The organism is Flavobacterium gyeonganense, from assembly GCF_029625295.1.
Taxonomy (GTDB): Bacteria; Bacteroidota; Bacteroidia; order Flavobacteriales; family Flavobacteriaceae; genus Flavobacterium; species Flavobacterium gyeonganense.
Genome location: NZ_CP121112.1, coordinates 4844398 through 4959740, shown reverse-complemented (window position 1 = coordinate 4959740; position 115343 = coordinate 4844398). Strand labels below are relative to the sequence as shown.

The following is a 115343-nucleotide window of genomic DNA, read 5'->3' as shown; positions in this document are numbered from 1 at the left end:
TTGTCGGTAATACCAACTAATTTCTCAGCAATTCGAAGTGCCATTTCTTCTCCTTCTATAGCGCAGGGTCCTGCTAATAAAAAGAAATTGCCACTGTCAGTATGCTTAATTTGTGGAATATGCTGTAAATTCATATCTGTGATTTTTTGACAGTGCAAATGTAGTCAGGATTTGCTATTTACAGATGAAGATTTGTGATTATTTTAAGAAACAGCGTTAACTTTTAGAAAAAATGTATTTATGCCAAATACTGTTGTTTCTTTATTGACAGAAACTAAAAAAGCCTCTTAAAAATTAAAAGGCTTTGAATAAAAATATTTTTAACGATGACCATGTGCATGTGATTTAGCACTTTTGTCTCCGGATATTTTTTTTGCCTGACCAGGAGGCATTTTTTTTGATTTGTGGTGTGAATGAGAATGTGAGTGGTTGTGTACCGTACATCCTAACATACTTACAATTACAAACAATATTACCATAATTATCACGGCAACTTTAGTGTAGTTGGAATTTTTCATGAGATTATTTTAAATTTGGAAGTACAAATATAATAGTTCGTGTGCTATTTATTTTAGCCCTTAATTTGTTTAAAATCATTATAAACTAAAAGCCCCAGAGTTTATCTTCGGGGCTTTTAGTTTTATTTTTAACAATTACTCTTCTTTCATAGTATGATAGACGTTCATTACGTCATCATCTTCTTCTATTTTTTCAATCAGTTTTTCAACGTCGGCTATTTGAGCTTCTGTTAATTCTTTTGTGATTTGAGGAATACGTTCAAAACCAGATGATAAGATTTCCAGTCCTCTGTTTTCTAATTCTTTTTGTAAAGCTCCAAAACTTCCAAAAGGAGCATAAATTAAGATTCCGTCTTCATCCTCAAAAACTTCTTCGGCACCAAAATCAATTAGTTCTAATTCTAATTCTTCGGCATCAAGACCATTATTGGCAATTCTGAAATTACAAGTGTGGTCAAACATAAACTCAACAGAACCCTGAGTACCCATAGTACCGTTACATTTATTGAAATAACTGCGGATATTGGCTACTGTTCTGTTGTTGTTATCAGAAGCTGTCTCAATCAAAATGGCAATTCCGTGAGGGGCATATCCTTCGAATAAAATTTCTTTATAGTTGGCAGTATCTTTATTACTTGCATTTTTTATAGCACGCTCCACATTATCTTTAGGCATGTTGGCTGCTTTTGCATTTTGTATAACAGCTCTTAATCTAGAATTGGCGTCTGGGTTTGGTCCGCCTTCTTTAACAGCCATAACGATATCTTTACCAATTCTGGTAAATGTTTTGGCCATTGCTGACCAACGTTTCATTTTTCTTCCTTTTCTAAATTCGAACGCTCTTCCCATTTCTAATTTTTAGTTTTGTGATGCAAAAATACGGTTATTCCTTATTTTTCCAAAATCAAATTATATTCTTTTTAAAATTATGCTTTTAGTTTAAAAAATAAAAAAAGTTTGAAATTTAGATAATCTGAAAATTATTTTGAAGTATTAAATTCATTGATAATATTTACGGCTTCATTCAGGTAAGGATTGGTTTTCAGATTGTCAATTTTATACTGATTTATTGTTTTTTCAGCGGGGTATACACCAAGTAAGAATTGATTTATAGTTGAATTATATATATCTAACGGATTATTTGTATCACTAAATGCATTAATTTCCTTCCATATTTTTTCTCTGATAGTTTTCTGCTCAAAGATTGAATTCATTGTCATTGGTACTTCCGTTTTTGGAGCATTTATTATTTCGTCAATTTTTGAATTGATTTCCCTGATTTGTTTAAAATAGGAATTTTCAGCTAATCTTGCCGAACTGTTTTTGGCAATTTTATCAATTAGATTTCTTTTTACATAAGGTTTGTATTTTAATGAAAGGTCGATGCTGTCATTTAAGATAGCAGTTGGGAAACTACTTTCTTTTTGAAAGATGTTTTCATAGAATTCAGGAAGAATAACATCTGGTTTAACACCTGTATTTTGATGGGTTTTACCGGTTATTCTGTAAAATTTATTAATACTTATTTTTAGAAAATCGGTAGTTGTATTTTCATCAAGAGGAACTATTGTCTGCATGGTAGCTTTTCCTAACGTGCTACTGCCTAATAACAAAGCACGGTTATAGTCTTGTAAATTTGAAGCAAAAAATTCACTTGCAGAAGCTGTATTGCTGTTTATTAAAATTACGATTGGTCCTTTGTAGATCAAACCTCTGTACGGGTCGTTTATTACAGTTCTATTTTGCTTATTATCTATAACAACAGAAAGAGGTCCGTAATCAATAAACATACCGGACAGCCTTATAGCTTCTTCCATAGAACCACCACCGTTATTAATCAGATCAATTACAAGACCTTTTATGTTATCTCTCTCAAGTTTGATGACTTCCCTGGCTACATCATCAGCGCAGCCTTTACGGTTATTTTGATCCAGATCAGCATAGAAGCTGGGAATCTTAATATATCCAATTTTGCTTTCTTTACCAATAATGAAACTATAAACAGAATTTTCTTCATCTTTCATTATTTGCTTTTCGATATAAACCTCAAAATTTTTACCAGAATTTCGTTTTAAAGTAAGCGTAATCTTTTTATTAGACTCAGATAATATCATACTTGAAACAGATTCTAATGATGCACATGAAACTTCTAAGGTTTCTTTTTGATTTGAAATTGAAACTATCTGGTCTCCTTTTTTAATCTGTCCCGTTTGAAATGCAGGACCATTTGGATCTAATTCATCAATAATGATTTCATTTTTCTCATTTAATTTTAAACTTACTCCTAATGAAAAATGTTCTTTCGATAAAGATGCTACAAAACTTGATTTAGAATCATCGCTAAAGTAGGCTGTATGCGGATCAAAGTAGGTACAAAAAAAGTTATAAAGGTTTTCCTGTTGTGTGTCTTTTCGTTCTAAAAGTGTATTTATCCTGCAGATTTCGTTTGATAAAATAGTAGTTCTCGATTGTAATTCAATTGACTTGAAATTTAATTTTAAAGAATCAAGATTGTCGCTTTTTTCAGCAATATCATCCAGGATTTGGTAACGGATTTTTTTTAGCCACACTTTCTCCAAATCTTCTTTTTTAAGATAAAATTTGAAGGCTTTTTTGTAAAACCGGATAGTGTCCTTTTTATTGTAATCAATTGTTCCGGTTTGAATTTTCTCTAAAATAGCTTTATTGCGCAGAAGTCCATTTCTGTATTTGTTCGTAATATCAGACAAAAAACTACAATCTCCTTTTACTATCAAATCATCTATATTCAGTCGATATTGTTTAGACATTTCATCATATTCTGATTTGAAAAAAACATTTCGGGAAGGATCCAGCTCATCCATTAAATTATCAAAAACATAAATTGATAAATTATCATCCAATGGTTTTGGTCTAATGTGTTCGTTTTGAATTAGATGATTTATTTTGGTAAGTATTTCACATGTCTTGTCACTATTTTGAGAAAATAGAATGTTTGTAATAAGTAGAAATACCGATATTATTTTTTTCATATTTTGAAGAATTCCAGAATTAAATTTACGTTTAATTTTTTATTAATTGTTATATTTTTCCGGAATATTCTTATATCAAAATAGTGGTTCAATAAAAAATGCATCACAATTAAGCAATGCATTTTTTGAATATTTATCTAAAATTTTATTTTTTATAAAAGGGTAATTTTACCACTTTAGCCGGAACATCATTTTTTCTGATTCTGATAAAAATATCGGTAGCGACTGCGCTGTTTGCAACTGTAACATAGCCCAGACCAATCCCTTTGCCCATAGAAGGCGACATGGTTCCGGAAGTCACAATTCCGATAACATTTCCGTCAGCGTCTACAATTTCATAATCGTGTCTTGGCACTGCACGCTCCTGCATTTCAAAAGCAACCAATTTTCTAGTAACACCTGTTTCTTTTTGCTTTTTCAAGCTTTCAGAATTAGTAAAATCTTTAGTAAATTTCGTGATCCATCCTAAACCAGCTTCCAGCGGAGAAGTAGTATCATTAATATCATTTCCGTACAAACAGAATCCCATTTCAAGACGTAAAGTATCACGTGCAGCAAGACCAATCGGCTTAATTCCGAAAGATGCCCCGGCTTCAAAAACTTTGTTCCAGATTTGTTCTACTTCACTGTTTTTGCAGTAAATTTCAAATCCGCCAGAACCAGTATATCCTGTAGCAGAAATGATTACATGTTCGATTCCTGCAAAATCGCCTATTTCAAAATGGTAATATGTTATTGCAGACAAATCAACAGAAGTTAAAGACTGCATTGCTTCAACTGCTTTTGGACCCTGAATGGCTAATAATGAATAATCGTCTGAAAGATTTCTCATTTCAACTCCTAAATCATTGTGAGACGAAATCCAGTTCCAGTCTTTTTCAATATTCGAAGCATTTACTACTAACAAATATTGTTCTTCCTTCATTTTATACACAATCAAATCATCTACGATCCCGCCTTCATTGTTTGGAAGACAAGAATATTGGGCTCTACCAATTGTCAGAGTTGATGCATCATTTGAAGTCACTTTCTGAATCAAAGCTAAAGCATTAGGTCCTGTCAACAAAAATTCCCCCATATGCGAAACGTCAAAAACACCCACACTGTTACGAACTGTTTCGTGTTCAGCATTTACACCTTCGTAAGTAATTGGCATATTATAACCTGCAAATGGAAGCATTTTTGCTCCTAAACCTTCATGTATGTGCGTAAGCGCAGTATTTTTCATTGTATTGTTGTATAAAATTGTTTTGCAAATCTATTCAAAAAATATCGAATATAAATGGCTTAAATTGTAAATTTCGCAATGATTTGGAGCTCTTTCCTGTTATTCGCTATATCTTTTTATTTTTAAAGGAAAAATAAAAAGGATGTCGCTGCTACCAGGGCTAGTAGTCGTTGCAAAGAATAATTTATGATTTTGATTTTTTGATGTAACTTTAGAATATAAAAGCACCGCGATGAAGTTGACGTATTTAATTACAAAAGAAGAAATCATAAAATTTTACAAAGCTGCAAATCCATTGACACACAAAGGACTTCAGGGACATGCGGTAATAATTGCTGGAAGTTATGGCAAAGTAGGAGCCGCTGTCCTGGCTTCAAAATCCTGTATCAAATCGGGTTGTGGTCTTGTAACGACTTTTGCTCCAAAATGCGGTTATCAGATTCTTCAGATTTCAATTCCTGAGGTCATGGTTGTCACTGACGAAAATACAAACTTTATAACCCATATTCAGCTTCCGTTGATTCCACAAGCAATTGGCATAGGTCCGGGAATAGGGAAGGAGTTAGGAACACAAAAAGCTCTATTTGAATTTTTAAGAACGAATAAAACTTCTTTAGTACTGGATGCAGACGCTTTAAATATTCTTTCAGAAAATCAGTCATGGCTCGAATTAATCCCTGAAAATACAATTTTGACTCCACATCCAAAAGAACTCGAACGTTTAATTGGCAAATGGGATTCTGAATCTGAGAAGTTTCAGAAAGCAATCGCTTTTTCAGAACATCATAAAGTAATTATTGTAATGAAAGGAGCCCCAACTTACATTATCAATAAGACAAAAGTTTACCAAAACACAACCGGAAACGCAGCGTTGGCAACTGCCGGAAGCGGTGATGTACTTACAGGAATCATTACCAGTTTACTTGCACAGGATTATGTACCTGTCCAGGCAGCACAATTAGCAGTGTTTATTCACGGATTATCAGCTGATATTGCTTTACCAGAAACCGGTTATCAGTCTTTTATAGCATCTGATATCATTAAAAACCTTGGAAAAGCATTTTTGAGCCTTGAAAATTAATTTCCTTTGCTCATTTGAGGTATTTTTCTAATACTTCTTTTAGGGTTTGTGCAATAAAAAATAGAAATTCTTCAGAATCATTATTTTCGTTCAATCTGGAATAGTTTTTTTTATTTTCTTCATCTCCCTTTATGTTCAAAATTGGATATCCCTTTTGTAATAAAACTAAATTCATGATTAGTCTGGAAATTTTTCCGTTTCCTTCGTCAAAAGGATCAATTTTTAAAAGGCGGAAATGCATTTCTCCGGCTAAAACAATAGGATGCAATTTGTTTTTATTGACTTCGAACCAAGTGAAATATTCTTCTATTTCTTTGGAAATCAAAAAAGTTTTAGACTCTTTCTCACTTGTTCTGGTTTTTTTATAATTGCCACTTTCAGAATGTATTCCTCTTTGGATTAAATTGTGAATTGATAAAAGATTACGTTCAGTAAAAGAATTGTTTTTTTCTAAATCTTTTATAAAACGGATAGCTTCCTGATGATTTACGGCTTCCAGGTGTTCCTTCATACTTTTACCCGAAATAGTCACCCCTTCGTTAATCACCATTTCTGTTTCTTTAAGAGTCATGGTATTCCCATCTATTCGATTACTTTCAAAAGTATATTCTAATTCGGATTTTTGCGAAATTTCATTAAAATTGTTTTGGGCAGAAGAATCCAATTTTGTTTTTAGAAGTTCAATTTCCTGTAGCATTTTTCCTAAAGTAACTGATACTTTTATTTTTGATACAGATTTTTGATATTTAAGCTCTTGTTCGGTTGCAGCAAGCGCTTTTAAAGCAAATTCTTCATCTCCAATTTCGTATAAAATTTTTTCTTTTAACCATGCAATCATCAAAGTTTCATGATCAATTTCTAAAAGTGTGGCTAATTTTGTAATCTGGTCTTTTGTTGGTTTTCGCAGGCCGCTTTCAAATTTACTGATTAAAGCCTGATCAATGCTTAATATTTGTGCTACTTCACGGGTTTTTAGTCCCTTTTTTTCACGAGCATTTTTAAGAAGTGATTTCATTTTAAAAGAGGTTTGTCTTGACGTAATTTGTCATTAGATTTAAAATAAAAAAAGCAATACATTAATATTGCTTTTTAAAATATCTTGTTTTAAGAAAAACCACAATTCCTACAAAGGATATTAATTAAACGCTTTTTTTATACGATCTAAGTCACGTTTTGTATCCTGTTCTTTTAGGGATTCACGTTTGTCGTAATTTTTCTTTCCTTTACAAAGTCCGATTTGAAGTTTTGCAAGTCCTTTTTCATTCGTGAACAGTTTAAGAGGAACAATAGTTAATCCTTTTGCCTGAACACTTTTCTGAAGGTTTTTTAATTCTTTCCGATTTAGAAGCAATTTTCTTTCGCTTCTTGATTTATGATTAAACTGATTTCCAAATGAATATTCTTCGATGTATGTATTAATAGCGAAAAGCTCATTATTACTAAATTCACAGAAGCTTTCGGTAATATTAGCCTTCCCTAATCGGATTGATTTAATTTCAGTTCCTGCCAAAACAATTCCGGCAGTATAGGTATCGATTATTTCATAATCAAACCTGGCTCTTTTATTAAGTATATTGACTGATTTTAACATGATGCAAAAATAAGTAAAATTGTAAACTTTGACGTGCTTAAATATAATTAAAGTTTTTTTTAATCTATGATTTTAATCATTCCCGTCGCAAAAGGTTCCCCATAAGTTTGTCATGTAATTAATAAACATAATAACATGAAAAAAATTGTAACATTAGTGAGCATAATTTTAATTGGTTTAACCGTTAAAGCTCAGGAGGGCAGTCAGGGATTAAAAGGAACATGGTTTGCAACTTCACAATTTGGCTATCAGCAGACCAAAATGGCTGATGAAAAAAACACAAGTTTATCTGTATTGCCAATTGTTGGGACATTTGTATCTCCATCTGTGGCTGTGGGAGCAGGAGTTGGATACATCAATATTAAATCCGAATCAGACGCAGGTACAGCTGCAAAAACTGATCTTATTGTTGTTCAGCCTTTGGTAAGAAAATATTGGAATGTAGCCGGTTCACTGTATTTCTTCGGACAAGCTGCTTTGCCGGTAATTACGGGAAAAGAAAAGGAAAGCGATTTAAAAGTAAATCAGTTTGGGTTATCTGTATCAGGAGGCTTTGATTATTTTATAACTAAAAACTTCTCAGTTGAATTTTCTTATGACTTAGCCAATTTTACAACTACAACTCTTGAGCCTAAAAATGGAGAGAAAACTACAGTTACTAATTTTGGACTAGCGCACGTTGCAAATGTTGATCCGTTTTACAACACGGCTTTGGCAGGAAGTAATCCAAACCTCACATCACCGCTTTCTTTTGGATTTAAGTTCTTATTCTAAAATTTAATGAATTGTTTTGGGTCAATTCGTTAATTTTGCACAAAAGACCGTACTTTTTAAGCACAGTCTTTTGTTATTCATTTAAAAATATAAACATGCAAAGTAAATCTAAAGATCCGCTTCACGGAATAACGCTTCAAAAAATTCTTGAAACCCTTATAGGTTATTATGGTTTTGATACTTTAGGAGAGTTAATTCCGATCAAATGTTTTACTGAAAATCCTAGTATAAAATCTAGTCTTAAATTTTTAAGAAAAACAGATTGGGCCAGAAAAAAAGTGGAAAATCTGTATATTAAATCAATTTCTAAGTTTCCTGAAAATTAATTTAGTTTGTAAGAAATCATAATGCCACCTCCATAAGGCAGCCATTCGCCACTTTTATTCCAGTTTTTTACATTTTCGTAACTTCCTGGTGTACCATCATTATAATGGCCTTTGTAAAATCCCTGATGCCAGCCTCCTCTTACAAAAAGATCTAATAAAAATTTTTCATTAAGTTTTTTGTTATACCCAATTGTTGCACCTATTCTATATCCCATTCCTTTTTCATAATGGTTCGGGAAATCCTTCCAGTAATCCCATTTCTGGATTTCATATGTATCAAAACCTATATGGCCCCCCGTATAAAAGCCATTGTATTTTTCTTTAAAATTATATCGTATTTCAGGAGTATAAGTAATAAATTTCATTGGTTTTTTTCCATCAAATGATTCCCAAAAGGAAGCCATAACATCCAAACTAAAAGTCGTTTTTTTGCCAATACTTGTTTCTAATCCCAGATTGGGAACAAGAACTAAAGCGGAAAAAGTATTGAATTTTATATAAGTTTGACCTTTTACACTTATTGAAAGTATAAAAAGAATTATGAGTATTTTTTTCATGTTTTAAGTTTAAATAAAACAAGAAAAAATTTCATGTTTTATTTGCAAATATAGTGGAATAAAAACAGTAGCTTATAAAACTTTATTTTAAAAAAAAATCAGCTGATTAATAACGAATAAATGACTTTGTCCAAAAACTTTCCATCATAAAATTCAGCTTCTTTTAAATGTGCTTCTTTTACAAAATTGCATTTTTGTAAAACTTTTTCAGAGGCAAAATTTTCAGGATCAATCACAGCTTCAATGGAGTGAAGTTTTAAGTCATCAAAGCCATAAGAAATTAATCGTTTTACTGCCTCAGTAATAATTCCTTTTCCATGAAACTCAGGAAGTAACATATAGCCAATTTCTGCACGATAATTTTCAGGCTGCAATCTGTAGAATCCTATAATACCTAAAATTTCAGGGTTGCCTTTTAATGTAATTCCCCAATTGATTCCTTCATTTTTTACGATTTTTTCTTCAATCATTCCAATATGTTCAAGAGCATCTTCTGTAGTTTTAACTAAAGGTCTTGGAATATATTTCATTGTTTCCGGATTTGATCGCAATTCAAAAACTTCATTTACATCATCATCTGTAATTCGTCTTAAAATAAAATGCTCAGTTTCTATAACCGGAAAAGGGGTGAAGTTAAAATTTAGCATAAAAAAATGATATAATGTTTTAATTCAGAATTATAACCCATTTAATTCTGGATTATTTTTTTTGTAAAAAGTAATTTGTATGAACACAGATAATAAGATAGTTAGGATTGCACCAATAAAATTCAGCCATAAATAACCTAATTTTTCCTGCCCACTTGGGTAAATATAAATCATAAAATAATAAATGATAAAAATGGTCAGCTGGCTAATAATTGCACTGTAGAACATTGGTTTTGCCTGAACACGTCTCAGATAAAAACCAACTAGAAAAATACCTAAAACAGTTCCGTAAAAAATTGATCCAATAATATTTACCAACTGAATTAAATTTTCAAACAATGTTCCTACACACGCAAAAAGTATCGCAACGACTCCCCAGAAAAGTGTGAAGAATTTAGTAGCATTGAGATAATGCTTTTCAGACTTCTCTTCTTTCAGGTTTCGTTTATAGATATCAATTGCAGTTGTTGATGCTAAGGCATTTAATCCGGAAGCGGTTGATGACATAGCTGCTGACATGATGACTGCCAGTAATAATCCTATGAGTCCTTTTGGTAAATAATGCAAAATGAAATGGAAAAACACATAATCTTTATCATTGGTTTCACTATTGCTGTCGGCTTTAGAAATGATTTCTTTCGCACGGTCACGCAAATCTTTTTCTTTGTTGGATAATGTAACTAATTCTTTTCGAAGAATTGGATTGTCATAATCCTGATTCAACTGTTCGATATACAAAAGATTGATTACTTTTTTATCTTCAGAAAGTTTGTTTAACTTAACTTCCAAAGCATGATATTCCTCTTTAAAAGCAGATTTTTCAATAATAATTTTATTATTTGGATTAAAATTCAAAGGAACAGGATTGAATTGAAAAAACACAAAAACCATAACCCCTGTAAGCAATATAAAAAACTGCATTGGAACTTTTAATAGTCCGTTCATAATTAATCCCATCTGGCTTTCCTTGACAGATTTTCCCGATAGATAACGGCCTACTTGCGACTGGTCTGTTCCAAAGTAGGCAAGCATAAGGAAAAAACCACCTGTGATTCCGCTCCAGAAAGTATATCTTTCTTCGGGATCAAAAGAAAAATCCACAATATTCATCTTGTCATTGGCACCGGCTATATGCATGGCACTTGAAAAAGTCATATCCTGTGGCAAATAATGCAGAATCAGAAAGAATGTGATAAACATCCCGGAAATAATCACGAACATTTGCTGTTTCTGAGTTACATTTACTGCTTTTGTCCCTCCGGAGAATGTATAGAATATAACAAGAACACCAATAAAGATGTTCATCAAAGTTAAATTCCAGCCTAAGAGAGTCGATAATATAATTGCTGGAGCATAAATAGTCAAACCAGTTCCTAATCCTCTTTGCACCAGAAATAAAATGGCTGCCAGCGAACGTGTTTTTACATCAAATCGCTTTTCCAGAAATTCATAAGCTGTAAATACTTTGTTTTTATGATATAAAGGAATGAAGGTCAGACAAATGACAATCATGGCAATTGGCAGTCCAAAATAAAACTGCACAAAACCCATTCCGTCATGATAGGCCTGCCCTGGTGTAGATAAAAAAGTAATCGCACTTGCCTGTGTTGCCATTACAGAAAGTCCAACGGTATACCAGGGAGTTTCATTATTGCCTAAAATAAAGTCTTCAACATTTTTGCTTCCCTTGGTTTTCCATGATCCGTATACTACAATAAATAAAAGGGTAACAATAAGTACAATCCAGTCAAATAGCTGCATAAGTTATGAGTATAATTGCATGATTAAGAAAAAAATAATAATGTAAACGGCATTTGCTACTAATACATAAGTGTAACTTTTTTTCCATCTTTTTTCTTTTTTCGCTTCCATTTTAATTAGTTTTTTAATTCCTGCTTTGGAGCTTCTATAGGCTGTTTTAGCGAAATAATATTCGAAAGTAACCGGTAAGCACCGGAAACACCTTCTGGTAGTTCTCTAAAAAAGCTCAGGCCAGTGTAAATATAATAGCCTTTTCCATATGGGGCCACTAACAAAGCTCCTTTTTTGTCTGATTCGCCTTTGTCATGGGATGAAATAATCGGAGTAAAAGCATCATCAAATTGATTAGGGTAATATAATCCCTGTTCCTGTGTCCATCCTTCAAAATCTTTTGTTGATATTTTGTTTGGCGTGTTTAAGACAGGATGATCCGGAGCAAGAAAAGTAACTTTTGCATTTTCCTCAGTCACACGGTCATTAGAAAGTTTAAGCGGGTAAGGTGCAATTTTATCCGTAACTAACTTGCCATTTGTATTGTATTGTACAATCATCGTTTTGCCACTTTTAACGAAATCAAAAAGGATTGGCTGTTTGTTTGCCAAAGCGTTTACGGTATTGTAAGCACGTATTCCTGTAATAATCACATTAAAAGATTCCAATCTCTGAGGTGTAATTTCTTCTGGTTTTAAAATAGTTACTTTATAACCCATCTGAGTCAGGCTTTCTGGAACTTCATCACCTGCGCCCATAATATAACCAATTGCATCATTCGTGGTTTTTAAATCAATTCGAATACATTTTGATTCGGCTGATTTTAAAACCAATTGCTTTGTGATATGAGTGAAATCAAGAATAGTCTGGTCTTTGTCAAATTTTTTGTTTTCCATCATAACTACGCTCTTTGCAACAGCTTCTTCAGGGTTGGAGGGAGGGATAACTTCAAAATAAAACGTTTGTTCCATTCCTTTTTTCTCCAGTGTAAACGGAATTTTGGTAGGAGTAACCACCCAGCTTTTAGGAAGTTGTAGTTGCAAATCTCCCTTAATTCCATCTTTTCCCGCACGGACTTTTACGGGAATCATTTTGCTTTTTGTGTCTTTAAAAATTAAGACTTTTTCCAGAATCGAAGTCGTAACTTCCGGAACAATATCCAGAAAATTATACATTTCTCCTTTTACGCCGTCATTATATTTATAGACAACAGTTCGTTCAAACGGAATATCAACACCGTTAATTCTTATATTAAAAAGCACTTTTACATCTCTTATGATGTCCGGAGTTCCGATGATTTCCTGATTCGATACAGTGTACATCCCAACACTTGCTTTTTCTTTCAGCCAGTAAGGCTGTGTATATTCGATAGTTTCAGGAAGCTTAATTTCAAGTTTGAATCGCTGGTCATTATTGTTTTTTAAGAAAAGCTTATATTTAACAGTTGTTTTATTGTCCGGCAACGAAGTTAAGCCTGTCAATTGCATTTCTACTGAAGATCTGTTGATAGCTTCAATGTTTAGTTTTACACTACTTCCCGGTGTGGCTTCCTGCTCATCAGCAACTGCTTCCAGATATAATCCGGCACTCAATGCGATAATGTTTTTTATTGCATCTGATTTTAAATCTTTCCAATGGGTATCTTCCAGTTCCTGAATCATCGAATATGCCTTTATCAAATCAGGAATACTTGCAGACGGATTGCTGAAATTATAATTTTTAATTATCTGCGAAATTAAGTCACCAATAGGTTTACCATTTTTTACACGGTTCCATGATGTATCAATTCCGTCAAATAAATCATTGAGGTTTTTGGCTTTTTCGCCTTTTATAAGTTCCAGATATTCAGTTTCTTCACCTCTTGCTCCGGTACTTCCAAATCCCTGCGACTGATGACGGCTGCGGCTTAAAGCAGCAATTTCCTGATTCGATTTGCCAATTCCGGCATAATAAACGCCTGTTTGCAAAGAAGTATATTTCGATTTATCAGCTGCATCAAATTTTTCCTGACTTCCAAAAAACCACCAGGATGGATTAAAAAATAAGCGTTTAACCTGCCAGGTGTCCACATATTTTAATTGTTCAGGATATTTTTTGGCATCGTTTGTCAAATTAAAACTCTCCACACTCAGCATTGCAGACGAGGTGTGATGGCCATGCGTCGTTCCGGGTGAGCGGTGATCAAAACGATTGATAATCACGTCCGGCTGAAATTTTCGGATTGTCCAGACTACATCGGCAAGGACTTTATCCTTATCCCAGATTTTTAAAGTTTCATCAGGGTTTTTTGAAAACCCAAAATCATTTGCACGCGAAAAAAACTGTTCCCCACCGTCTATTTTTCGGGCTTCAATCAGTTCCTGGGTTCTGATCACGCCTAATAATTCACGCAGCTGCGGACCAATTAAATTCTGGCCTCCATCGCCACGAGTCAGTGATAAATAACCCGTTCTCGCATTGACTTCATTTGATAAATATGAAATAAGCCGTGTGTTTTCGTCATCCGGATGCGCTGCAATGTATAAAACAGAGCCCAGAAAGTTTAATTTTTGAATTTGATTATAAATTTCGACAGCATTAGGTTTTTGAGGCTGCTGGGCAAAAGAAATTTGAATACTGATAAAAAAAAGTAAAAATAACTGTGTTTTTCGCATAGCGTGATTCATATTTTTGAAAGAGTCCCAAAAATAGTAATTAAATCTTTGAACCCTAATTAAATGAAATGTTAATATTGCATTTATTTGTGATTTGAAGTTTGTGCCAGGGCTAGAACAGTAGTTTTTAATATTAGAATTAGAAACTTTATATGACTTAACTTTTTGTAAGAAAAAATAAATATATTTGACACATATAAGAAACAGACTTTAGTATATGAATTTAAAAATCAGGTAGATAAAATAATCTTTTTTTCATATAAACAATTCATCGTTAAGGCTATCTACAACATCTAATTACTGATAAAATGAAAAAAATAAGACTTTATGCAGCCCTAATCAATACAATATTAATTACGTCGATTTGTATTGCTCAAAATAGTTTTAAAACCATCCAAAAAGACTTTTATAAATTATCAGGAACTTGGGAAGGCTCTTTGACATATCTTGACTATTCTTCAGGGAAACCTTATACTATGCCAGCAAACATAGAAATTAAAAGAATTGGCAAGTCTGAAAAATTTGTTTTCTCAAACATTTACCCAAATGAAACAAGTGCAAATTCAATTGATACAATATCTATATCACCGGACGGAAAATATATTGAGAAGGAATTAGTTAAATCAAAACGTAAACTGCCGGATGGTAATATTGAGATTATTACTGAAAATTTTGGAAATGATGGGAATGATAATAAACCTGCAACAATTAGACACACCTATACTTTGGGGCCAACAATTTACAAAAATAGAAAAGATGTACAATTTGCTGGTGAAACAGAATGGATAAACAGACATGAATACTCCTATAAAAAGAAATCGAGTAACTAATATCTGTTTTTAGCATATGACGGCTGAAGCGTTTCTATCAAACAATTAGCAAGTTTCAGTAATCGGAATTCTATTAAAATTTTGCTAAAAACTGCCATATCGCCAATCCGCGTAATATAAACGAAGATCCATATTTATGGAATGAAACGTTTCTACATTCTATTGCCATATAACTCAAATCAAGTCCAAAGTTGGCGATATCAATTTTTGGATTTCTGGAGACATAACAAGCTTATTTTTATTACAATTACAAACAATTGCCTAATTTCATCTTTCTATACATAATTAGTTAAAAATGTTATAATTAATGTCTTGCATTATTCTCAACAAAAAAACTAAAAACTATATTTTTATTAGAGAAAAAACATAAAATATTTCGCAAGCAATCTGTAAGCTGCGTTCCTGATATTTAAAGTCCTGCAAATGAGTGTTATCAAAAGCTTTTGGATCTTCATACGTAACCGCAATCCGTTTTTCAGCTCCTGCGATAAACGGACAGCCTTCGTCAGCCTGTGAGCAGGTCATAATGGCTGCATAACTACTTTCAGGATTAAATTCATCATCATACTTTTTTGAAAAACAGATATTTGGGGCATGGTTTTTAGCAAATTTAATGGCATGAACCGGATTGTTTCCTTCGGATAGTTTTTGAACTTTAAATCCGGTATTCGCTAAAGTTTGTGCAACTTTGGGGAACATCGCCGTAGCTTCTGTTCCTCCTGAATAGCAATATACATTTTTTACACCATAATAATGTGAAGCAGTTTGCGCCCATATCTGCGATAAATGACTTCTTCTGGAATTGTGGGTGCAAATGAAATTCAACCGGATATCTTCCTTATGGTCAATTTTCGATTGAATGAAATCAATAAGAGGATGTAAAATGTCTTTGCGTTCAGTAGTAATTTCTTCAAAATTAAATCCTGATACAACTTTTTCTATAGCAGTGAATAATGTTTCTTTATTTGACATATTAATTTAACGGAATAATTAGCAGCATCCTCCGCCTGGAGTACATGAATTAGCATTATTAGCGGTAAGCTGTATAAGGTTTGTTTTTTGTTTTTCGGCAGGAATTCCACATTGATCCTGTGCCAGACAAGCCGTTTTCTTATTGAGAAGTTGGAAATCCTTGCCATTGAAACCTAAATCATATTTTCCAATTGTAGTAGTGTCCTGATATTCGACTTCAATTTCAAAATCTTCAATTCCTAAAACTTTTTCAGAAAGTTTGATAATATGAATCAGTTTTTGTGGTTTTAAGCGATGTTCAAAATCGTTGGCATTCCAAAGCTGAAAGTTTACTACAGTTTCTTTACGTACAGTTCCTCCACAATCAATGAAATTTTTAGTTATTAAGCCTACTTCTGTAACATGAAAATGCTCCGGCACAAAGTTTCCGTCCGGTAATTGAAAGTTTACTGTTTCTACAGTGTTCAGTAGTGTTTTAATTTCTGATAGTTTCATAATATAAATATTAATTATTTATTGCAATATTACGATATTGTTAAATAAAAATGTTTAACAACATTTTTGATCAGTGAGTGTGAGAATGATTTTAGAAAAATAATCTTTTATGATAGTTAATGTCTTTTCATCAATACAATAACAAATAGCATTCCCTTCGATATTTCCTTTAATAATTCCAGCATTTTTTAATTCTTTCAAATGTTGAGAAACAGTAGGTTGTGCAAGTGGAAGCTCGTTGACAATATCTCCGCAAATACAGGTGTCAACTTTCAGCAGATATTCAATAATAGCAATTCGGGCAGGATGCCCCAACGCTTTTGCAATCATAGCAATCTGATTTTGTTTATCGGTAAAATGATCTGTTTTACTAGCTCCCATTTTTTTATTTTTATATTGCAATATTACGATAAATATTGTCTAAAAAAACTAATGGTGATATTTTTTATAATTAAAGAGATAGATTAATCAAATTCCATTTTTAAGATGTAGAAAATAATAACAAATATCCTTCAAAATACATTCTTCACATTTAGGTTTTGGCCTGCAGGTTTCCCTTCCGTGAAATGAGATTGCCATACCAATTTCTGACCAGATTTTTTTGGGTAAAACTTCCATCAGTTGTTTCTCGACCTTATTACCATCCTTGCTTTCTTTTACAATACCAAGTCTTGGAGCAACACGAATCACATGTAAATCGGTAATAATACCTTCTGGTGGGTGACCGGTTTCCCTTAAAATCACATTGGCAGATTTTCTTCCCAAACCTTTCAATGCTGTTAATCCATTTAGGGTAAGTGGAATATCTTTATCATTTTGAATCGTTTTGGCGATTTCAAGAAGCCAGTTGGTTTTGGTAGCGTGATTCCGAACTTTACTTACATAGGGCATAAAAGTTTCCGAATCTGCTTTTGAAAGACTTTTTAGGGTTGGAAACTCAGCAAAAAGGGCAGGAGCGATGTTGTTGATATTCGCATCAGAATCTTGTGCCGACAGTACAACCATCACCAGTAACTGATATGTGTTTTCATAGTCCAAAGGATGTTTTTTTCCTTTATATTTTTTTAAAATAGGTTTTAAATCCTGTTCCCAGTTTCTCGTTTCTCCAAATAAATCCATGACAGTTTTAGTTAATTGTGAATTCAATAATTTTTTTAATTACGTCATGATTTCCCAATATCTTTCGGTGACCAAGGCCTTCTGTCAAAAATAAACTCCCCTTTTGAAGGTTTTCATGAATATGAATTCCTGCTTTTACAGGAACTTCCGGATCATTTTTATCATGAATCACCAAAATAGGAATTGCTATTTTTTTAGCAGCCTGATACGCTGAGAAGTCATCCATTTTTACCTGATATTTATTTTCAAAATAATCACGCAGGCGATTACTAATTTCGGGTTTTAATCTCAATTTCGAAACAAATTCATCTAAAATATCCTGTACAATATCGCCACTGCCAATAATAACAGCCTTTTTTACATTCAAGCCGTTTTTAATGGCATTCAAAACAGACATGCCGCCTAATGAATGACCTATTGCAATTTCAAATGGCCCGTATTGTTTTTCTATTTCTAAAATCGATGTTATAAATTCAGACATTATAGTTGTGCTGCCTTTCGATTTTCCGTGAGCCGGAGCGTCAAAACTTACAATTGAATACCCGTGTTCTAAAAGTGAATCTGCAATTTTGAATAATTGTGTTCCGCGTCCTGACCAGCCATGAACAAGCAATGCTTTCTTTTTGCTTTTACCATATTCATAAACCCTAATGTTTTTATCAATTGCCGGAATATGAATTGTATTCTGGATGCTTTCAGAATCCATTTTTAATTCTCTTTTCGGAATTTTATGTTTTACAGGTGTTGTAAAAAGTTTTGCTGCATAAGCAGTTACGAGTTTTTGGGAAACAATGGCACATAATTTCGCAGAAATAATAATAAACAAGGGGATTTTTAAGGATTTTACAGGATTTGGTGTTTTTTTTGGCATAATGATAATTTTTATTTTGGAGCTAAATTCTACTAAGTTTTTTCCTAAATTTAAAAAACATAAAATTACAGAATAATAGCAATTTACGTATTAATTTGATTTAGTACCAATTTTATAAAACAGCCGTCTTAATGAAAATATTTCATCTTAGTGCAGAATGTTACCCAATGGCCAAAGTTGGCGGATTAGCCGATGTTGTCGGGGCATTGCCGAAGTATCAGCAAAATGCCGGGCATCAGGTAAGAGTAGTGGTTCCTGCATATGATACAAAGTTTAAACATGAAAATGATTTTGAAACCGTACATTCAGACAATGTTGTTTTAGGTAATTTTATATTTACTTATAATGTTCTAAAGGAAACAACTAATAAACTTGGGTATGAATTATATCTGATTGAAATTAAGGAGTTATTTGACCGTCCGAATGTTTATGGATATGAAGATGATATCGAACGTTTTTTATCTTTTCAGATTGCCACTTTAGACTGGATTTTGGCTAAGAATGTAATTCCCGACGTGATCAACTGTCACGATCATCATACAGGTTTAATTCCGTTTATGCTTCAATTTAGTTATAAATATGAAGCTGTAAGCAAGATCAGAACCGTTATCACCATTCATAACGGGTTGTATCAGGGATGGTTTGGTCATGATAAAATGCATTATATCCCAGAGTTTGATGTACGTCATGCAGGTTTTCTGGAATGGGATAATTCCTTAAATTCACTGGCTGTAGCGGTTAAATGTGCTGATGCGGTGACGACAGTTTCTCCGAGTTATCTGGATGAAATTAATGTTTCGGCAAACGGACTGGAATCGTTATTCAATCAAATGCGAAGCAAATCAAAAGGAATTTTAAACGGAATAGATATTGAAGTTTGGAATCCTTTCACAGATAAAATGCTGGAATCCCATTATTCAATTGATAATTTTGAATTTGGAAAACAAAAAAATAAGGAAAGGCTATGTGAAAGATTCGAATTAGATTCATCAAAACCTTTGTTTAGTTTTATTGGAAGATTATTCGATGAAAAGGGCGGCGATCTTTTGCCTCAGGCTTCCGCAATCGCGCTGTCTGAAAATTTTGAAAATATCAATATCCTGATTTTGGGATCAGGAAATCCTGATATTGAAACACAATTATTGCAGTTGCAAAACGATTATAAAGGGAATTACAATGTTTTCATTGGATATAATGAAGAACTGGCCCATTTAATTTATGCAGGTTCTGATTTTATATTAATGCCTTCAAGGGTAGAACCCTGCGGATTAAACCAAATGTATGCACTGCGTTACGGAACAGTTCCAATTGTAAGAAGAACAGGAGGTTTGAGGGATACGGTAATTGATTTTGGCGATGATGGAAACGGAATCTGCCACAATCAGGCGTCGGTTGAGGATGTCTGTTATTCAATTAATCGCGCTGTAAATTTGTATGATGATAAAACTGGGTTTAATAAAATAATAAAGAAAGGAATGGCTACTGATCATTCCTGGGAAAGAGTTTGCCAAGAATACATCGAAACATATAACCAAATAATTCAGAAAAATGAAAGTTAACAAAAAAGGAGTAGTTGCAATTATTTTAGGGGGTGGTCAGGGATCGCGTTTGTATCCGTTAACAGAAACGAGGTCTAAACCTGCCGTTCCTATTGGTGGCAAATACAGATTAGTTGATATTCCTATTTCCAACTGTATCAATTCAGATATTTTTAAAATATTTGTATTGACGCAGTTTAACTCGGCTTCTTTGAATGCTCATATTAAAAACACTTTTAATTTCAGTATTTTTAGTGAATCTTTTGTAGATATTTTGGCTGCTGAACAAACCCCTGATAATCCAACCTGGTTTCAGGGTACTGCTGATGCTGTTCGTCAGTGTATGTCACATTTCGTAAAACATGATTTTGAATATGCTCTGATTTTATCTGGTGATCAGTTATATCAGATGGATTTCAACGAGATGCTGGATGCCCATATCGCATCTGGCGCTCCTATTTCTATCGCTACTTTACCGGTTAATGCAAAAGACGCACCGGATTTTGGAATTCTTAAAGCAAATAATGAAAGTTGTATTGAAGCTTTTATCGAAAAACCACACGCTTCACTTTTGCCGGAATGGGAATCTGAAGTGAGCGAGCAAATGCAGGAAAAAGGTAAAAAGTATCTGGCTTCTATGGGAATATATATTTTTAACCGTCAGTTACTGGAGGAATTGATGGCGGATCCGGATACCAAGGATTTTGGAAAAGAAATCATTCCGCAGGCAGTAGGCAAGCATAAGATACTTAGCTATCAATATGAAGGCTATTGGACAGATATAGGAAACATTGATTCTTTTTTCGAAGCAAATATTGGTCTTACAGACGATATTCCTGAATTTAACCTGTTTGACAACTACAGTAAAATTTTTACACGTCCGAGATTACTTCCTCCTTCAAAATACAGAAACTCGAATATAAATCAGTCTTTAATTTCTGAAGGGTGCATTATCAATGCAAACGAAATATCAAAATCTGTAATTGGAATTCGTTCCAGAATTGGAGACGGAACAGTAATCCAGCATTCGTATGTTATGGGTAACGATTTTTATCAGGATATTGATGAGATGAATCAGGATTCCCTGAACAATACAATCCAAATCGGCATAGGAGAGAACTGTTTTATTAAAAATGCTTTAGTTGATAAAAATGTACGTATTGGTAACAATGTCCACATCAACGGAGGTACTCATCTGGAAAATTTTACAAATGAATTGTACACTATAAAGGACGGGATTGTTGTGATTAAAAAAGGAGCTATTCTTCCGGATAATTTCAGGATAGATTAATGTTTAGTACTTAGTACTTAGTGATTAGTGATTAGTAAAGAGTATGCTTTATAATAATCACAAAAGACTAAGAACTAATTATTAAAACTAAAAAACAACTAATTGCTAAGTACTAGTCACTAATTACTAATTAAAATATGTCCAACGTTATTACGCATTCTCTATTTACTGATTTTGATATCGATTTGTTCAAAGCGGGAAAACACTTTAAGTTATATGAAAAACTGGGTGCACACTTAATTGAAATCGATGGGATAAAAGGCGTATATTTTGCTGTCTGGGCGCCAACAGCTCAATCCGTTTCAGTTGTCGGGGATTTTAACTACTGGACTCAGGGGCAACATATGCTGCAGGTGCGTTGGGATTCATCAGGTATTTGGGAAGGCTTTATTCCAAATTTAGATAAAGGGACACTTTATAAATATAAAATTCAATCTAATATTAACGGAATTGTAACCGAAAAAGCAGATCCTTTTTCATTATACTGTGAAAAACCACCCCATACCGCTTCTGTAGTGTGGGATTTAGATTATAATTGGAAAGACGAAAGTTGGATGAAGTCGCGTGAAGAACACAATGCATTGGATAAACCATATTCTGTTTATGAAGTGCATTTAGGCTCCTGGAAACGTGGTAATGACAATAAGTTCTTAACCTATCTGGAACTGGCGGATGATTTGGTCGCTTATGTTAAAGAAACAGGTTTTACACACGTAGAATTTATGCCGGTTATGGAGTATCCTTATGATCCTTCATGGGGTTATCAGCTGGTTGGATATTTTGCTCCAACTTCCCGTTTTGGCAAGCCTCAGGATTTTATGGTTTTGGTTGATAAACTACATGAGGCGGGTATTGGAGTGATTCTCGACTGGGTTCCGTCACATTTCCCTGATGATGCACATGGTTTAGGTTTTTTTGACGGCTCGTATTTATACGAACATCCGGATCGAAGAAAGGGGTATCATCCCGACTGGAAGAGCCTTGTTTTTAATTACGGGCGTAATGAAGTCAGGGCTTTTCTGATCAGTAATGCTGTTTTTTGGCTTCAAAAATATCATGTTGATGGTTTGCGTGTTGATGCTGTAGCTTCAATGCTTTATTTGGATTATTCAAGAAACGACGGTGAATGGGAGCCTAATATTTATGGAGGAAATGAAAATTTAGAAACCATTAGTTTTCTGAAGGAATTTAATGAAGTGATTTACGCTAATTTTGAGGGGGTCCAAACGATTGCAGAAGAAAGTACTTCTTTTCCAATGGTTTCCAGACCTACATTTACGGGAGGTTTAGGCTTTGGAATGAAATGGATGATGGGCTGGATGCATGATACTTTAAAATATTTTCAAAAAGAAACGGTTTACAGGAAATACCATCAAAATGATTTGACTTTTTCGATGACCTATGCTTTTACCGAAAATTTCATGCTGCCTTTTTCACATGACGAAGTGGTTTATGGAAAGCAATCTATTCTATATAAAATGCCGGGTGACGAATGGCAGAAATTTGCCAATTTAAGACTGCTCTACGGCTATATGTTTACGCATCCCGGAACCAAATTGTTGTTTATGGGATCTGAATTTGGACAGACTGCCGAATGGAATTTTGAAAACAGTCTGGACTGGCATTTATTGCAATACGACTATCATTCAGGAATAAAAAAAATCATTACCGATTTGAATCAATTGTATAAATCACAGCCTGCTTTATATGAAAAACAATTTAACGGGGAAGGTTTTGAATGGATCAACTATTCAGATCATCAAAATGCTGTTATATCGTATATCCGAAAAGGAAATAATCCTCAGGAAAATTTGATTATTGTTTGTAATCTTACTCAGGTTGTTCGTGAGAATTATAGAATTGGAATTCCTCAGAAAGGAAAATTAAAAGAAATATTCAACACTGATTCTCCTGTTTATAGCGGAAGTGGAGTAAGTAATCCCGGAACTTTGGAAATAGAATCTTATCCTTACGATGGAAGAGATTTTTCAGTGGAATTAACTTTGCCTCCTCTAAGTGTTACGGTTTATTCTTTTGTATAAAAAGTATAGCTGTCAGCGTGCTGTGATTTTTTTATTTTTAAGGTTCTAAATTACTGAATTGATGTTTTTTTAATATCTAAATTATCACTCAGTCAGAAAAAACGTTTTCGTTAATAAACCTTTTATTCATAGGGTATTACTAAGTTTTTTTGTAAGTTTGAAACTAAAGGCAGCAGCATTAAATTTAATCCATTACTCATATGATTACAAATACCGCACTAGAATACAAGGGTAATTTATTTCCATCAAAAGTAGTTTCGTATGAACATGAAGGCGATTCCATTTCTTTTAATACAGACAATAACGTAATTTTAAAAGTAACCATTCTCAGGGATAGTTTAATTCGTTTTCGTTTTACTACAAAAGGCTATTTCAGTAATGATTTTTCGTATGCTATTGATAAAAGTCAGCTGCATGGTTATAATTTTTTGAATGTTTCCGAAGAAGAAAATCATTTTGAAATCAGGACCAGCAAAGTAAAATGCAAAATTAAAAAGGCAGATCTTCGCTTGTCAATTTATGATTTAAATGACTTTTTAATTCTCGAAGACGAACTTGGTTTTCATTGGGAAGAAAGCTACGAATATGGCGGAAATATTGTAAAAATGAGTAAATCATCAAAAGATGGCGAATGTTTTTACGGTCTTGGCGATAAAGCCACTCAAATGAATTTAAAAGGCAAAAGAGTAGAAAATTTTGCTACCGACCAATACGCATATCATAAAGATCAGGAGCCTTTGTATAAGGTAGTTCCTTTTTATATTGGCTTACATAATAAACAATCTTACGGTATTTTCTTTGACAATACATTCCGTACTTTTTTTGACTTTTGTCAGGAAAGAAGAAATGTAACCAGTTTCTGGAGTGAAGGTGGCGAAATGAATTATTATTTCATTTACGGACCTCAAATGCAGGATGTAGTTACGACTTACACCGATTTAACCGGTAAGCCGGAATTGCCGCCGCTTTGGGTTTTAGGATACCACCAGTGTAAATGGAGTTATTATCCGGAGAGTAAAGTAAAAGAAATCACTTCAAAATTCAGGGAACTTAAAATCCCTTGTGATGCCATATACCTGGACATCGATTATATGGATGGTTTTCGATGTTTTACATGGAATAAGGATTATTTCCCCGATCCAAAGAAAATGGTTGCTGAATTAGCTGAAGATGGTTTTAAAACAATAGTAATCATTGACCCGGGAATTAAAATTGATAAAAATTACTGGGTTTATCAGGAAGGTCTTGAAAAAGATTATTTCTGTAAAAGGGCAGACGGACCTTATATGAAAGGAAAAGTATGGCCAGGTGAATGTAATTTTCCGGATTATACCAATCCTGTAGTAAGGGAATGGTGGGCAGGATTATTTAAGGAATTGATTTCAGACATTGGGGTAAAAGGAGTGTGGAATGATATGAACGAACCTGCTGTTATGGAGGTTCCGAATAAAACTTTCCCAATGGATGTACGCCACGTTTATGATGGTAATCCTTGCAGTCACAGAAAAGCACATAATATTTACGGTACTCAAATGGCGAGAGCTACTTATCATGGTGTAAAACGATTTGTGTATCCAAAGCGTCCTTTTGTAATTACCAGATCAGCTTATTCGGGTGCTCAGCGTTACACGTCTTCATGGACTGGTGATAACGTAGCAACCTGGGAACATTTATGGATTGCTAACATTCAGGTACAGCGTATGAGTATTTCCGGAATGGGTTTTACAGGTTCTGATATTGGAGGATTTGCAGAACAGCCAACAGGCGAATTATATGCGCGTTGGATTCAGTTAGGCGTTTTTCACCCTTTTTGTAGAACACATTCTTCAGGAGATCACGGAAATCAGGAACCTTGGGCTTTTGATGAAGAAGTAGTTAATATTACCCGAAAATTTGTTAGTCTTCGTTATCAATTATTACCATACTTATATACCATGTTCTGGCAGTATATCGAAGAAGGGATTCCTATGTTGAAACCTTTGGTATATTATGATCAGGATGATACTCAGACACATTATCGCAATGATGAATTTATCTTCGGAAATCACATATTAGTTTGCCCAATTCTGGAGCCTAATGCTGTAGGAAGACGTATGTATATTCCAAGAGGGGAGTGGTACAATTATTGGACAAATGAATTTGCAACAGGAGGACGAGAAGTATGGGTTGATTCTAAATTTGATGAAATTCCGGTTTTCGTAAAAGCAGGATCAATTATTCCTAAATATCCTGTACAGCAATATGTTGGAGAGTTAGAATTTGATGAATTAGTTCTTGATTATTATTTCAAAATCGGAAAAGAAAAATCAGAAGTTTATGAAGATGCCCAAGATGGGTATGATTACAAAAAAGGCCGCTTTAGCTTTTTATCTTTTAGAAGTGTCGGAAAAGAAAAAGAAGTAATTATTCAGTTATATAAAGAAGGAAAATATGAAACGCCATATACTAAATACAAAATCAATTTTATAGGACTGCCTTTTAAAGTAACCGAAATTGAAATAGACAATGAAAAAATTGAATTTAACGCAACTGATTTTGAAGCGAACCATTTCTTAATCGTTGAAAAAGAATTTAATGAGCTTCATCTTATTGGCGAGTAATTCTGTTCCGGATAATATAAAATCAAAAAAGCGAAACCTCTAATTAAGTTTCGCTTTTTTGATTTCAGTCAGATCCCCATCATTTTTTTGATTTTAATCTGCTTAATGTTTCCTGTGATATATTCAAATAAGAAGCTACCACTTTATTAGGAAGTCTTTTCACAATGATCGGTTTTTCTTTTAACAGATTTTCATATCGGGTTTGTGCATCCATGGTGATGAATGACATTAGGCTATTCGTATTGGTAACGTATGCAAATTCTAAATAATTCCGATAGAATTTTTCCCAAACAGGATATTTTTCTAAAAGGCTGAAAAAATCACTCTGGTCAATGTAAAGCAAATGTGAATCTTCGAGAGCCTGAACATATTCTAAAGATGCTTCTTTAGTAATAAAAGATACTAATGCCGAAGCAAAATGATTTTCAAAAGCAAGAAAACGTGTAGATTCCTGTCCTTCTTCATTTATGAAAAAAATGCGGATACAACCTTTTTTTACAAAATAAAGCTGTTTACCAAATTCACCATGACTTACCACAAGTTCATTTTTCTTAACAAAAATTGTCCTGAAGAAAGGCAATATAGCATTTAAATCTTGATCTGAAATGCTAATTTTATCCCTGATAAACTGAGTAAGCTGTTCCATACTTATTTTTCATAAATTAAAGAATAATTCCTTGTCGATTTTTTAAAGCCGGATAGATTGTGTTTTATCTTTAGAAGTTGCTTTTTCTGCCAGTTTTCTTGCTCTTGGAATAATCAGAAATGCAGACAGATAAGCAACAGGAAGCATCACGCTCCATGCTTTTAAAAATTTAAAAAACCAATCTTCCCCAAAGCCATAATTACGAATCAATCCCACAAAGGCCATTATTAATGTCATTGGTAAAACTACAAATAATGTATTGATGTACTTGAAATGTTTTTTATTCATCTTTATTGTTTTTATGTTCATTGCAAAGATGAAATTTGTGAATAACCGAAAAATTGATGTAAGTCAAAAAAATATACTAATGGAGAATTTTTAATATTTATATAAGACTGTAAAAAAATAATCTTTTTTCAGATCATCAGAAACTAAAAAAAGATTATTTATGAGACGCAGAAGTTGCTATAAAGCATTCTTTTTTTTGGAGTGACATTGAGTCAGGAAGCCTTTAAAAGTAGTAAAATAACCATTTGATAAAGTAGTTGAGCCGTCTTCATTTTTCGAATTCAGATCCGCATCATAATATTTGGAGAAGGCAAATTTGCTTTTGCTTAGATTTTATAAAAAAAATCAAACTTTAATTATCCAAATTATTAATAGAAAAATCCATTGTAGAAATAAAATTGCTAAAATACCTTTTCTGCTAGGTTCGGTAGTATTATGTAATGCATTTATAGTTTTTGTTTTTATAATATCTTTCAATTCAATTTTATCCTGACTTAAATCGACATCGTCCAACTTTATTTTTTTAATCCAAATAACAATACTTTTTTCAACCATTTATTATCGGTTTCTGACTTTACCTGATTTAAAAGTTTAATTTTGGCTAATCCTAAATCGGCTCCTTTTTTTAAACCATCAGGCTGATTTTCTTTGAATTTTGTTAAGACTTTATCTAATAATGGAGTAATTGTGCTCTCTGACTTATCTTTTATCAAACGATGCACAACTTTACTTATAATATATTTGTTTCCAAGTATTATATATAAAAAAGGTGCTAAAAAAATTAGCACAAGTAAGGTTGTTCCAACTGGTTTACTGGTAAAAAACACTAATAGTATTAGTGCTCCAGAATTGGTATGTGCTGCATGACCAACATTTGCTGATAATAAAAAACAGCCTATTGTACAGCAAATTAAAGTATTAACAAATCCTAATAAATTAATTTTTATAAAACTGAAAATGGCTATAGATGATATTTTTGCAAAGTATTTTACTTGTTCTTTCATGAATTTTATATTGTTTTTTTTCTTGGTATTGTATTAAAATCCTACTTAAAGAAGTTAAATTAATATTTATAGTATTCCTGTCCTTTATCATGGACAATACGGATGTATTCTATTTCGCCTTCGGTCTGGCGGTACATGATGTTATAAAAATCTGCTTTTGATCGTTCTTCGTCATTATCGAAACCATTAAAAGTCGTAAAATAACCATTGGATAACGTAGTGAGAGAACCATCTTCATTTTTCGAATTCATATCAGCATCATAATATTTAATGACTGGTAAATCTGCCGTTTCTCTTTTTTTATTAATGTCTGATACTTTCATCCCTGCTTTTACTTCTGCGCCTTCAATATTTAGAGATTTTGAGTAAATTTTAAAGGGATAAATGAATTTTTTTGGTGCTTTATGCCCATTTTTTTCTTCATTTAGCATATCCATATAAAATTCCGGATCCGTCTTTTCTGGGAACCATCCATCTTTATGATTTCTTTCCTTTAAAAATTTCACAGACATTCTACCTTTCGCTTGTTCAAGCTTTCCCATTTGTCCTAAAGGACTGTCAAGGTTCATAAAGAAGATATGGAGTTCATCAATACTATTATCTTTATCGGATTCGGAAACATAAATTCCTAAATCGTCCCAAATGTATACGCTTGTTTGATATACTCTACTATATTTACCAAAAACATTTACCCATTCCGAAACAGGTTTCCCAAAAGGCAGTTCCTGGCTTTTATAAGTAATACTATGTTCACTAATATAAATATCATTTTCTGGCATGAGTTCTTTTTTTGAGGTTTGGCATTGCATGAGCATACTGCTCAATATTAAAATTACTAATTGTTTCATTTAAAATAATTTAAAATTTCTTGCACTTTTTTATTACTTATGGCTCTTTGAGTAACCTGTTCGGCATGATCATATACAGTAGCGCTCTGAATTCTCTTAATAGTCTCAATATCGATATTTTTTACCCAACTATTCACCGTTTCATTAGCCCAATCCGTAATTTGATACACAGGATGTAAGGTGTATTTGTTTATTACATATTTGGCAAGTTCTTCCCCAGTTGGGTCAGTACCTGTTTTCCAAATCTCCAAAATTCTTGTGGCTACATCTCTTACCGCTATTTTGGCGAGCTCAGACGCCAAAGGATTAAGGGGATGATTAAGTGCGTCTTTGGCTACTTGGGTATGGGTTGGGTCAGTTCCGTAATTTTTATTACTATTTTCTGTTTGCTCTACCTTTATATCATCATCTGCAGAACCTAAAAGTAAATTGTATGCTATATTATTAAACGTCGCTAACGAATCTCCCATGTAACTTAACCCTCTGTCTATTGTTCTGCCTAACCAGCCGGTATATTCCACTGCTGCAGATTTGGCATCAATAAGTCTTAAATAATTTTTATACATGTTAAGTATATCTGATGTCTTCATTCCTTTATAAGTCGGGTTTTGTTCCAGACCATCAGACTGTTGTCCGGTAGACAAATCTTCTAAAGTGGTGAGTATAAAAGCATCCTGAAAAGTTCTGTCGCCAGGTTTTCTTTGTTCATAATCCTGTATTCCAACAGGAAACATTTTATCTCCTGCTTTAGGCAATACACTTGCCATAGTATCGTCAAGCAAAAATTTACCCGTTATTAGAGGTATTGTACTATAATCTGTACCTTGTTTGCCTTCTACCCAAGGATATACTAACAACAATTCTTTTCCTAAAGCACTATTTTTATTTTTATCTAGCAAAAAACTCCCTGCTTTTATTAACGATAATTCTACAAAATTAGTGTGCGAAAAAAAATCTTCGAGTACATGAAAAGCTGCCCCTAAATGCCTAAAACCATCTTTGTTCCTGCCATATTGAACTGCCATTTTTAGCTGTTGAAACATATAAGTATCAGATGTAGGTCTTTGAGGATCTGATTCTCCTTTTGTAGCTATATAGTTTTTAACATTAAGTTCGTTTACCAATAGCGCTTTGGGAGTTTCTCCTGCATAAAGTTTCTTTGTGGTAAAACTTCCTTTTGCATATTCATATTGAAAAGAAATACTAAGACTACTAAAATCTTCTAACCCTTTCGGGTTGTCGATGTGTTCTTCAGGACGGTATATCCCCAAAATATCTTTGGTAAGACTTCCGTAGTTTTTTCTAAAAGTCTTAACATGATCCTGATAATTATGAGTGAATTTATTTGAACCGAAAACAAATTCTTTAGCAGCTAATATCTCTAAAAGCTTTACCAGACCATCATGAGATAGTTTATAAGGATTCATTTTCAGCAAACTGTTTAGATGTTTGATTCCGCTCTGTTTAATTTTGTCTATATCTGCTTTTTCTAGTCTGATAGTACTTTCTAATATAATCTGGGAATAATCACGAAGCCAGTTTCCATAGTAGATTTGTTTTACTTCTAATTCAGTTAGTTTTCTATATCTAACCATTTCTTCTAAAGCCTCTCTTTCAATACCTCCGTGCATACCAGCCTCAAAACCGGCACCAAAACCCTCTTCATCTTCGTTTGGGTTGGCATCATATTGTTTTTCTTCGTTTACATATTCTTTTAATTGCGTATGTAATTCAGAGAAATCTATGATAAAATCCCCTGCAAAATTAGGAGTTTGTGCTTTTGCAAAACAAAGCTGCGTTTCTTTAAAAATATCAAAACTAAACAAGGCATACGCAAATTTAGCTCCTTCGTCTATATAATCGGTATCTTTAATCCCGTTAGTTGCAAGTTCTGTTCTTAATAGGTTATCAATATGATGTCCATACTCTTCTACCAAAGCCACCATTAATTCTGCTCTTGTATCATTATCTTTTACTGCCATGTCAATAAAATGCTCCCATACCAATATCTTTTTTTTATAATTACTATAATTGGCTTTTCTTCCTTTATGAGGAATTTTTGTTACTATAATTTCCGGAGCTTTAATAGAACCGTCACTAAGTCCTCTGTATAATTTACTTAATGCACTTGCTTCAATTTCTTCTCCAAAAATTCCAATCATAAAAAACATAAAAGGCAGTTCGTCTAATTGCCTTGCTAAAGCAGATAACTGTTCGTGTCCATATTCGCTCTCAAGTTTGTATTCGCTTTCAACTACTTTAATAGGGGGAGGAATATATTTTTCAGGTTCTCCATAAACAGTTTCAGGAGCTGAGATTTCTATTTTTTTTCCGGAAATAATTTTAATTCCGCTCTTGGCATGTATGGTGTTATTACCACCTGTTATTTCGGTAATATTCCCTTTTACGTATCTGGTTCTTGACATACTCTTTATTGCGGGATTATTGTATTGGTTAGAAAATCTATAACTTTAAATTGATCATCATTAAAAAATGTCTTGTTGGCCAGATACTGAATATCTTCTTTAGGCAAAAGTATTATGGTTTTACCATCTTGTAGGCGAATCTCTTCCCGATAAGAATTTAATTCAAAAGATTTACCATTAATTCTTATTTGTCTGAAGGTATTTGACATAGAGTTGCCAAAAGGATCCTTATAAGTTACATTATTGTCCTTTATAATATAGACTGCATTATTTTTAAGATTGCAAAACATATATGGTTTATCTTCTATCTCCATTATTGTTATTCCGTGAATTGCTTTCATAGTACTTCAATTAATTCTGATTGGTATTTTCAGTACTATTTTTCTCAATTCCTTTTTCCGAATGTATTTTATATTTTTCTGTGCTATGAGAAGCAATTTCACCTTCACTTACAGTTTTTCGTTCTTTTTTAGTTTCCGAATGTAAGTCCCCTTCGATAAATTCAGAATGACTTCCAATAACATTTAGTAGACTATCTCCTCCCACTGTAGTCGTATGTAACATTCCTACAGAAGTAAACTTATCAGTTCCTGCACTTTCTGTAATACTCATTCCTGCTGTGGAAGTAATATTTTCAGAGGCATTCATAATAATATTAGTAGCATTCATCGTTATCACTTTTGGCGCAGTGATATTAATATTTCCGCCAATAGTATCAAACTGAATTTCATTACCAATTTTATCTGTGATAATGATACTTTCATCTTCAGTAAATTTTAGAATATGTCCACTTCTGGTATGAATTGCCTTCACATTATTCTGACCGTCTGCATAACCACTGGTTTCACTTCCATTATATTGTGTTCCTAAAACATACGGATTCTGCGCATTGCTTCCTTCAAAGCCTACCAAAACTTCTTCACCAATTTCCGGAATAAAATAAAATCCTTTTCCTGAACCAGAATGTGGCTGAATCATTCGAATCCATTCACTTGAATTGTTTCCACCTGCCCAGTTGAACTGTACTTTTACACGTCCCAATCCTTCAGGATCATTGTTGTCTTTTACTTTCGCTGGCTGTGTTTCTGCTTTGGCAAATACATTTACATCTGTATAATGAGGTGCGGCAACATCTGCCGGAATGGCCTTGAAACTACAGGAATAGTTTCCGTGGACCTGAGAAATGTGTGTTACTTCTGTCACAATGAGTTCATGCTCTACAGTCTGGTTTATGATGCTGAAAACCTGTCCAAGTCCTAACGGAAAATAAGAGGTTCCACTGTAGTATACACTATTGGCGTCGCTGCCTGCGGTCTGCAGTCTGACCATTTCCTGGATTTCTTCACTGCTTTGGGCGTTGGTCGTATAAGCTCCATTATTCAAATCGTTTTGGGTAACGGTTCCCTGATTGTGTCCTACAACGGCAGAGAAACTGTCTTTACTTCCTGAGGATGTTCTTGCTGCCGAATTACGAATATTGGATGCTCCATTGTAATCATACCCTCCCAAAGAAATTTTATGGGAAGCCATATTGGTCTGGATTTTAAAACCATGCAGCGAAGACCCGTTGATGAGTTTTATTTTACTGGTTTTGGTCTGTCCGAACTGCATTCGCATTCCGTCAAAATAAAACCATTGTCCGTAACGTCTGGCCAATCGTTTTAAGAAATCAAAATTGGTTTCATTATACTGGGCCATGTATTTGAACTCTTGAAGATAGGTAGATTTTATAGCATCTCTTTCGTAGAACTCTCCCGGACCTTCTGCTAAAATATCCAATACGATATCATTCATACCTCTTTGCTGGTAGGTTCTTGATTTTTTCATGTCATCCAGAACGATAGTATGGCTGATCCCTTTAACATGTAATCCTTCGGCACTTCCGTGAAGATCTATAGAAGATAATTCTGTTATGATTCCTTTGCTCATTAACCTGATTCCGGTAAGGCTTTTAAAGGTAAAGATAACTTCATCTCCAAGATAGGTTCGCAATGCCTTTGCCTGATCTGCCGGATTGATGATCGCCTTGCCTGTGTATTGCCATACAAAAGAAAAATGATGGTGATCGGCCATCTTTTGTGACAGTTCTAAATTATGATAAACGACGTTTTGGGTAAAGCTCCCTATGCTGATATGTACCTGTTCTGAAAAATGTGCCATAACTATTTTTACATTAATTATTAAGTAAGAATTTTTTTGTAAAAATAGAATTTAAAATTACTTTAACAAATATAATGAGTAATAATTTTGTACTCATTTTACTATTTAATAAAGTAATAATATGTTACGTTGTGGATAAAGTATAAAAATGTTTTTTAACAAATTATAATAGTAGATTTTACAACCCAGTTATGTTATTGGTATATTAAATTTATAGTTTTTTCAATTCAGTAATTACCTCAGAAGAAACTTTAATCACAGTTCCATGACGTGTGCCTTTAGGAAAACTAACCTCATCAGAAATGTCTTCCCAACCTTTGGAGGTTTGTTTTACCGCACCATATTTCTTTTGAGTGTATTTATCAAAATACACAATCCATTCATTGTTTATTTGAATAGCAGTAGGACCTTCAGCCCAGTAATTTCCTGTAATAGGTTCACTTGCCTTTGTGTAAGGACCTTCGAGTTTTTTACTGGTTGCTACTTTTAAATTTTTCTGAACCGGTACTTTGGTTTCGTCTTTTAAATACATGGTGTAACCTTTGTCTGTTTTTACAATAGAAGCATCGATGACATTAAACCCAGGTTCGTAAAGTAATTTGGTTTTAGAGAACTTTATGAAATCTTTAGTTTTTGTGTAATAAATTCTGTGATTGTATCCTTTTTCTTCTTCCGATTTGGTTTCTAAAAACTTTCCGTCAATTGTCGAGGCCCAGTAAATCATATAAGTTTTAGATTTTTCATCATACGTAATTTCCGGTGCCCAGGTATTTCTTGCTTTGTCTTCATGTGTCATAACCGGAATAAATTCCTGTTTTGACCAATGAATCAAATCTTTTGAAGAAGCATAGCCAATACCTTTATCTGTCCAGCTGACTGTCCAGACCATATGATATAAGCCGTCTCCTCCTTTTATGACACAAGGATCCCGCATAAGTTTATCTTTGCCAACTTCAGGAGTTAAAAAAGAGGTGTCATTTTTTAGAGTACTCCATTTATATCCGTCTTCGCTGTATGCCAAATGCAGTCCGTCTTCGCCATTACCCTTAAAATAAGTGAATATATAACTGTCACCTGTTAAAATATAATCGTTAACAGTAAGCCATTTCCTGCAGGTTTCAGGCCAGTAAGCATTAGTACCTTTTACACCAAGACCAAAACCATGACCACCGTTTTCATATAAATGAATTTCTGCCGGAACTTTTTCTTTTTTTAAAGCCAGATAATAATTGATACTGTTTTCTACAGGAACAGCTTTATCATCTGTCGCATGTACTAAAAAAGTTTTGGGCGTTGAAGCCGTTACCTGTTTTTCATTTGAATATTTGTCGGCTATTTCGTTCTGTGCATTTTTGCCTAATAAATTATCCTTTGAACCCTGATGTGTAACACCTTCCTGCATGGATATTACAGGATAAATTAAAATTGAAAAGTTAGGTTTTGCACTTGTAGTATCAGAAGGAGTGTACACCTTATCGTCATAATGTGTGGCTAGAGTTGCTGCCAGATGACCTCCGGCAGAAAATCCCATGAAACCAATTTTTTCAGGATTTAATTTCCATTTTGCACTATTTCTTCTAACCAGACGAACGGCTTCCTGTGCATCCTGCAATGGCGCGACAGTTTTGTTTTTCATAATCAAATCGCTCGGCAATCGATATTTTAAAACAAAAGCGTTAATTCCTAAGCTGTTAAGCCATTCGGCAACTTTATAGCCTTCTTTGTCAATGGCCAGCATTCCGTAAGCACCTCCCGGACATATTATGACTGATGTTCCATTTGATTTTTCCTGATCTGCAAAATAAGCTGTTAGTGTAGGTACTGTTACTTTGCGTACATCTACAGCAATGCCATCTTTATTAGTGACTATTTTTTCTGTATATTCTTTGTTTTCAATCGCATCAGGGATTTTGTCCCATAACGGAATTTCTTTTTTTTGTGAGAATACAGAAAGACTCATCCCTAAAGAAATACAAAATAAGGCTGCCTTAAATCGGTTTAAATTATTTGATTTTTTCATAAAATTCTATTTCGACAATGCGTAATTGTCCTTTTGCATTTACTGCTGTTGGGTCTTTAAATAAATCCAAATCTTTGTTTGCTTCGACTTCAATAATTTTAGAGAATCCATCTTTTTCTGTGTTAGATCCGATGAGTTCGATTGTTATTTTATCAGCTAAAACCGGTTCTAAAGGAATAGTGATATAGCCTAAACTTTGCGCTGTATTTCCTTTGAAAACTTCTTTATCACCTGCTAAAATACGAATTGGATAGATTTTAGACCTCCATCCTGTCAATTTAATTACACATTCATCCACCATTGAAGGTTTTGACAATGTATACGTTATGGAACCACTTTTTATATTCCCATCATTTTTCCATTCCGTCAACTCGTTATCATCATAACTTTTAAATGTCTCATTATTATTAGAAGGCGATGAAGCGCTTACTATAGCAACAGGATTTCTTTTTATTGTGTATGACGGTGTTCTAGGAGTAGGACCTCTTTCTAAATTTGACGCTAAATTAATACCCGGAATTGCGGTAGAAAGTCCATTTTGAGTCTTTATCGTTTTACTTTCAAAATTCACTTCTGCAGGTTTTAATCCTTTGGCTGTGGCCGAAATTTTTATTTTTCCACTTTTTATCATGGATTGTAGCATAACTCTGTTAACGCCATTTTCAACCGGAATCGTTTTAGAAAGAATATAATTTTTTGGACCCTGTGCTATTCCACCTAACCAGGTCACCGGACCTTCTACAGAAAATGTGATCATGTCATTGCTGATTGGACAGCGATTTCCGTTTTGGTCGACCACTTCAACATCAACTAGTGCTACATCTGCACCATCTGCCAAAAGCCCCTGTTTTTGCGTAATTAATTTTAATCTGATTGCTTCTGGATTTCCAACAGTTATTTTGGAGTCTTCACTCAAAATAGTTCCTTTTTCATTATAGCCAATCGCTTTTATAATACCTTCTTTAAAAGTAATGTTTTCAAAGGTAAAGAGAAACTGGTTGCTTTGTTTTCCAAAACCCTGCGAGATTCCGTTAATGAAAAGTTCTACTTTTGAAGCTGTTGAAACCACATAAATGTTTTTGACCACTTTATCAGCATAATTCCAGTGTCCCATAATGTGAGTATGGTGTTTTTCGATATCAACCCAGCCGTACCACATTACCTGATGTGCCCAAAATCCGTCTTTTGGAATACGCATGGCATCTACCTCGCCACTGGTCCTGTAATTAGATTCACCTCTGTGATGCGTATTGGAGTCGGAAAAAATAATATTAACACCACCCGAATTTACTCTTTTTCCTGTTCCGGGCCTTTCCCTGTAATAATCATACCACCTTGTAATATTTTCGATGGCATGACGGTCCTGATTGTGATTGTAATCTTCGGCAGGTTTATCGCGATATAGAGGACCAGCACCTTCTTTATGAAAAGGAGGAGAGAATTCATCCCAATATTTACGCAGGCCTTCATCTCTTGAATATTCGGTTGCCCATAAAGGGATTCCTGCACTTTTATTAATGTAAAGCATTTCCCCGCCATATTCAGCTTCTTTGCTGTCGAGCATTTCACGGGAGCCAATTGCGCGTCCGCCATTTGGATCATAAAGATTTCGAATGTCTTTCATTTCTTTCATATGCTCTTCGCTGATAGATTCATTGCCGCTCTCATAAAAAATAATACTTGGGTTGTTTCGGTTGTAAATGATAGCATCGCGCATTAAGTTGACACGCTGCTTCCATTGTTCGCCTTTGGCATCCTTTTCAGCATCTCCGGCGGGCATTGCCTGTAATAAGCCAACTCTGTCGCAGGATTCAACATCTTGCTTCCAGGGTGTAACATGCATCCAGCGCACTAAGTTTCCGTTCCCTTCTACAATTAATTTATTACTGAAATCACTCAGCCATGGTGGAACAGACATTCCGATAGCCGGCCACTCGTTGCTGGTTCTTTGCGCATATCCTTTTACCTGAAGAACACGGTCATTTAGCCAGATTTCACCATTTTTAAAATCTGTTTTTCGGAATCCGGTTTTTGTCAAAACTTCGTCAACGATTTTTCCATCGACTTTTAAAATAGTTTTTACTCTGTATAAATAGCCGTAACCCCAGCTCCAAAAATGTAAATTGTTAATGAGTTTGCTGGCTTTAATAATTTTTGTTTCATTAGGAAGAAGGTTTGCCTTTTCACCGGTAAATGAAGCAATTGTTTTACCCTGGATATCTTCAATAACGACATTGTATTCTACCTTTTTTTCTGTATTAAATTCATTACGAATTTCAGATTCAGCATGAATAATAGCAGTTTGTTCCTGAATATTTATATCAGATGAATAAACATACACTCCAGTAGTTTTTAGGTTAGAATAGAGCGGAAGTGTCTGGTATAATTTATTTGTAATATGAAGAAAAACGTTTTTTGGTATTCCGCCATAATTGGCATTGAAATTCATGTTGTTCCATTGATAGGTAGTGCTTGTGGCTATTTCTCTGTATTTCCAGTCATTGTCAATTCTTAAAGCAATGGTGTTTTCTTCAGGAAAAGGTTTTACAATTTTAGAAATGTCAAAACCAAAACCCATTACACCATTTTCATGAAGCCCTATTTTTTGACTATTGACATAAATGACACCACCCTGACGAATACCTTCAAACTCGATAAAAATCTTTTTGTCTTTGACACCTTTAGGAAGTTTGAATTTTTTACGATACCATACGATTCCAGTGGTATGGTGATCAATATCCTTTTCAAAAGCCTCTTCCTGGTTGTAGGCATGGGGCAGTGTAACTTTTCTCCAGTTGGTATCATCAAAAACAGGAGATTCCGCATTTTGAAAATCTCCTGTTTTTAGTTTCCAATCGGAATTGAAATTGTATTTTTCTCTTTTAAATTCTTGTGAAAAAAGACCTGAATTGAGAAATATCAAAACAAGACAAAAGAGTATTTTTTTCATGATGGTCTTTGGTTAGTTTGCGTGAGGGATAGAAGTGGAGCTCTCCCGATTTTTTATCGGGAAGCGGGAACGTATAGCCCGACCCGACCTTTTCGGGAGGGGCACGCCCAAATTATTTCATCTTATAAATTTCTGATCCGGCCAGTAAAAAACAACCTAATCCGTAATCTTCAAAATCAGGTATTTTATCGTAAGATAACGGCTGCCCGTCTTTTGGCTCTTTTCCTGTAGATTGCAGGTAGCCTAAAAACCCGGTATCATGCAAAGCATCTTTGGTTATGGCGTTCCATGCTTTTTCGATTACAGGCAAATACGTTTCTTTTTTTAAAATTCCGCTGTTTATTCCGTAAGCCATTCCGTAAACAAATAAAGCAGTTCCTGAAGTTTCTTTTTCGCCAAAATTGGTAGGATCATGCAAACTCACGTTCCAGAATCCGTCAGGTCTTTGAATTGGAACTAAAGCTGCTGCCATTGCTTTTAAATCTTTTACATACTGATCTCTGTGAGGCGCATTTTTTGGAATTATAGTCAATACTTTTGCCAAAGCACCAATTACCCAGCCATTTCCGCGGCTCCAGTAACAATCTTCACCATTTGGTTCTTTGTAAGGAGGATCAAAATCGGCATCACGCCACCACAAACCGTCTTTTGGGTTAAAAAGACCGTTATCACCGTGTTTGTTTCTTGAATACATGTACATCTGATACATTTTTTCGAAGTATCGGTTGTCTTTCTCTAAAACACCCAATTTTGCAAAAACCGGCATTCCCATTTGAATAGCATCAATCCATGACCAGTCGTCCAGTTGAGGCGTGTTCAATAGCATGTTTATATTTGCTTTGGTGTTTTTTAGTTTTTTAGCATCCGGTTCTAAATTGTATAAATCAATATATGTTTGGGCTGCACAGTAATTGTCTGCATTACGGGTTGCGTTTCCGCCATTAAAACCCCATTTGTGAAATTCTGACCAGTCGTATGCATATTTGTAATAGGCTTCTTTAGGGAAAATTTCATGTAACGCCATTAATCCTTCATAATAAACGCCACGTGTCCAGATATTACTTGGACGTTCTTTATTGGTAATGATTGTTTTACCAGTTTCCGGCCATTTTTGCATGAAATAATCATTCGCCAGAATCATTTGCTTTAATACTAATTTTTTATCAAATGGCTGCTGCGCGTTTGTAGTGTTCGTATATGAAAGACATAGTACAAACAATAAAAGTAATTTTCTCATTTTTGTATCTTTATAGGAATTAATTTTGTTTCTTTAAAGCTGTGATCGTAACGGGACCTAATAATCCGGAAGGCATTGGGTTCCATTTTGTGGCATCGAATTTTTTATAGTCTTTGTCTACCATATTGATTTCATAGAAAATTTTCCATTCTTCGCCTTTTAATTCTTTGTCCCGAATTCGGTTTGCAGAAAGATTTGTGACCTGAATTTTCAGAGTGTTTTTTCCGGGTTTTAATTTTCCGATATTTAATTTATAAGGGACTGACCAGGCCGTTCCAATAAATTCATCATTTAACCAGATTTTGGCGCTTTCGCGGACATCGCCTAAATTTAAACTCCATGTTTCTGTTTTAGTATTTGGATTTTCAAATTCAAGTGAGTAGGTTGCCGATCCGGAAAATGCTTCGGCTTCCGAACCAAGTTTTGTCCATGATTCCAAATTCGAAATCGTAGCACTTGGAGGTAATATTGGTCCGCCTTTATCAAAATTAATTTTCCAGTTTCCTTTTAATGCAATTGGATCAGCGGTTGGCTCGTAATAGTTCCATTTTTTTTGCGAAGCAGTATTTTCAGTTTTCAGGAAGTATGATTGTCCCGGCTCTATTTTGATTTTTACCAAAGTGTTTTTTGCTGTTTTCTGAACGACTGCATTTCCGAAGTTTCTGTTTAACGGATCCAAAATGAATACTTCTTTATTGCCAATTTCTAATGGAATAAAACCATCGATCGTTTTTGGAGTATGATTGACCAGATAATATATTTTTTCGCCGTCAATATTTCTCCTAATGAATTTTAGACCTGTATTTACAAGTGCTTCAGGATATATCTCAGCCTTTTCTAACGTTTCAAAAATATTCGAAACAGGTTTTACAGCTTCTTTGTTTTCAGCCAGAACAGACTGAAGTTTTGTCTCCTGATTTTTATAATCATTAAAACCGGGAAGAGATTCAGGTAAGCCCTGAAAAATTACTTTACCACCGGCTTTTTGTAATTCAATCAGCTTTTGCAGAGTGGCCAGAGGCATTTTTTTGCAGGACGGAACAATTAATGATTTAAAAGTACCACCTGGAAGAACGATATTACCATTTACGACTTTAGCTTCGGCAATAAAATTATCTGAAATAAAATCGACTCCGTAGCCTTTTTGCATTAACTCCTTTGTTGTGTTGTAAAAAGCAGTTCCGTGCAGCCATTCATCTAAAGAATGTATTTTGAACTGAAAGAATAAAGTCCCTTTATGATATTGGTCCCAGATGTCAAAAATAGGCCAGTAAAGTAAAATTTCATTGTCTGATTTTCCTTGCTGCAGCATGGACTGGCAGTTTGAAATATAGGAAAACAGGGAAGGAGCGTCCTCCCAAATGTTATTATTTGAATTAAAATTTACAGAAGCATAAAATTTCCATCCTGGCCACGCAGCTCTTTCTGGCGAATAAGTAGAGCCATGAAGAAAAATATGATTGACACCATTTAGCATTAAATCTTCAGCTTCTGGTTTGCATTGTGATAAGGCGGTTTTAAAATGTTCTCTTAACCACGTGAAAGTTTCAGATGAAACCATATTTTTCCCTGAAATATGTGCTGCTGATGAAGAGAATTTAAGCATTACCGGATCAGCATCACCTTCACGAATATCTTCTTTTTCGCGTCTGAAACCTGGAATATCAAAGGGCATTGATCCAAAAGTTTCACATTCAGGAATATCCGCAGAAGCATATAAATCAATTAAATTCCCAGGAGATCCGTGTGCCTGAAGTTTGGTCTTGAAGTTTTTTGAATTCGCCCATTGCGTCCACGGCTTATCAAAATTATTCAGTAATAAGTCGGCTATGGTTTGACGGTAATCACTTCTTATTCGGTTTGCTATTTCGTTATCAGTTTCACTCAATATTAGAGGCAATTGTTTTTTAAGATCATATCCTCTTCGTTTTTGAAATTCTTCAAAAAAATTTGGGGTAAAATCAGTTCCGTAAACTTCATAGCTGTCATTAAAAATAGCCCTGATTTTTCCCTCGCGTCCTTTCAAAGCATTGTTAAAAGGCACTACATAAGCGTTTAATGCTTCTTTAGAATAATGATCCAGAGTATAGCCACTTCCTCCCGGAGCTGCTCTTTTTACCTTTTGGCCGGTTTTGCCGCTAAAAACAGCATAAATAGTGTAATCTGTTTTTTTGGCTTTCCATTTTAATTTGTTTGGTTCCGAATTGTTAGCTAAGGTTACAGAAGTTCCATCAATACCTTTATCATTTAGTTTTGAATTTTTATTTTTCAACTGATCTGTTAGATTAACATAACTTCCATCGCTGCCGTATGCAACTACATATAAAAGTTCAGCCGGAGTTTTTTCCTTAGTATCTTCAAGTTTAATAGAACGATCTATTGTTTCATTCTTTTTTAGCTGATATTTTTCGACAATCAGTTTTGTGGCTGCATGGGGCAGGGTAACGTGAGAACCGCCGTAAGGCCATCCAGTACCCAAAACCATGTCAACTTGCATATGAAGACTATCCGAAACATGGATAGTGTAATCGAGCATTTCCAACCATTTTGGAGAAAGATAATCTATGAAATTGTTTTCTTCTCCTTTTACGCCATATATAGGGGTAATTTCGACACCGCCAATTCCGGCTTTATGAAAATCGACCAGGCTCTTTTTTAAGTTAGGTTTATCTACGGCACTTCCCATCCACCACCAACGTGTCCAAGGCTGATTTATGCTACTAGTTTCTGGCCAGGGAGATTTATCTGAGTTTTGGGAAAATGAATTAAGAACAAAACAAAAAACAGATAAAAAGGCAAGCAGGGTTTTCGTATGTTTCATTATGTATATGTAGCGTTTAAAAGAAAATATTTATATTAAGTATATACAGATAATTGTCAAATGCCAAATGAGTAAAAATAAAGAGTTATTATCAAATTGCTATCCTGTTGCATCCTGTTGTTAATTATTAATAATAAATTAAGGATAAATTAATAAAGTATATTTTTTTTGATTTATTATTTTTTTAAGCAAAAATGTATAAATACATAAAAAATAAATAGCTTAAATTTTAAATTGATTATTTGCAGGAACATACTGCGCTTTTGTGTTGTTAATCAGTGAATTGCCATTTTTTTTGTTAAATAAAAATTAAATATAAAACATAATTTGCTGATAATTAACAGGATACTACAGGATACTGTCGAAATTACTTCTGGATACATTTGGTTAAACTAATATAAATTAACCAAAAACATTTTTTATGAAAAACAAATTTAGTCTTTTGTTGCTTTTGGCCATGTTTGCGTTATTGCATACATCTGGTTATGCGCAAAACAAAGTGGTTAAAGGTACAATTACTGATGGGTCAGGATTGCCAATACCAGGTGCGAATGTAATCATTAAAGGTACTAAGACAGGAAACAGTACTGATTTTGATGGTAAGTACTCTATAAGTGCCGCTCCGGGACAAGTGTTGGTTTTTTCTTCTACTGGCTCAAAAACGGTAGAGGTAACAGTTGCTCAGAATTCTGAGATCAATGTAAAATTGGTAGAAGAAGCAGCACAACTTAACGAGATTGTTGTGGTTGGTTATGGAACTCAAAAGAAAGCCGATTTGACAGGGGCAATTGGAAGTGTTAATGCTACTCAATTAATGAATCGACCAGTACCAAATGCTGTAGAGGCATTACAAGGAAAAGTTGCGGGGGTTGATATCACAACTACCGAGCGTCCGGGAACCGTTGGTAGAGTACGTATTCGTGGTCAGCGTTCAATAACTGCAGGTAGTGATCCTTTATATGTTGTAGATGGTGTTCCTTTGATGTCAGCATCTGGTATTGAAACACTTAATCCAAGGGATATTGAATCGATGGATATTCTTAAAGATGCTTCAGCAGCAGCTATTTATGGTTCACGTGGAGCAAACGGTGTTATCATTGTAACAACTAAACAAGGAAAGTCAGGCAGGTTCACTATGAATTATGCAGGTACTGTAACTACTCAGGATATAGTGGACAGAGCTCCATCTATGAGTGCAGCCGATTTTATTACATTCAAGCGTTGGGCAGCCTATAATAGTAATACTCCTACTACGGCTGTTCCATACACTCATCCTGATTCGCCTACAGAGGCAAATGATAAAAGGCTTTTTTCTACTGGTGTTGATGGTAACACTTCTTGGAATAATGTTTTAAAAGGATGGCAAAGTGGTACATGGGACCCATCTAAAGTGATCAACACGAATTGGACAGATATAGTAACCCAAACAGGAATTACAACGGAACATGTTTTAAGTGCTAGTGGAGGTTCTGAAAAAGTAAATACTTATGCTTCATTAGGTTATATGGATAATACAGGTACACAAAAAGGACAATGGTACAAACGTTATACAGCAAAACTTAGTTCAAATATTACGCCGGTTTCATGGTTTAAAATGACTGCTTCTTTAAACGGTTCATGGAGTGAACAGGACTATGGTATGTCAACTTTGAGTGCAAGAAGCAGCTCAGTGCCGGATGCAATTTATGGGGTGGCTAAACAAATTTTTAACCATGCAGTTCCTTATGATGAAAACGGTAATATTGTTATTAATCCGGGTGGTGAAAACGGTATTTATACAATAATGGACGAATGGAACAGAAGTACGCAGCAGTCTCAAACGTTTCGTCTTTTAGGTAATTTTTCTGCATCTATTGATTTTGGAAAGATATGGAAGCCAATAGAAGGACTTACTTATAAGATAAATTTTGGTCCAGATTTTCGTCATTGGAGAGAAGGTGTTTATATAGATGGTACATCATCGCTTAAGGTGAATTCAAATGGCAGTGCAGGAGTTAATTTTGCAAGACTTCAAAATCGTCGCGATTTGTCATGGACTGTTGATAATATGATTAACTACGATCGTACATTTGCTACAAAACATAAAATTGGAGTTACTTTATTACAAACAGCATCTGCTTGGGATATCGAGAGTTCCTCTATGAGTGCAAATAATATTCCTAAGCCTTCTTTCATATGGAATGCCATGGGACAGGTAGATGTTACAAATGCTAATAATAAGGCATCTATGGGGTCAAATATTATACAAAGAAGCCTTACATCATATATGGCTCGTCTTAACTATGGTTTTGATAATCGTTATTTGTTGACTGTTTCAGGACGTTGGGATGGTGCTTCGGTACTATCTGAAGGGAATAAATGGGATTTTTTCCCATCTGCAGCATTAGCATGGCGTATCAACAATGAAGATTTCTTAAAAGATGTAAACTGGATTGAAAATCTAAAACTTCGGCTAGGTTTTGGTAGTGTGGGAAATTCTGCTGTTGATCCTTATGGAACATTAGGAAATCTTCGTACTATATATCTTCCATTCAATGGTATGAGCAATCAAATGGGCCAAACTACCAACGAACCGTTTTATACTTCTCCTGAAAATCTGACAGGAATGCCTAACCCAAATTTGAAATGGGAAAGAACCAGACAATATAATCTTGGACTTGATTTTGGTTTCTTAAATAATAGAATTAGCGGAACTATTGAAGCATATAAAAGTTTTACAGAAGATTTGCTATTACAATCAGGTTTGCCAAGTGTTACAGGCTATCCTAATATAGTAACTAATGTTGGAAAAACACAAAACAAAGGTGTTGAAGTAACGCTCAATCTTATCCCGGTGCAGACTACTGGTGGATTTACATGGGAAACCAACTTGAATGGTGCATGGCAAAAGGATAAAATTGAAGAATTAATAAATGGTAAACAAGATATGGTAATTAATTCATGGTTTATTGGAGAATCTATTGCTGTTCGCTACGGTTATGATAATCAGGGATTATGGCAAGATACTCCTGAAGATCAGGCTGAAATGGCGAAATGGATTGGAGAAAATTTTTCGCCAGGTAAAGTACGACCTAAAGATCAAAATGGGGATTACAAAATGACTCCTGAGGATCGTGTCGTTTTAGGCAATAGTAATCCTAACTGGACAATGGGATGGAATAACAACTTTACTTATAAAGGTATAGAGCTAGGGGTAAATATTTATGGTCGTATGGGATATACTGCTAATTTAGGAGCTCAGGGAATGACAGCTACTGCAAATCAAATTCAGGTAGATTACTGGAGACCGGATAATACTGATGCAGAATTCCAAAAACCTATTCTGGGTCAGGCATCGTCAGGTTCGCTAGATCCTTATGCTGGACTTCTTGGTTTCAAAAAAGCGTCATTTTTAAAAATCCGTAATATTTCTTTGGGTTATAATTTGCCTAAAGAGGTTACTGGTAAAATTGGACTGACAAACATGAAAATTTATGCTCAGGCAGTAAATCCTGGCAGTATATATCAATCTTTAGACTGGTATGATTTTGATACTGACAGAACTTATTTCAACCGTAGTTTTGTAATGGGTATTGAAGTTGGGTTTTAACAATATATTGTGACAAATTGAAGTATAACAATAAAAGTAAAAAAATGAATAATATTAAAAATATAGGAATCGGTCTTTTATTAATGACTGGATTGTTTTTTAGCTCCTGTTCGAAAGATTTTCTGGACGAAGAGCAAACAAATGCTTTTTCGACAGCTTATTTTGATACACCAGAGGGACTCCAGGCCTTGACGGTATCGCTATATGGTAATATTCGCTGGCATTTTGCTTTTGAGTGGTCTTATGGTACGACACTTTACGGAACTGATGAGTTTACTAATGCGAATGACCTCACAAACGAAATGTGGAATAAATACGATAACCGCTTGAATCCATCTGGTGCTACAGCAGCAACTGGAGCAGCTAACGGGAATGCTACAAGTCCAGCTGATCTTTGGGATCAAATGTATTTTGGTATTGCATCAGCAAATACGATTATTGCAAATGCAGAAAAAGTAATTCCTGATTTGAAAATCAGAAATCGCTGTTTGGCGCATGCTTATTTTTTAAGAGGATTTAATTATTACAAACTTTCTGCTCAGTATGGTAGTGTTGTTCTTCAAACTGTACCTTTGAAAGGTGTTGTTGTTCGTAATTTTAAACGTTCCACAGAGGAACAATGTTGGGAACAGGTAATATCTGATTTCCGTAAAGCTTATTCTCTTTTTGAAGGCGAAGTTTATACTTATGGTAAAGGAGTAACCTGGACTAAGGCAACAGCAGCACATTTTCTTGCAAAATCATTACTGTTTCGTGTTTCAGAACGTAACAGTAAATGGAATAGTTCTTACAAAGATGCAGATCTTAAAGAAGCAATAGATGCATGTACCTACGCTATTGGTGCACGAGGTGCATTAACTCCAAATTATAGTGATCTTTATGCTAACTGGACAGGAATTGATAATCCGAATGAACAGTTGAGTGAAATTTTAATGGCAGCAGGTTTTAATGGAGATGCAGCTACTGCTGGTCGTTTTGAAAACCGTACATTTAGTTTTTTCACACCTCAGTTTTCCAACTTTGCAGGAGGCTGGGTTGCACGTGGTGCATGGATAGGTGCTATGGATTTTCAGCGCTGTCGTCCTACTGAGTATTCTTATGCAGTTTATGATCACGTAAACGATGCGCGTATGTGGAAGACCTTTAAAACCGTTTATGGTGTAACTACTGTAAGGACACCAAATCCAAACGGAGTCAAATTGGGCGACCCGGCTATTGTAATGATTTTGAATACTAAAAATGATAATACATATAATGCATATAAATTTGGTTCAGTAAATCAAAGTCCAAACTGGAAAGATGATGCAAAACGTCTACCAGAATGGACTGTAGGAAGCAGACAAACACCCACTGCTGGAGCTTTAACCAGTAAAACAGGTCAGTTTGTTCCTAACTCTTTGGTTTTATATCAAAACGGGACTTATGTTGCACCATCTTTTGGTGTTAGTTCTGGAAGTGTTACTAATTTCTTTGCAGGTATCAATAAAGTAGATTGTGGTTCTCGTACTGGAGAAAGATCAAATTCTAATCGCGATGGGATTATGGCGCGTCTTGCCGAAACTTATTTAGTGCGTGCAGAATGTTATGTTCGTCAGGGAGATTATGGAAATGCTATGAAGGATATCAATACCGTTAGAGAAAGAGCACAATGGAAAAATGGAGAAAACAGATCTTATTATAGCGATGGATCTCAGGCTTTTAAGACAAATCCATTAAATACGGGTACTTTGGCAACAAATTTTATAAATGCAAATTTAGATATGAATACCTATTATTTGTCAAATCCAAATGTTGCTGTTACAACTGCTGCTTCAAATTTGAAATTGACAACATTCCCTGCTAATCTGCCAGCTGAAGATGAAGCAGTACTTACTAAAATAGGTGCCGGAACTGATTATGAGCGTGCGTTGCATTTTATCCTTAATGAACGTAGCCGTGAATTATTAGGTGAATTCCAACGTTGGGAAACACTTTCCCGTACGGGTACATTAATTAAGCGTGCCAAAGCATTTAACACCGAGGCAGCATCTATGATTACAGCAGACAAACATGAATTACGTCCTATTCCTCAAACATTCATTGATCAGTTGACGAACGAGGATGGTACCAATTTAACTGCCGCACAAAGAGCTGATTGGCAAAATCCTGGATATAAATAATTATTGCCCCTATCTATAAATTATTTTTTGACCGCCTCAACTGAGGCGGTTTTTTTGTTCTTATTTGTAAGATATTATAAAAAAATCACGAAACAGAATTGTTATCGATTACATTTTTTAGTAAAAAATTTAAATTTTAGCTGCATTATGTAATGAATGACGCAATAAAATAACCTTATTTTTTATTTTTTGATTATAATTTCATAATATTTTAACTCTTTTTTTTGGTATTAAAAAAAATAATACATTTGTGTAATCGATTGCATAATTGATTGTTTTTTCTTAGTAATTTTATTTAATAGTTTATTTATGATTAATAATTATTTGTAAGAATTTAAAAATAAACCTATATAAATAATAAGGTAAATTTCAAGAATGCAAAAAAATTAAATAACTAACTAATTAATTAACCAAATTTAACTTTTATGAAAAACAAATTTAGCTTTCTGTTGGCTATAACAGTATTTACATTACTACATGTATCTGGTTATGCGCAGAATACAACGGTAAAAGGGGTTATTAAAGACGCTACGGGGCTTCCGATACCTGGTGTGAATGTACTAATTAAGGGAACTCAAAAAGGAACGAGTTCTGACTTGGATGGTAGCTATACAATTAATGTTTCTTCAGGAACAACCCTTGTGTTTAGCTTCATAGGTTTTAAGACAGAAGAGAAGGTTATTACTCAGGCCGGAGTGTACAATATTGAAATGAAGGAGTTAGATAATTCCCTAGAAGAAGTTGTTGTAGTAGGTTATGGTGTAAAGAAGAAAAAAGATTTGACAGGATCAATTGTGAGCGTAAGTTCTGAGGTAATAAATTCCAGGCCGGTTCAAAATGCTGTTCAGGCAATGCAGGGAAAAGCTGCAGGGGTTGATATTACATCAAATGAACGTCCTGGTACAGTAGGTAAGGTAACTATACGTGGGGCACGTTCAATTTCCGCTTCAAACTCTCCTCTATACGTAGTTGACGGAGTACCAATCAATAATTCTAAACCATTGGCGGGTGCATTAGGTAAATCAGTAAATGATGTCAGTGATTCCAATGCAGGAGGAATTGACTTTTTAAATCCTACTGATATTGAGTCTATTGATGTGTTAAAAGACGCATCTGCAACAGCAATTTATGGTTCACGTGGAGCAAACGGGGTAATTATTGTAACTACTAAAAAAGGAAAAAATGGCAGATTTTCATTAAACTACAACACTGCAGTTACTACAGAAGAAATTCATGAAAATGCTCCGATGATGTCAGCAGGTGAATATATTGATTTCCGTAGATGGGCAAGATATTATTCAAATCCATCAGCTTTCCCAAAAGGTGATGCACCAACAATTGCTAATGATGAATTGATTTTCTTAAAGTCAGCAGATCCTTCTGCCTGGGCAAACATTGCGAAAGGATGGGAAGGCGGTACATGGGATGGTTCCAAAGTGGCAACAACAGACTGGGCAAAGTTTGTCACCCGCACAGGGGTTACGCAACAGCATACCTTAGCTGTTAGCGGAGGAACTGAAAAAATGAAAGCGTATGGCTCATTTGGTTATACAGGAAGTACAGGAGTGCTAAAAGGACAGGGGTATAAACGTTACAATGGGGTTGCAAATGTAGATATTACGGCAACAGATTGGTTTTCAATGGGGGCTAATCTAAATACGAGTTATAGCATAAATGAATATGGGCAATCAAACATCGGAAGATCAGCTGTAAGTTCTACTACAGGAATATATAATTCAGCACGTCTTAATCTTCCGTATGCAGTTCCTTACGACAGTAATGGTAACAGAATTGATAATCCAGGAGGAGATAATACTATTAGAACCGTTATTGATGAGGATAAATACTCTCAGGATCAACGCGTAACATTACGAGCTTTTGGTAGTTTGTATGCTCAAGTAGATTTAGGGAAACTTATTCCTGTTTTGGGAGGTTTAAAATATAGATTAAATTTTGGTCCAGATATAACCTCATATCGTAATGGGGTATTTTTAGATGCGAGATCTGCCGCACGTTCAGGAACAAGTTATGCATCGTTAATAAAGGCACAGACAATATCGTATACATTGGATAATCTTCTTTATTACAATAAGACAATTGGTAAACACGATTTGGGGCTTACTTTTTTACAAAGTAAAACAGGATATGAATATGAAGATAGTATGATGGCTGCAAACGATGTTAAAAATCCTCAAAATAAATGGAATGCTTTGAATCCCGCGAACGTAACCCTTAGTAACTATTCGAGTAACTTAATTGAATCTGGTTTGTTATCTTATATGGGAAGGATAACTTATGGTTATGACAATAAATATTTGCTAACGGCATCGGGGCGTTATGATGGTGCATCACAATTAGCAAATGGAAACAAATGGGATTTCTTTCCAAGTGCTTCATTAGCCTGGAACATGAATCAGGAGAGCTTTTTAAGTGACGTTTCATGGATAGATCAGTTAAAGCTCAGGGTAGGTTTTGGAGTTACCGGTAACGCTGCTGTTGATCCTTACTCTACACAACCACCATTAGCTGGTATTGTTTATCCTAATGGTTCTGGTATAGTAAACAATGCCACTTTAGGAAATCCAGCTTTAGGATGGGAAAAAACAAAACAGATTAACTATGGTATTGACTTTTCTTTTGTAAATAGTAGAATATCAGGGACTCTGGAATACTACACTAGTGATACTACAGATTTATTATTGAAAAGAAGTGTTCCTACACCTACAGGTTATAGAGATACATTTGAAAATGTTGGAGAGACAGAAGGTGAAGGTGTAGAGCTTACATTAAATACTACAAATGTGAAAGCAAAGGATTTTGAGTGGAGTTCAAATTTGAGTGCTTCTTATCAGCAAAGCAGAATTGTAACATTAGCGAATGGAAAATTTAACGATATCAACAATAATTTATTTATAGGTCAGCCGCAAAATGTAATTTACGGATATGCTTCTAATGGAATATGGAAACCAGAAGATGCAGCAGAAATGGCTAAATTTAATGCTAATGGTGCAGGATTTTCATTTGGTAATGCAAGGCCTGTAGATCAAAATGGAGATTATAAAATCGATGCTAATAACGACCGTGTTATAATTGGTAGTGCAGATCCTAAATACATTGCCGGTTTAACGAATACATTTAGATATAAAAATGTAGAATTATCATTCTTTGTTTATGGTCGCATGGGATATATTTATAATACTGGTGGTGAAAATGAAGGTGCGAAAGGCAGCCAGAGATCTATTGATTATTACACTGATAACAACATTAATGCTGAATATCAAAAACCAATTTATTCTGCAGGAACAGGGGATTCTTTTTTTCCAACTTTAGGTTATCGTGACGGAGCGTTCTTAAAAGTTCGTAATATATCTTTAGGATATAATTTTACAAATGAGATGGCTGAAAAAGCCGGAGTTTCAAAATTAAGACTTTATATTCAGGTGATGAACCCGGGAATGATTTACAATAAAGTAAAATGGATGGATTTAGATACACAGTCAACTGCTTCAAACAGGGGATTTACTTTAGGTTTAAATGTTGAACTATAAAATTAAATTTTAATTTAATAATGATGATTATGAAAAAATATAAAACACTATACATTAATTTAGTATTAGTAGCTGCATTAGGTCTTATTAGTTCCTGTAGCGATGATTTTCTGGATGAACAATTGGAGACGGCTTATACTAAAGATTACTATAAAACCGAAGCTGGTATTCAGGCTTTAGCAGTTGGAACATATTATCAGTCTTTTGCATTAGAGTTTGCATTAGAAGTGCCACTAACAGCTACTCAGTCAGGTACTGATGAGTTTCATGCAGGAGGTGACCCTTCAAACCATATTTGGAATTCATATGCATCTGGATTGAACTCTTTTGTAACCACTTCTAATGCCAATACTGTTGCCGCCAATACCAATTGGGATAATTTGTACGTTGCAATAGGAAATGCGAATCAATTGATTGAATCTGCTACAGCAATCGTTTCTACAAATGCCGCAATCAAAAAAAGAGCTTTAGGGGAAGGTTATTTTTTAAGAGCTTTCAATTATTTAAAATTAGTTAGTCAGTATGGAGGTGTGCCAATAAAATTAAATTTAAGTACTACTGTGGAAGTTGAGTTTACCAGAGCTACAGCTGAAGAGGTATTTACCCAAATTATTGATGATTTTACGAAAGCTTACGATTTGCTTGATAATACAGGTGGATCTGCTAAAATTACGAAAGATGCTGTTGCACATTATTTAGCAAAGGCTTATTTGTCACGTGCAAGTGAAATAAATGATACATGGAATTCAGCAACAAAAACAGCTGATTTACAAAAAGTAGTTACGCTTGCAGATGAAGTTATTGCTCATCACCCTTTAGCACCTAACTATGTCGATTTATGGAATTTTACAGCTCCTGATGGACCAAATGAAAAATTGTCAGAAATAATCTTAGCAGGTCAGTTTAATTCAAGTCAGTTAAATTCCGGATCAAATTGGCAGCATTTATATTTTCTTTCAACTTACGATCAACTACCTCAAATGAGACGTAATTTAGCAGGAGGAAGGCCATTTAGCCGTCTGGCACCAACATATTATACTTATGATGTATATGATAAAGTTAATGATTCTCGTTTTTGGAAAAGCTTTCAGACAAAAAGTATCGTTAATAATCAGTCTGGAACTACTTATGTAAATGGTGATTTAGGTATTGTCTACATAATGAATGCTCCAACGGATAATCGTTTTGTTAAAACTAAAAATACAGATTTTCTTATCCCGGGAGCTGCGAAAAAAGTTCCTAGTGTTTATGTACAATATGCAGCAGATAATGTAGGACTTATGGCTGATGTAAGATTTCCGTCTTTAAGCAAATATATGGATGGATCAAGAATCGATTTAACAAGTCAAAGAGGATCTAGGGATATTATTTTAGCACGTTCTGCAGATACCTATTTAATAGCTGCTGAAGCAAAAGTACGTTTAGCAAAACAAGGTGCTGCTTCTTTTGCTGATGCTTTACCATACATAAATGCAGTCCGAAATCGTGGTGCGTATAAGGCAGGTGAAGACCGTTCAGCATATGCAGACGGATCTGCAGCATGGACAACTGCTGGTCAGGCTGGCATCCCAATTTCATATATTCCTAAAAATTCATATTATGAGTCTAATAATATTTCGGTTACAACATCGGCAACCAGTCTCAATATTACTAGTACCAGTGCTTTGCCTGCAGAAGATATAGCTGTAATTACAAAACTAGGATATACAAGTGATTACGATAGAATGCTATGTCTAGTTCTAAATGAACGAACAAGAGAACTTTGCGGTGAATTTCATCGTTGGCAGGATTTAAGCAGAACTAAAACTTTGGTTGCAAGAGCAAAAGCTTATAATATTGAAGCTAATCCAAACATTAAGGATTATCACATCTTACGTCCTATTCCTCAAACTTTTCTTGATGGAATATATGCGAATGGAAGACCATTAACTGCTGCAGAAAAAGATGCAATGCAGAATCCTGGTTATTAATATATCTGTTATGTTTTTTCTAAACCGTCTCAATTTTGAGACGGTTTTTTTCATTGAAAGCAGGGTACAACAGGATTGTTGTCAGCAATGTAATGAATAAATTTGAACTTTAAATCTTTCAAAAAATAGTTTGGGAATTTAATAGCAATTAAAAATTAAGTGGTTTTAATTTTAAAGGGCATCATATAGTTGTGCCCTTTTTTTGTTTTATAATCTGTAACAGACAGGGAAGCACAGGATAGCTATATTGTTTTACTCTTTTACTTTTAAGTTTATAATAGTAAATTTCGAACCCATGAATTTCATACGAAATCAGTTTTTAGTTTTAATTTTTTTGATCCTTTCATTTTCGATAAGCGCTCAGGTTAAACTGCCGGCTTTGGTTAGTGATAATATGGTTTTACAGCAAAATGAAAAGGTTAATTTGTGGGGATGGGCATCGCCAAATGAAAAAATAACCATTCAGTTAGGCTGGCAATATGCTTTAATAGAAGTCGTTGCAAGTTCCTCAGGAAACTGGAAAGTGACAGTAGATACTCCTGAGGGAAGCGAAAAAGCATATTCCATAACCATTAACGCTTCTAATAAAATTGTACTTAATAATGTTCTTATTGGCGAGGTCTGGATTTGTTCCGGTCAGTCTAATATGTATTTTCCTGTTGGAAAAGAAGAAGCTACCTGGAAAACCGGGGTTAAGAATTATGAAGAAGAAATCGTAAATGCCAATTATCCTAATATCAGATTGTTTACAGTTTTGACCAATGCTTCTCCAAAACCGCTTGACGATGTTACCGGAAGATGGACAGCATGCTCTCCTGAGACAATAAAAACGTTTTCTGCTGTTGCTTATTTTTACGGAAGAGAGTTATATCAGAAATTAAAAATTCCGATTGGTCTAATCTCCTCTTCATGGGGAGGCACAAAAGCAGAAGCCTGGACTTCTCAGGATGTTTTGGAAGGAAATCCGGAGTTTTTAACTATTTTGGAAGAAGATGCTAAAAACGAAAAACTATATCAGGAAAAATTAGAAGCTTATTATTTAAATTTAAAAAATGAAAAATTGCCTGACAATACTTTAAAAAAAGAACTTAAAAAGCCTAAAAAAGAAGCTAATAAAACATCCTATGTACTTTATAATGCAATGTTGCATCCGTTAATCAATTACACTATCAAAGGTGTAATCTGGTACCAGGGCGAAAGCAATTCAGGAAAGGCGAAATTGTATCAGACTTTATTTCCTGCTATGGTAAAAAACTGGAGAGACGACTGGAAGCAGGGTGATTTCCCTTTTTATTACGTGCAGATTACGCCTCACAAAGGACAAACTCCGGAAATTAGGGAATCGCAATTATTATCGTTAAAAGTAATACCCAATAGCGGAATGGCTGTTACGACTGATGTTGGGGATACAAATAACATTCATCCTATAGATAAACAAACTGTAGGGCATAGACTCGCACTCATAGCTTTGGCAAAAACATACAGCGAACATAAATTGGTCTATTCAGGCCCCATTTATAATCACATGAAAATCAAAAAAGATAAAATTCAGTTATTTTTTGATTATGCAGATTCTGGATTCAAAAAAACAACTGGGGATTTAAAAGAATTTGAAATTGCCGGAGATGATAAAACCTATTATCCGGCTGTTGCCAAAATAGATGGTAAAACAATTGTCGTTTCTTCTGATAAGGTAAAAAATCCTAAATCAGTTCGTTTTGCATGGAAAGCAGTTCCCGAACCTAATTTATTTAATGCTGAAAACTTACCGGCATCTCCTTTTCGTACAGACCTAAGTAATTAAAGTTCGAGTCTGCATTAAATTTGAAATCATTTCATTCCCGGTTTATTCTCTACTAAAGGATATACCGGGAATTTGTTTTATAAAAAACTGTATGTCAATTGGTAATAAATAGAGAATTAAGTAATTTATAATTGGTTTTATAACAAAATAAATGCTTGAAATTTATTTAATTGATTTTCAGTCGATTGGTTTTGTTTTGCTGGGGCTGATAAGATGTAAAAATCTAATTTACAGAAAATTAGCAGGGTAGTGCAGGATGCTGTTAAAGAATTATCCGGATAATTTTAGTAATACTAACCTTTTAACCACCAATTATGAAAAAACAAATACTTTTTGAATCTGCTCGGATTCATTTTCGGAATAATTTTTATAAAATTTTTCTTTTTACAATTTTTAATCTTTTAATATCTCACAATTCTTTTTCTCAAAATTGGAATATTTTAGGCAACGAGTCTCAGGTATCTGCTGCAGCATCAAGTTATACCTCTATTGCTGTTTTAAATGATGTTCCTTATGTAATTTTGAGAGAAGGAACCGGGCCTGTCGTTAAAGTAAAAAAAAGAAATACTGTAACAGGAAACTGGGAACAAGTGGGGAATGACATTGGGGCTAATCTTAATTTTTCCAGAATTATATTAGATAAAACCAACAAATTTTTCGTGACTTATGTGGATGCAGCGAATGGAAATAAATTAGCTGTAAAAATATATAATGATGCAACTGATTCCTGGGAACCATTGAATAATTTGGACCATAATCTTTATGTTTCTACTGGTTCAGTTACCAATTCTGTTTCACAATATGGCTCAACACCAAGATGTTCACTGGCTTTTGATTCAGATAACAATCCTTACATTGCTTTTGGTGAAGGTGCTTCTTTAACTCCTACGGTTAAAAAATTTGACGGAATTTCATGGGTTACTGTGGGTACAATTCCCTTAAATACTACAACAAATGCAGCACAAATAGCCGTAGGAGTTAGCCTTGCAATAGATGAGACAGATGTGCCCTGGCTTGTGTTTTGTAGTTTGACAACAGCTGCAACTTCTACGGGAACAATGGCTTTTTATAAATTTAGCGGAGGAACATGGAATTATATTACTCCAACAGTTACTGCCAGTATCAGACATACGAGTATGGCAATCAATTCGGCAGGTAACCCTGTTATAGCCTATTTTAATACAGCTGATTCAAATAGGGCAACGACTATTGAGTACAATAAAACTACTGCAGTATGGAGCTCTGCAACAAGAATAGCTTCGAGAGATTCGCCAAGTTTAAGTTTAATTAAGGATGTTTCAGGGAATCTTTACTGTTCTTTTATAGATAATGTAAGCAGTACGCCTACATATTCTGCCCGTGTATTCAAACAGACCGCTGGTACAACAGCATGGACAGAAATGAAAGATCCAACAGTAATAAGAGGAATTGATGAACCGGTTGGTAACTTAACAATCGCTGCAGGGAGTTTGTATCCTTTTGTGGTTTATACCAAAACAAATTCGGCCAGTATTGTAACGCCTGTTGTCAGAACATATGTTCCGGCACGTCCACCGGCAGTTTTGACTACAAATGCTGTAACCAATATTACAACCATATCAGCTGATTTTGGAGGAAATATTACTTCTGATGGGGGCACAGCAATTACAGAGAGAGGAATTGTTTACAGTACGAGTATTAACCCTACTCTAACTAATACCAAAATTGTTGCAGGGACATCTGGTACAGGCAATTTTTCTGTAAGTATTACAGGACTTTCGCCAGCTACGCTGTATTATGCAAGAGCTTATGCTATTAATGGTGGTACTACTTATGGAGAAAATGTCAGATTGAACACATTAGCATTGCCTGATGCAGTTGTGAATACACCTAAACAGGTAGAATTTTTAAACAGAGGAGTTGTTGCGTTGCGTAAATCTGTCAGTGAGGTTTTCATTAGCTGGAGATTGTTAGGTAATGATCCTTCAGATATTACTTTTAATATTTACCGTGATAATGTAAAAATCAATGCAACTCCTATAACAGCTTCAACAAATTATATTGATAACATTTCAACTAATGGTAGTTATACGATAAAACCAATTGTTAACGGTACGGAAGGAAGCGCTACAGCTTCTGTTTCAGTATGGGCGAATAACCAGTTGTCAATTCCATTGCAAATTCCACCGGCAGGCACAATTCCGGATGGTACAGCTTATACTTACACTGCAAATGATGCCAGTGTTGGTGATGTTGATGGTGACGGTGAATATGAAATTTTCTTAAAATGGGATCCTACATTATTGAATCATAACGGAGGAGGTTTTTCGGGAGATCAGATTTTTGATTGCTATAAAATGAATGGAACTTTGCTTTGGCGCATCAACTTAGGTAAAAACGTAAATGCGGGTCCACACTTTAATCAGTTTATGGTCTATGATTTTGATGGAGACGGAAAAGCTGAAATAATATTAAAAACGGCTGATGGTACAATTGATGGTGCGGGAGTAGTGATTGGTAATTCAACTATAGATTATAGAAATTCAGGCGGATGGGTACAACAGGGCCCTGAATTTTTGACAGTTTTTAATGGTCTAACAGGAGCAGCTATGGCAACAGTTGCTTATCAGCCGGCAAGAGCCAATACGGCAGATTGGGGAGATACGTATGGAAATCGTCAGGATCGTTTTGTTTCTGCTGTAGCGTATTTAGATGGTGCCCGTCCGAGTCTTATTGTTGGACGTGGATACTATGATAAATTAATGCGCGCTGCTTACGACTGGCGTGATGGACAATTAACGCTTCGATGGATTTTCGACAGTAAAGACGCAAGCGAACCTGCGAATAATGCACTTTCAAGTCAGGGGAATCATCAAATGACTATTGGTGATGTCGATGGTGACGGAAAAGATGAAATCATAAACGGTTCAAGTGCTATAAATGATGATGGAAAACGTTTATGGACTTACGGTCAGGGTCATGGAGATGCACTTCATATGTCGGATATGGATCCCGATCGTCCCGGTCAGGAAATCTGGCAATGCCTTGAATCTGAAAGTCAATACAGTCCTTATGGAATCAGGCTTAATGATGCAAAAACTGGAAAAATGATTTTTGGGGCCGTTACTACAGGAGATGTTGGCCGTGCTCTGGCGGCAGATATTGATCCAAGCCACAGAGGGTATGAAATGTGGAGTTCTTCAGGTAATTTATATAACGTTCAGGATGGTCAGATTGGAACGAACAGACCAACCAACGGAAGTCAGGCTGTAAACGGTGCTGTATGGTGGGATGGAGATTTAGGCCGTGAATTGCTGGATGGAACTATTATGGACAAATGGAATCCCGCAACGCAGTCACTAAACCGTTTGTTTACTATTTATCAGGCTGCTCCGGTTTCTTCCAATAATGATTCTAAAAAAAATCCGGCACTTACCGGTGACATTTTGGGTGACTGGAGAGAAGAGATTATTCTTCGCCGAACAGACAATACTGCTTTGATTCTTTTTACAACTAATATTGCTACAGATTACCGAATTCCTACTTTGATGCATGATCCTCAATATCGTACAGCAATTGCATGGCAAAACTCGGCTTACAATCAGCCTCCGCATCCAAGTTTTTTCCTTGGTTATGATATGGCTCCTGTTCCTGCATCAAATATTGTTATTAAAGATATTTCTAATTTAGGAGTTAAAAAATCAGCTGCTTCAATAAGCGCAGAAGTTTTGGTTTATCCAAATCCTTCTTCGGGACAATTTAATGTTCGATTCAATGGTTTTAAATCGTCTAAAGCTACAGTTGTAGTCTCTAATATCACGGGACAGATTATAATGAAAAAAGAAGTGGAACTTACAGGTAATGATCAAAATGTTGCCATTAGTATTCCAAATCAAAATCAGGGTGTATATCTTCTAAAAGTAATTACTGATGAAGCTACTAAAACACTTAAAATTATGATTGAAAAGTAATATCGTAATGATATCTTAAAAAGAAGATTTACAAAAACTGTAAATCTTCTTTTTTATGCTTTAAACTTAACAGTATAGCACAGGATAGTATTCGAAGAATAAGTAAATATATTTGAAGATACCCTTACTTGTATTTACATGAAATTTACCCTCATAAAGTTCACAAAAATCCTTCTCTTGTTGATTCTGTTTTGGCTTCCCGTTTTTGTACAGAACGTATCACAAAAAAGGAATGATGAAATCGCAGATAAACCATTATATCGCGATCCTATATTTGACGGAGCGGCAGATCCCTCTATTATCTGGAGCAAAAAAGATAAAAAATGGCTGATGTTTTACACCAATCGCAGAGCTAATATTAACGGAAACGGAGTGAGTTGGGTACATGGAACCCCAATAGGCATTGCAGAATCTTCAGATGGTGCGCATTGGAAATACAAAACCAACTGTAATATCGATTATATCATTAAAGATGTAACGTATTGGGCTCCGGAAGTTATTAAGCACAAAAACAAATACCATATGTATTTGACAATTGTTCCGGGTATTTTTGAAGATTGGAAACATCCGAGATATATTGTGCATTTGACAAGTAAAAATCTAATTGACTGGAAATTCGAATCACAACTAAAACTCGCATCAGAACGCTGTATTGATGCTTCTGTTTTTCAATTGCCTGACGGAAACTGGCGTATGTACTACAATAATGAAAATGACGGAAAATCAATTTATTATGCCGAAAGTAAAGATTTGTATCATTGGACAGACAGCGGAAAAAAAGTGGTAAAAGACAGGGGAGAAGGACCTAAAATTTTTAGATGGAAAGGAAAAAACTGGATGATTACAGATCCGTGGAGAGGCCTTGCTGTTTTTTCTTCAGATGATTTTATAAACTGGAAAAGACAGGAACAAAACATTCTTCAGATTCCGGGAACGGGAACAGATGATAAAGTAATTGGCGGACATGCAGATGTTGTTGTAAATGAGGACAGAGCCTATGTTTTCTACTTTACACATCCGGGAAGGATTCCTGAAAATAAAGGGATCGACAATTTCGAAACCAGAAGAAGTTCGATACAGGTCGCTGAATTGGAATATAATAATGGTGAGATATTCTGTGACAGAGACAAACCGGTAAAGATTAGCCTAAAACATTAATTGTTTATTATTTCAAAACGGAAAAGAAACGTATTTATTTACTGCTTCAAAAGGCGGGATATTTGAAATGATTTCTTCGTTTATCTTCAAAATAATGTAAATATCTTAGAAAAATACTCTTTAAAAAATTAAAAATTATGGTAAGAAATGCTTTTAAAATGAAATTAAAACCGGGCTTCGAAGCGGAGTATAAAAAGCGACATGACGAGATCTGGCCTGAATTAGCAAGCCTCCTTTCAGAAACTGGTATACAGGATTACAGTATTTTTCTGGATGAAGAAACACTCATACTTTTTGCCGTTCAAAAAATAAATGCTGATTTTGACTTTGATCTTCTGCCGAACCATCCTATTGTAAAAAAATGGTGGGCTTATATGGGTGATATTATGGAAACTAATCCTGATAATTCTCCAGTTGCAATTGGTCTGAAGGAAGTTTTTCATTTAGATTAATTATTTTTGTGATTCGTCATATTTTTATCCCAATTAGATCAGGAAAGACAAAAAAATAAAACAGACTTATGAGACTTTATATAAAAAATACATTTTTTTTGACGATACTGTTCTGTACTTTGTTTCAATGCTGGTCACAAGACGCCAGAACTTTTAAAGTTTTTCAGTTTCCGGCGAATAAAATTCCAACTATTGACGGAAAAACAGACGACTGGAAAATGGTTCCTGAAAGTTATATTGTCGGAATGGATCAGCTATGGGAAGACAGCGGAAAACATGCAAAAGCAAATCCTAAAAACTTAGATGTAAGCGTAAAAGTGGCCTGGGTAAAAGGATTGAACCGTCTCTATTTTTTGTATGAAGCTTATGATGATTATTGGGATTTTTCTCTTCCGGGACTACATAATGATACATTTGAAGTGATTGTTGATGCAGATCAGTCGGGCGGACCATTTATAGACCGGTTTCACCCTAATAAAGCATTGACAAATACTATGGATGCCTATTTTTCATATCACGGCGTTCATGCGCAAAACTACCATATTTTTACTCCTGCAGAAGGTAAAGACTGGACATTAGTCTGGGGAAGCCAACCATGGATCAAGGAACTGCCATATGCAAATGCTGCTACATATTATAATTTTAAAGCGGGAGAATCAGGAAAACTGACATTAGAATTTTGGATTACGCCATTTGATTATGCAGGAAACGATCCTTCCAGAGCTGTTGAATCAATTTTGGAGGAAAATAAAAACATCGGACTTTGCTGGGCAATCATTGATTATGATGATGTAAATAACGAAAAAAACAACGGTTTCTGGAACCTGTCCAAAGAACATACCATGTATGGAAATGCTTCTTACAGTCTTCCGTTTAAATTAATGCCTTTGGAAAAACAATTCCAAAAGCAAATCAATGCTAAATGGACGTTCAATGTAATTGATAAAAACAAAAGAACGGTAGCTTTCATCGATCAGTCTGTAGGCGAAATTGAATCTTATAAATGGGATTTTGGCGATGGGAATTTTTCATCAGAAAAAAATCCGGTTCATGAATATAAAGAGGCCGGAAAATATATCGTAGTTTTAGATATTTCAGGTCCAAAAGGAAAATCAAGATTATCAAAAATCTGGGATGTTGCCGTAAAATAAGTAGTAAAATAAAAATAAGAATAATGAAATCGAAACTCTGTCTTTCAATAGCTTTATCGGCTATGATTTTTATAAGTTGTAAAGCTCAAAAATCACAATCGGCTAAAATTGTTTTAACTAATAATTCGGATTTGGAATTGCCTCAAAAAGCGGTTTTAATAAAAAGAAGTAAGCTTAAGGCAAAAGGTGGCGAAAAATCTTTTCCAATCCTTTTACAGAATTCAGATACCATTCCGGCTCAGGTAAATGATCTCGATGGTGACGGAAAATGGGATGAATTGTTTTTTGTAGCTGATTTTTCTGCAAAAGAAAAGAAAACAGTTGAACTGAAATGGTCAGATGTTGATCCTAAATATGTTGTGAAAACCAGCGCCCGATTTGGAAAAAGAGAAGCAGAAAATTTGCCGGTACAGCCAGCAACAGAAGAGGTTTTGTTGGCAAATCAGGTGTATAAAAAATTAGGTTTTCAAAAATACCAGACCGATGGCCCCACCTGGGAAAATGATAAAGTAGGTTTTAGGCATTATCTGGACGGAAGAAATTGTAAAGACGTTTTTGGTAAAAGAACTCCCGGAATCACACCTGAAAATGTAGGTATCAACAGTAAAGGTGCCGTAGAAGACAATTACCATCAGATGCACGATTGGGGAAGGGATATTTTTCCTGTTGGAACCTCAGCCGGATTAGGCGGTTATGGATTAATTGTTGGGAATGAAATCAACAGACTTGGAATTTTGATCAATGATACGATAAATAACGTTGAAAAAACGACTTTCAAAATTGTAAGCGAAGGTCCGGTAAATTCGGTTTTAAGTTATAAATATCAAAACTGGCAGGCTTCAGGAAACAAATATCAGGTACAGGAAACGGCTTCAATCTGGCCTGGAATGTACGGATATAAAAACACTGTTTCCTTAAACGGTCTTAAAGGGAATGAGACACTCACTATTGCATTTTCGAATATTAATAATCAGAATCCGTTGCAGGTTGTTGATTCAGGTGATTATGTTTGTTTTATTCTTCATGATAAATTAACCTATGAGCGTCAGTGGATTCTGGGAACGGCTATAATTATTCCAAAAGAGGCTTACAAAGGTTATATCGAAGCTCCAAAAACAGGCAAACTGACCAATTCTTATTTGATAAAAGTAAGTACAAAAAACAACCAGCCAATTAGTTATTATCCAATAGCTGGATGGGAATTGAGCGCTGATAAAAACTTTAAAGACTCAGCTTATTTTAGCAATTATGTGACCAGTTTAGCGAAACAGCTTTCTGCGAAAATTACTGTTACTGTCAATAAGTAATCTAACCGTTTTTAACCTTTAAATGGTAAAATAGATGAAAATTAAATTTTTTATAAAAGCACTGGCTTTAATGTTATTATTGTCGATTTTGATAGTAAATGCATCATTTATTATAAAGGATAATAATTCAGATGATGATCAAATAGCGAAAGATTTTGCAGATGCAAATGGACCAACTCCTTATATTTTATGGCAATGGATGAATGGCTGTGTTACTAAAGAAGGAATTACATCTGATTTGGAAGCATTTAAAAAAGTAGGTATAAAAAATGTCCAGCAATTTTTGGTAGGTGGTTCTGAAGCCGATATTACCGATCCAAATATTACTGTTTTAGGAGATCAATGGAATGACTTAATGCAATTTTCATTAGAGGAATGCCAGCGATTAGGTATGGATTTTGGAACCCATAACAACCCCGGATGGTCATCCAGTGGTGCTCCGGACTTGAAGGTAGAAGATTCCATGCAAAAACTGATTTGGGCTAAAACATCAGTTTCCGGAAAAACAGCTAAGGGGAGTATTATCGCAAAAGCAGAAATTGAAGCTAAATGGAATTATTATAAAGATATATGCCTGATTGCTATACCAAAAGGAAAAGAGAATCTGACGAAAGAGAATATAATTGTTATTACTGACGGACTTGATAAAGATGACCGATTAAATAAAGCATTACCGGAAGGGCAGTGGGAAATACTTCGTTTTGGACATACCACTACAGGAGAAATGAATATGACGGCTCCAGTTTCCGGACAAGGTTTGGAAGTGGACAAAATGAACCGAAATGCCCTTGATAAATTTTGGGCTTTATATCCGAAAAAACTATTAGACTTGGCTGGTAAACATAGTGGAAAAACTTTCAAACGAATCGAAATTGATAGTTATGAAGCTGGTTTTCAAGACTGGACTCCTAAAATGGCAGCAGAATTTAAAAACCGCAGAGGCTATGAATTACTTCCTTGGCTTTTGGTTAAAGCAGGATATACTATTGAGTCAAAAGATAGTACAGAACGTTTCAAGTATGATATGCAACGTACTATCAATGAACTTTATGCCGATAACTATTATGGTTATCTTGAACAATTAATACATAAAACTCCGGGACTGGAATTTTTATGTGAACCTTATGGAACGGGAAAGAAAAATTTCGATGAAACGGCTATTCGTGGAATTGGTGATATGGTAATGTGCGAATTCTGGACAAAACCAGCAACCTGGGGATGGGATTCTATTTTACCTGTTGCCAGCAACGCGCACGTCAACGGAAAAAAAATTGTGGCAGCAGAAGCTTTCACCGGACAACCCCAATATGCTTTTCAAAATGATTTAGCCGATTTGAAAGCAACCGGAGATCTGGCATTTTGTGAAGGCGTAAATCTTTTTGTACTCCATGCAAGTGCGCATCAGCCGTGGCCACACCTAAAACCAGGAATGACAATGGGATGGTGGGGAACACAATTCGGACCATCACAAACCTGGTGGGATCATGGAGCGGCGGAATGGATACAATATGTATCCCGCTGTCAGCTTCTCCTTCAAAAAGGATTGTTTGTCAGCGATATATGTTATTTACAGTTATCAAGACAAAAGAAAACCTTTATTCCGGGAGGCTATAAAGGAGACATCTGCAACGAAAAAGAACTATTGACGCGTTTCTCCGTTAAGGATAATAAGTTAGTACTTCCTGATGGTATGACTTATAAAATACTGATACTGCCAAACGATTGCAAGCTGGAAACAGAACTGGCCGGAAAAATAGAAAAATTGGTGAACGATGGCGCTGTTGTTGTTGGAAATGGATTTGCAGGAAGTCCAGGTTTAAACAAATCAATTGAAAATACTCTTGAAATAAAAAGTATTAGTGAACGTTTGTTTGGGTCATTTGGAGAAAAAAATCAGAAAAAAGGATACTTAATATTGGTAAAGGCAAAGTATATAGCGGCTATTCCGCACAAGAGGTTTTGGCATTAGAAGAAATCTCAAAAGATGTGGAAGTGTTAGACAATGAAAAAGATCTTAATTGGATTCATCGAAATGATAAAAATGAAGATTACTACTTTATTTCCAACCCAACATCAGAGAGCAAATCATACCGAATCAACTTCAGAATAAAAGATAGGAAGCCGGAACTTTGGGATCCTGTATCCGGAAAAATGACCGATGTATTAATTTGGGAAAACAATAAAAATCAAACTTCAGTTTCCCTTGATTTGGAAGCTAATGGTTCCTGTTTTATTGTATTTCGTAAAAAAAGTGAAAGTAATTCAAATCCGGTTAGGGCAATATCGATAAATGGAGCCGATGTAAAAAATAAACTTCACATAGTAAGTGATAATAAATTGATTTTGAATAAAAAAGGAATTTACAAAGTAAGTTTTAAAGACAATAAAACAACTACGATAAAGCAAAGTAAAGAACCCGAAACATTTTTTTTAAATGATAATTGGAATGTTAGTTTTGAAGCAAATCGCGGAGCAGTACCTTCAGCTTATTTTGATAAATTGATTTCATGGCCATTACATACAGATACCGGTATTCGTTTTTTTTCAGGGACTGTTACTTATAAAAAATCATTTAAAATCAATTCGAAACAACTTAAAAATAATAAACGTGTTTTCTTAGATTTAGGAAAAGTTAAAAATGTTGCCACAGTTACAGTCAATCAGAAAAAAGTCGCCTTGATCTGGAAGCCGCCATTTTCTGCAGATATAACTGATTATTTCAAATCAGGAGAAAATGAACTGCAAGTAATAGTTACGAACCTTTGGCCAAATCGAATGATAGGTGATAAAAATGAACCTGAAGATTGCGTTTGGGGACCTGTTCGCGACTTTCCTTATGTTCAGCCTGCTCCGGTAATTGGACGGAACCTTCAGGAAATACCGGAATGGGTTATTAATAAAACGCGACGTCCAAGTAAAAATCGTATTACTTTTTGCACAGTAGATTTCTTTGAAAAGAATACCCCATTATTAGAATCGGGCTTAATTGGACCTGTTCAGATAAGCATAGAAGACATTTGGGATTTAAAAAATAGTAAGTAAAATTTTCATGTTTTAAACAATAAACAATAATATCAACTAACATACTAACCATGAACTATAAAGCAACAAAAATTATTACCCTTTTTGCTTTGGGAATAATTACTTCGGTAAATGCCCAAACTAATGATGCCACAACACCATTACATTTGATGCAGCCGGATTATCCAACCCCTTATGTCATTCCACAAAAGAAAAATATAAAAGAGGTATTGGACAGAGTTTACAATTTTTTAGATAAAAATTCGGCTGCAAAAATTATAAATGCAACAACAAAAGCTGAAATTAAAGATTATAAAAAAAACAAAGAAGACATCATTTTTGAACCGGGAGCATTTAGGCTGACCAGTTATGAATGGGGTGTTACATACGCAGGAATGCTTTTAGCTTCTAAGGCTACAGGTGAAAAATATTTTGCAGATTATTCGAATAAGAGAATACAGTTAATCGCTGACGTTGCCGAAAATATTCAGGAAAAAAACATCAAAGATAATGATATGCTTAAAACGCTCCATCCGGAAGCATTAGATTTTGCCGGAGCGCTTTGTGCTGCCTTTATCAAAGCCAAAAAAGATGGCTTAAAAGCCAATATAGATCCTTTAGTTAATAATTACATCCATTTTATCAGTAAGGAGCAGTTTCGATTAAATGACGGAACTTTAGCACGAAACAGGCCTCAGGACAATACGCTTTGGCTGGATGATATGTTTATGAGTGTGCCTGCTTTGGCTCAAATGGGGGCCTATACAGGTGATTCACAATATTTCGATGATGCCGTAAAACAGGTAAATCAGTTTTCTAAAAGAATGTTTAACGATCAAAAAGGAATTTACATGCACGGCTGGGTTGAATCTATGGAAGTGCATCCACAGTTTCACTGGGCAAGGGCAAATGGCTGGGCAATAATGACTATGGTGGAATTACTTGAAGTTTTACCTAAAAATCATCCCGGATACCCTCAGGTCTTGGCACAGCTTCAAAAGCATATTGCCGGATTAGTGCGATATCAGCATGGAACCGGATTTTGGCATCAGTTACTGGATAGAAATGATTCGTATCTGGAAACTTCTGCTACTGCCATTTATACGTATTCAATAGCAAGAGCTATTAATCGTGGATACGTCGATAAAATGACCTATGGGCCTGCTGTTTTATTGGGTTGGAATGCTGTTGCTTCGAAAGTAAATGATAAAGGTCAGGTTGAAGGAACCTGTGTAGGAACCGGAATGGGTTTTGATCCTGCGTTTTACTATTATCGTCCGATAAATGTTTTTGCAGCTCATGGTTACGGTCCGGTTTTATTGGCTGGAGCCGAAGTGATTTTATTGTTGAAAGACAATCAGTTTCAGATAAACGACAGCGCTATACAGTTAAAAGTTGAAGGGAAAAACAATTTACACAAATAAGATGAAGAGCCATTTAAGTGTCATTTTTTTATTGGCAACTCTGACTTCTTTCAGTCAGATTGGTACCCGTTTTCCATCAGAAAAAAAGATAATCAAAGATCCTGTTACAGGTCAGGAATTGATTTTTTTGACAACCAAACAAGCAGGAGATTCCAAAACCTATCCAACACATCCACAATGGACAGCTGATGGAAAATGGCTGATATTCAGAACCAAAAGAGCCAATGGCGAAGCAGTGGCGGTGAATGAAAAATCAGGTGTAATGGTTCAGGTTACCGAAGGAGGTTACAGCGGAACTTTATGCATGGCTCAAAAAAGCATGAAATTGTATTTTATGCGTAAAGGAGAAGGCGATAAAATGCAGATTATAGAGGTAAATCTGGAAGCTGTTTTTAAAGATAGTCAGGACGGAAAAATGAAACCCATTGCTGCTTACGAACGAATTTGCGGTGTAACCAATCCGGAAATGGGAGCTTCAGGTGATATGGCTCTGGATGCGGATGAAGAACGAATTTATTTCAGAATCGGAAAAGAAGAAGCAGGAAGACACTTAGATCCGAATGTAAAAATAGAGAAAAGCATTGGTCCAAGGAATATGGGAGCAGGACCAGGCGGAATCAGCAGCATGAATTTAAAAACAGGTGAATTTAAACATGTCGTTTCTGTACCATTTCAGGTAGGGCATATCCAGTCAAATATCTGGAATCCGGGTGAATTGGTTTTTTGCTGGGAAACGGGAGGAAAGTCGCCTCAAAGAACGTGGACGGTTATGGCAGACGGAACAGGTTTACGACCTTTGTATCCCGAATCTGATTTTGAATGGGTAACGCATGAAGCCGTAATTTCTAAAGATGAAGTAGCAATAGCGATCATGGGGCATCGAAAAATTGATATTCAGAAAGAAGCTCCTGTAGAAATTACTGAAAATGGAGAAATCAGAAATCCGGTTAATCCCGGACAGGAAAGCAATTGGGGCAATACCGGAACCCGTGAAAAACCAACAGGCTTAGGAATTTTAAATCTCAGAACCAGAGAAATGATTATTGCCGGACAAACCAAAAGCGGCAGTGGATTGTGGCATGTACATGGTTCTGCAGACGGACGATGGGCAGTAGGGGATGATTTTTCGAGAAGTTTGTATTTAATAGACAGAAACACAAACGAAATGATGATGCTTACTACAGGACATAAAACAACTGCGGCTGATCATATTCATCCCACGTTTAACAGGGAAGGAACGAAAATTCAAATCCAGTCGGCGATGCTTTCTGAAGACAATCGTACAATGAATATTTGTATTGTGAATGTACCGAAAGAATGGCTGAAAAGAAAAGTCAAATAATTAGAATTACTGAACAGAAGAATAAAATTTTAAGCATGATAGATACTAATAAGCGATTATAAAAATTTATTTCATGATCGCTTATTATTTCTTTATTAAGTTTTTAATTGTATTTATATAAAGTATAACTTAAGTATTATTTTACTTTGTTCTGATTAGAATTCGGTTTCAGTTCATCTGGACTGTCTTTGGTAAAAGTTTTAAATTGTTCTTTTGAAGGACTCACGAAAATATCGTTTAAGACATCAAAGCTCAATTCTTCTTTTGGATTAAAAGCATCAGAATTCATGTATTGCTGCAAGGAAATGAATAATTGTTTTGCAGCAGGTTTATTTTTCAAATCCGGACCTAAATCGGCGCTGCTGACAATAATTTTTCCTTTCCCAACTTTAGCTTCAATTATTAATGCTAGTCTGCGGTTCATAAACCAGGTATCGATAGGCTGAACCAATGGGCGGAAATCTGCCGGAAAATCTTCAAGGTTCATTACCTGTGAACGATTTTGAATTTCCCACCACTGCAGGTCACTATGAAAACTGGTTGGGAAATTGGCAAAAGCTTGGCTTTTATCCTGTATCAGCATTCCGGTAACATGGGGCGGACGCATTTTAAACCATGAGGTATTCCAGAAAACCGGAAGAAAATGCATTTCAACTTCTTTTCCTTTTATAACTTTGCCTGATGCATTCAAAAATACCTTTCCTCCATTCTGTAAAACTTCTTTTGCTTTGTCATCTAAAATAGTAGTGTAGTAAATGGAATTTGTAATTTCTGGTTTAATTTCAGGATAAATCCAAAAGTCCCAATCATTAATAAAAGGAGTGTTGTTGAGTTTTACTTCAAAGTTTAATTTAGATGCTTCTTTAATTTTATTTAATTCGAAAGTAAGGTTTCCAACGAAGATTCCGTTTCCGTTTTCGAAAGTTTTAGGATCAAAATTTCCTTCAGAAAGAACAATTCCCTTCTCATTTTTTAAGGTCCAGCTAATTACCGCATTTTGCAAAGAAGTTTTACCGGAGTGAAAAAGTACTATTTCGGCTTTTAAAATTTCGGTATTGGCGTAAACAAACTTTGGAACTTTCAGTAAAGGAACTGTTTCGTTACAAAAACGTTTATATTCTTTTGCTGACGTATATCCTTTTTCCTGAAAAAAGCATCTAAAACGCCCACTAAAGCCGTTCCCTGACCCGGAAAATCCTGTAAGCCTAATGCCTGAAATCCTGCATATCCCGGAGTTCTCAGAATTTTTTCAATTTCGTTTTTATAACACAAAGCCTGCAGTTTACCGGAAGCATTCAAAAAGTCTTTAGCCTGATCTGCCATATTATGGTCTTGAAGATCCTGTTTGAACATCTCGAAATTTTTAGCCCTGTAAACGCCTTTGTATTTTGGTATTTCTTCAAAATTTGGAAAAACACAATATTGGCCTATTTCATGTGCTACAAAAGGTACTTTGAAAGCAGCAATTCCGGTACTGAAATCAGATTCTGTTTCAGGTATTTTATTCCAGTTCAGACCTCTTACACCGCCACGCGACTGGTATTCTGCATTTGGGACTACTGGCCAGCTTCCGCCAACGGACATTCCGGTGTAAACTCTTCTGCTATCTTTGGCTTTCCAAAAATCTACAAAGGCATTCAGATACTCTACCTGTTTTCCTGCAGGCTCATTTCCGGCTGATAACATTGTAAATGAAGCATAATTGCCATATGCTTTTGTCATTCGTATAGTTTCGTCATACAAGAATTGGTCAATCGGCTGACCTAATCCTATTTTTGGACCGTGATTCGGCCAGCTTGGTCCTTCTGGCTGTAAATAGATTCCTGCTTTGTCTGCAGCAATAAAAGCTGCTTCGGGAGGACACCACGAATGAAAACGAACATGATTTAACCCATAAGATTTGATGGTTTTAAAAATTTCGTCCCAGGCTTCTACAGTGGTTGCAGGATACCCGGTTAATGGAAATTCGCAATTATGCACCGTTCCGCGAAGAAACACCGGAACATCATTAATAAAAAACTGATTTCCTTTTATTTTAAATTCACGGATTCCAAACTGAACCTTTTTCTCAGATTGTATTCCTTTAGCATTAAGTTTTACGGCCAGATGATACAAAGCCGGATCAAATTCATCCCAGGTCAGCATGTCTTTTCCAAACGGAAGTTCTATTTCAATAATTTTGCTGTCAGCGCCAGAAATAGTAACCTGATTGGTAATTTCTTTGGTCTGGTCTGATTTTGGGGTGTTGAAACTTTTTGCAGACAAGGACAACTTTCCATTAAATTCATTTGCTGTGCTATTATTTAAAATGATTTTTACACGTGCTTTTCTGTTTTTTATATCCGGATAAATTTGAACATCATCAATATAAACAGGCGATAATGATTCTAAAGCTATTTTACCAATGATACCATTCCAGTTTCCCTGTGTGTGATCCGTAACGCTATGGGAATCGGGACCCATATTTATTTTAGTAATACGGTTATCAATCCGGATAGATATACGTTGTTTCCCCGGTGAAAGAAATGTACTTAAATCATAAACATGAGGAGCTACCAATGAGTTTTGCAAACCAACTTCCTTGTCGTTTATCCAGACCCTTGTTTCTATATGGACTCTTTCTAAATGAAGAAGAATGCGTCTGCCTTTCCAATTTGCAGGGACATTCACTTCCTTCTGATACCATGCCGCTCCCACATAATGTTTGGCAGGTGTCAGCCAAAACGGTATGTGTATATTTCCGGGTTGTCTGTATTTTTCTAATCGCGGAATAAAATAAAAAGAACTGTCATAGATAGATCCTGTCCATTTTGTTTTGAGCGTAATATCATCTCCCTTTAGAAATTCAGCCATAGAACCGGGAAGTTTTATAACATCTGTGAGACTTCGGTTATACCATTTCTGGGTTATTCCTTCATCGTTTCGGTCAATTTCAAAATGCCAGTTGCCTTCGAGATTAATTTCATCATTTTTAAAACTGCTTAACGTAAATAAAACAATCATTAACAGGAAGATGTAGCGGGATTTCTGTATCATAAAAAAGATTTATAAAAGTAAAAATAGCGGAATGGGACAGAATTGTTATCCTGCAGCATCCTGTGTTTTTATTTAACAGTTATAACAGATAGTACAGGATACAAAAAAAATAAGAATAGAATAAATTTGATACATTCTGAATTAGAATCGTAAAAATGACTCAAAATAATTATTCAATTTTTAAATATTTAAGAAAAGTAACTATAAACAGTATTATGCTTTTTATAGGTATTTCTGTTTCATTTGCACAACAGCTGGGAAAAATGGATGCAATCTATTCCGGAACACCCTGGTTCGACCAAAACCAAAATGTTGTGAGCGCTCACGGTGCCAATATAATTAAAGAAAAAGATACATTTTATCTTTTTGGTGAAGCTCATACTGATATGAGCAATGCTTTTACAGGATTTAATTGTTATTCTTCCAAAGATTTGTATAACTGGAAATTTGAAAGTATTGCGCTTCCTCAGCAAAAATCGGGTAAGCTGGGGCCAAATCGGGTTGGAGAAAGGCCAAAAGTGATGAAATGCCCTAAAACGGGGGAATTTATCATTTTCATGCATGCGGATACTTTAACATACAAAGATCAGTTTGTTGGTTATGCCGTTTCAAAAAACATTAAAGGTCCGTATCAGTTTAAAGGTCCGCTTTTGTATCAGGGCAAACCGATAAAAAAATGGGATATGGGAACTTTTCAGGATACTGATGGTTCCGGTTATATTTTGGTTCACGGAGGAGAAATTTACAAACTAAGCGATGATTTTAAATCGGTTACAGAGAAAGTAAACGAAAATATTACATCAGGATTTGAGTCACCAACCATGCTTAAAAAAGACGGATTGTATTATTTTATCGGTTCACATTTAACAAGCTGGGAGAAAAACGATAATTATTATTACACTGCAAATTCATTAAAAGGTCCCTGGCAATCTCAGGGTTTAATCGCTCCGGAAAGAACACTGACATGGAATTCACAATCGACTTTTGTATTACCAATTCAGGGCACAAAAGGCATAACGTATATGTTTATGGGTGACAGATGGTCTTTTCCTAAACAGGCTTCTTCGGCAACGTACATCTGGCAGCCACTTGTAATTTCAGGAACGTCACTTTCGATTCCTGATTATCAGGATGCCTGGCAACTAGATACTGTAACCGGAATTTCATCTGTTGCAGAAAGTAATGACGAAATCATTAAAAATACTGATACACAAATCCAATATAAAGGCAATTGGAAAGAAACAACATCTGAAAGCAGATCTGATGAAAAAGATGCTTCGTTTACAGTTAGTTTTACCGGTGAGCAAATTGCATTGTATAGTTTAGTTGGTTCTGAAAACGGGTATGCTAAAGTTGTTTTAACCGATAAAAAAGGCAAGGTAATTGTGTCAGCCCTCGTTGACATGTATAGCAAATTTTCAATCGAAACACAAGTTTTCAGGTCTCCGTTGCTTAAAAAAAGCAATTATCATTTAACCGTTTCTGTTACAGGAGAAAGACCAAACTGGTCAGATAAAAGAAAATCAAATTACGGAAGCACAGGATATTATATTTCTATCAGTCAAATTAAAATTAAACCTCATAAAATTTAAAAACCAAAAAAGATACAATGAAAAGATTATTGACACTTGCAATCTGCATTTTGGGAATTTCCCAGTCTGCATTTTCTCAAAATTATAAAAACGATACATTTCCTGATGGAAGTGCCATTACACCATGGTTTAAAGATTACACTAAACTTCAATTGAAAGATTTAGGAAAACAATATACCATTACAGATTTTGGAGTTACTAAAGACAGTACCAAAATCCAGACCGTTGCGATTCAAAAGGTAATTGATAAAGCAGCCAAAAGCGGAGGAGGGGTAATTGTGATTCCAAAAGGGGTTTTCCTGAGCGGTGCTTTGTTCTTTAAGCCTAAAACAAGTTTATATGTTGCTGAAGGAGGAACTTTAAAAGGTTCTGATGATATTGCCAATTACCCAATTATGGCCTCAAGAATGGAAGGTCAGAACCTGGATTATTTTCCGGCTTTGGTCAATGCGTATGGTGTAGATAATTTTTCTATTTCTGGAAAAGGAACCATCAACGGAAACGGTTATAAATATTATGAAGCTTTTTGGGCAAGACGTAAAATCAATCCAAAATGTACCAATTTAGAGGTTTCAAGACCAAGACTGGTTTTTGTATGGAATTCCAATAACGTGCAATTTCAGGACGTAAAACTGATCAATTCAGGTTTCTGGACAAATCACTTTTATAAATGTAATAATGTAAAACTATTAGATTTATACATCTTCTCTCCGCATTTAGAAGTTAAGGCTCCAAGTACAGATGCAATCGATGTTGATATCTGTACGAATGTATTAGTGAAAGGATGTTATTTGTCTGTAAATGATGATGCAATTGCACTAAAAGGCGGTAAAGGACCTTATGCAGATCAGGATAAAAATAATGGACCAAATGCTAATATCATCATCGAAGATTGCCGATTTGGTTTCTGTCATTCGGCATTAACAAACGGAAGTGAATCTATTCACAACAGAAATGTAATTATGCGTAACTGCCAAATCGATGGTGCCACGAGAATGCTTTGGTTAAAAATGAGACCGGATACACCTCAAAGATACGAGTACATTAGAGTAGAAGATATTAAAGGACAGGCGAAAAACTGTCTTGTTGTATTGGCATGGAAGCAATTTTTTGATTTAAAAGGCCGTCCTGATATTCCATTGTCTTATGGCGATCACGTAACTTTAAAGAACATTGATATGAAATCGGATACATTTTTTAATGTAGAAAAAGATCCAAATGTTCGTTTGTCTAATTTTACTTTTGAAAACCTGAATATCGAAGCAACGAAAGCAACTATCGATAAAAGTATTGTAGATGGAATTACCTTAAAAAATGTGCGTATCAATAAGCAGTTAGTTGAGTAATTTTTTATAATAATTTAAAGACAGGAAGTTCAAAGTTGTAACATAATTTGTTGTAAACTTTGAACTTTTGTTTTTTAGAGATATAATATAATTTTAAAATGAATAAAAATTTATATGCCGGATTTTTTCTTTCGCTCATTTTTTTAAGCGTAAGTTCTTATAGCCAAAATAAAAATTCAGTTGATTTTTTAATTGCAGATGCAAATCAGTCAGCTTCGATTTACATTGATAAAAATACTGATCCATTGATTCTTTGGGCTTTAAATGAATTGGCTGATGATGTAAAAGAGATAACCGGAAAAAGACCCGAAATTGTTCCAACCCAAACTATTTCTAAAAAAGGAATTTATATCGGACAAGCTTCATCAGGTCTTTTTAAATCAAAATCAAAAGACTTGTCTGGTCAGTGGGAGAAATTTTCCATCAAAAAAGAAAAGGAAAATCTTGTGGTTACGGGAAGCGATGTAAGAGGAACAGTTTATGCCATTTTTGAAATTACAGAGCGTCTGGGAATTTCTCCATGGAAATGGTGGGCAGATGTTCATCCGATAAAAAAAGAAAAACTAACATTGCAGCTTCCACAAAAAGGTATCATTTCATCACCATCGGTACAATACAGAGGAATCTTCTTAAATGATGAGGACTGGGGATTAGAGCCCTGGGCAGAAAAAACATTCGAATCGGAAGCTGGAAACATAGGACCCAAAACTTACGAGAAGATATTTCAGTTATTATTACGTTTAAAAGCCAACACGATCTGGCCAGCTATGCATCCTTCTACAAAAGGTTTTTTTACCCTTCCGGGGAATAAAGAAATGGCCCAAAAATACCATATGGTTATTGGTTCTTCACACGCTGAACCTATGCTTCGAAATAATGTCGATGAGTGGAAACCGAAAATTCATGGAGATTATAATTATTTTACCAATAAAACACAGGTAGATAAATACTGGCAGGATCGATTGGACGAATTAAAATCGGCTAATAACGAAACGATTATGACCTTAGGCATGCGTGGTGTTCATGACAGCAAAATGGAAGGCGCGAAAGATTTAAAAGAATCCATTAATATGGTGGAAAAAATCATTCTGAATCAGCGTGAAATGCTTTCGAACACCTTTAAAAAGCCATTAAAAGAGATTCCACAGGCATTTGTTCCGTATAAAGAAGTTTTGGAATTATACGACAACGGACTAAAAGTTCCGGACGATATTACGCTAGTCTGGCCGGATGATAATTACGGATATATCCGTCGTCTGAGTAATGAAGAAGAACAAAAAAGGGCAGGAGGAAGCGGTGTTTATTATCACATCAGTTATTGGGGAAGACCTCATGATTATCTTTGGCTAAGTACAACTCAACCGGGTTTGATTTGGTATGAAATGACCAAAGCGTATGAAAACGGAGCTAAAAAAATGTGGATTGTAAATGTAGGGGACATAAAACCTGCTGAATACGATACAGAACTTTTTCTGGATTTGGCGTGGGATATTAACAGCATAAAATTGGATAGAATTAATCGATATTTGAGAGATTGGCTCACAAGGGAGTTTTCTCCCCAAATTGCAGAGTACTTAGGTCCTGTATTTGAAGAATATTACCGGCTGGCATTTCTCAGAAAGCCGGAATATATGGGATGGAGTCAGACAGAACCCACTACGCAAATAAGGTTTTCTGATTTTACGGAAGAAGAATGTCAGGAAAGAATAAAAGCCTACGATAATTTGATTGACCAGGTAGAGATGTGGGCTTCTGCTGTTGCTGTAGGTATCGGTCCGGCTGTTCCTGATGGAAGAGAAGATGCTTATTTTCAATTGGTCATTTACCCAATTGAAGCTGCGGCTTATATGAACCATAAATTTTTATATTGGAATCTGGCTTGCAGGACTTCAGATGTAAATGAGAAGAAAAAATATGAAACATTATCTAATGAAGCCTACAACAAAATAAAAGAACTGACGGATTATTATAATGAGAAACTGAGCAAAGGCAAATGGAATCATATGATGGCAATGCGTCCCAGAAATCTGCCTGTTTTCGATTCTATAAAAAAAGTCGATTTTTCAAAAGAAGTATCAGTTAAAGAAACTTCAAAAGCAATAAAAATCATAAAGGGAAATCAGTTTATTTTAAAAAAAGAATCCAAAGAATACCAATGGAAAACCATTAACGGTTTAGGCTATAGTAATAATGCTATTACTTTATTTCCGTTAAAACAAAGGTATTTTAAAACCGAAAAACCTTCTGTTTCTTATGAATTTGAAATTGAAAAAGCCGGTGATTACGAAATAGAAATTCATTTATTGCCTACGCATGCAAACAATTTTGATCATCAGATTGAAGTACAGGTTGATGGAAATAAAACTCAGTTCTTTTCAATCAATACAAAAGACCGCGACAAAACCTGGAAAGAAAATGTGCTTCGTAACAGCGCCATTGTAAAATTGCCTTTTTCGATCACAAATAAAGGAAAGCATACTATTACGATTGCTGTAAATCAGACAGGAATTGTATTGGATTATATCACTGTTAATACTAAAATCAAGATGAATCAAATTTTAAAATGATCAAAAATATGAATACAAAAAAGCAATTGTTAGTACTGTTATCGTTTTGCTTTTCATTTTCGTATAGTCAGAAGAATGAAAAGGCTTCACTGGAAAAACCGAATGTCATTTTGATCATTGCTGATGATGCGGGATGGAATGATGTTGGGTATCACGGTTCGGAAATAAAAACGCCAAACATTGATTTTCTGGCCAAAAACGGAGTAGAAATGGATCGGTTTTATGTCAATCCAACCTGTTCTCCTTCAAGGGCGAGTTTGTTTACGGGAAAACCGGCGAGCCGTATGGGAATCGTAGCTCCGATTAGTGATAAAAGTCAGTTGAAACTCCCGGATTCAATTCCAACATTGCCAAAGCTATTGTATAAAAATAACTATCAGACAGCACTTATAGGTAAATGGCATCTTGGGTTACAGCCGAGCAGTGGACCAAAAGCCTATGGATTTGATTATTCGTATGGTTTCCTTCACGGACAATTAGATCAGTACACTCATTTGTATAAAAACGGAGACAAAAGCTGGTATCGAAATGGTGAGTTTATTGAAGAAAAGGGTCATGTAACAGACTTGCTTACCAATGGAGCTATTAAATGGATTTCGGAAATAAGAGACCCAAAGAAAAACTTCTTTTTAGAGGTAGCTTACAGTGCACCGCATTTTCCTTTGCAGGAAGAACAAAAATGGAAAGATCCGTATATGAATTCTATTAAAGACAGTTCGCGCAGGGATTATGCAGCGGCTATGAGCCATATGGATAACTGTATCGGGATATTGCTTGAGAAGTTAAAACAGCAAAAACTGGATAAAAATACGCTGGTTATTTTTATGAGTGATAACGGTGCTATGCATGATTGGGACTCTAAAAACGAATATAATGGAATTCATCCATCTAATACTGTCCTCGGAGACAATACACCGCTCAGGGACTGGAAAACATCAAATTATGAAGGGGCAATAAGAGTTCCCTGTATATTTTACTGGAAAGATCATTTGAAGAAATATAAGAATGACAATTATATTTCGGTAATAGATTTATTGCCTGGTATTTTGTCTTTGGCAGGAGATAACAATCTGCCGAAAAGTATCGAAGGCAAAAATCTCTGGCCGGTAATTTCAGAAAATAAAACAATAGCAGATCAGGAAATTTATGTCAGAGGTCATTTGCAGGAATCTTTAATTAAAAAGCCGTGGAAAATAATCAGGACCAGACATGCCAATACTCCTGCAGATTTAGAACTTTATAATATTGAAAAAGATCCTGAAGAGAGGAAAAATTTGATACAGGAAGAGAAGTCTGTAGCCGAAAAAATGGAAATCGCCTTGGAAAATCAATTTAAAAAAGATGCTAAAAAGGTGAATTATGATAAAATTAAGTAGGTTTTGTGGGTTCTACTTGCAATATTATTTAGAAATATAAAGTTTTCGTATTTTGTAATTAGCTGGTTTTTAGGAGTGAAAAGCATAAAAAAAAGAATAGTAACTCAATCTCAAAAAACTGTGATAATTTTAACACTAAACTTACGTTATCTATAGAGCAAACTTTTATTTTTGCCACTTAATTTAACATATATAAGCATGAAAGATCTATTAGTAAAAATCAACGCTGAATTAGAAGTATTCAAAACAGAATCTGAATCATTATCTGAAAAAGGTGTTAAAGCAGCAGGAGCAAGAGCACGTAAATCATCTTTAGAGATTGAAAAACTTTTAAAAGAGTTCAGAAAAGTTTCTATCGAAGAATCAAAAAAATAATATTCTACTGAAAGAAAGAAACCTCGTCAACAGACGAGGTTTTTTTATGTATTAAAAATGAAAAGTGAAAAACTGCAAATTCCACCTTCACGTAATTTATATTCTTAAATTTTATCAAAAATTTCACATCTACATTTTACATCTAACATTTCACATACCATATAACTTACTTTGGAATTTCAATATACTCCCTCAATGCGCAGTCTTTTATTTTTTTAAGGCTTTCAGCAACTGTAAGCGCATTAAAAGCAGCACCTTCAGCTCCTGTGTGTGTATGATCTTTCGGGAAAAACGCTTTTACTTTTTCTTTGCCTAAAGCTTCGTATTTTTGGGCTACGATTTCATTGAGGTCGATATAAAACGCTTTTTCTCTTTCGGCAGCTATTTTCGACCAGTTTCCATAAGTATCGGTTCTGCGTTCTACTTTATCATTCGGCCATTCGTTTCTTGGCGTCTGGCTTAAAACAATCGGAACAGCGCCTTTTTCTTTGGCTTCTCTGATGAATTTCTGCATGTACCAGCCAAAAGTATGTACGGTTTCGGTTAAACTGTCACGAATTACTTGTTGTGTTTCATCTCCGTTACCTTTTAATGAACCTCTGAATTTTTCTTTATCAACAGCGCCTGCATCATTATGACCAAACTGAATCATCACAAAATCACCTGGTTTTAATTGATTTTTTACAGCATCCCATAGACCTTCTTTTTCGAATGTTCTCGTACTTCTTCCTCCACGAGCCTTATTGATTACTTCAATTCTGGTAGTGTCACAATATTTCGGAAAAGCAACTCCCCAGCCAACAGCATTTTCATTATTATTGCTTGCCATAGTCGAATCGCCGATTAAGTATACTTTTTTCTTTGCAGGAAGTACAATCTTTGGGCTTTGCAAAATGAATTTTTTTAATGAATTTTTACTTGTTTTAATTTCATTAACAATTAACGAAGCGGCTAACACAGCCCCTTTTGCAGAGGGATGTGTATGATCCTTTTTGTAAAAATAAGTGCCGGTCACTTTTTGTTCTCCCAGCTTTTCCATTTCAACAGCCATTTTTTCATTCAGATTGATGAAAGTTATCTTTTCCTTTTCAGCAATTTGTTTAGCCCATAATCCGTATGATTTATTATTGCGAGGTACTTTTCCTTCCTTCCAGTCGTTTCTTGGAATTGGAGAACAAATTATAGGAATAGCACCTTTTGATTTGGCTTCCTGAACCACTTTCTGAATGTACCAGCCGTAGGTATGTACCGTTTCATGCTTTTTGGTAAGCATGTTGTCGATTTCCTGCGTTTCGTTTCCGATTCCTTTGATTGTTCCTCTGGCGCGAAGGGTATCGTTTAAAGGGCCATCATCATTATGTCCAAACTGAATCAGGACATAATCTCCTTTTTTTAGTTTGTTCAAAACGGCTGTCCACAAACCTTTATCCTGAAAAGTTCTGCTGCTGGTACCTCCCAAAGCGTGATTTTCGATTCTGACTTTCGTGGTATCCAAAAACTGCCCAATATAATCTCCCCATCCCCAAAGTCCGCCGGATCCGTCGCCTCTGCCGTTTTTTACAGTTGAGTCGCCTACGGTGTAAACAGTGGGTCTGTTTTTGTCTTTTTGTTTTGAAGTAAAATTTAAAAATAAGAAGCCTAAAAAAAGTATTGTAATTATTTTAATTGATTTCATATTGTGTGAAATGTGTTGTGTGAAATGTAAAATGTAATTTTTCTCAATTTTGTCATTTCAACGAAAGGAGAAATCACATCCTGTGAGTAAGTACTGAATGTGAGCTTCTAGTGTGATTTCTCCTTTCGTCGAAATGACATACTTTGTGTTCAGGTTGGTTGATAACGAACCTGAAACCTGAAACAAAGAAAATCCTGAAACAAAATTTTTAATTTCTAAAATCAAACCATAAATTCATTTTGATTCCGTCATCACCGCTTTTGATGCGAATATTGGTGGCCTGACTTTCCGGTCCCTGATGTTCCAAAGGTTTAAAATCCCTCATAGCCGGAATTTCATACATAAACGAAATATCTCCTTCCGGAAATGCTGGCTGCGGATAACTTCCGGCGAAGCCATTTTTAGGTAAATCCGGTGTAAATAATCTCAAATACAAATTATCAGATTCACTGAAAACTTTGAATGATGATGCTCCTGCTTTTAAGCTTGCCCCTAATAAATTGGCGTGATAACCTTTAAACTCAGGATAAACCAGATTTTCAAAACTTTCGCCCGTTATAGTTGTGTTATAATCTTTCTCCCAGATACCGTAAGTAGTTCCTTTAATTCTGTTTTTCCAGACATGATAAGGCCCTCTTCCAAACCATTTCATTCCGGTAACTCCTTTTTCAGGAAAACTAAAAGTAATTCCGAATGCACTGATTTTATCTTCAAAAAAAGCACCATCAAAACCTTCACCGCCTGAAGCATTCTTTAAAGCAATCAGTTCCATTTTAAATCTTCCGTCCGGCTCCATAATCCATTTAACAGAAGACAAACCACCGGAATAAGTTACGTTACAAATCGCTTTATCGCCTTCCTGTGAAACCTGAATGTCTTTTAATTTGGCTTTCATTCCGATTGGTCTTGGACCATTGGTTAACGGAATTGTATTCGTTCCATTTTTAACTGAAGTAATTTCTCCGGTTGTTGCATCTAAAACAACTGTAACGTCACTTCCTTTTAAAGTAATTTCATTTCCGGTTTTTACACCAGAAGCTTTTGCTTTTGTATTTTGAACCGCTAAAAATTTAGCAGCATAATATTTCGCTTTATGAATTGGCCATGTCCAGGTATAAATTTCTTTATTAAACTGATCATAAGCCGAAAGGGATAAAATATCTCCTTCAGTAAAATTAGCAGGAACAGCGAATTTAATTTTACGTGTTTCACCTGGATCAATACTCGGAATTTCAATTTTTCCAGAACTGATTTCCTTTGAAGTTCCATTAGTATATAAAACATCATTATCAGATTTCAGTACTTTAAATTCCATTCTGCAGGAATTCAGATTACTGAAAAGATAGTCGTTTGTAATTAAAAAAGAGCCATCAAAATCTGCAGTAACCTGTTTTGGCTGAAACTGAACAGGCGCCCAGACTTCTTTTACGGTATAGTAGCTTCCTTCTTTTTCACGGTGCGGCCCTAAAATCCCATCCGCAGCCAATGAACCTTTTGAGTCGAATTTTGCATCTCCGGTCCAGTCAGAACGAAATACGGCTTCATCCAGCATTGCCCACATGAAACCTCCTGCAAACAACGGACTTTGTTTGTAACGTGTCCAGAAATCTTCAAGGGCAGCTCCGTGTCCGTTGTCGTAGGTTCCGTGCATGAATTCGGTTGGAAAAAAAACATTTTCACCATTATTAAAACGATGCATTCCGGTTAAATAAGTCGGGTAGTGGTGCGTGTCCCACCCATTGAAGTCAGCCCAAGGGTGAATTACAATTCTTTTTTGTGGGTCATTATCTTCAAAAACTTTATCAACATTGTAATTCCAACCGCCTTCATTACCATTATCCCAGATAATTACTGATGGGTGATTCACATCTCGTACAACCATTTCTTTAACTAATTTGGTTCCGGTTTCAGTATCATAAGAGTTTTGCCAGCCTGCTAATTCGTTCAGCACAAAAAGTCCTAATGAATCACAAACGTCAAGAAAGTGCTCGTCAGGAGGATAATGTCCTCTCACGGCATTCATATTCATGTCTTTCAGTAATTTACCGTCCAGTTCGCTGATGCGTTTGCTGGTGCTTCGTCCGCCTTCCGGCCAGAATGAGTGACGGTTGATACCTTTCATCACGATTTTGGTGCCATTTACATAGATTCCGTCTTGTTTTTTGAATTCTAAAGTTCTGAAACCAATTCGTTTATCGTATTTGTGAACGATGTTTCCGTTTTGTTTTAAAACTAGTTCCAGATCATATAAATTTGGACTTTCCGGATTCCATGGTTTGATGTTTTTCCATTGAGCAGCAATTGTTGCTGTAGTGCTTTTTGCTTTTACAGGAAAGGTAAAAGTTTCGAATTTTTCTCCATTTAAACCTTTCAGAGTGGCTTCTAAAACAGCATTTTTAGAAACGTTTTTGAGATTTAAATTTACAGTAATCGAGCCATCCATTTTTGGATTTACAGCAATATGCTCAATATGTGTTTTAGGTGAAATTTCAAGCCATACAGGACGATAAATTCCGCCAAAAAGCCACCAGTCCGCTCTTCTTTCGGCTGCATTTACCGATTTATTTGCAGAATGTTTCCAAACATGAACTTCTAAAGTGTTTTTAGAACCGAATTTCAATAAAGATGAAATATCGTATTTGAATTCGTAAAAACCACCCTGATGAATGGCTCCGGCCAGTTTTCCGTTGATTTTCACTTCGGTATCGGTCATGGCTCCGCCAAACGCAATTAAAATTTCTTTGTCTTTATAATCAGCAGGAACTTCAAATTCATATTTGTATAAACCTTCTTCCTTGCTTGGCTCTTTTTGGTTCAATTCTTTGTACCATCTTCCATACGTATATTCTCCAAAACCTTCTAATTCCCATTGAGAAGGAACATTTATCTTAGACCAGGTTTTGCTGTTGTTGCCTCCGGTACAATAAAAATCCCATTGTACAGGATGTTCAAAATCTTTTCCGGAAAGATAAACTTTATCCGTTTGCTGTGCTGCGCTGTTTTGATAAGAAAATAAAGCTACGGCAGCAATTGTAAGGTTTTGGATTGTTTTTTTTAGTAACATAAATAGGTGTTTCTATAATGGTTTAGTTTCCATCTGGTTTAGTAATTTCAAATCGGTCACTCAAAGGAAGTGTCCAGTTCGAAATATAATTTGGTTTTTTGGGATTGTAATTTGGAACTTCTTTTCGGATTTGCTTTTTTAACGGTATATCGAGTTCGCGAATTCCTTTAAGTACACATAGCGCAATTTCGTTTGCTCCAAAACTATTAAAATGAGTATTGTCCTCCAAAACTTTTACCTGTCCCGGGAAAGTATTTGCAGGATATTGTACAAAAGCTTTTCTGGAAGGTTCGTCACCCCAGGTTTCATATAACTCGGTTGTCATTTTGGTAACGTCAATAAGGGCAATATTGTTTTTTTGTGCAACGGCTCTCATGGCAGCAGGAAAATCACCATGAGTTTCTTTTAAAGTTCCATTTTCGTTAAAAGCGCGACGTTGTGTCGGGGTTACCAGAACCGGGATAGCTCCTTTGTCTTTGGCCGACTGAACAAACTCGGCTAACAGAGTAGAGTAAGAACCCCAGGCTCCATTTCCTTCGCCCTTTATTTTTTCGTCATTATGCCCGAATTCAACAAATAAATAATCTCCTTTTTTTATTAATGAAAGAATTTTTTTTAAACGATTTCCTCCTTTAAAAGAACTCAGTGCCGAACCCGAAACGGCATAATTGGCAACCACAACTGTATTGTCAAAATAATTGGTTATAAACTGTCCCCATGAAGCCCAAGGCTCTACATCCTGATCGGTAACCGTTGAATCTCCGGCAAGATAAACTACAGTTAAATTGTCTTTTGGAGTAATTTTTATACTCTGAATTGCAACGTCTCCTAAAAACTCCAGTGTGAGTTTGTCGTCCCAGTTCAAAATATCTTTTTCCCTGTCTTTTAATGAAACATTTTGAGTGTCATCAATTTTTGGAGTTCTGACATTTACATTAAAAATTTTGGTTACCGGTTTGCCTTTTTGAATTGAAAGCTGATCCAGCATCAATCTTCGGGATTCTGCTTTTATAGTAACATTTATCTGTTTTTCAGAACTTCCCATTACAACCTCAATTTGATAATTTCCCTCCGGAAGTTTTACGGAAAAGTAAGTTGGCTTAACAGCAGAAAATGTATTTGAATTGATTGTTGCATTCGAAGCCGAATTAATATCAAAACCATAACCTGTTGTTGTATTATAAGTCAAAGCAGTATTTATGGATATTCCTTTTTTATTTTTTAAGGCATTTCCAAAATTAAACAATTTACTTTCAGTAGTTTTCTGTGGTATTATCTTATCTGAAGAATTATTGTTCAAAGCAAACAGATTTAGCTGTAAGACAAAACAAAAAATGGCACAGAGAGAAGTTTTAATGTTTATCAAAGTTTTTCTATTTAAATTATTGTATTTTCAAAACTAACGGTTACATTTTTATATAGTATCCTGTACTATGATGTTAAAAAAATGAAAGAATATAAATTATGATATTGCAAAAATCAGGTAGGTACAGGATGCGATACCATAAAAAAACAGAGAAATTGCGTTTAAATTATCAAAATCATTAGGTATTTGATAGTGATTATGTGCCTCTGAATTATTAAATTTTATGAAAACCAAAAACAATACCATCCCGAACCTTATTGGCTTATTATTGCTCTGTCCTTTGCTAACTATAGGACAGGAAAAACAAGCTGTGCGTAAAATTCATTATGCTCCTGAAGGGAATAGTTTTGTTTTAAAAAACGGTGCCAGAAAATTCAACAGGGCACTTTATGGCTCGAATACAGGTTTTAGAGTTGAGACAGGGGACTTACCTGAATTTGCGATGTACATGCCGGGAATGGGCGGGAATTTTAAACTCGGTCTGGTTAATGGCAAAGACAGCAAATGGATTACCGAGGCTTCAAAAATTGACACAAAATATGTATTGGGTACGATACAATACGAAATTCAGGACCCCATTTTAGATAACGGAAAACTAATTGTAAAAGTAGTTGCCTTAAAAGAAAAAGAAGGTTTTATTGTAAAAGTTTATGGGGAAAATGTACCTAAAAAAGTGAATTTAGTTTGGGCATACGGTGGTGCAACGGGGAAAAAATTCAGTCGTGACGGCGATATTGGTGCTGACCCTGAGTCGGTGTTTTATTTACAGCCTGAATATTGTACCAATAATAAATATACCCTAAAAAAACAGTCTTTTTTACTGGAATACGGTTCTGAAAGCAATAAAGAGAAAACAGGTAACAACAAAAAACTCACAGGCTACTTCCCGGGTTCTGATATAAAGTTAGCCAATCCAAAACAGCAAAAGACACCTTTGGAATTGTACAGTTCCAATCCTGAAAATCTGACGCTTGTTACAGGAAAAAATGCCATTTCAAAAAGCGAAATGTTTTGGCTGTTTTCAAGCGAGGATTTAAAATCGGATGTTTCTCAAAAAGGATTATCGCAATTGTATGACAAATCGGTTCAGGAAACATATCTTTTGGCGAATAGAGTAAAGGTTGTAACTCCGGATCCTTACATTAATACATTAGGTTCAGCACTTTCAATAGCAGCTGACGGAATTTGGGAAAGCCCGGCTTACCTTCATGGTGCTATTGCATGGCGCATGTACCTGAATGCGTGGCGTGGCGCTTATACAGCTGATCCTTTAGGCTGGCATGATCGTGCGAAAACTCATTTTACAAGTTACAGCAATTCGCAGGTAACAGCTCCTGAAAACGGTCCTATTGTTTTGGATACGGTTCGCAATTTTGCCCGTCAGAAAGAAGTTATGGGGACCTCCATGTTCAGCAGCGGTTACATCAGCCGGAACCCTAACAAAAATACAGTGGCGCATCATTATGACATGAACCTGGTTTTTTTCGACCAGATGCTGAGGCATTTTAAGTGGACGGGAGATACTTCGTTTATGAAAGAAATGTGGCCCACAATCCAAAGGCATTTAAACTGGGAAAAAGAAATTTCGATCCGGATAATGACGGACTTTATGATGCTTATGCGACAATTTGGGCGAGCGATGCTTTACAATACAGCGGTGGCGGTGTAATACATTCTTCGGCTTATAATTTTTATGCAAATAAAACGGTGGCTGAAGTAGCCAAAAAGATTCAGCAGAATGAAAATCCTTTTGTTAAAGAAGCGGATAAAATCCTAAAAGCTTCGAAAGATCAGCTCTGGATTCCAAAAAAAGGCATTTTTGCAGAATATAAAGACGCATTAGGAAACAGATTATTGCATGATGTTCCCGGTGTCTGGAGTATTTACCACACTATCGATTCCGAATTATCGAATCCGTTTGAGAGTTATCAGATGCTGAGTTATGTGGACAAGCAGATTCCGCATATCCCTATTTCAGCAGAAGGACTTGATAAAACTGATCTTTATACGATAAGCACCACCAATTGGCAGCCTTATACATGGTCTATTAATAATGTGGCGCTGGCAGAACAATTGCATACATCGCTGGCTTTCTGGCAGGGAGGTCAATCAGAAAAAGCATTTAAAATGTGGGAAAGTGTGTTGATCGAAAGTATGTATCTGGGCGCTTCTCCGGGTGGTTTTGAACAGCTTTTATATCAGGATGCAATGAGAGGCGAATTATACCGTGATTTTGCAGATCCAATCGGAATGACGTCAAGAACTTTGGTAGAAGGGCTTTTTGGTATCCAGCCTGATGCTTTGGCGGAAGTTTTAACGATTCAGCCTGGATTTCCTGCAAAATGGAATCACGCAGCTTTAGATATTCCGGATATTTCAATTGATTTTAAAAGAGAAAACAAAACTGATTCATATCTTATAAAAAATCAGTTCGCAGCAAAAATGAATTTGAAATTAGTTCTAAACGCACCTTTTGAAGGGATTCAGCATATAACGGTTAATGGAAAAACAGTTAACTGGAAAAATATTCAGGAAAGTATTGGCAATCCAAAAATCTCTATTGAAGTACCTTATAGTACTGCTTATGAGGTGAAAATTAACTGGAAAGGTGATATTTTAGAAGAGATTAAACCTATTACTTCTTTAACAGCAGGAGAATCTTTTAATATAACAACATCTAAAGCAGATATTGTTTCGGTTTATGATCCTCAGTCTATTCTTAGCGAAGTTTCAAAAACAAATAAATACTATCAGGCAATTGTATATGGTAATAAGACTAAAACTTTTTTCATTCAGTTAAAACAAGGCGATGTAGCATGGTGGCAACCTGTTGAAGTGGATTTAAAGTCTAAAATTGAATACGAAAGCATTCAGTTAAGAAACAACAATATAGAAATCACCCTGAAAAATAACTCAGAAAGTAAAATTGAAGGAAATGTAGTTTTTGATGCTTCCTCGAAAGATAATCAGCAGAAAATTTCTTTAGGTATAAATCAGAAAGAAACTATTGTTATTCCAATTGAAAAGTTAGTTCCGGGAACCAATAAATTCTCTGTTAAAGCAGATTCAAATATCATAAAAGAAGTAACTTTTACCAACTGGGATATTTCGTTTAATAATTCAGAAAAACAGGAATCAGTTTTGCTTTCTTCTTTTTTTAATTCGAAAGTGACAGATGTTTTTAACGAAAAGTACTTGTCTCCAAGACCGCAAACGGTAACTTTACAGCTTCCGACAAACGGAATCGGAAATTGGTGTTACCCAAATGTTTCTGTAAAACTGGATGATTCAGGACTACGTCAAAAAGCGAAGTTAAATGGAGAAATTACGACTCCTGAAGGAATTGTTTTCAAAACTCCTTCTGATGAAAATCAAAAAAATATTGTTTTTACATCTCAGTGGGATAATTTTCCAAAAAGTGTCAATATTCCGTTAAACGGAAAAGCTTCGCATATTTATTTTATGTTGGCAGGAACGACTAATCCAATGCAAAGCCGAATTGTAAATGGTGAAATTGAAGTAAATTATACAGATGGTACTTCTGAAATTTTACAGTTGAAAAATCCTGAAAATTGGTGGCCAATCGAACAGGATTATTTTGTTGACGGACTTGCCTTTACAACAGATGCTCCAAAACCGCCAAGGGTTTATCTGAAATCGGGTGAAATTTCGAGAACCTTCAAAGATTTTACCACTATAAAAGGATATTCTAATTTTGGAATTGATGGTGGCGCAGGGACAATTCTGGATTTGTCTTTGAACAAAAATAAAACCTTGAAAAGTCTTACTGTTAAAACAATCGCCAATGATGTGGTTATTGGGCTGATGAGTGCGACTCTAATTAGATAAAAAGAATTCAATGTCAATATCAATTTCAAAAATCAATATCAATCAACTCGAAATAAATTAACTGCTATATGAAATGAGCATGACTAAAAGGTTGGTTATAAATACCATCGAAGATATGCAAATTACACATGACCAATAAAAAAATAATAAATAGCTACATATGAAAAAAATATTCTCCCTGTCTTTTTTGATGTTGTCGATTTCTTTGTTTTCACAACAAAAAATAGACAGGAAAGCATTGGTAACAAGACACAATGTTCAAATTACTGCAATAGATACTTTAGCTTCTTTAACCGTTGGAAATGGGAGCTTTGCATTTACGGTAGATGCTACAGGATTGCAAAGTTTTCCGGAAAAATACCAAAACGGGATTCCGCTTGGAACGCAATCGGAATGGGGTTGGGACAGTTATAAAAATACTGAGAATTATAAGTTTTCTGAGACTCTAAAAGACGTAGATCAGTATGGTCGTAAGATTTCATATTCAACACAAATTAAAGAACCTGCACGAAAAAAAGAAGCAGTCGAATGGTTTCGTCAAAACCCGCATTTATTGCAATTGGGAAATATAGGTTTTGAAATCACCAAAAAAGACGGCAGTTTGGTAAAGCCGGAAGATATTAAAACCATTAATCAAAAGCTGAATTTATGGACAGGAAAAATTGAGAGTTATTTTGAGGTTGAAGACATTTCTGTGAAAGTGATAACTGCTTGTGATCAGACAAAAGATGCTTTAGGCTTTAAGGTAGAATCAGATTTAATTCAACAAGGGCGTTTGAAAATTCGTGTTCGAATCCCTTTTCCAACAGGACTATGGGGTGATATGGGTACGAAATGGGAAGAAAAACAGGATGTAACTATTTCAGCCGTTGCTATTGCGGGGACTGAGATGGGGAAAAAATGGGGAGGAAAACAAGATTATAAAAGCAATCTGAAAATCAAAAATAAATCAGAAGCTACCATTACACACGTAATGGACAGTATTTCGTATGATATTAATTTGAAATGGAAAGGAACTGCATCGATTAAAGAAAAAGCAAAACACTATTTTGTTGTAGAACCTTCAAATAGTAATACAATTGAATTGAGTTGTTCATTCATTCAAACAGATAAAAATAAATCTGTAATTCCTTCTTTTCAAGCAATTGAAAAAAGCAGTATCGCTGGTTGGGAATCCTTTTGGAAAAGTGGCGCAGCAGTAGATTTTTCGGGAAGTACAGACAAACGTGCACATGAATTGGAAAGACGCGTAATCCTTTCCCAGTACCTTACCAAATTGCAATGTACCGGAAAAGTTCCGCCACAGGAAACGGGTTTGACTTACAATAGCTGGTTCGGGAAACCACACTTAGAAATGCATTGGTGGCATGGTGTACATTTTGCACTTTGGGACAGACCGGAATTACTGGAAAAAAGCCTTCCGTGGTATCAGAAAGTTTTTGAAAAGGCTAAAAATATCGCCAAGAGACAAGGTTTTGAAGGCGCAAGATGGCAAAAAATGACAGATTATGATGGAAATGAAAGTCCGTCATCGGTTGGGGCATTCCTGATTTGGCAGCAACCGCATTTCATTACCTACGCCGACTTAATTTATCAGGCAAAACCAACAGCAGCAACTTTAAATTTATACAGCGAGCGTGTTTTTGCTACGGCAGATTTTATGGCTTCATTCGCTAATTATGACAATAAAAATGATCGTTACGTTTTAGGACCGGGCATTATTCCGGCGCAGGAAAGATTCAAAGCCATTGAAACATTTAATCCAACATATGAACTGGCATATTGGAATTGGGCTTTAAAAACAGCTATCAACTGGAAGAAAAAACTAAACCAGAAAGTGCCTGAAAAGTGGGAAACAGTTTTGGCTAAATTATCACCTTTACCAATTGCTAAAGATGTTTATCTGGCAACAGAAAGCGCTACTGATTCTTATACCAATCCGGAGTTTAAAACCGACCATCCATCAGTTTTAGGGACTTACGGAATGCTTCCGGAGACTTCTCTTCTGGATAAAAAAATCATGAAAAATACTTTTGATTTAGTTTGGAATACCTGGTCATGGGACAAAACCTGGGGTTGGGACTTCCCAATGACAGCAATGTCAGCAGCCCGTTTGCAAATGCCTGAAAAAGCAGTTGACGCTCTTTTTATGAATGTAGTGACCAATACGTATTTAAAAAACGGACATAATTACCAATCGCCAAGACTAACGCTTTATCTTCCGGGTAACGGAGGTGTATTGACAGCGGTTGCTATGATGTGTGCCGGCTGGGAGGGAAATACAATTGAAAACCCAGGGTTTCCTAAAGACGGAACATGGAAAGTAAAAAGCGAAGGATTTAAAAAGATGTTTTAGTTTATTGAAGATGTTAAGCTGCTAAGATTCTGAGGTGCTAAGTCTGGTTTTTTAGCCTAGTTTGTCATTTCGACGGAGGAGAAATCACACACGTAACTCGACAAAGATTGACCATTTCTTTGTGGAATTTCTAATGTGATTTGCTTTGCCTTTTCGCTATCGCTTGAGTCTCCTTTCGTCGAAATGATAGGAAAACTATAGATTGATAGTATTTCAAAATAAACCATTCTTGCTAAAACGAGTCTATACAGGCATAAAACTTTACCAACCAAAACCAATTATGAAAAATAAAATTTTAGTAACGTTATTCCTTTTGTCGGGTTCAATTTTGTTTGCCCAAAGACAAATGGAAAGTTTAGACCGTGGCGTCATTGCCATAAAAGACAAAGGACAGTTTTTTATCAGCTGGCGTGTTTTAGGAACAGATGCTGATGATCTGGCTTTTAATTTATATCGAAAAAGCGGTTCTAAGAAAGCCATAAAATTAAACGACAAACCGATAACGGGAGCAACTAATTTTCTTGATGTCAAAGCCAATGAGAAAGAAGAAAATACCTGGTTTGTAAAAACGGTTTTAAAAGGAAAAGAAACAGATGTAAAAGGGAGTTTTACAATTCCGGCTTCAAGTCCTGATAAAAATTATTTATCTATAGCTATAAAACCAGTTGAAGATTATATTCCGAATGATCTTTCTACGGGTGATTTGGATGGAGACGGGAAGTATGATTTAATAGTTCACATGACCGGAAAAGGACATGATAATTCACATACCGGTATTACTGATCCTCCTATTTTTCAGGCGTATACTTTAGAAGGAAAATTTTTATGGCAGATTAGTTTAGGTAAAAATATTCGCGAAGGCGCGCATTATACACAGTTTATGGTCTATGATCTGGATGGTGACGGAATTTCAGAATTGGTTTGCAAAACTGCTGACGGAACTACAGATAGTCAGGGCAATGTGGTTGGAGATGCTTCAAAAGACTGGGTAGACAGAGACCCAAAATCGGGAACGTTTGGTAAGATTTTAAAAGGCTCTGAATATCTTTCTGTTTTTGATGGAAGAACCGGAAAACTGGTTACAACAACGGATTATATTCCGGAGCGTGGTGATTTGGCAGGCTGGGGCGGACATGGAGGAAGCGGAGGAAACGATACCAAAGGAAATAGGATTGACCGTTTTACAGCATGTGTTGCCTATTTAGACGGGATCCACCCAAGCGTTGTAATGTGCCGTGGATATTACGGCAGAACGGTTTTAGCAGCATTTGATTTTAAAAATAAAAAACTGACTTCAAGATGGGTTTTCGATAGTAAAGATGCTGAGAATCCGTATTCCGGAATGGGGAATCACGGATTAACTGTGGCTGATGTTGATAACGATGGAAAAGATGAAATCGTCTATGGATCAATGTGCGTAGATGATAACGGAAAAGGATTGTACACAACAGGTTTTAGGCATGGCGATGCTTTACATGTTTCGGATCTGGATCCAGAAATTCCAGGTTTAGAAGCTTTTGGAATCCATGAAATTGAAAATAAAACAACAGGTCCGGGTGTAGCTGTGTTTTCGGCCGCTGACGGAAAAGTTCTGTTTACCGATTCTTTGAATGAAGATGTTGGTCGCGGTGTAGCAGATAACATAGATCCAACCCGAAAAGGTGCACAATGCTGGTGGTCCGGTTCTCCGTTTTTATATGATATGAAAGGAAACAAAATTGGCGACGCCCCGAAATCTATTAATTTCCTTATTTATTGGGATGGCGATACTTCAAGGGAACTTTTAAACTCGAATTATATAGACAAATACGGCAAAGGCAGATTGTTTACGGCAACAGGAGCGGTTTCGAATAATGGCACCAAATCAACTCCGGCACTTTCTGCTGATATTTTGGGCGACTGGAGAGAAGAATTGATTTTAAGAAGCGAAGACAATAAAGAATTACGAATTTATTCGACTACCATTCCAACAGATGTAAAACAATATACTTTAATGCATGATCCGCAATATCGTTTGAGTATTGCCTGGCAAAACGTAGGGTATAATCAGCCGCCTCATACCGGTTTTTACTTTGGAAGCGCTATGCAGCCAGCTCCAAAACCTAATATTGTTCTGGTTGCTAAGAAATAAGATTGTAAATAAATAAAAAAGTCCGTTTCAAATACATGAAACGGACTTTTTAGGTTTGTGATTTATTGGGGCAAAAAACAAACTTTTTATCGCTATTTTATTTAGGAAGTTCCGGAGTCATAATTCTTCTTGTTGGCGTGCTTAAAGTTTCAATAAAAGCCAGAAGATCGCTAATTTCTTCTTTACTTAAATTTAATTTCTTAAGCATTGGATCTACTTTCGGAATTAAGGTATCACGTGCTGTTCCTAAATATTTTTTCTGAACAGGAGATGGGTTTCCAAGATTATACAATTCTACAACATCCAGTAAAGTAGGGAAATGTCCGTGGTGCATCCATGGTCTTGTGTTGACTACTTCACGAAGCGTAGGTGTTCTGAATTTGCCAATATCTTTTACGTCTTTCGTCACATTATAGCGACCGAAATCTTCATTTTTGGTTCCGAATAAAACCTGTCCGTCATTATGGAATTGATTGTCGCTGAAATAAGGTGTATTGTGGCAATTGATACATTGTGCTTTCGTTCTGAACAAGTGCAGTCCTTTTACCTGTTGGTCTGTGTAAGCTTCTGATTTTCCGCTAACGAAATGGTCAAATTTGCTTTTTGGGCTGTTAATGGATCTTTCGAATGTTGCTATGGCATACTGAATTCGTTCAAGGGTCACTTTTTTATCTCCAAAGGCAGCTTCAAAAAGAGGGTTGTACCCTTTTATTTTTCCGATTTTGCTTACTGCAATCGTTAGTTTTTCATTCATTTCTAGAGGATCGCCAACAGGAAATTGCGCCTGATCTTCTAAACTCTTCGCTCGGCCATCCCAAAATAGGGAAGTAGCGTAAGCTGAATTTAAAATGGTCATCGAATTTCGTTTTCCGTTCTGGCGGTCGTGGCCAAAAGAACGGGTTAAATTGTCTGTCCATCCCAGTTCAGGATTGTGGCAGGAAGCACAGGCAATTTGTCCGCTATTGGATAATCTAGGATCAAAAAATAATATTTTACCAAGACTTTCTTTTTCTTTAGAATAGGGGTTGTAAGCCGGATAAGGAACTGCAGGGAGCACACCGATATCCTGAAATTTAGATTTGTCTATGCTTTCATGCAATTCTGCAGCAGGCCATTTTGATGCATCTCCGTTGGAATATAGCTTTCGTAATTCCGTAATATCGATGTAATCAGGTTGTTCGATGCTTTTGTATGCTGTTAAACTCAAAAGCAGTAAAACGGGTATTATTAATTTTTTTAATTTCATAATTATAATGTAACTTCTTTAGGACAAGATTCATTTAAAGGTGCTAATGTTGGATAAACTTTATTATTGTAAATCCTATATTGAGAAGAGACTGTTCCTCCAAAAAGTTTATCGTTGGTTAATTTCAATTCAAAAGAAATTTCAAATAAACCCGTACTAATTTCTTTGTAAGTTCCTTGACCTGAAATTGCAATACTATAGCTGTTTTTATTCGTTCCGGTAATTGTGATATATTGAGGAATTACGAGAACTTTTCCATTCGTTTTGCTGTTACCGTTTTCAGGAAAAAATTCTAATGCTGATGTAATATTAAATCCTGGTGAGTTTGCGCTAGTAGTACTTTCGTTAGAAAACCATCTTTTTAGATTAAATGAATTGGTTGTATTAGTACCGGTAGATACATTAAACCCAATTTTAAAAGCATCATGGTAAACATCATCATTAGGGTTTGTGTTTCCTTTGTCACTATACAAGATAGCATTTTCATTATCCTTTGTTACTACCACAGGAAAAGTAAAAGCATTAAAAGCCTGCCAAGCACAAGTACCACTTCTATCAAACCAGTTTTCACCATATGTCAGGTAAAATTGATTTGATAAATCATAGAATTTAGAAGCAGGATTTGCAAGAATATCACGATTCGATTTTATAGGTTTAACGATTTGTAAGACACTCGTTCCCGTAGCAATATAATCTCCTGCATTTACAAGTGTAATGCTGGTTTCATAATATACATCGTCTTCCTGAATATCTTCTAAAAGAGTTAAGTGATAGGTAATTGATTTTCTGTTATCCCCAAAGTCATCATGAGTTAAAGAATAATCAAAGCCATTTAGAAATTTGAAAATAGCAAGATTTTCAATTTCTGAAGGAATAAATCCGTTAGGAAAATTTACTTTAAAGTCAATTCTTTCGCCAGCAGCTCCTTTTACAACTATTCTATTTGCTGACAATGAATACGGTGTACTCACTTCGCCTAATGTGATTGTTAGGACGTCATTTGAAACAGATGTATTTAAATTACCAATATGAATTTCAGGATCAGAAGTGCTTTCTAATTTTAAGGTAATAGTTTGTTTTTCTTTCCATCTTTTTTCAAAAGAAAGAAAAATGGTATCGGTTAATTTATTTCCTTCAAAAAGTAATTCGTTTGTAGGTTCTATACTAAAACTATTTACATCTCCGGAAGTAACAGCACTAAATTTTGCTGTAATAGCAGATTTTAAAGGTATTGAACTTAATGTTACCGGTACTTTTAACGTTTTTACCGATTTGTTTTCAAAACTAACTACAGGAGCCAAAACGGTATTAACAGATGGATATTCCAGTGGAACGTTGCTAGTAGAGTTTACTAATAAATTAAACCTTATAAAAGGGTCAAAGTTTTTTGAGTCTAATCTATAATCGTCCTTAGAACAAGCAGTAAATAATGTTACAGCAATACTTAATACAGATATAATTTTAATATGATTCATTTTGTTCTAAGTTTGAGTTAACGTAAAGAGTATTTAGTGGTATTGGTAATACATACTTAGGTGATGGGTAGGTGAGTCCGCAGTTTAACGATATGCAGCCATCAGTACGAGAAATATCCTTTTTGTTCCTTGCTATATCAAAAAACAGGTGCCCTTCAAAACAAAGCTCTTTTCTTCTTTCCAGAAACAAAGCTTCGGCAATATTATCTGTAGTAGTTAATAAAGCAGCGTTTGCTCTTTCTCTTATAATATTAATATCTTTCTTTGCCTGTTCCGGGTTATTAAGTCCTATTGATGCTTCGGCCCTTATTAAATATTGTTCACTTAACCTAAATGCCACATATCCGGGATTTCCCTGGAACTTTTTAGTAAAATAATAGTTAAGCATTACCGGTTGTAAATTCACCAATGTAGAAAGTGGTTTTACTAAAAACAACTGTTTTCTAATATCATTGGTTTCATACAGATCAATCAAATCCTGCGATGCTGTATACCTTTCATAATTAGTATCAAAAGTATATCCAAAATAGGATGATAATGATCCGGTAAAAGATCCATCGGTATTTTTAGTTACAGAAAATTCTAATAAGGTTTCTGATGTAGGTAGGTCTATCTTTTCCCATTGTGAAATATAATCAGCAGAACTTATCAGGCTTACACCAGAATTTTCGATTACATCATTTGCCGTATCATAAGCATTTTTCCAATCCTTTTTAGAGAGATAAACTCTGGCCAACAAAGCTTTTGTACTGTTACTATTAAAATAAGAATAGGCAGGGCCATCGAAAAGAACCGTATTACTATATAAATCCAGAGATGTTTTAAGATCATTTATAATCAAAGAATAAGTATTGGCAGCAGTTTCCCTTGCAGGATAAGTAATACCGTTACTAATCGAGTGGGTACTGTAAACAATTCCCATATGAGAAGCATCCTGAGTATATCCGTAATTTTGACTATAGACTTCGCTTAGCAAAAAATGCATGTAAGCCCTAATAGTCAAAGCCTGAGCTTTTATTTGGCTCTTTTCTGCGTCAGTAGCATCATTTATTGCATCTGTATATTCTAAAATAAGATTTGCTTGATTGATAATGCTGTAGCCACTTGTATAGAATAATTTAAAATTAGAGTCAGCAGATTCATCTTCAAAAGAATATATTTCTTTAATGTTTTCAGGAATAGTAATTTCTCCTTTAGTACTTGATCCCAGAGAAGGGCTAAATTTTATATTGCCTCCTTGCAAATCTGGATAAACAGAAAATATTTCACCACTCACATTATTTTTAAGAGTCAGGTATAGGCCGTTTAATGCCATTAATACCCCTTTTTTATCTTTTAGCTGTTCTGTAATAGAAGTTTTGTCTCCAGGTTCTTGTTCTAAAAAATCGCTACAGTTTTGCAGCAAAAAACTTATTGCAAAGAGCATTATAAATTTTAATCTTATGGAAGTTTTTAAATATTTCATCTTTTAAAATTTAGTATTAATACCACACGAAATAGTTCTGGCTTGCGGATAAGTGTAACTGAATTCCCTAATACCGTTCATTCCTGACGGACTCTTTTCTTTATACCAATACAGTGCGTTTGAAACATTTGCAAAAACAGTTAAGTTATCCAGAAAAGTATTTTTTACAGGAACATTATAACTTAAGTTAATGTTACTGATTTTAATATAGGTGGCATCATAAATATTCCTATCCAAATTAGGTAGTAATGCGGTATTGCCGGGTGCTGGCTGAGAAACAACATCCCCCTGTTTTCTCCAATAGTCAAAAGCATTTACAGACATATTTCGGTTAGAAGTAGTTTGATATTTCGAAATAATCTGGTCAGAAACTAATTTATCTCCACCCCATTGAAATGCTCCTGTTATACCTAATGTAATACTGTTGTTTAAAGAAAAACTATTATTAAAACCCCCAAAAGCTTTAGGCTGTGAGTCGCCAATAGGTTCCCAATCTGCCGCCGTAAAAGTCCTGTTGTAGGCTGCCGCATCATAAATTTGACCTCCTTTATTTATCAAATCCCTTCCAGTTGCAGGATCAACTCCAGCCCACTTAGCGCCCCATATTGTTGTGGTGCTGTAACCAATTTTTTGAGCGAGCGCAATTGACGATATAGAATAATCGCTTCCTAATCCTACCAAATCAGTTACTTTACTGTCTACAGTTGATACGTTAAATGCAGTTGTCCATTTAAATTTACCTTTTCGAAGCCATTTGATTCGAGTACTCAATTCAAAACCTTTATTATACATGCTTGCTGCATTTAGCTGTACAGATCCATAACCGGCTTCTATTGGAATATCTCTTCCCGTAATTAAATCACTTAGATCATCATAATAATATTCTAATGTTAATTCTATAGTATTGAAAACATTAAAATCTACACCAGCATTAAATTTTTTATTTTTTTCCCATTTTAAATTACCATTAGGAGCATCGGTCGGAATTGCATATTCACCACCATTGTAACCGTTTTCCAAAATATTATAAAGTCCCTTAGACCTATATGATCCAATTCTTGAATTACCGGTAGAACCATAACTTACTTTTAGTTTTAGAAAATCAATCCAGGAACTTGATTTTAAAAAGTCTTCATTACTAGCAATCCATGCCAGACCTGCACCACTGTTTAAGGCAACATTTGTATCGTTTCCAAAAACGGAACTCTCATCACGTCTAATATTTCCTAAGAAATAATACTTTTTCTTATAATTATAATTGATTTGAGTAAAGAAGGAAACTCTCGAATTATAATTAATATCACTTTCAAAAGCTTGTCTTGCTTTGGATTCATCCACTAAAGGAGTTAAAAGGTCGTCATCCTGAATCGCATCCCCGATATCGTTAATTACATTTGGATTCGTAAAACCTCTGGCTGATGAATAGTTAAAATTGGTTCTTTCTTCAGAAAGTTCAGATCCAATGACACCATCTATAGCATTGTTTTGATTGATTTGTTTATTAAATAATGCTTGTCCCTGCCAGTTCCATTTGCTTGAATTTCGTTCATTGATCACACGTCTTCCCCAAGCCGGATAAATATTTCCTTCGTAAGTAAAAGAGCCATTGGCCTGACCACTTTCATTTTCAGCAGAAAAATAACGATCCTGAGTTTTATCTTTATAATCAATACCAAATAAAGTTGAAAATTTGATGTTTTTATTTAGTTCATATCCCAAACTCAAACTTCCTAATATCCCATATGAATCGGTTACATTTTTATTTTGTTCAATTGCAGCCAGAGGATTTCCGCCAGTTATACCATTTAATCCCACTTTAGAGTAAGTACCGTCTTCATTATATGGTGAAAGATTGGGTAAATAAGCAAAATCATAATAAATGTTTGGAGCATCTTTTTTGATGTAACTAGGATTAAGGGATAGATTTATATCCCATTTTGAAGCTCTGAATCCTAAATTTATTCCACCATTCAATTGTTTTGTTGTATTGCCCAATTGAGGTTCATCTATATTTAAGTACGTTAAATTTGTATTATAAGAAAATTTTGAAGTAGATCCTGAAACGCTAAAATTATATTTGTTGTAAATTCCGGAATTATTTAATAAATCAAACCAATTTGTATTAATACCGTTATAAGGGACCATGACATGATTTGCAGTTGTGTTTTTTAAATAATCATTTCTAAGTTCAGCATATTGAGCACCGTTTAAATATTTTATTTGATTAATAGCAGTAGACGTTCCAAGTTGATTAGAAAAACTAAATTTAGTTTTTCCTTTTTTTCCCTTTTTAGTTGTAATTAAGATTACTCCATTTGCCCCATCTGCACCATATAAACCCACTGCGGCAGCGTCTTTCAATACGGTAAAACTTTCAATATTATCCGGAGAGATTCTTGCCAGAGGGTTTGATAACGTTTCACCGTCAGCTCCAACTCCAGTAAAGAAACCATTATCAATACCAGTTTCTTCAGTCATAATTATACCATCAATAATAATCAGAGGCTGTGATGATGTACTTATAAGATTTCCATTTAAAGGTTTTAAAGTTCCTTGTCCGCGAATATTAATTTTTACAGGTCCGCCAACGCCAGAAGTATTTTCAACTAAAACACCAGCCATTTGCCCTTCCAGCATTTTATCAATACTTTCTGAGGCTTGATGGACAGGGATATCTTTTGCCGTAATAGTTGAAATACTTCCTACAATTTCTTCTTTTAATTTTTTTGTTCCGTAAGATGATGTAATAATAACCGGATTCAGTTCATCTACAGCTTCTTCCATATAAAATGTAAAATTGTTTTTACTTCCAACTTCCTGCTCCTGAGTTACCATTCCGAGAAGTACAACCTGAAGCACCACATTATCAATGTTTTTTTCTTTTAGCTGGTAAAAGAATCGTCCGTCAATATCCGTTATAGCACCTCTTCCGGTTCCTTTGACCATTACTGTTGCTCCGGGAAGAGGCGTTTTATCTTTAGCATTCAGTACAACTCCCTTGATTGTTCTTTCTGCTTCCTCGGAACTATCTGTTGGAGCAGGAGCAGAACTCGTTAATAAAACCTGTTTTTTCTGAATGTAAAAAGAAATATTTCTGCCTTTGAATAATTTTGTTAAAACAGTTTCTAAGGAAGCACTATTCACATTGATAGTGGCTTTTTGATCTGTATCAATTTTTTTTGCATTGTAAATAATCCTGAAGTCTGTTTGGTCTTCAATAGACTTGATAATTAGGTTTATAGGTTCGTTGTTGAAATGTAACGTAATCGGCTTTTTTTGCGAAAAACCTTTAAAACAGAATAAGAGAAGAGCTAAGAAAAATATAATTTTTCTTGAATTTTTTTTCGTAAATGTCATGTTTTATGGTTTATGGAAGGTTGGTTATGGTAATGGTGTTTTGCTGAATCGAGTATTCAAACGGGGTATCATGTTTTAAGAGTTCTAAAATATTTTGGACAGTAGATTCACTGATTTTGATAGTTCCTGTAAAATTCTGTTTGGCTAAATCTGAATTTTTATTAATAATCTCAACATCATAAGTTCGCTGAATTATTTTAGTGATGGTCGAAAAAGGAGTATCATTAAATGTAAGTTCACCCTTTGTCCAGGCTGAGTAAAAAGAAGGATCAACAGATTTTGTGGTAATTTTTCTCGAATTGTTTTGCCAGGTAGCCATCTGGTTAGGTTGCAGTAAAACTGCATTAGAGGTGTTTTCAGTTTCATACATCTGAATACTTCCTTCAACTAAAACGCTGTTAACTGATGGATTTTCAGGATAAGCACTTACATTAAATTTCGTACCCAGAACTTCAATAGCTGCCTGATTCGCATTGACTATAAAAGGATGTTCTTTGTCTTTGGCAACTTCAAAAAAAGCTTCACCAGTTAAATAAACGATTCTTTTTCCATTAACTCCAAACTGTTCTGGGTAGCGTAAAGTAGTTCCAGAGTTTAAGTTTACTATAGTTCCATCTGAAAGTGTAAGTTTAAATGTTTTACCATAAGGAACTTTAAGTAAGTTATATATTATCTCATTGTTTTTAGTTCTTCCGAAGTATACAATTTGTCCCGGAAGTTTTCTGGCAATCAGTTCACCTTTGTCATTAACTAAATTGGTTTGATTGTTTTTTGTGATATATTCTGTCTTTCCGTTTCCTAATTCAAGAACAATTTCCTTTGAAGATTTTGTTTTTTGACTAAAATTAAAAGCAATTCTACCTAATCCAAGCAGTACTAAAAATGCTGCAGCATATTGCAAGTATTTAGCAGCTTTATTTTTTGGTTTAATTTTAATTGCCGGAGCAGTATCATTTAAAATATTTTCAGAAAGGGCAGTAAGAGCCCAAGTCTTCTTTATTAGGATAAACTGCTTTTTATTTTCTTCAGAGGCATCAATCCATTCAAAGAGGCTTTTAATTTCCTGTTCTGAAGCTTCATTAGTTAAATACTTATAAATTATTTCTGATGTCATAATTGGGTTTTAAACTTCTCGTTATCATAAGTACACTTCAGAAATAAAAAACCCTATGTTTAATTTTTAATTATTACAAATAAGAATAAAAATAAGAAATAAATAATCGGATAATTTTGTCTTCAAAATTTTCAAAGCCTTTGTCATATGGGCTTCTACAGCTTTTAGGCTTACCTGCATTTCTTCTGCTATTTCAGCATTTTTTTTATTCTCAAAACGTTTTTTTATAAAAACTTGGCGTGTTTTGGGAGGTAAATCGTTTATTGATTCATTAATTATCCGTTCTAATTCGGTTAATTCTAAAGTATCGAACTGAATAGAATTTAAGACTTCAATGTCCAGTTCTCTTTCTTTATGATTTAATAAATCGTTTTTGAATTTGTCCTTAACTTTATTATGACGAATAAGGTTCAGACATTTCGATTTGGCATAGGTGTATAAAAAGGATTGAATTCCGTTTATAGATTCAATTTCCTTCCTGTTTTGCCATAAATTAATGAAAGCTTCCTGTGCCAGATTTTCGGCCTCATCCTGATCGTAAATGAACTGAATACTAAAAGAGGTAATTCTACGAAAGTATTTATCATAGAAATATTTAAACGCAGCTTCTTCTCCCTTTTTAAAAGATTTAAATTTATTGGATTCGAAACTGGTATTAATATTCATCTATAATGTAGCTCCTGTACGGATTATTTTATTATCCAGGTGGTATTGAGTTAAAGCGGAGCAAAGATAAAATATTATTTATATTTGTTCTAAATAAAAAAAAACAAAATTTAAAAATTAACATTTACAGCCTAATTTTAGAGTCATATAGAATGTCTGTCAATAAAATTAAATGGCACTTTAATTTCTCCTTTTTCTTTGTTTAAAATCATTCTGGCGGCAATTTCCCCCATTTTATTAAAATCAGTAGACATGACAGTGATTCCAAGTAAATCTTTTAAAGGAGTATCATTGTAAGATATAACACCTATATCGCTTCCTAATACATATTCCTCATCCCTGATTTGTTTTACTAAATTAACAAGGTCAGATTCTTCTATAGTAATAAATAAATCTCCTTTTTTAAGGATCATATCATCGTAGACTTCACTTAGAATTTCAAAATTAATCTCATGTTCAACACAAAATTTTCTAAAACCATGTAAAATTCTTCTTGGATAAGGATATACAGCTTTCTCAGGATAGACCAAAATTACTCTTTTATATTTGGTGATTTTGGTAAGTCCTTCTTTTAGGGCATTGTATATATCATTTTCAAAATCCTGATAGATTTTGATAACCTCACTTCCTAATCCAATTTTGATGTTATCCATAATAACAAGCTTGTCCTGTGGTATTCTCTGGATTGCTTTTGCAACTTCATCAGTAAAACTCAAATGTTTTAGTTCATCTGTTTTAAAGTGTGTTGTAATAACATAATAATCGTACGCCCCTTCAAATTTATCGAGCAGATTTAAAAATAAAGTTTCATCGCAATGATAGATATGCAAATCGACATGCGCATTAGCTCCTAATGTATTAATAAAAGAGCTGTAGGTTTTCATTTTATAAGCACTCAGTTTATTAAATAAAAACAAAATATTGACTTTAGATTCCAGTTTTGTTCTGGTAATATAGTATCCTTTTCCTCGTATTGAAGAAATAATTTTCCGTTCTTTTAAAATATTATAAGCTTTCTCAACTGTATCCCTGGACATATAAAACTCTTCACTGAAGTTATTTATGGAGGGAATCTTTTGATTTATTTTCAGGTTACCATTAGCAATATTTTGCAGAATAGAATCTACAATTTGCTTATATTTTGGTACTCTTGAATCTTCATCTATTTTAATTAGCTTAATCATGGTTGGTGTAGTAAAGTTTCTCTTTTATGGCAGAGTCCGGATTATAATTGCATAATATGTAATAATTTTCTTTAAAAAGACTTAAAAGATATTAAATATTCATGCGTTTGCTAAAATATGAATTTTAAATTTAAAAAATGCAATAAAGCCAATCTTATCGCAATAATTTATGATTTAATATAAATATAAATTAGAGAAAGGACAGTACAGGATAGTTTTCTTTTTTACATTCTCTTATTTTACCAAACCAATAACTATCAACTAAACCACAAAGAATTAAATGGAATCATTACTCGGAATTATTTTTCACTCCATTGGAGGATTTTCTTCAGGCAGTTTTTATATGCCTTTTAAAAAAGTTAAAGACTGGGCCTGGGAAAGTTACTGGTTAATAGGAGGTTTTTTCTCATGGCTGATTGTACCGCCAATAGCTGCTTATTTGACTATTCCGAATTTTACTGAAATTATAGCTACAGCTGCTCCATCAGTTAAGGCGTTAGCGTACACAATGGGACTGATTTGGGGAATTGGAGGACTGACTTATGGATTGGGTGTTCGCTATTTAGGGATGTCATTAGGAAATTCAATCACTTTAGGATTTTGTTCTGCTTTTGGTGCTTTGATTCCGCCAATCTATTATAATTTCAATGCAGTAGAAGGCAAAGAGTCAATTAGTGATATGTTTGCTAACCCAGGTGGACAAATGGTTTTGGCTGGTGTACTTATATGTATCATTGGGATTGCCATTTTAGGAAAAGCCGGAATGTTAAAAGAGAAAGATTTTGCAACAGGGCACGAAGATAAAGACAAGGATTTTAGTTTAGTAAAAGGTTTAATCATTGCTATTGTATCCGGTATTTTAAGCTCTTTCTTTAATTTCGGAATTGAAGCAGCAAAACCAATGGCTGATGTGGCTAATGAAGCATGGAAAGTAATGCATCCAAATCAGGGGGAATTCCTGTTTCAGAATAATGTTAGTTACATCGTTATACTTTGGGGCGGATTAACGACAAACTTTATATGGTGTATTTATCTTAATTTTAAAAATAAAACTTTTAGTAATTACACAGATACTAAAACACCTATTTCAAAAAATATACTTTTTTCTGCGATTGCAGGTACCATGTGGTTTCTTCAGTTTTTCTTCTACGGAATGGGTGAAAGTAAATTAGGAAATGGAGCCAGCTCATGGATTTTACATATGTCAACTATCATACTTACCGCTAACTTCTGGGGATTCTATCTGAAAGAATGGACCGGTGTAACTAAAAAAACGTTCAACACCTTTATGTTGGGCATCGGACTCATCATGTTATCTATTGTTGTGGTCGGAATTGGGAACTCTTTATAATAATCAATTAATATATTAAAATGTCAAATATAAACACAAACAATATGACTTTTCAGCATGTAAGCTATCTTTGGGACGATGCTAAAGCTGCAGCACTAGCAGGAGATGAAGTAGCTCTTTTTATCTATCGCTCTAATTTATTAGGAGCGGATTTAAGACTTACTAATTATGGAGGAGGAAACACTTCAGTTAAAATTACAGATAAAGACCCATTGACAGGCGCAAGCTCAGAGGTAATGTGGATTAAAGGTTCTGGTGGAGATATCGGAACATTAACAAAATCAGGTTGTGCAGCGTTATATTTAGACAGATTACGCAATCTTGAAAATGTGTACAGAGGAATTGAGTTTGAAGATGAAATGGTTGAATTGTTTAACCACTGTATTTTTGATTTAGCTTCTAAAGCACCTTCTATTGATACACCTTTACACGGTTTCTTGCCGTTTAAACATATTGATCACCTCCATCCTGATGCTGCTATTGCAATTGCTGCAGCAAAAGACGGAGCAAAAATCACTGAAGAATTATTCGACGGAGAAATCGGTTGGGTAGGATGGCAGCGTCCTGGTTTCGATTTAGGGCTTCAATTGAGAAGCTGTTTAGAAGAAGCGGAGAAAAAAGGAAAAAAATTACGTGGTATCATGTTAGGTTCTCATGGTTTATTTACATGGGGAGATACTGCTTACGAAAGTTATATCAACACATTGGAAGTTATAGAAAAATGTGCTGAATACTTAGAAAGCAACTATGGAAAAAAACGTCCGGTTTTTGGAGGTAAAAAAATTGACAGTCTTCCAGAAGCTGACCGTAAATTAAAAGCGGCAAAAGTGGCTCCGATTTTAAGAGGTTTCTGTTCTTCAGAACGTCAGATGATTGGTCATTATACGGATGATGCAAGAGTTTTGGAATTCATCAATTCTAATGACTTGTCAAAATTAGCTCCGTTAGGAACATCTTGTCCGGATCACTTTTTGCGTACTAAGATCAGTCCTTTAGTTTTAGAATTAGATCCAAACGAAGATTTATCAGATGTAGCCGCAGTAAAAGCAAAATTAACTCCTGCTTTTGAAGCGTACAGAGCAATGTACAAAGACTATTACAATGCTTGTAAAAAGTCTAATTCGCCTGCAATGCGTGATCCAAATCCAGTTGTAATTTTATATCCTGGAGTTGGTATGTTTACGTTTGCCAAAGATAAAACAATGGCGCGTTTAGCATCTGAATATTATATCAACGCTGTTAACGTAATGAAAGGTGCAGAAGCGGTTTCTGAATATACTTCTTTGCCACACCAGGAAGCTTTTGATATCGAATACTGGTTGTTAGAAGAAGCTAAATTACAGCGTATGCCAAAACCAAAAGCACTTTCAGGAAGAGTAGCTTTAGTTACAGGTTCTGCTGGTGGAATTGGTAAAGCTATCGCTAAAAGATTTGCTGAAGAAGGAGCTTGTGTAGTAATCAACGATATCAATGAAGAGCGTTTAGAAGGTGCAAAAGCAGAATTTATCAAAGCATTTGGTAAAGATGCTGTTTCAAGTACATTATTAAACGTTACTGACGATGTAAGTACAGAGAAAGCATTAGATGCTGCTTGTCTTGCATTTGGTGGTGCTGATATTATTGTGAACAATGCTGGTATCAGTATTTCAAAATCTATCGCTGAGCATACTCTTGAAGAGTGGGATAGATTATATGACATCTTGGTTAAAGGACAATTTATTGTTTCTAAAGCCGGAATTGAAGTAATGCGTAAACAAGGTTTTGGAGGAGATATCGTAAACATCGTATCTAAAAATGCAGTAGTAGCAGGTCCAAACAATCCTGGATACGGTTCTGCAAAAGCAGCTCAGGCGCATTTAACACGCTTAATGGCTGCTGAACTTGGTGCTGATAAAATTCGTGTAAACACAGTTAATCCTGATGCTGTAATCTCAGATTCTAATATTTGGTCTGGAGGATGGGCTGAAGGTCGCGCAAAAGCTTACGGCATTACCGTTGAAGAATTGCCTGCTTACTACGCGAAACGTACCTTATTAAATGAAATTATATTGCCTGATGATATTGCAAACGCATGTTTCGCATTCGTAGGAGGTCTGTTGAATAAATCAACAGGAAATGCCCTGAATGTAGACGGCGGAGTAACAATGGGCTTTTACAGATAAGTTGTTTAGTTTTTTTTAAGTTTATTTAACAAAGTGGTTTTTGTTTTCTAACGTTCGATTCTGTCGGACGTTAGATTTTTTATGACAATCGTATTTTTAAATAAATTTTCTAAACACTGTAAAAACAAAAAAAACACAAAAAAGTAACTTATAACAAGGGTTTGGTTTATAGAAATAGCTTTATATTGTAAACCCTATTTAAAAATAAATAAGTATGTTAATTCAATCAAACACTATCGCATCTCATAATGATGGTTTATTAAAAAAACATCAGAACAAATTGGTTTTTACAGCTTCAGAAATTGCAGAAAGTGAAGCCATTATTCAAAAATTAATAGATTTTCAAATCGCAATCCCATCTTGGGCTTTAGGAACAGGAGGAACAAGATTCGGACGTTTTGCAGGTGGAGGAGAACCTCGTTCATTGGAAGAAAAAATAGAAGATGTAGGTTTGCTTCATAAATTAAACAATGCTTCTGGAGCCATTTCTTTGCATATTCCATGGGACATCCCGACAGATTATAATGCTATCAAAACGCTTGCAGGAGAACATGGATTGAAGTTTGATGCTATGAATTCAAATACTTTCCAGGATCAGGCAAGTGCGGAGCACACTTATAAATACGGTTCTTTACAAAACGTAAACAAAGCAGTTCGCAAACAGGCTATTGCTCACAATATTGAAGTGATTAAGCATGGGATTGAATTAGGTTCTGATTCATTGACTGTTTGGTTAGCGGATGGTTCTAACTTCCCGGGACAATTGAACTTCCGTAAAGCATACCAAAATACATTAGAAAGTTTAGAAGAAATTTATGATGCATTACCTTCAGACTGGAAATTGTTTTTAGAATACAAATGTGCTGAACCAAACTTTTACTCTACGACAGTTGCTGATTGGGGACAGTCTTATTCATACGTTCAGAAATTAGGAGATAAAGCAAAAACGCTTGTTGATTTAGGTCACCATTTGCCAAATGCTAACATTGAGCAGATTGTTTCGATCTTGCTTATGGATAATAAATTAGGAGGTTTTCACTTTAATGATTCAAAATACGGTGATGACGATTTAACTGCAGGAGCTTTAAAGCCTTACCAGTTATTCTTGATTTTTAACGAATTGGTTGAAGGTATGGATGCTCGCGGAATGAATCATGCTAAAGATTTAGGATGGATGATTGATGCTTCACACAACGTAAAGGATCCTTTGGAAGACTTGTTGCAGTCTGTTGAAGCAATTATGATTGCTTACGCTCAGGCGCTTTCAGTTGACAGAAAAGCATTAGAAATTGCTCAGGAAGAAAATGATGTGGTAAAAGCGCAGGAAATTCTTCAAAATGCTTTCCGCACCGATGTCCGTGCTTTGGTTGCTGAAGCTCGTTTACGTTCAGGCGCAGCGTTAAACCCGGTTGAGTTGTACAGAAACCTTGATGTTAGAGGAAATCTAATTGGCGAAAGAGGATTAAAAACGATGGCCACAGGATTGTAATTATAAGTTATGAATTATGAGTTGTAAGCTAAAAACATTTTGCTAAACTCATAATTCTGTAATTCAAAATTTATAATTTATAATTCAAAATTTATAATTAAAAAGAAATGAACGTAGTTGCAATTTTTGATATTGGTAAAACCAACAAAAAGGTATTTTTATTTGATGAAAATTATAAAATCGTTTGGGAAAAATCAGTAAATCTGGACGAAACCGTTGATGAAGACGGTTTTCCTTGCGAAGATATTGAAGTATTAAAAAACTGGATTCTCGAACGATTATCAGAAATAAAAGAACTGAATAACTATGTTCTGAAAGCTATAAATTTCAGCACTTACGGAGCCAGTTTTGTTTATATTGATGAAGATGGCAACTCTTTGACGCCTTTATACAATTATTTGAAAGATTATCCGGAAGAACTGAAAAATGGTTTTTATAAAAAATACAAAGGAGAAGAAGTTTTTGCAGTAAAAACAGCTTCTCCTGTTTTAGGAAGCCTGAATTCCGGAATGCAGATTTACAGGCTAAAAGAAGAAAATCCGGAATTATTTGAAAAAGTAAAATATTGCCTGCATTTACCGCAATATTTAAGTTTTCTTTTAACTGCTGAAGCTTATACCGATATTACCAGTATTGGATGTCATACAAATCTTTGGAATTTTAAAAAGATGAAGTATCACAAATGGCTGAAAAATGAAGGTATTAAAGATAAACTTCCACCAATCCATCCAGGAAAAGATGTGATAAAAAAAGAAAATGATCTGGCTGTCGGAATTGGTTTGCATGATAGTTCATCAGCAATTATTCCTTACACGATAAACTTCACAGAACCTTTTGTTTTATTGTCAACCGGAACCTGGAGCATTTCCCTGAATCCTTTTAACAATAAGCCATTAACGTTTGAAGAACTTGAAAATGATTGTTTGTGTTACATGCAATACACTGAAAAACCAGTAAAAGCAGCACGTTTGTTTTCTGGTAACGAACATGAAGTTCAGGCAAAAAGACTGGCTGAACATTTCAAAGTACCTTTTGATACTTTTAAAAATGTCTATTTTGATAAAAAAATTGTATCGAATTTAAGAGCGGTAAATTTTCAAATCGTTTATCCTAAAAAATATGATTTTGATATTCTTAAGGAATGTCCTTTTCAAAAAAGAGATCTATCTACTTTTAAAACCTATGAAATTGCTTATCATCAATTAATGCTGGATCTTGTCGAACAACAAGTTTTTTCAACTAATTTAGTGATTCATAACAGCCCTGTAAAGAAAATTTTTGTGGATGGTGGTTTTAGTAAAAATTCAATTTTTATGAATTTACTGGCAGAAGCTTTCCCGGATGTAGAAGTTTATGCGGCTTCAATGGCTCAGGCAAGTGCTTTAGGTGCAGCTTTAGCAATTCACCAAAACTGGAATCCTAAACCGATTCAGAATGATTTAATTGATTTGAAATTTTATAAACACTGATTTGAAATTAAAAATTGAGAAATGATAATTAAAAAATCTGCTCAATCTGACAAATCTGCGTGAAAAAATATTTAAACACATAGAACATAGTTTTTTGAACTAAAGATTAAAATAAATGACAAATCATTTTACGCACAGCTATGTGTTTTTCAAGGAGTGATACGTCTTTTTTTAGACTATGAATATTATGTTTCTAGTGTTAAATTAAAATACTACAAAATGAGAGTTGGACTTTTTATACCGTGCTACGTTGACCAATTTTATCCTAAAGTAGGAATTGCAACCTATGAATTATTGATTAAACTTGGATGCGATGTCCGTTTTCCGATGAAACAAACCTGTTGCGGGCAGCCTATGGCAAATAGTGGTTATGCACATTTAACCAAAGGCTGTGATGCTAACTTTATAGCCAATTTTTCAGAATTTGATTATATCGTTTGTCCTTCAGGAAGTTGTGTTTTACACGTCAAAGATCATTTGCATGATGAAAAACAGGAAGAACTGGCGGCAGAAATGCGAAAAAAAGTTTTTGAATTAACGGAATTTATTATCGATGTACTTAAAGTAGATCATATTGAAGGCAATTTTCCGCACAAAGTAGGAATGCACCAAAGCTGTCACGGACAACGCGGCCTTAAGCTTTCGCAGATGAGCGAATTAAATGCACCTTTTTTTCTAAACCGGGAGAATTATTAAGCAAAATAAAGGGTCTGGAATTGGTTTCGTTAAGCAGAAAAGATGAATGCTGTGGTTTTGGAGGTACTTTTTGCGTAACGGAAGAAGCCGTTTCTGTAAAGATGGGGCAGGACCGAATCAAAGATCATGAAAAACACGATGTTGATTATATTACAGGTGGTGATATGTCTTGTCTGATGCATTTGGAGGGCATTCTGAAAAGACAAAAAAGCCATATAAAAACTATTCATATTGCTGAGATATTAAATACCTAAACTATTTAATTACTGATTTTAAGTTGTAAAAAGACTACTTTAAAATGAAAAAATTAACGCTCTGTTTTGCATTATTGCTTTCGCTTATTTTTTTATCGTTTAAAAAAGATACGTCTTTGGTAACTTTAAAAGAAGTAGTGGTAAAAGCTCCTTTTGAAATGCCGGCTATAAACATTCCGGATTTTAGTAAGTGCAAAGAATTTTCAATTGTTGATTTTGGAGCTATTCAGGGAAATAAAGACAAAACTTCTGAAGCAATAAATAAAGCTATTTCCAAAGCAAATAAAGCAGGAGGAGGAATTGTCGTTATACCGGAAGGAGAATGGCTGACAAAGAAATTTCACTTTAAAAGCAATGTGAACCTTCATTTAAAAAAAGGCGCAGTTTTACTTTTTTCTGAAGATCCGAATGATTATTTACCTGCCGTTAACTCAACATGGGAAGGATACGAATGCTTCAATTATTCACCATTAATTTATGCCTACAAATGTAAAAACATTGCCATTACAGGTGAAGGGGAACTGAAAGCAAAAATGGACATCTGGAAACAATGGTTTACCCGTCCGAAATCACATATGGAAAGTTTTAAAATGCTTTATAATCTGGCATCGTACAACAAACCGATGAAAGAGCGCCAAATGGCAAATGACACTGCACGTTTTCGTCCACAGTTTATTCAGTTTAACCGTTGTGAAAATATTTTGATGGATGGTGTTACGATTAAAAACAGCCCTTTTTGGACGATTCATACTTTTTTATCCAAAGATGTAGTGCTTAGAAATCTGAAAGTTTATGCACACGGATACAATAATGACGGAGTTGATCCTGAAATGAGTCAAAACGTACTAATTGAAAATTGTGTTTTTGATCAGGGAGATGATGCCATTGCCATAAAATCAGGTTGTGGAAAAAATGCCTGGCTCTTAAATACACCTTCAAAAAACATTGTTATTCGTAATTGTACCGTAAAAAACGGTCATCAGTTAGTAGCTATTGGAAGCGAACTTTCAGGGGGAATAGAAAATGTATTTATTGATAATTGTACCGTTGTAGATGGAGCAAAACTGAATCATTTACTATTCATAAAAACAAATGAACGCAGAGGCGGATTTGTGAACAATATTTACATGAGCAATATTGTTTCAGGAAAAATAGACGCAGGAGTTTTAGGAATCGACACAGATGTATTATATCAATGGAGGACTTTGGTCCCAACAATCGAGCGCAGGCTTACGCCAATAAAAAACATATATCTGGATAATGTAAAAGCAACAAATGTGAAGTTTATTTCGAAAATTTCAGCTCAGAAAGAACTTCCTGTAGAGAATGTTTTTCTAAAAAATGTAAATGCAGATGTTGTGAAAGAAAATCAGAACATTCATGAAAATGTCGTGAATTTTGTAAATAAAAATTGATTCTAAATCTATCCATTGGATTTAATTTAAAGTAGTAAAGAAATGTCTTCAGAAAAAACAATACCACATAGCGAAGCAGCGACACGTTTTAACAAAGATGTAGAGCGTGTAAACTGGCATGATGAAACACTCTGGTTTGTTCGTGAAAAACGAGATAAGGCCGCACACCAGATTCCGGATTGGGAACTGCTAAGGGAAACAGCTTCACAAATTAAGCATAATGTACTCTCAAATATTCATGATTATTTGATTGAATTTGAAGAAAATGCTCAAAAAAACGGAATAACTGTTCACTGGGCAGCCGATGCAAAAGAGCATAATGAAATCGTACATTCGATAATGGTAAAACATGATGTAAAGCAAATGGTAAAATCAAAATCAATGCTTACTGAAGAATGCCATTTAAACGATTATCTGGCAGAAAAAGGTATCGAAGTTATAGATTCTGACTTAGGAGAATACATAGTACAGCTTCGTAAAGAACCACCTAGTCATATCGTTTTACCGGCAATTCACCTTAAAAAAGAAGATGTAAGTGAAACTTTTCATGAACATTTGGGGACTGAAAAAGGAAATTTTAATCCGCAATATTTAACCGAATCAGCACGCCAAAGTTTAAGAAATACTTTCCTAACCCGAAAAGTTGCTTTAACCGGGGTAAATTTTGCCGTTGCAGAAACCGGAGAATTCGTAGTATGCACGAATGAAGGAAATGCAGATATGGGTGCGCATCTCGCAGATGTACACATTGCTTGCATGGGATTTGAAAAACTGATTCCGCAGCGTAAACATTTAGGTGTTTTTCTTAGATTGTTAGCAAGAAGTGCTACTGGTCAGCCAATCACCACTTTTTCAAGCCATTTTAAAAAACCAAGAAATGGACAAGAAATGCATATTGTGATTGTTGATAATGGCAGAAGCACACAATTAGGAAGAGAAGATTTCAGAAATTCTTTAAAATGTATCCGTTGCGGAGCTTGTATGAATACCTGTCCTGTTTACAGACGAAGTGGCGGTCATAGTTATCATAATGCTGTTGCAGGACCAATAGGTTCTATTTTAGCTCCTAATCTGGACATGAGCAAAAATGCTGACCTGCCTTTTGCCAGTACGCTTTGTGGCTCTTGTACGAATGTGTGTCCTGTAAAAATCGATATTCACGATCAATTGTACAAATGGCGTCAGGTATTGGTTAAAGAAGGCCATACGCCAACTGCAAAAACAGTAGCGATGAAAGCTATGGCAACTGTTTTGGCAAATCCAACGATTTTCAATATCGCAGGTAAATCAGGAAGATTCATGATGAAAAATATTCCTGCGGCAGTAAATAATAAGATGAACAAATGGTATGACCAGCGTGAAATGCCAACTGTTCCCGAAGAATCTTTTAGGGAATGGTACAAGAAAAATTCACGCGAATCTAAAGCTAAGGATAATGAGCAGTAAAGCAGAAATATTAAAAAAGATAAAACAAAATCAGCCCGATTTTGTGACTGATTTGCCTGATTTAGAAGTTTTAGGGTCAGAAAACCCGAATATTTTGGAAACCTATAAAACAGTTTTGAAAAACATTGGTGGAGAAAGTGTTGAAGTGGCTAATTATAGTGAAATTTTAGATTTTATGAGAAATAATTATGCGCTTGACAGAAGAATAATTACAACCATTCCCGAACTTGCCGAAGTAGCTTCGCTGGATTGGAAAAATGATGATCCTCATACACTCCAAGATGTTGAATTAGCAATTGTAAAAGCTCATTTTGGTGTCGCAGAAAACAGTGCACTCTGGGTTACGGATGATTTATTAGGGCAGAGAGTTGCTCCTTTTATTGCGCAATATTTAGCTATTGTCGTTAATAAAATTGATATATTGCCAATGATGCACCAGGCTTACAAAAAAATTGGTAATCTGGAGTACGGTTTTGGGACTTTTATTGCAGGACCTTCAAAAACAGCAGATATAGAACAATCTTTAGTGTTGGGCGCACACGGCGCAAGAGGATTAATTGTATTTTTGCTGGATTAAAAAAACTAAAAGATAAAAAAATTGAAAACAGATTTTACATTAGAAGGAAAAGTAATCATTGTTACTGGTGCC

Annotated in this window: 77 protein-coding genes and 1 pseudogene (2 of these 78 only partly in view); 39 read left to right on the top strand and 39 right to left on the bottom strand. The window is 34.9% G+C overall.

The features are described 5' to 3' along the window. The 5 genes from kdsA to gcvT form a co-directional block, all read right to left on the bottom strand. Positions 1-134: the 5' end (the start) of a 3-deoxy-8-phosphooctulonate synthase gene (gene kdsA / locus P5P89_RS20995; RefSeq protein WP_278010085.1), read on the bottom strand. The gene continues 685 nt to the left of window position 1, outside the view; only the first 134 of its 819 coding nucleotides appear in the window; the start codon lies at positions 132-134; the stop codon falls past the left edge of the window. A gap of 186 nt (positions 135-320) precedes the next feature. After that, on the bottom strand, positions 321-518 hold the full coding sequence (locus tag P5P89_RS20990; protein ID WP_278010084.1) for a hypothetical protein: 198 nt from the start codon (positions 516-518) through the stop codon (positions 321-323). 135 nt (positions 519-653) lie between these two features. Beyond that, positions 654-1367, bottom strand: a complete 714-nt coding sequence (locus tag P5P89_RS20985) for a YebC/PmpR family DNA-binding transcriptional regulator (RefSeq protein WP_026729302.1) — start codon at positions 1365-1367, stop codon at positions 654-656. Between the two features lie 131 nt (positions 1368-1498). Beyond that, entirely contained in the window at positions 1499-3529 is a 2031-nt protein-coding gene (locus P5P89_RS20980) for a carboxy terminal-processing peptidase (RefSeq protein ID WP_278010083.1), read from the bottom strand. Between the two features lie 145 nt (positions 3530-3674). Further along, complete coding sequence (gene gcvT / locus P5P89_RS20975) at positions 3675-4757, bottom strand: glycine cleavage system aminomethyltransferase GcvT (RefSeq protein ID WP_278010082.1); 1083 nt, start codon at positions 4755-4757, stop codon at positions 3675-3677. Positions 4758-4989: 232 nt separating this feature from the next. Between gcvT and P5P89_RS20970 the strand changes: the two genes are divergently transcribed. After that, on the top strand, positions 4990-5838 hold the full coding sequence (locus P5P89_RS20970) for an NAD(P)H-hydrate dehydratase (RefSeq protein ID WP_278010081.1): 849 nt from the start codon (positions 4990-4992) through the stop codon (positions 5836-5838). Between the two features lie 10 nt (positions 5839-5848). Here the strand turns inward: P5P89_RS20970 and P5P89_RS20965 are convergent, their stop codons facing one another. Then, entirely contained in the window at positions 5849-6853 is a 1005-nt protein-coding gene (locus P5P89_RS20965) for a Fic family protein (protein ID WP_278010080.1), read from the bottom strand. 120 nt (positions 6854-6973) lie between these two features. After that, positions 6974-7429: an SsrA-binding protein SmpB gene (gene smpB, locus P5P89_RS20960; RefSeq protein WP_025571512.1), complete on the bottom strand. Its 456-nt coding sequence runs from the start codon at positions 7427-7429 to the stop codon at positions 6974-6976. 135 nt (positions 7430-7564) lie between these two features. Here smpB and P5P89_RS20955 point away from each other — a divergent pair, with 135 nt between their 5' ends. Together P5P89_RS20955 and P5P89_RS20950 are read left to right on the top strand one after the other, a co-directional pair. Further along, positions 7565-8203, top strand: a complete 639-nt coding sequence (locus tag P5P89_RS20955; protein ID WP_278010079.1) for a hypothetical protein — start codon at positions 7565-7567, stop codon at positions 8201-8203. Between the two features lie 95 nt (positions 8204-8298). Then, a complete protein-coding gene (locus tag P5P89_RS20950) occupies positions 8299-8529 on the top strand; it encodes a VF530 family protein (RefSeq protein ID WP_278010078.1) in 231 nt (76 codons plus the stop codon). On the opposite strand, the gene P5P89_RS20945 is transcribed toward P5P89_RS20950, so the two are convergent. From P5P89_RS20945 to P5P89_RS20930, 4 genes are all read right to left on the bottom strand, one after another. After that, complete coding sequence (locus P5P89_RS20945; RefSeq protein ID WP_278010077.1) at positions 8526-9086, bottom strand: DUF3575 domain-containing protein; 561 nt, start codon at positions 9084-9086, stop codon at positions 8526-8528. The two genes, P5P89_RS20950 and P5P89_RS20945, sit on opposite strands and share 4 nt — an antisense overlap. 98 nt (positions 9087-9184) lie before the next feature. Further along, positions 9185-9733, bottom strand: coding sequence for a GNAT family N-acetyltransferase (locus tag P5P89_RS20940; protein ID WP_278010076.1), 549 nt, complete (start codon positions 9731-9733; stop codon positions 9185-9187). Positions 9734-9763: 30 nt separating this feature from the next. Further along, positions 9764-11494, bottom strand: coding sequence for a sodium:solute symporter family protein (locus tag P5P89_RS20935; RefSeq protein WP_278010075.1), 1731 nt, complete (start codon positions 11492-11494; stop codon positions 9764-9766). A gap of 116 nt (positions 11495-11610) precedes the next feature. Beyond that, a complete protein-coding gene (locus tag P5P89_RS20930; RefSeq protein ID WP_278010074.1) occupies positions 11611-14139 on the bottom strand; it encodes a PIG-L family deacetylase in 2529 nt (842 codons plus the stop codon). 308 nt (positions 14140-14447) lie between these two features. On the opposite strand from P5P89_RS20930, the gene P5P89_RS20925 reads away from it, so the two are divergent. Further along, entirely contained in the window at positions 14448-14969 is a 522-nt protein-coding gene (locus P5P89_RS20925) for a hypothetical protein (protein ID WP_278010073.1), read from the top strand. A 342-nt stretch (positions 14970-15311) separates the two neighbouring features. Here the strand turns inward: P5P89_RS20925 and P5P89_RS20920 are convergent, their stop codons facing one another. From P5P89_RS20920 to P5P89_RS20900, 5 genes are all read right to left on the bottom strand, one after another. Next, positions 15312-15941 (bottom strand): arsenate-mycothiol transferase ArsC, encoded by a 630-nt coding sequence (locus P5P89_RS20920; RefSeq protein WP_278010072.1) that lies wholly within the window; start codon positions 15939-15941, stop codon positions 15312-15314. Positions 15942-15959: 18 nt separating this feature from the next. After that, the gene (locus P5P89_RS20915) at positions 15960-16436 is read right to left on the bottom strand and encodes a DUF6428 family protein (protein WP_278010071.1); all 477 of its coding nucleotides are present in this window, start codon (positions 16434-16436) and stop codon (positions 15960-15962) included. Positions 16437-16490: 54 nt separating this feature from the next. After that, positions 16491-16817 (bottom strand): ArsR/SmtB family transcription factor, encoded by a 327-nt coding sequence (locus tag P5P89_RS20910; RefSeq protein ID WP_278010070.1) that lies wholly within the window; start codon positions 16815-16817, stop codon positions 16491-16493. 87 nt (positions 16818-16904) lie between these two features. Next, entirely contained in the window at positions 16905-17555 is a 651-nt protein-coding gene (locus P5P89_RS20905) for an endonuclease III domain-containing protein (RefSeq protein ID WP_278010069.1), read from the bottom strand. Between the two features lie 7 nt (positions 17556-17562). Further along, positions 17563-18426 carry an alpha/beta fold hydrolase gene (locus P5P89_RS20900; protein ID WP_278010068.1) on the bottom strand — a complete coding sequence of 288 codons (864 nt, stop codon included), beginning with the start codon at positions 18424-18426 and terminating at the stop codon, positions 17563-17565. A gap of 131 nt (positions 18427-18557) precedes the next feature. On the opposite strand from P5P89_RS20900, the gene P5P89_RS20895 reads away from it, so the two are divergent. From P5P89_RS20895 to P5P89_RS20880, 4 genes are all read left to right on the top strand, one after another. Beyond that, on the top strand, positions 18558-19985 hold the full coding sequence (locus P5P89_RS20895; protein ID WP_278010067.1) for a glycogen synthase: 1428 nt from the start codon (positions 18558-18560) through the stop codon (positions 19983-19985). After that, a complete protein-coding gene (locus tag P5P89_RS20890; protein ID WP_278010066.1) occupies positions 19975-21255 on the top strand; it encodes a glucose-1-phosphate adenylyltransferase in 1281 nt (426 codons plus the stop codon). Before P5P89_RS20895 ends, P5P89_RS20890 begins: the two co-directional genes overlap by 11 nt. A 137-nt stretch (positions 21256-21392) precedes the next feature. Next, positions 21393-23297, top strand: coding sequence for a 1,4-alpha-glucan branching protein GlgB (gene glgB / locus P5P89_RS20885; RefSeq protein ID WP_278010065.1), 1905 nt, complete (start codon positions 21393-21395; stop codon positions 23295-23297). Positions 23298-23497: 200 nt separating this feature from the next. Further along, complete coding sequence (locus P5P89_RS20880) at positions 23498-25897, top strand: glycoside hydrolase family 31 protein (protein ID WP_278010064.1); 2400 nt, start codon at positions 23498-23500, stop codon at positions 25895-25897. 79 nt (positions 25898-25976) lie between these two features. Here the strand turns inward: P5P89_RS20880 and P5P89_RS20875 are convergent, their stop codons facing one another. The 11 genes from P5P89_RS20875 to P5P89_RS20825 form a co-directional block, all read right to left on the bottom strand. Further along, positions 25977-26543: a Crp/Fnr family transcriptional regulator gene (locus P5P89_RS20875; protein WP_278010063.1), complete on the bottom strand. Its 567-nt coding sequence runs from the start codon at positions 26541-26543 to the stop codon at positions 25977-25979. A 42-nt stretch (positions 26544-26585) separates the two neighbouring features. After that, complete coding sequence (locus tag P5P89_RS20870) at positions 26586-26831, bottom strand: DUF2798 domain-containing protein (RefSeq protein ID WP_278010062.1); 246 nt, start codon at positions 26829-26831, stop codon at positions 26586-26588. Positions 26832-27346: 515 nt separating this feature from the next. Continuing rightward, complete coding sequence (locus P5P89_RS20865) at positions 27347-27835, bottom strand: hypothetical protein (RefSeq protein WP_278010061.1); 489 nt, start codon at positions 27833-27835, stop codon at positions 27347-27349. A gap of 59 nt (positions 27836-27894) precedes the next feature. Next, the gene (locus P5P89_RS20860) at positions 27895-28683 is read right to left on the bottom strand and encodes a DUF7738 domain-containing protein (RefSeq protein ID WP_278010060.1); all 789 of its coding nucleotides are present in this window, start codon (positions 28681-28683) and stop codon (positions 27895-27897) included. After that, positions 28680-31109, bottom strand: coding sequence for an HET-C-related protein (locus P5P89_RS20855; RefSeq protein WP_278010059.1), 2430 nt, complete (start codon positions 31107-31109; stop codon positions 28680-28682). Before P5P89_RS20855 ends, P5P89_RS20860 begins: the two co-directional genes overlap by 4 nt. Before the next feature lie 5 nt (positions 31110-31114). After that, entirely contained in the window at positions 31115-31450 is a 336-nt protein-coding gene (locus tag P5P89_RS20850; RefSeq protein ID WP_278010058.1) for a hypothetical protein, read from the bottom strand. 10 nt (positions 31451-31460) lie between these two features. Then, positions 31461-33269: a type VI secretion system Vgr family protein gene (locus P5P89_RS20845; protein ID WP_278010057.1), complete on the bottom strand. Its 1809-nt coding sequence runs from the start codon at positions 33267-33269 to the stop codon at positions 31461-31463. A 211-nt stretch (positions 33270-33480) separates the two neighbouring features. Continuing rightward, the gene (locus P5P89_RS20840) at positions 33481-35289 is read right to left on the bottom strand and encodes an alpha/beta hydrolase fold domain-containing protein (protein ID WP_278010056.1); all 1809 of its coding nucleotides are present in this window, start codon (positions 35287-35289) and stop codon (positions 33481-33483) included. Beyond that, a complete protein-coding gene (locus tag P5P89_RS20835) occupies positions 35273-38239 on the bottom strand; it encodes a glycoside hydrolase family 2 protein (RefSeq protein WP_278010055.1) in 2967 nt (988 codons plus the stop codon). Before P5P89_RS20835 ends, P5P89_RS20840 begins: the two co-directional genes overlap by 17 nt. Positions 38240-38351: 112 nt before the next feature. Next, positions 38352-39476: a glycoside hydrolase family 88/105 protein gene (locus tag P5P89_RS20830; protein ID WP_278010054.1), complete on the bottom strand. Its 1125-nt coding sequence runs from the start codon at positions 39474-39476 to the stop codon at positions 38352-38354. Positions 39477-39495: 19 nt separating this feature from the next. Further along, positions 39496-42297, bottom strand: coding sequence for a glycosyl hydrolase (locus tag P5P89_RS20825; RefSeq protein ID WP_278010053.1), 2802 nt, complete (start codon positions 42295-42297; stop codon positions 39496-39498). Between the two features lie 421 nt (positions 42298-42718). On the opposite strand from P5P89_RS20825, the gene P5P89_RS20820 reads away from it, so the two are divergent. The 14 genes from P5P89_RS20820 to P5P89_RS20755 all read left to right on the top strand — a co-directional run bounded on the left by P5P89_RS20820 (position 42719) and on the right by P5P89_RS20755 (position 69172). Further along, positions 42719-45886: a SusC/RagA family TonB-linked outer membrane protein gene (locus P5P89_RS20820; RefSeq protein WP_278010052.1), complete on the top strand. Its 3168-nt coding sequence runs from the start codon at positions 42719-42721 to the stop codon at positions 45884-45886. A 44-nt stretch (positions 45887-45930) separates the two neighbouring features. Next, positions 45931-48045 (top strand): RagB/SusD family nutrient uptake outer membrane protein, encoded by a 2115-nt coding sequence (locus P5P89_RS20815; RefSeq protein WP_278010051.1) that lies wholly within the window; start codon positions 45931-45933, stop codon positions 48043-48045. A 425-nt stretch (positions 48046-48470) separates the two neighbouring features. Further along, on the top strand, positions 48471-51593 hold the full coding sequence (locus P5P89_RS20810) for a SusC/RagA family TonB-linked outer membrane protein (protein WP_278010050.1): 3123 nt from the start codon (positions 48471-48473) through the stop codon (positions 51591-51593). Between the two features lie 29 nt (positions 51594-51622). Next, complete coding sequence (locus P5P89_RS20805; RefSeq protein ID WP_278010049.1) at positions 51623-53563, top strand: RagB/SusD family nutrient uptake outer membrane protein; 1941 nt, start codon at positions 51623-51625, stop codon at positions 53561-53563. Positions 53564-53858: 295 nt separating this feature from the next. Further along, positions 53859-55367: a sialate O-acetylesterase gene (locus tag P5P89_RS20800; protein WP_278010048.1), complete on the top strand. Its 1509-nt coding sequence runs from the start codon at positions 53859-53861 to the stop codon at positions 55365-55367. Between the two features lie 314 nt (positions 55368-55681). Beyond that, positions 55682-59317, top strand: a complete 3636-nt coding sequence (locus P5P89_RS20795) for a rhamnogalacturonan lyase family protein (protein WP_278010047.1) — start codon at positions 55682-55684, stop codon at positions 59315-59317. Positions 59318-59455: 138 nt separating this feature from the next. Further along, the gene (locus tag P5P89_RS20790; protein ID WP_278010046.1) at positions 59456-60475 is read left to right on the top strand and encodes a family 43 glycosylhydrolase; all 1020 of its coding nucleotides are present in this window, start codon (positions 59456-59458) and stop codon (positions 60473-60475) included. Between the two features lie 158 nt (positions 60476-60633). Continuing rightward, positions 60634-60927, top strand: a complete 294-nt coding sequence (gene rhaM / locus P5P89_RS20785; protein ID WP_278010045.1) for an L-rhamnose mutarotase — start codon at positions 60634-60636, stop codon at positions 60925-60927. A gap of 68 nt (positions 60928-60995) precedes the next feature. Further along, the gene (locus P5P89_RS20780; protein WP_278010044.1) at positions 60996-62078 is read left to right on the top strand and encodes a PKD domain-containing protein; all 1083 of its coding nucleotides are present in this window, start codon (positions 60996-60998) and stop codon (positions 62076-62078) included. A 23-nt stretch (positions 62079-62101) separates the two neighbouring features. Continuing rightward, positions 62102-63385 (top strand): DUF4861 domain-containing protein, encoded by a 1284-nt coding sequence (locus P5P89_RS20775; protein ID WP_278010043.1) that lies wholly within the window; start codon positions 62102-62104, stop codon positions 63383-63385. A 34-nt stretch (positions 63386-63419) separates the two neighbouring features. Then, on the top strand, positions 63420-65354 hold the full coding sequence (locus P5P89_RS20770) for a glycosyl hydrolase (RefSeq protein ID WP_278010042.1): 1935 nt from the start codon (positions 63420-63422) through the stop codon (positions 65352-65354). Further along, positions 65345-66427 carry a glycosylhydrolase-like jelly roll fold domain-containing protein gene (locus P5P89_RS20765; RefSeq protein WP_340696500.1) on the top strand — a complete coding sequence of 361 codons (1083 nt, stop codon included), beginning with the start codon at positions 65345-65347 and terminating at the stop codon, positions 66425-66427. The genes P5P89_RS20770 and P5P89_RS20765 overlap by 10 nt, the downstream gene beginning before the upstream one ends. Positions 66428-66477: 50 nt before the next feature. Beyond that, positions 66478-67830: a glycoside hydrolase family 88/105 protein gene (locus tag P5P89_RS20760; RefSeq protein ID WP_278010041.1), complete on the top strand. Its 1353-nt coding sequence runs from the start codon at positions 66478-66480 to the stop codon at positions 67828-67830. Between the two features lies 1 nt (position 67831). Next, a complete protein-coding gene (locus tag P5P89_RS20755) occupies positions 67832-69172 on the top strand; it encodes a TolB-like translocation protein (protein ID WP_278010040.1) in 1341 nt (446 codons plus the stop codon). Between the two features lie 136 nt (positions 69173-69308). Here the strand turns inward: P5P89_RS20755 and P5P89_RS20750 are convergent, their stop codons facing one another. Then, the gene (locus P5P89_RS20750; RefSeq protein WP_278010039.1) at positions 69309-70175 is read right to left on the bottom strand and encodes a hypothetical protein; all 867 of its coding nucleotides are present in this window, start codon (positions 70173-70175) and stop codon (positions 69309-69311) included. A 77-nt stretch (positions 70176-70252) separates the two neighbouring features. Next, positions 70253-72208, bottom strand: coding sequence for a sugar-binding domain-containing protein (locus tag P5P89_RS20745; RefSeq protein WP_278010038.1), 1956 nt, complete (start codon positions 72206-72208; stop codon positions 70253-70255). Between the two features lie 155 nt (positions 72209-72363). On the opposite strand from P5P89_RS20745, the gene P5P89_RS20740 reads away from it, so the two are divergent. The 5 genes from P5P89_RS20740 (at position 72364) to P5P89_RS20720 (ending at position 79464) form a co-directional block, all read left to right on the top strand. Continuing rightward, positions 72364-73800, top strand: a complete 1437-nt coding sequence (locus P5P89_RS20740; protein ID WP_278010037.1) for a family 43 glycosylhydrolase — start codon at positions 72364-72366, stop codon at positions 73798-73800. Between the two features lie 17 nt (positions 73801-73817). After that, a complete protein-coding gene (locus tag P5P89_RS20735; RefSeq protein WP_278010036.1) occupies positions 73818-75146 on the top strand; it encodes a rhamnogalacturonidase in 1329 nt (442 codons plus the stop codon). A gap of 98 nt (positions 75147-75244) precedes the next feature. Beyond that, positions 75245-77713 carry a glycosyl hydrolase 115 family protein gene (locus tag P5P89_RS20730; RefSeq protein WP_278010035.1) on the top strand — a complete coding sequence of 823 codons (2469 nt, stop codon included), beginning with the start codon at positions 75245-75247 and terminating at the stop codon, positions 77711-77713. Positions 77714-77721: 8 nt separating this feature from the next. Beyond that, positions 77722-79089: a sulfatase-like hydrolase/transferase gene (locus P5P89_RS20725; protein WP_278010034.1), complete on the top strand. Its 1368-nt coding sequence runs from the start codon at positions 77722-77724 to the stop codon at positions 79087-79089. 198 nt (positions 79090-79287) lie between these two features. Beyond that, complete coding sequence (locus P5P89_RS20720) at positions 79288-79464, top strand: histone H1 (protein ID WP_031453507.1); 177 nt, start codon at positions 79288-79290, stop codon at positions 79462-79464. Between the two features lie 166 nt (positions 79465-79630). Here the strand turns inward: P5P89_RS20720 and P5P89_RS20715 are convergent, their stop codons facing one another. From P5P89_RS20715 to P5P89_RS20705, 3 genes are all read right to left on the bottom strand, one after another. Continuing rightward, the gene (locus P5P89_RS20715; RefSeq protein ID WP_278010033.1) at positions 79631-81139 is read right to left on the bottom strand and encodes a rhamnogalacturonan acetylesterase; all 1509 of its coding nucleotides are present in this window, start codon (positions 81137-81139) and stop codon (positions 79631-79633) included. A gap of 208 nt (positions 81140-81347) precedes the next feature. Next, entirely contained in the window at positions 81348-84203 is a 2856-nt protein-coding gene (locus P5P89_RS20710; RefSeq protein WP_278010032.1) for a glycoside hydrolase family 2 TIM barrel-domain containing protein, read from the bottom strand. A gap of 22 nt (positions 84204-84225) precedes the next feature. Continuing rightward, positions 84226-85503 carry a rhamnogalacturonan acetylesterase gene (locus tag P5P89_RS20705; protein WP_278010031.1) on the bottom strand — a complete coding sequence of 426 codons (1278 nt, stop codon included), beginning with the start codon at positions 85501-85503 and terminating at the stop codon, positions 84226-84228. A 289-nt stretch (positions 85504-85792) separates the two neighbouring features. Here P5P89_RS20705 and P5P89_RS20700 point away from each other — a divergent pair, with 289 nt between their 5' ends. The 3 genes from P5P89_RS20700 to P5P89_RS20690 all read left to right on the top strand — a co-directional run bounded on the left by P5P89_RS20700 (position 85793) and on the right by P5P89_RS20690 (position 93905). Beyond that, positions 85793-87238: a DUF4450 domain-containing protein gene (locus tag P5P89_RS20700; protein WP_278010030.1), complete on the top strand. Its 1446-nt coding sequence runs from the start codon at positions 85793-85795 to the stop codon at positions 87236-87238. Positions 87239-89578: 2340 nt separating this feature from the next. Next, positions 89579-91774: a hypothetical protein gene (locus tag P5P89_RS20695; protein ID WP_278010029.1), complete on the top strand. Its 2196-nt coding sequence runs from the start codon at positions 89579-89581 to the stop codon at positions 91772-91774. 280 nt (positions 91775-92054) lie between these two features. Next, complete coding sequence (locus tag P5P89_RS20690; RefSeq protein WP_278010028.1) at positions 92055-93905, top strand: rhamnogalacturonan lyase; 1851 nt, start codon at positions 92055-92057, stop codon at positions 93903-93905. Positions 93906-94002: 97 nt separating this feature from the next. Here P5P89_RS20690 and P5P89_RS20685 read toward each other — a convergent pair whose 3' ends face one another. From P5P89_RS20685 to P5P89_RS20655, 7 genes are all read right to left on the bottom strand, one after another. Further along, on the bottom strand, positions 94003-95151 hold the full coding sequence (locus P5P89_RS20685; RefSeq protein WP_278010027.1) for a cytochrome-c peroxidase: 1149 nt from the start codon (positions 95149-95151) through the stop codon (positions 94003-94005). Between the two features lie 2 nt (positions 95152-95153). After that, positions 95154-96626 carry a hypothetical protein gene (locus tag P5P89_RS20680; protein WP_278010026.1) on the bottom strand — a complete coding sequence of 491 codons (1473 nt, stop codon included), beginning with the start codon at positions 96624-96626 and terminating at the stop codon, positions 95154-95156. After that, a complete protein-coding gene (locus P5P89_RS20675) occupies positions 96613-98091 on the bottom strand; it encodes a RagB/SusD family nutrient uptake outer membrane protein (protein ID WP_278010025.1) in 1479 nt (492 codons plus the stop codon). The genes P5P89_RS20680 and P5P89_RS20675 overlap by 14 nt, the downstream gene beginning before the upstream one ends. A gap of 3 nt (positions 98092-98094) precedes the next feature. Then, complete coding sequence (locus tag P5P89_RS20670) at positions 98095-101448, bottom strand: SusC/RagA family TonB-linked outer membrane protein (protein WP_278010024.1); 3354 nt, start codon at positions 101446-101448, stop codon at positions 98095-98097. A 10-nt stretch (positions 101449-101458) separates the two neighbouring features. Then, a complete protein-coding gene (locus P5P89_RS20665; protein WP_278010023.1) occupies positions 101459-102562 on the bottom strand; it encodes a FecR family protein in 1104 nt (367 codons plus the stop codon). A 66-nt stretch (positions 102563-102628) separates the two neighbouring features. Then, on the bottom strand, positions 102629-103228 hold the full coding sequence (locus tag P5P89_RS20660; RefSeq protein ID WP_278010022.1) for an RNA polymerase sigma-70 factor: 600 nt from the start codon (positions 103226-103228) through the stop codon (positions 102629-102631). A gap of 143 nt (positions 103229-103371) precedes the next feature. Then, a complete protein-coding gene (locus P5P89_RS20655) occupies positions 103372-104412 on the bottom strand; it encodes a GntR family transcriptional regulator (RefSeq protein WP_223678525.1) in 1041 nt (346 codons plus the stop codon). Between the two features lie 280 nt (positions 104413-104692). On the opposite strand from P5P89_RS20655, the gene rhaT reads away from it, so the two are divergent. From rhaT to P5P89_RS20610, 9 genes and pseudogenes are all read left to right on the top strand, one after another. Next, the gene (rhaT, locus tag P5P89_RS20650; protein WP_278010021.1) at positions 104693-105763 is read left to right on the top strand and encodes an L-rhamnose/proton symporter RhaT; all 1071 of its coding nucleotides are present in this window, start codon (positions 104693-104695) and stop codon (positions 105761-105763) included. Positions 105764-105783: 20 nt separating this feature from the next. After that, positions 105784-107925, top strand: coding sequence for a bifunctional aldolase/short-chain dehydrogenase (locus P5P89_RS20645; protein WP_278010020.1), 2142 nt, complete (start codon positions 105784-105786; stop codon positions 107923-107925). A gap of 214 nt (positions 107926-108139) precedes the next feature. Next, positions 108140-109414 carry a sugar isomerase gene (locus P5P89_RS20640; protein ID WP_278010019.1) on the top strand — a complete coding sequence of 425 codons (1275 nt, stop codon included), beginning with the start codon at positions 108140-108142 and terminating at the stop codon, positions 109412-109414. Positions 109415-109521: 107 nt separating this feature from the next. Next, the gene (locus tag P5P89_RS20635) at positions 109522-110883 is read left to right on the top strand and encodes an FGGY-family carbohydrate kinase (protein ID WP_278010018.1); all 1362 of its coding nucleotides are present in this window, start codon (positions 109522-109524) and stop codon (positions 110881-110883) included. A 219-nt stretch (positions 110884-111102) separates the two neighbouring features. After that, positions 111103-111833: pseudogene (locus tag P5P89_RS20630) on the top strand ((Fe-S)-binding protein). Between the two features lie 44 nt (positions 111834-111877). After that, complete coding sequence (locus tag P5P89_RS20625) at positions 111878-113248, top strand: glycoside hydrolase family 28 protein (RefSeq protein ID WP_278010017.1); 1371 nt, start codon at positions 111878-111880, stop codon at positions 113246-113248. A 42-nt stretch (positions 113249-113290) separates the two neighbouring features. Beyond that, positions 113291-114694 carry a lactate utilization protein B gene (locus P5P89_RS20620; protein ID WP_278010016.1) on the top strand — a complete coding sequence of 468 codons (1404 nt, stop codon included), beginning with the start codon at positions 113291-113293 and terminating at the stop codon, positions 114692-114694. After that, positions 114684-115271 carry a LutC/YkgG family protein gene (locus P5P89_RS20615; protein WP_278010015.1) on the top strand — a complete coding sequence of 196 codons (588 nt, stop codon included), beginning with the start codon at positions 114684-114686 and terminating at the stop codon, positions 115269-115271. The genes P5P89_RS20620 and P5P89_RS20615 overlap by 11 nt, the downstream gene beginning before the upstream one ends. Before the next feature lie 21 nt (positions 115272-115292). Beyond that, on the top strand, positions 115293-115343 hold the beginning of the coding sequence (locus P5P89_RS20610) for an SDR family oxidoreductase (protein WP_278010014.1). 768 nt of this gene lie beyond the right edge of the window; only the first 51 of its 819 coding nucleotides appear in the window; the start codon lies at positions 115293-115295; its stop codon lies off the right edge, out of view.

Excerpts from the sequence above, each read along its gene's own strand:
- P5P89_RS20990 (WP_278010084.1), bottom strand. The coding sequence starts at position 518 with ATGAAAAATTCCAACTACACTAAAGTTGCCGTGATAATTATGGTAATA.
- P5P89_RS20985 (WP_026729302.1), bottom strand. The coding sequence starts at position 1,367 with ATGGGAAGAGCGTTCGAATTTAGAAAAGGAAGAAAAATGAAACGTTGG.
- P5P89_RS20980 (WP_278010083.1), bottom strand. The coding sequence starts at position 3,529 with ATGAAAAAAATAATATCGGTATTTCTACTTATTACAAACATTCTATTT.
- gcvT (WP_278010082.1), bottom strand. The coding sequence starts at position 4,757 with ATGAAAAATACTGCGCTTACGCACATACATGAAGGTTTAGGAGCAAAA.
- P5P89_RS20970 (WP_278010081.1), top strand. The coding sequence starts at position 4,990 with ATGAAGTTGACGTATTTAATTACAAAAGAAGAAATCATAAAATTTTAC.
- P5P89_RS20965 (WP_278010080.1), bottom strand. The coding sequence starts at position 6,853 with ATGAAATCACTTCTTAAAAATGCTCGTGAAAAAAAGGGACTAAAAACC.
- smpB (WP_025571512.1), bottom strand. The coding sequence starts at position 7,429 with ATGTTAAAATCAGTCAATATACTTAATAAAAGAGCCAGGTTTGATTAT.
- P5P89_RS20955 (WP_278010079.1), top strand. The coding sequence starts at position 7,565 with ATGAAAAAAATTGTAACATTAGTGAGCATAATTTTAATTGGTTTAACC.
- P5P89_RS20950 (WP_278010078.1), top strand. The coding sequence starts at position 8,299 with ATGCAAAGTAAATCTAAAGATCCGCTTCACGGAATAACGCTTCAAAAA.
- P5P89_RS20945 (WP_278010077.1), bottom strand. The coding sequence starts at position 9,086 with ATGAAAAAAATACTCATAATTCTTTTTATACTTTCAATAAGTGTAAAA.
- P5P89_RS20940 (WP_278010076.1), bottom strand. The coding sequence starts at position 9,733 with ATGCTAAATTTTAACTTCACCCCTTTTCCGGTTATAGAAACTGAGCAT.
- P5P89_RS20935 (WP_278010075.1), bottom strand. The coding sequence starts at position 11,494 with ATGCAGCTATTTGACTGGATTGTACTTATTGTTACCCTTTTATTTATT.
- P5P89_RS20930 (WP_278010074.1), bottom strand. The coding sequence starts at position 14,139 with ATGCGAAAAACACAGTTATTTTTACTTTTTTTTATCAGTATTCAAATT.
- P5P89_RS20925 (WP_278010073.1), top strand. The coding sequence starts at position 14,448 with ATGAAAAAAATAAGACTTTATGCAGCCCTAATCAATACAATATTAATT.
- P5P89_RS20920 (WP_278010072.1), bottom strand. The coding sequence starts at position 15,941 with ATGTCAAATAAAGAAACATTATTCACTGCTATAGAAAAAGTTGTATCA.
- P5P89_RS20915 (WP_278010071.1), bottom strand. The coding sequence starts at position 16,436 with ATGAAACTATCAGAAATTAAAACACTACTGAACACTGTAGAAACAGTA.
- P5P89_RS20910 (WP_278010070.1), bottom strand. The coding sequence starts at position 16,817 with ATGGGAGCTAGTAAAACAGATCATTTTACCGATAAACAAAATCAGATT.
- P5P89_RS20905 (WP_278010069.1), bottom strand. The coding sequence starts at position 17,555 with ATGGATTTATTTGGAGAAACGAGAAACTGGGAACAGGATTTAAAACCT.
- P5P89_RS20900 (WP_278010068.1), bottom strand. The coding sequence starts at position 18,426 with ATGCCAAAAAAAACACCAAATCCTGTAAAATCCTTAAAAATCCCCTTG.
- P5P89_RS20895 (WP_278010067.1), top strand. The coding sequence starts at position 18,558 with ATGAAAATATTTCATCTTAGTGCAGAATGTTACCCAATGGCCAAAGTT.
- P5P89_RS20890 (WP_278010066.1), top strand. The coding sequence starts at position 19,975 with ATGAAAGTTAACAAAAAAGGAGTAGTTGCAATTATTTTAGGGGGTGGT.
- glgB (WP_278010065.1), top strand. The coding sequence starts at position 21,393 with ATGTCCAACGTTATTACGCATTCTCTATTTACTGATTTTGATATCGAT.
- P5P89_RS20880 (WP_278010064.1), top strand. The coding sequence starts at position 23,498 with ATGATTACAAATACCGCACTAGAATACAAGGGTAATTTATTTCCATCA.
- P5P89_RS20875 (WP_278010063.1), bottom strand. The coding sequence starts at position 26,543 with ATGGAACAGCTTACTCAGTTTATCAGGGATAAAATTAGCATTTCAGAT.
- P5P89_RS20870 (WP_278010062.1), bottom strand. The coding sequence starts at position 26,831 with ATGAATAAAAAACATTTCAAGTACATCAATACATTATTTGTAGTTTTA.
- P5P89_RS20865 (WP_278010061.1), bottom strand. The coding sequence starts at position 27,835 with ATGAAAGAACAAGTAAAATACTTTGCAAAAATATCATCTATAGCCATT.
- P5P89_RS20860 (WP_278010060.1), bottom strand. The coding sequence starts at position 28,683 with ATGAAACAATTAGTAATTTTAATATTGAGCAGTATGCTCATGCAATGC.
- P5P89_RS20855 (WP_278010059.1), bottom strand. The coding sequence starts at position 31,109 with ATGTCAAGAACCAGATACGTAAAAGGGAATATTACCGAAATAACAGGT.
- P5P89_RS20850 (WP_278010058.1), bottom strand. The coding sequence starts at position 31,450 with ATGAAAGCAATTCACGGAATAACAATAATGGAGATAGAAGATAAACCA.
- P5P89_RS20845 (WP_278010057.1), bottom strand. The coding sequence starts at position 33,269 with ATGGCACATTTTTCAGAACAGGTACATATCAGCATAGGGAGCTTTACC.
- P5P89_RS20840 (WP_278010056.1), bottom strand. The coding sequence starts at position 35,289 with ATGAAAAAATCAAATAATTTAAACCGATTTAAGGCAGCCTTATTTTGT.
- P5P89_RS20835 (WP_278010055.1), bottom strand. The coding sequence starts at position 38,239 with ATGAAAAAAATACTCTTTTGTCTTGTTTTGATATTTCTCAATTCAGGT.
- P5P89_RS20830 (WP_278010054.1), bottom strand. The coding sequence starts at position 39,476 with ATGAGAAAATTACTTTTATTGTTTGTACTATGTCTTTCATATACGAAC.
- P5P89_RS20825 (WP_278010053.1), bottom strand. The coding sequence starts at position 42,297 with ATGAAACATACGAAAACCCTGCTTGCCTTTTTATCTGTTTTTTGTTTT.
- P5P89_RS20820 (WP_278010052.1), top strand. The coding sequence starts at position 42,719 with ATGAAAAACAAATTTAGTCTTTTGTTGCTTTTGGCCATGTTTGCGTTA.
- P5P89_RS20815 (WP_278010051.1), top strand. The coding sequence starts at position 45,931 with ATGAATAATATTAAAAATATAGGAATCGGTCTTTTATTAATGACTGGA.
- P5P89_RS20810 (WP_278010050.1), top strand. The coding sequence starts at position 48,471 with ATGAAAAACAAATTTAGCTTTCTGTTGGCTATAACAGTATTTACATTA.
- P5P89_RS20805 (WP_278010049.1), top strand. The coding sequence starts at position 51,623 with ATGAAAAAATATAAAACACTATACATTAATTTAGTATTAGTAGCTGCA.
- P5P89_RS20800 (WP_278010048.1), top strand. The coding sequence starts at position 53,859 with ATGAATTTCATACGAAATCAGTTTTTAGTTTTAATTTTTTTGATCCTT.
- P5P89_RS20795 (WP_278010047.1), top strand. The coding sequence starts at position 55,682 with ATGAAAAAACAAATACTTTTTGAATCTGCTCGGATTCATTTTCGGAAT.
- P5P89_RS20790 (WP_278010046.1), top strand. The coding sequence starts at position 59,456 with ATGAAATTTACCCTCATAAAGTTCACAAAAATCCTTCTCTTGTTGATT.
- rhaM (WP_278010045.1), top strand. The coding sequence starts at position 60,634 with ATGAAATTAAAACCGGGCTTCGAAGCGGAGTATAAAAAGCGACATGAC.
- P5P89_RS20780 (WP_278010044.1), top strand. The coding sequence starts at position 60,996 with ATGAGACTTTATATAAAAAATACATTTTTTTTGACGATACTGTTCTGT.
- P5P89_RS20775 (WP_278010043.1), top strand. The coding sequence starts at position 62,102 with ATGAAATCGAAACTCTGTCTTTCAATAGCTTTATCGGCTATGATTTTT.
- P5P89_RS20770 (WP_278010042.1), top strand. The coding sequence starts at position 63,420 with ATGAAAATTAAATTTTTTATAAAAGCACTGGCTTTAATGTTATTATTG.
- P5P89_RS20760 (WP_278010041.1), top strand. The coding sequence starts at position 66,478 with ATGAACTATAAAGCAACAAAAATTATTACCCTTTTTGCTTTGGGAATA.
- P5P89_RS20755 (WP_278010040.1), top strand. The coding sequence starts at position 67,832 with ATGAAGAGCCATTTAAGTGTCATTTTTTTATTGGCAACTCTGACTTCT.
- P5P89_RS20745 (WP_278010038.1), bottom strand. The coding sequence starts at position 72,208 with ATGATACAGAAATCCCGCTACATCTTCCTGTTAATGATTGTTTTATTT.
- P5P89_RS20740 (WP_278010037.1), top strand. The coding sequence starts at position 72,364 with ATGACTCAAAATAATTATTCAATTTTTAAATATTTAAGAAAAGTAACT.
- P5P89_RS20735 (WP_278010036.1), top strand. The coding sequence starts at position 73,818 with ATGAAAAGATTATTGACACTTGCAATCTGCATTTTGGGAATTTCCCAG.
- P5P89_RS20730 (WP_278010035.1), top strand. The coding sequence starts at position 75,245 with ATGAATAAAAATTTATATGCCGGATTTTTTCTTTCGCTCATTTTTTTA.
- P5P89_RS20725 (WP_278010034.1), top strand. The coding sequence starts at position 77,722 with ATGAATACAAAAAAGCAATTGTTAGTACTGTTATCGTTTTGCTTTTCA.
- P5P89_RS20720 (WP_031453507.1), top strand. The coding sequence starts at position 79,288 with ATGAAAGATCTATTAGTAAAAATCAACGCTGAATTAGAAGTATTCAAA.
- P5P89_RS20715 (WP_278010033.1), bottom strand. The coding sequence starts at position 81,139 with ATGAAATCAATTAAAATAATTACAATACTTTTTTTAGGCTTCTTATTT.
- P5P89_RS20710 (WP_278010032.1), bottom strand. The coding sequence starts at position 84,203 with ATGTTACTAAAAAAAACAATCCAAAACCTTACAATTGCTGCCGTAGCT.
- P5P89_RS20700 (WP_278010030.1), top strand. The coding sequence starts at position 85,793 with ATGAAAACCAAAAACAATACCATCCCGAACCTTATTGGCTTATTATTG.
- P5P89_RS20695 (WP_278010029.1), top strand. The coding sequence starts at position 89,579 with ATGAAAAAAATATTCTCCCTGTCTTTTTTGATGTTGTCGATTTCTTTG.
- P5P89_RS20690 (WP_278010028.1), top strand. The coding sequence starts at position 92,055 with ATGAAAAATAAAATTTTAGTAACGTTATTCCTTTTGTCGGGTTCAATT.
- P5P89_RS20685 (WP_278010027.1), bottom strand. The coding sequence starts at position 95,151 with ATGAAATTAAAAAAATTAATAATACCCGTTTTACTGCTTTTGAGTTTA.
- P5P89_RS20680 (WP_278010026.1), bottom strand. The coding sequence starts at position 96,626 with ATGAATCATATTAAAATTATATCTGTATTAAGTATTGCTGTAACATTA.
- P5P89_RS20675 (WP_278010025.1), bottom strand. The coding sequence starts at position 98,091 with ATGAAATATTTAAAAACTTCCATAAGATTAAAATTTATAATGCTCTTT.
- P5P89_RS20670 (WP_278010024.1), bottom strand. The coding sequence starts at position 101,448 with ATGACATTTACGAAAAAAAATTCAAGAAAAATTATATTTTTCTTAGCT.
- P5P89_RS20665 (WP_278010023.1), bottom strand. The coding sequence starts at position 102,562 with ATGACATCAGAAATAATTTATAAGTATTTAACTAATGAAGCTTCAGAA.
- P5P89_RS20660 (WP_278010022.1), bottom strand. The coding sequence starts at position 103,228 with ATGAATATTAATACCAGTTTCGAATCCAATAAATTTAAATCTTTTAAA.
- P5P89_RS20655 (WP_223678525.1), bottom strand. The coding sequence starts at position 104,412 with ATGATTAAGCTAATTAAAATAGATGAAGATTCAAGAGTACCAAAATAT.
- rhaT (WP_278010021.1), top strand. The coding sequence starts at position 104,693 with ATGGAATCATTACTCGGAATTATTTTTCACTCCATTGGAGGATTTTCT.
- P5P89_RS20645 (WP_278010020.1), top strand. The coding sequence starts at position 105,784 with ATGTCAAATATAAACACAAACAATATGACTTTTCAGCATGTAAGCTAT.
- P5P89_RS20640 (WP_278010019.1), top strand. The coding sequence starts at position 108,140 with ATGTTAATTCAATCAAACACTATCGCATCTCATAATGATGGTTTATTA.
- P5P89_RS20635 (WP_278010018.1), top strand. The coding sequence starts at position 109,522 with ATGAACGTAGTTGCAATTTTTGATATTGGTAAAACCAACAAAAAGGTA.
- P5P89_RS20625 (WP_278010017.1), top strand. The coding sequence starts at position 111,878 with ATGAAAAAATTAACGCTCTGTTTTGCATTATTGCTTTCGCTTATTTTT.
- P5P89_RS20620 (WP_278010016.1), top strand. The coding sequence starts at position 113,291 with ATGTCTTCAGAAAAAACAATACCACATAGCGAAGCAGCGACACGTTTT.
- P5P89_RS20615 (WP_278010015.1), top strand. The coding sequence starts at position 114,684 with ATGAGCAGTAAAGCAGAAATATTAAAAAAGATAAAACAAAATCAGCCC.